This window comes from Campylobacter majalis (genome assembly GCF_905120465.1).
Lineage (GTDB): Bacteria > Campylobacterota > Campylobacteria > Campylobacterales > Campylobacteraceae > Campylobacter_A > Campylobacter_A majalis.
Genome location: NZ_CAJHOF010000001.1, coordinates 1 through 115,343 on the forward strand (window position 1 = coordinate 1; position 115,343 = coordinate 115,343).

General features: G+C 33.5%; 114 protein-coding genes and 2 pseudogenes (1 of these 116 running past the window's edge). 50 read left to right on the forward strand and 66 right to left on the reverse strand.

The features are described from left to right. Positions 1-103: 103 nt before the first annotated feature. On the reverse strand, positions 104-1,432 hold the full coding sequence (hcp, locus tag LQU93_RS00005) for a hydroxylamine reductase (protein WP_229931831.1): 1,329 nt from the start codon (positions 1,430-1,432) through the stop codon (positions 104-106). A gap of 133 nt (positions 1,433-1,565) precedes the next feature. Between hcp and LQU93_RS00010 the strand changes: the two genes are divergently transcribed. Beyond that, positions 1,566-1,988, forward strand: coding sequence for a hypothetical protein (locus LQU93_RS00010; RefSeq protein WP_229931832.1), 423 nt, complete (start codon positions 1,566-1,568; stop codon positions 1,986-1,988). A 595-nt stretch (positions 1,989-2,583) separates the two neighbouring features. On the opposite strand, the gene queC is transcribed toward LQU93_RS00010, so the two are convergent. Further along, a complete protein-coding gene (gene queC, locus LQU93_RS00015; RefSeq protein WP_229931833.1) occupies positions 2,584-3,249 on the reverse strand; it encodes a 7-cyano-7-deazaguanine synthase QueC in 666 nt (221 codons plus the stop codon). Positions 3,250-3,356: 107 nt separating this feature from the next. On the opposite strand from queC, the gene ybeY reads away from it, so the two are divergent. Then, complete coding sequence (gene ybeY / locus LQU93_RS00020; RefSeq protein WP_229931834.1) at positions 3,357-3,806, forward strand: rRNA maturation RNase YbeY; 450 nt, start codon at positions 3,357-3,359, stop codon at positions 3,804-3,806. A 275-nt stretch (positions 3,807-4,081) separates the two neighbouring features. On the opposite strand, the gene LQU93_RS00025 is transcribed toward ybeY, so the two are convergent. The 3 genes from LQU93_RS00025 to LQU93_RS00035 form a co-directional block, all read right to left on the reverse strand. Further along, positions 4,082-4,615, reverse strand: coding sequence for a tetratricopeptide repeat protein (locus LQU93_RS00025; protein WP_229931835.1), 534 nt, complete (start codon positions 4,613-4,615; stop codon positions 4,082-4,084). Between the two features lie 209 nt (positions 4,616-4,824). After that, entirely contained in the window at positions 4,825-5,622 is a 798-nt protein-coding gene (locus LQU93_RS00030) for a CheR family methyltransferase (protein ID WP_229931836.1), read from the reverse strand. Positions 5,623-5,641: 19 nt separating this feature from the next. Continuing rightward, positions 5,642-6,205, reverse strand: a complete 564-nt coding sequence (locus tag LQU93_RS00035; protein ID WP_229931837.1) for a CheB methylesterase domain-containing protein — start codon at positions 6,203-6,205, stop codon at positions 5,642-5,644. 155 nt (positions 6,206-6,360) lie between these two features. Here LQU93_RS00035 and LQU93_RS00040 point away from each other — a divergent pair, with 155 nt between their 5' ends. Next, positions 6,361-7,824, forward strand: coding sequence for a sulfatase-like hydrolase/transferase (locus tag LQU93_RS00040; RefSeq protein ID WP_229931838.1), 1,464 nt, complete (start codon positions 6,361-6,363; stop codon positions 7,822-7,824). On the opposite strand, the gene LQU93_RS00045 is transcribed toward LQU93_RS00040, so the two are convergent. The 4 genes from LQU93_RS00045 to LQU93_RS00060 are packed head-to-tail and all read right to left on the reverse strand — an operon-like array spanning position 7,811 to position 10,537. Continuing rightward, positions 7,811-9,649 (reverse strand): primosomal protein N', encoded by a 1,839-nt coding sequence (locus tag LQU93_RS00045; RefSeq protein WP_229931839.1) that lies wholly within the window; start codon positions 9,647-9,649, stop codon positions 7,811-7,813. The two genes, LQU93_RS00040 and LQU93_RS00045, sit on opposite strands and share 14 nt — an antisense overlap. Further along, complete coding sequence (locus tag LQU93_RS00050) at positions 9,649-10,062, reverse strand: type II secretion system protein (RefSeq protein ID WP_229931840.1); 414 nt, start codon at positions 10,060-10,062, stop codon at positions 9,649-9,651. The genes LQU93_RS00045 and LQU93_RS00050 overlap by 1 nt, the downstream gene beginning before the upstream one ends. Positions 10,063-10,064: 2 nt before the next feature. Beyond that, the gene (locus LQU93_RS00055) at positions 10,065-10,304 is read right to left on the reverse strand and encodes a hypothetical protein (RefSeq protein WP_229931841.1); all 240 of its coding nucleotides are present in this window, start codon (positions 10,302-10,304) and stop codon (positions 10,065-10,067) included. Further along, complete coding sequence (locus tag LQU93_RS00060) at positions 10,304-10,537, reverse strand: hypothetical protein (protein ID WP_229931842.1); 234 nt, start codon at positions 10,535-10,537, stop codon at positions 10,304-10,306. The genes LQU93_RS00055 and LQU93_RS00060 overlap by 1 nt, the downstream gene beginning before the upstream one ends. Positions 10,538-10,648: 111 nt before the next feature. Between LQU93_RS00060 and LQU93_RS00065 the strand changes: the two genes are divergently transcribed. The 4 genes and pseudogenes from LQU93_RS00065 to LQU93_RS00080 all read left to right on the forward strand — a co-directional run. Further along, the gene (locus LQU93_RS00065; protein WP_229931843.1) at positions 10,649-11,179 is read left to right on the forward strand and encodes a hypothetical protein; all 531 of its coding nucleotides are present in this window, start codon (positions 10,649-10,651) and stop codon (positions 11,177-11,179) included. Continuing rightward, complete coding sequence (gene uvrB / locus LQU93_RS00070) at positions 11,179-13,152, forward strand: excinuclease ABC subunit UvrB (RefSeq protein WP_229931844.1); 1,974 nt, start codon at positions 11,179-11,181, stop codon at positions 13,150-13,152. Before LQU93_RS00065 ends, uvrB begins: the two co-directional genes overlap by 1 nt. A gap of 49 nt (positions 13,153-13,201) precedes the next feature. Next, entirely contained in the window at positions 13,202-15,853 is a 2,652-nt protein-coding gene (locus LQU93_RS00075) for an N-6 DNA methylase (protein WP_336245550.1), read from the forward strand. 29 nt (positions 15,854-15,882) lie between these two features. Further along, positions 15,883-16,410: pseudogene (locus LQU93_RS00080) on the forward strand (restriction endonuclease subunit S); the annotation flags it as partial. 40 nt (positions 16,411-16,450) lie between these two features. On the opposite strand, the gene LQU93_RS00085 reads toward LQU93_RS00080, so the two are convergent. Next, complete coding sequence (locus LQU93_RS00085; protein WP_229931846.1) at positions 16,451-17,254, reverse strand: DUF5131 family protein; 804 nt, start codon at positions 17,252-17,254, stop codon at positions 16,451-16,453. 153 nt (positions 17,255-17,407) lie between these two features. On the opposite strand from LQU93_RS00085, the gene LQU93_RS00090 reads away from it, so the two are divergent. Beyond that, positions 17,408-18,547 (forward strand): BaiN/RdsA family NAD(P)/FAD-dependent oxidoreductase, encoded by a 1,140-nt coding sequence (locus tag LQU93_RS00090; protein ID WP_229931847.1) that lies wholly within the window; start codon positions 17,408-17,410, stop codon positions 18,545-18,547. 452 nt (positions 18,548-18,999) lie between these two features. On the opposite strand, the gene LQU93_RS09925 is transcribed toward LQU93_RS00090, so the two are convergent. From LQU93_RS09925 to nspC, 5 genes are read right to left on the reverse strand one after another with little or no spacing between them, the layout of a single operon-like run. Then, the gene (locus tag LQU93_RS09925) at positions 19,000-19,134 is read right to left on the reverse strand and encodes a hypothetical protein (protein WP_268250036.1); all 135 of its coding nucleotides are present in this window, start codon (positions 19,132-19,134) and stop codon (positions 19,000-19,002) included. A gap of 23 nt (positions 19,135-19,157) precedes the next feature. After that, complete coding sequence (locus tag LQU93_RS00095; RefSeq protein WP_229931848.1) at positions 19,158-19,436, reverse strand: hypothetical protein; 279 nt, start codon at positions 19,434-19,436, stop codon at positions 19,158-19,160. Positions 19,437-19,456: 20 nt separating this feature from the next. Continuing rightward, on the reverse strand, positions 19,457-20,698 hold the full coding sequence (locus LQU93_RS00100) for an ArsS family sensor histidine kinase (RefSeq protein ID WP_229931849.1): 1,242 nt from the start codon (positions 20,696-20,698) through the stop codon (positions 19,457-19,459). After that, positions 20,698-21,372 carry a response regulator transcription factor gene (locus tag LQU93_RS00105; protein ID WP_229931850.1) on the reverse strand — a complete coding sequence of 225 codons (675 nt, stop codon included), beginning with the start codon at positions 21,370-21,372 and terminating at the stop codon, positions 20,698-20,700. Before LQU93_RS00105 ends, LQU93_RS00100 begins: the two co-directional genes overlap by 1 nt. A 9-nt stretch (positions 21,373-21,381) precedes the next feature. Beyond that, on the reverse strand, positions 21,382-22,515 hold the full coding sequence (gene nspC / locus LQU93_RS00110) for a carboxynorspermidine decarboxylase (RefSeq protein ID WP_229931851.1): 1,134 nt from the start codon (positions 22,513-22,515) through the stop codon (positions 21,382-21,384). 82 nt (positions 22,516-22,597) lie between these two features. Between nspC and LQU93_RS00115 the strand changes: the two genes are divergently transcribed. The 4 genes from LQU93_RS00115 to LQU93_RS00130 are packed head-to-tail and all read left to right on the forward strand — an operon-like array spanning position 22,598 to position 26,054. Further along, positions 22,598-22,819: a MoaD/ThiS family protein gene (locus tag LQU93_RS00115; RefSeq protein ID WP_229931852.1), complete on the forward strand. Its 222-nt coding sequence runs from the start codon at positions 22,598-22,600 to the stop codon at positions 22,817-22,819. 1 nt (position 22,820) lies between these two features. Further along, complete coding sequence (locus LQU93_RS00120) at positions 22,821-23,261, forward strand: molybdopterin synthase catalytic subunit (RefSeq protein ID WP_229931853.1); 441 nt, start codon at positions 22,821-22,823, stop codon at positions 23,259-23,261. Next, the gene (locus LQU93_RS00125) at positions 23,261-24,457 is read left to right on the forward strand and encodes a molybdopterin molybdotransferase MoeA (RefSeq protein WP_229932035.1); all 1,197 of its coding nucleotides are present in this window, start codon (positions 23,261-23,263) and stop codon (positions 24,455-24,457) included. The genes LQU93_RS00120 and LQU93_RS00125 overlap by 1 nt, the downstream gene beginning before the upstream one ends. Positions 24,458-24,467: 10 nt before the next feature. After that, positions 24,468-26,054, forward strand: a complete 1,587-nt coding sequence (locus tag LQU93_RS00130; protein ID WP_229931854.1) for a DNA polymerase III subunit gamma/tau — start codon at positions 24,468-24,470, stop codon at positions 26,052-26,054. A 336-nt stretch (positions 26,055-26,390) separates the two neighbouring features. Here the strand turns inward: LQU93_RS00130 and LQU93_RS00135 are convergent, their stop codons facing one another. The 4 genes from LQU93_RS00135 to ribD form a co-directional block, all read right to left on the reverse strand. Further along, positions 26,391-26,759 (reverse strand): hypothetical protein, encoded by a 369-nt coding sequence (locus tag LQU93_RS00135; protein WP_229931855.1) that lies wholly within the window; start codon positions 26,757-26,759, stop codon positions 26,391-26,393. A 99-nt stretch (positions 26,760-26,858) separates the two neighbouring features. Continuing rightward, entirely contained in the window at positions 26,859-27,662 is an 804-nt protein-coding gene (locus LQU93_RS00140; protein ID WP_229931856.1) for a phosphatidylserine decarboxylase, read from the reverse strand. A gap of 2 nt (positions 27,663-27,664) precedes the next feature. Then, complete coding sequence (locus LQU93_RS00145; RefSeq protein WP_229931857.1) at positions 27,665-28,783, reverse strand: metallophosphoesterase; 1,119 nt, start codon at positions 28,781-28,783, stop codon at positions 27,665-27,667. Further along, positions 28,777-29,847 (reverse strand): bifunctional diaminohydroxyphosphoribosylaminopyrimidine deaminase/5-amino-6-(5-phosphoribosylamino)uracil reductase RibD, encoded by a 1,071-nt coding sequence (gene ribD / locus LQU93_RS00150; RefSeq protein WP_229931858.1) that lies wholly within the window; start codon positions 29,845-29,847, stop codon positions 28,777-28,779. Before ribD ends, LQU93_RS00145 begins: the two co-directional genes overlap by 7 nt. A 98-nt stretch (positions 29,848-29,945) precedes the next feature. On the opposite strand from ribD, the gene efp reads away from it, so the two are divergent. The 3 genes from efp (at position 29,946) to LQU93_RS00165 (ending at position 32,425) form a co-directional block, all read left to right on the forward strand. Next, positions 29,946-30,512, forward strand: a complete 567-nt coding sequence (gene efp / locus LQU93_RS00155; protein ID WP_229931859.1) for an elongation factor P — start codon at positions 29,946-29,948, stop codon at positions 30,510-30,512. A 2-nt stretch (positions 30,513-30,514) separates the two neighbouring features. Beyond that, a complete protein-coding gene (locus LQU93_RS00160) occupies positions 30,515-30,862 on the forward strand; it encodes an MmcQ/YjbR family DNA-binding protein (RefSeq protein ID WP_229931860.1) in 348 nt (115 codons plus the stop codon). 585 nt (positions 30,863-31,447) lie between these two features. Further along, positions 31,448-32,425, forward strand: coding sequence for an omptin family outer membrane protease (locus tag LQU93_RS00165; protein WP_229931861.1), 978 nt, complete (start codon positions 31,448-31,450; stop codon positions 32,423-32,425). A gap of 2 nt (positions 32,426-32,427) precedes the next feature. Here LQU93_RS00165 and LQU93_RS00170 read toward each other — a convergent pair whose 3' ends face one another. From LQU93_RS00170 to LQU93_RS00235, 14 genes are all read right to left on the reverse strand, one after another. After that, positions 32,428-33,279, reverse strand: a complete 852-nt coding sequence (locus LQU93_RS00170) for a universal stress protein (RefSeq protein WP_229931862.1) — start codon at positions 33,277-33,279, stop codon at positions 32,428-32,430. 107 nt (positions 33,280-33,386) lie between these two features. Beyond that, positions 33,387-35,561: a polyribonucleotide nucleotidyltransferase gene (locus tag LQU93_RS00175; protein WP_229931863.1), complete on the reverse strand. Its 2,175-nt coding sequence runs from the start codon at positions 35,559-35,561 to the stop codon at positions 33,387-33,389. Beyond that, positions 35,551-36,249 carry a sodium:proton antiporter gene (locus LQU93_RS00180; RefSeq protein WP_229931864.1) on the reverse strand — a complete coding sequence of 233 codons (699 nt, stop codon included), beginning with the start codon at positions 36,247-36,249 and terminating at the stop codon, positions 35,551-35,553. Before LQU93_RS00180 ends, LQU93_RS00175 begins: the two co-directional genes overlap by 11 nt. Next, positions 36,246-38,423 carry an LPS-assembly protein LptD gene (locus LQU93_RS00185; RefSeq protein WP_229931865.1) on the reverse strand — a complete coding sequence of 726 codons (2,178 nt, stop codon included), beginning with the start codon at positions 38,421-38,423 and terminating at the stop codon, positions 36,246-36,248. Before LQU93_RS00185 ends, LQU93_RS00180 begins: the two co-directional genes overlap by 4 nt. After that, positions 38,413-38,865: an RDD family protein gene (locus tag LQU93_RS00190; protein WP_229931866.1), complete on the reverse strand. Its 453-nt coding sequence runs from the start codon at positions 38,863-38,865 to the stop codon at positions 38,413-38,415. Before LQU93_RS00190 ends, LQU93_RS00185 begins: the two co-directional genes overlap by 11 nt. After that, entirely contained in the window at positions 38,862-40,109 is a 1,248-nt protein-coding gene (gene purD, locus LQU93_RS00195; RefSeq protein WP_229931867.1) for a phosphoribosylamine--glycine ligase, read from the reverse strand. The genes LQU93_RS00190 and purD overlap by 4 nt, the downstream gene beginning before the upstream one ends. A gap of 232 nt (positions 40,110-40,341) precedes the next feature. Further along, complete coding sequence (locus LQU93_RS00200; RefSeq protein WP_229931868.1) at positions 40,342-40,974, reverse strand: uroporphyrinogen-III synthase; 633 nt, start codon at positions 40,972-40,974, stop codon at positions 40,342-40,344. After that, positions 40,971-41,639 carry a DUF799 domain-containing protein gene (locus LQU93_RS00205; protein ID WP_229931869.1) on the reverse strand — a complete coding sequence of 223 codons (669 nt, stop codon included), beginning with the start codon at positions 41,637-41,639 and terminating at the stop codon, positions 40,971-40,973. Before LQU93_RS00205 ends, LQU93_RS00200 begins: the two co-directional genes overlap by 4 nt. After that, positions 41,636-42,001 carry a DUF4810 domain-containing protein gene (locus LQU93_RS00210; RefSeq protein WP_229931870.1) on the reverse strand — a complete coding sequence of 122 codons (366 nt, stop codon included), beginning with the start codon at positions 41,999-42,001 and terminating at the stop codon, positions 41,636-41,638. The genes LQU93_RS00205 and LQU93_RS00210 overlap by 4 nt, the downstream gene beginning before the upstream one ends. Continuing rightward, positions 42,001-42,675 carry a CsgG/HfaB family protein gene (locus LQU93_RS00215; protein WP_229931871.1) on the reverse strand — a complete coding sequence of 225 codons (675 nt, stop codon included), beginning with the start codon at positions 42,673-42,675 and terminating at the stop codon, positions 42,001-42,003. Before LQU93_RS00215 ends, LQU93_RS00210 begins: the two co-directional genes overlap by 1 nt. 329 nt (positions 42,676-43,004) lie before the next feature. Then, positions 43,005-43,502 (reverse strand): low molecular weight protein-tyrosine-phosphatase, encoded by a 498-nt coding sequence (locus tag LQU93_RS00220; RefSeq protein WP_229931872.1) that lies wholly within the window; start codon positions 43,500-43,502, stop codon positions 43,005-43,007. Beyond that, on the reverse strand, positions 43,499-45,133 hold the full coding sequence (locus LQU93_RS00225) for a cation:proton antiporter (protein ID WP_229932036.1): 1,635 nt from the start codon (positions 45,131-45,133) through the stop codon (positions 43,499-43,501). The genes LQU93_RS00220 and LQU93_RS00225 overlap by 4 nt, the downstream gene beginning before the upstream one ends. Next, positions 45,133-45,504, reverse strand: coding sequence for a heat shock protein transcriptional repressor HspR (locus tag LQU93_RS00230; protein ID WP_229931873.1), 372 nt, complete (start codon positions 45,502-45,504; stop codon positions 45,133-45,135). The genes LQU93_RS00225 and LQU93_RS00230 overlap by 1 nt, the downstream gene beginning before the upstream one ends. 1 nt (position 45,505) lies before the next feature. Beyond that, a complete protein-coding gene (locus LQU93_RS00235; RefSeq protein ID WP_229931874.1) occupies positions 45,506-46,360 on the reverse strand; it encodes a DnaJ C-terminal domain-containing protein in 855 nt (284 codons plus the stop codon). 168 nt (positions 46,361-46,528) lie between these two features. Between LQU93_RS00235 and LQU93_RS00240 the strand changes: the two genes are divergently transcribed. The 17 genes and pseudogenes from LQU93_RS00240 to LQU93_RS10055 form a co-directional block, all read left to right on the forward strand. Beyond that, positions 46,529-47,947, forward strand: a complete 1,419-nt coding sequence (locus tag LQU93_RS00240; protein ID WP_229931875.1) for a Do family serine endopeptidase — start codon at positions 46,529-46,531, stop codon at positions 47,945-47,947. Positions 47,948-48,190: 243 nt separating this feature from the next. Further along, positions 48,191-49,411, forward strand: coding sequence for an argininosuccinate synthase (locus LQU93_RS00245; protein WP_229931876.1), 1,221 nt, complete (start codon positions 48,191-48,193; stop codon positions 49,409-49,411). A 16-nt stretch (positions 49,412-49,427) separates the two neighbouring features. Then, positions 49,428-49,877, forward strand: coding sequence for a 50S ribosomal protein L9 (gene rplI / locus LQU93_RS00250; protein ID WP_229931877.1), 450 nt, complete (start codon positions 49,428-49,430; stop codon positions 49,875-49,877). Further along, entirely contained in the window at positions 49,877-50,419 is a 543-nt protein-coding gene (hslV, locus tag LQU93_RS00255) for an ATP-dependent protease subunit HslV (RefSeq protein ID WP_229931878.1), read from the forward strand. The genes rplI and hslV overlap by 1 nt, the downstream gene beginning before the upstream one ends. Then, complete coding sequence (gene hslU / locus LQU93_RS00260; protein ID WP_229931879.1) at positions 50,419-51,741, forward strand: HslU--HslV peptidase ATPase subunit; 1,323 nt, start codon at positions 50,419-50,421, stop codon at positions 51,739-51,741. Before hslV ends, hslU begins: the two co-directional genes overlap by 1 nt. Before the next feature lie 8 nt (positions 51,742-51,749). After that, the gene (era, locus tag LQU93_RS00265; protein WP_229931880.1) at positions 51,750-52,625 is read left to right on the forward strand and encodes a GTPase Era; all 876 of its coding nucleotides are present in this window, start codon (positions 51,750-51,752) and stop codon (positions 52,623-52,625) included. After that, positions 52,609-54,123, forward strand: coding sequence for a PilN domain-containing protein (locus tag LQU93_RS00270; protein WP_229931881.1), 1,515 nt, complete (start codon positions 52,609-52,611; stop codon positions 54,121-54,123). Before era ends, LQU93_RS00270 begins: the two co-directional genes overlap by 17 nt. After that, positions 54,120-54,767: a type 4a pilus biogenesis protein PilO gene (gene pilO, locus LQU93_RS00275; RefSeq protein ID WP_229931882.1), complete on the forward strand. Its 648-nt coding sequence runs from the start codon at positions 54,120-54,122 to the stop codon at positions 54,765-54,767. The genes LQU93_RS00270 and pilO overlap by 4 nt, the downstream gene beginning before the upstream one ends. Then, the gene (locus tag LQU93_RS00280) at positions 54,749-55,153 is read left to right on the forward strand and encodes a hypothetical protein (protein ID WP_229931883.1); all 405 of its coding nucleotides are present in this window, start codon (positions 54,749-54,751) and stop codon (positions 55,151-55,153) included. Before pilO ends, LQU93_RS00280 begins: the two co-directional genes overlap by 19 nt. Further along, complete coding sequence (gene mshL / locus LQU93_RS00285; RefSeq protein ID WP_229931884.1) at positions 55,137-56,624, forward strand: pilus (MSHA type) biogenesis protein MshL; 1,488 nt, start codon at positions 55,137-55,139, stop codon at positions 56,622-56,624. The genes LQU93_RS00280 and mshL overlap by 17 nt, the downstream gene beginning before the upstream one ends. After that, a complete protein-coding gene (locus LQU93_RS00290) occupies positions 56,617-57,423 on the forward strand; it encodes an ATP-binding protein (RefSeq protein ID WP_229931885.1) in 807 nt (268 codons plus the stop codon). Before mshL ends, LQU93_RS00290 begins: the two co-directional genes overlap by 8 nt. Then, positions 57,416-58,126 carry a CDC27 family protein gene (locus tag LQU93_RS00295; RefSeq protein WP_229931886.1) on the forward strand — a complete coding sequence of 237 codons (711 nt, stop codon included), beginning with the start codon at positions 57,416-57,418 and terminating at the stop codon, positions 58,124-58,126. Before LQU93_RS00290 ends, LQU93_RS00295 begins: the two co-directional genes overlap by 8 nt. Continuing rightward, a complete protein-coding gene (locus LQU93_RS00300) occupies positions 58,123-58,668 on the forward strand; it encodes a hypothetical protein (RefSeq protein ID WP_229931887.1) in 546 nt (181 codons plus the stop codon). The genes LQU93_RS00295 and LQU93_RS00300 overlap by 4 nt, the downstream gene beginning before the upstream one ends. After that, positions 58,668-60,344, forward strand: a complete 1,677-nt coding sequence (locus LQU93_RS00305) for a GspE/PulE family protein (protein ID WP_229931888.1) — start codon at positions 58,668-58,670, stop codon at positions 60,342-60,344. The genes LQU93_RS00300 and LQU93_RS00305 overlap by 1 nt, the downstream gene beginning before the upstream one ends. Beyond that, positions 60,341-61,585, forward strand: a complete 1,245-nt coding sequence (locus tag LQU93_RS00310; RefSeq protein ID WP_229931889.1) for a type II secretion system F family protein — start codon at positions 60,341-60,343, stop codon at positions 61,583-61,585. Before LQU93_RS00305 ends, LQU93_RS00310 begins: the two co-directional genes overlap by 4 nt. A gap of 118 nt (positions 61,586-61,703) precedes the next feature. Next, on the forward strand, positions 61,704-62,213 hold the full coding sequence (locus tag LQU93_RS00315) for a PAS domain-containing protein (RefSeq protein ID WP_229931890.1): 510 nt from the start codon (positions 61,704-61,706) through the stop codon (positions 62,211-62,213). Between the two features lie 576 nt (positions 62,214-62,789). Then, positions 62,790-63,488: pseudogene (locus LQU93_RS10055) on the forward strand (methyl-accepting chemotaxis protein); the annotation flags it as partial. A gap of 26 nt (positions 63,489-63,514) precedes the next feature. On the opposite strand, the gene LQU93_RS00325 reads toward LQU93_RS10055, so the two are convergent. From LQU93_RS00325 to LQU93_RS00335, 3 genes are read right to left on the reverse strand one after another with little or no spacing between them, the layout of a single operon-like run. Beyond that, positions 63,515-64,138: a hypothetical protein gene (locus tag LQU93_RS00325; RefSeq protein WP_229931892.1), complete on the reverse strand. Its 624-nt coding sequence runs from the start codon at positions 64,136-64,138 to the stop codon at positions 63,515-63,517. Positions 64,139-64,153: 15 nt separating this feature from the next. Further along, complete coding sequence (locus LQU93_RS00330) at positions 64,154-64,597, reverse strand: GatB/YqeY domain-containing protein (RefSeq protein WP_229931893.1); 444 nt, start codon at positions 64,595-64,597, stop codon at positions 64,154-64,156. Beyond that, the gene (locus LQU93_RS00335; RefSeq protein ID WP_229931894.1) at positions 64,594-65,514 is read right to left on the reverse strand and encodes a Ppx/GppA phosphatase family protein; all 921 of its coding nucleotides are present in this window, start codon (positions 65,512-65,514) and stop codon (positions 64,594-64,596) included. The genes LQU93_RS00330 and LQU93_RS00335 overlap by 4 nt, the downstream gene beginning before the upstream one ends. A gap of 73 nt (positions 65,515-65,587) precedes the next feature. On the opposite strand from LQU93_RS00335, the gene LQU93_RS00340 reads away from it, so the two are divergent. Further along, complete coding sequence (locus LQU93_RS00340) at positions 65,588-67,126, forward strand: inorganic phosphate transporter (RefSeq protein WP_229931895.1); 1,539 nt, start codon at positions 65,588-65,590, stop codon at positions 67,124-67,126. A gap of 535 nt (positions 67,127-67,661) precedes the next feature. Here the strand turns inward: LQU93_RS00340 and mnmH are convergent. The 18 genes from mnmH to LQU93_RS00430 form a co-directional block, all read right to left on the reverse strand. Continuing rightward, complete coding sequence (gene mnmH, locus LQU93_RS00345; protein ID WP_229931896.1) at positions 67,662-68,681, reverse strand: tRNA 2-selenouridine(34) synthase MnmH; 1,020 nt, start codon at positions 68,679-68,681, stop codon at positions 67,662-67,664. Next, positions 68,668-69,174 (reverse strand): HIT family protein, encoded by a 507-nt coding sequence (locus tag LQU93_RS00350; RefSeq protein WP_229931897.1) that lies wholly within the window; start codon positions 69,172-69,174, stop codon positions 68,668-68,670. The genes mnmH and LQU93_RS00350 overlap by 14 nt, the downstream gene beginning before the upstream one ends. 108 nt (positions 69,175-69,282) lie before the next feature. Then, entirely contained in the window at positions 69,283-70,068 is a 786-nt protein-coding gene (gene trpC, locus LQU93_RS00355) for an indole-3-glycerol phosphate synthase TrpC (RefSeq protein WP_229931898.1), read from the reverse strand. Then, a complete protein-coding gene (locus LQU93_RS00360) occupies positions 70,055-71,212 on the reverse strand; it encodes a tetratricopeptide repeat protein (RefSeq protein WP_229931899.1) in 1,158 nt (385 codons plus the stop codon). Before LQU93_RS00360 ends, trpC begins: the two co-directional genes overlap by 14 nt. Before the next feature lie 53 nt (positions 71,213-71,265). Beyond that, positions 71,266-71,634 carry a YkgJ family cysteine cluster protein gene (locus LQU93_RS00365; protein WP_229931900.1) on the reverse strand — a complete coding sequence of 123 codons (369 nt, stop codon included), beginning with the start codon at positions 71,632-71,634 and terminating at the stop codon, positions 71,266-71,268. After that, on the reverse strand, positions 71,628-72,323 hold the full coding sequence (locus tag LQU93_RS00370; protein WP_229931901.1) for a tRNA1(Val) (adenine(37)-N6)-methyltransferase: 696 nt from the start codon (positions 72,321-72,323) through the stop codon (positions 71,628-71,630). Before LQU93_RS00370 ends, LQU93_RS00365 begins: the two co-directional genes overlap by 7 nt. A gap of 1 nt (position 72,324) precedes the next feature. Beyond that, the gene (locus LQU93_RS00375) at positions 72,325-74,205 is read right to left on the reverse strand and encodes a coiled-coil domain-containing protein (protein WP_229931902.1); all 1,881 of its coding nucleotides are present in this window, start codon (positions 74,203-74,205) and stop codon (positions 72,325-72,327) included. 33 nt (positions 74,206-74,238) lie between these two features. Continuing rightward, on the reverse strand, positions 74,239-75,192 hold the full coding sequence (locus tag LQU93_RS00380) for an NAD(P)-binding domain-containing protein (protein ID WP_229931903.1): 954 nt from the start codon (positions 75,190-75,192) through the stop codon (positions 74,239-74,241). 83 nt (positions 75,193-75,275) lie between these two features. Next, on the reverse strand, positions 75,276-75,986 hold the full coding sequence (cmoA, locus tag LQU93_RS00385; RefSeq protein ID WP_229931904.1) for a carboxy-S-adenosyl-L-methionine synthase CmoA: 711 nt from the start codon (positions 75,984-75,986) through the stop codon (positions 75,276-75,278). After that, a complete protein-coding gene (locus tag LQU93_RS00390; protein WP_229931905.1) occupies positions 75,983-76,834 on the reverse strand; it encodes a bifunctional riboflavin kinase/FAD synthetase in 852 nt (283 codons plus the stop codon). The genes cmoA and LQU93_RS00390 overlap by 4 nt, the downstream gene beginning before the upstream one ends. Continuing rightward, positions 76,800-77,507: a 23S rRNA (cytidine-2'-O)-methyltransferase TlyA gene (gene tlyA / locus LQU93_RS00395; RefSeq protein WP_229931906.1), complete on the reverse strand. Its 708-nt coding sequence runs from the start codon at positions 77,505-77,507 to the stop codon at positions 76,800-76,802. The genes LQU93_RS00390 and tlyA overlap by 35 nt, the downstream gene beginning before the upstream one ends. Continuing rightward, complete coding sequence (ligA, locus tag LQU93_RS00400; protein ID WP_229931907.1) at positions 77,504-79,492, reverse strand: NAD-dependent DNA ligase LigA; 1,989 nt, start codon at positions 79,490-79,492, stop codon at positions 77,504-77,506. The genes tlyA and ligA overlap by 4 nt, the downstream gene beginning before the upstream one ends. Continuing rightward, positions 79,486-80,625: a dihydropteroate synthase gene (gene folP, locus LQU93_RS00405; RefSeq protein WP_229931908.1), complete on the reverse strand. Its 1,140-nt coding sequence runs from the start codon at positions 80,623-80,625 to the stop codon at positions 79,486-79,488. The genes ligA and folP overlap by 7 nt, the downstream gene beginning before the upstream one ends. Positions 80,626-80,657: 32 nt before the next feature. Next, a complete protein-coding gene (locus tag LQU93_RS00410; RefSeq protein ID WP_229931909.1) occupies positions 80,658-81,272 on the reverse strand; it encodes a DNA polymerase III subunit delta' in 615 nt (204 codons plus the stop codon). Then, a complete protein-coding gene (locus tag LQU93_RS00415) occupies positions 81,273-81,815 on the reverse strand; it encodes a HobA family DNA replication regulator (RefSeq protein WP_229931910.1) in 543 nt (180 codons plus the stop codon). It abuts the gene before it with no gap. Continuing rightward, the gene (locus tag LQU93_RS00420) at positions 81,815-83,014 is read right to left on the reverse strand and encodes an aspartate kinase (RefSeq protein WP_229931911.1); all 1,200 of its coding nucleotides are present in this window, start codon (positions 83,012-83,014) and stop codon (positions 81,815-81,817) included. Before LQU93_RS00420 ends, LQU93_RS00415 begins: the two co-directional genes overlap by 1 nt. Beyond that, entirely contained in the window at positions 83,014-83,478 is a 465-nt protein-coding gene (locus LQU93_RS00425; protein ID WP_229931912.1) for an RNA pyrophosphohydrolase, read from the reverse strand. The genes LQU93_RS00420 and LQU93_RS00425 overlap by 1 nt, the downstream gene beginning before the upstream one ends. Before the next feature lie 165 nt (positions 83,479-83,643). Further along, positions 83,644-84,546 carry a LysR family transcriptional regulator gene (locus LQU93_RS00430; RefSeq protein ID WP_229931913.1) on the reverse strand — a complete coding sequence of 301 codons (903 nt, stop codon included), beginning with the start codon at positions 84,544-84,546 and terminating at the stop codon, positions 83,644-83,646. A 107-nt stretch (positions 84,547-84,653) separates the two neighbouring features. Here LQU93_RS00430 and LQU93_RS00435 point away from each other — a divergent pair, with 107 nt between their 5' ends. The 6 genes from LQU93_RS00435 to LQU93_RS00460 all read left to right on the forward strand — a co-directional run bounded on the left by LQU93_RS00435 (position 84,654) and on the right by LQU93_RS00460 (position 89,552). Continuing rightward, positions 84,654-85,322 carry a nitroreductase gene (locus tag LQU93_RS00435; protein ID WP_229931914.1) on the forward strand — a complete coding sequence of 223 codons (669 nt, stop codon included), beginning with the start codon at positions 84,654-84,656 and terminating at the stop codon, positions 85,320-85,322. A 105-nt stretch (positions 85,323-85,427) separates the two neighbouring features. Beyond that, positions 85,428-86,477, forward strand: coding sequence for a radical SAM family heme chaperone HemW (gene hemW, locus LQU93_RS00440; RefSeq protein WP_229931915.1), 1,050 nt, complete (start codon positions 85,428-85,430; stop codon positions 86,475-86,477). 46 nt (positions 86,478-86,523) lie between these two features. Further along, positions 86,524-86,925, forward strand: a complete 402-nt coding sequence (gene tatB / locus LQU93_RS00445; protein WP_229931916.1) for a Sec-independent protein translocase protein TatB — start codon at positions 86,524-86,526, stop codon at positions 86,923-86,925. Then, entirely contained in the window at positions 86,925-87,725 is an 801-nt protein-coding gene (tatC, locus tag LQU93_RS00450) for a twin-arginine translocase subunit TatC (protein ID WP_229931917.1), read from the forward strand. Before tatB ends, tatC begins: the two co-directional genes overlap by 1 nt. Continuing rightward, the gene (queA, locus tag LQU93_RS00455) at positions 87,718-88,737 is read left to right on the forward strand and encodes a tRNA preQ1(34) S-adenosylmethionine ribosyltransferase-isomerase QueA (RefSeq protein ID WP_229931918.1); all 1,020 of its coding nucleotides are present in this window, start codon (positions 87,718-87,720) and stop codon (positions 88,735-88,737) included. The genes tatC and queA overlap by 8 nt, the downstream gene beginning before the upstream one ends. Next, positions 88,737-89,552 (forward strand): hypothetical protein, encoded by an 816-nt coding sequence (locus LQU93_RS00460; RefSeq protein WP_229931919.1) that lies wholly within the window; start codon positions 88,737-88,739, stop codon positions 89,550-89,552. The genes queA and LQU93_RS00460 overlap by 1 nt, the downstream gene beginning before the upstream one ends. Here LQU93_RS00460 and LQU93_RS00465 read toward each other — a convergent pair. The 7 genes from LQU93_RS00465 to LQU93_RS00495 are packed head-to-tail and all read right to left on the reverse strand — an operon-like array spanning position 89,549 to position 95,980. Next, positions 89,549-89,983 carry an SEL1-like repeat protein gene (locus LQU93_RS00465; protein WP_229931920.1) on the reverse strand — a complete coding sequence of 145 codons (435 nt, stop codon included), beginning with the start codon at positions 89,981-89,983 and terminating at the stop codon, positions 89,549-89,551. The two genes, LQU93_RS00460 and LQU93_RS00465, sit on opposite strands and share 4 nt — an antisense overlap. Beyond that, complete coding sequence (locus tag LQU93_RS00470; protein ID WP_229931921.1) at positions 89,983-91,428, reverse strand: Mur ligase family protein; 1,446 nt, start codon at positions 91,426-91,428, stop codon at positions 89,983-89,985. The genes LQU93_RS00465 and LQU93_RS00470 overlap by 1 nt, the downstream gene beginning before the upstream one ends. Then, on the reverse strand, positions 91,425-92,198 hold the full coding sequence (locus LQU93_RS00475; RefSeq protein ID WP_229931922.1) for an alpha/beta fold hydrolase: 774 nt from the start codon (positions 92,196-92,198) through the stop codon (positions 91,425-91,427). Before LQU93_RS00475 ends, LQU93_RS00470 begins: the two co-directional genes overlap by 4 nt. Continuing rightward, positions 92,188-92,418 (reverse strand): type II toxin-antitoxin system prevent-host-death family antitoxin, encoded by a 231-nt coding sequence (locus LQU93_RS00480; protein ID WP_229931923.1) that lies wholly within the window; start codon positions 92,416-92,418, stop codon positions 92,188-92,190. The genes LQU93_RS00475 and LQU93_RS00480 overlap by 11 nt, the downstream gene beginning before the upstream one ends. A gap of 58 nt (positions 92,419-92,476) precedes the next feature. Further along, on the reverse strand, positions 92,477-93,514 hold the full coding sequence (locus LQU93_RS00485) for a D-alanine--D-alanine ligase (protein WP_229931924.1): 1,038 nt from the start codon (positions 93,512-93,514) through the stop codon (positions 92,477-92,479). Positions 93,515-93,524: 10 nt separating this feature from the next. Beyond that, entirely contained in the window at positions 93,525-94,079 is a 555-nt protein-coding gene (ruvA, locus tag LQU93_RS00490; RefSeq protein ID WP_229931925.1) for a Holliday junction branch migration protein RuvA, read from the reverse strand. Beyond that, positions 94,076-95,980, reverse strand: a complete 1,905-nt coding sequence (locus LQU93_RS00495; protein ID WP_229931926.1) for a flagellar assembly protein A — start codon at positions 95,978-95,980, stop codon at positions 94,076-94,078. Before LQU93_RS00495 ends, ruvA begins: the two co-directional genes overlap by 4 nt. A 117-nt stretch (positions 95,981-96,097) precedes the next feature. Between LQU93_RS00495 and murJ the strand changes: the two genes are divergently transcribed. From murJ to LQU93_RS00530, 7 genes are all read left to right on the forward strand, one after another. After that, positions 96,098-97,498, forward strand: coding sequence for a murein biosynthesis integral membrane protein MurJ (gene murJ / locus LQU93_RS00500; protein ID WP_229931927.1), 1,401 nt, complete (start codon positions 96,098-96,100; stop codon positions 97,496-97,498). After that, positions 97,485-98,864 (forward strand): cysteine--tRNA ligase, encoded by a 1,380-nt coding sequence (gene cysS, locus LQU93_RS00505; protein ID WP_229931928.1) that lies wholly within the window; start codon positions 97,485-97,487, stop codon positions 98,862-98,864. The genes murJ and cysS overlap by 14 nt, the downstream gene beginning before the upstream one ends. 89 nt (positions 98,865-98,953) lie before the next feature. Continuing rightward, positions 98,954-100,669, forward strand: a complete 1,716-nt coding sequence (locus LQU93_RS00510; protein ID WP_229932037.1) for an ABC transporter ATP-binding protein — start codon at positions 98,954-98,956, stop codon at positions 100,667-100,669. Positions 100,670-100,716: 47 nt separating this feature from the next. Beyond that, entirely contained in the window at positions 100,717-101,787 is a 1,071-nt protein-coding gene (locus tag LQU93_RS00515; protein WP_229931929.1) for a quinone-dependent dihydroorotate dehydrogenase, read from the forward strand. Positions 101,788-101,807: 20 nt separating this feature from the next. After that, a complete protein-coding gene (locus LQU93_RS00520) occupies positions 101,808-103,055 on the forward strand; it encodes a M16 family metallopeptidase (protein ID WP_229931930.1) in 1,248 nt (415 codons plus the stop codon). Further along, the gene (dapA, locus tag LQU93_RS00525) at positions 103,052-103,942 is read left to right on the forward strand and encodes a 4-hydroxy-tetrahydrodipicolinate synthase (protein ID WP_229931931.1); all 891 of its coding nucleotides are present in this window, start codon (positions 103,052-103,054) and stop codon (positions 103,940-103,942) included. The genes LQU93_RS00520 and dapA overlap by 4 nt, the downstream gene beginning before the upstream one ends. Beyond that, a complete protein-coding gene (locus tag LQU93_RS00530) occupies positions 103,942-104,730 on the forward strand; it encodes an enoyl-ACP reductase (protein ID WP_418884049.1) in 789 nt (262 codons plus the stop codon). Before dapA ends, LQU93_RS00530 begins: the two co-directional genes overlap by 1 nt. 1,219 nt (positions 104,731-105,949) lie before the next feature. Here LQU93_RS00530 and LQU93_RS00535 read toward each other — a convergent pair. Genes LQU93_RS00535 through LQU93_RS00545 form a run of 3 tightly spaced genes read right to left on the reverse strand, consistent with a single transcriptional unit; the run spans position 105,950 to position 109,625 of the window. Beyond that, positions 105,950-106,540: a hydrogenase-4 component G gene (locus LQU93_RS00535; protein ID WP_229931932.1), complete on the reverse strand. Its 591-nt coding sequence runs from the start codon at positions 106,538-106,540 to the stop codon at positions 105,950-105,952. Between the two features lie 59 nt (positions 106,541-106,599). Then, positions 106,600-108,036, reverse strand: a complete 1,437-nt coding sequence (locus tag LQU93_RS00540; protein ID WP_229931933.1) for a potassium/proton antiporter — start codon at positions 108,034-108,036, stop codon at positions 106,600-106,602. Continuing rightward, positions 108,036-109,625: an ABC-F family ATP-binding cassette domain-containing protein gene (locus LQU93_RS00545; protein ID WP_229931934.1), complete on the reverse strand. Its 1,590-nt coding sequence runs from the start codon at positions 109,623-109,625 to the stop codon at positions 108,036-108,038. Before LQU93_RS00545 ends, LQU93_RS00540 begins: the two co-directional genes overlap by 1 nt. A gap of 108 nt (positions 109,626-109,733) precedes the next feature. Between LQU93_RS00545 and LQU93_RS00550 the strand changes: the two genes are divergently transcribed. From LQU93_RS00550 to LQU93_RS00565, 4 genes are read left to right on the forward strand one after another with little or no spacing between them, the layout of a single operon-like run. Continuing rightward, the gene (locus LQU93_RS00550; RefSeq protein WP_229931935.1) at positions 109,734-110,405 is read left to right on the forward strand and encodes a response regulator transcription factor; all 672 of its coding nucleotides are present in this window, start codon (positions 109,734-109,736) and stop codon (positions 110,403-110,405) included. Then, complete coding sequence (locus tag LQU93_RS00555) at positions 110,402-111,643, forward strand: ArsS family sensor histidine kinase (RefSeq protein WP_229931936.1); 1,242 nt, start codon at positions 110,402-110,404, stop codon at positions 111,641-111,643. Before LQU93_RS00550 ends, LQU93_RS00555 begins: the two co-directional genes overlap by 4 nt. A gap of 8 nt (positions 111,644-111,651) precedes the next feature. After that, a complete protein-coding gene (recR, locus tag LQU93_RS00560; protein ID WP_229931937.1) occupies positions 111,652-112,224 on the forward strand; it encodes a recombination mediator RecR in 573 nt (190 codons plus the stop codon). 8 nt (positions 112,225-112,232) lie between these two features. Beyond that, positions 112,233-112,625, forward strand: a complete 393-nt coding sequence (locus LQU93_RS00565; protein WP_229931938.1) for a hypothetical protein — start codon at positions 112,233-112,235, stop codon at positions 112,623-112,625. Positions 112,626-112,711: 86 nt separating this feature from the next. On the opposite strand, the gene LQU93_RS00570 is transcribed toward LQU93_RS00565, so the two are convergent. Continuing rightward, a complete protein-coding gene (locus tag LQU93_RS00570) occupies positions 112,712-113,692 on the reverse strand; it encodes an argininosuccinate synthase domain-containing protein (protein WP_229931939.1) in 981 nt (326 codons plus the stop codon). Between the two features lie 36 nt (positions 113,693-113,728). Next, positions 113,729-115,343, reverse strand: the 3' portion of a protein-coding gene (dnaG, locus tag LQU93_RS00575) for a DNA primase (RefSeq protein ID WP_229931940.1). It continues 23 nt past the right edge of the window; only the last 1,615 of its 1,638 coding nucleotides appear in the window; its start codon lies beyond the right edge, outside the window — the gene reads right to left on this strand; its stop codon occupies positions 113,729-113,731.

The following is a 115,343-nucleotide window of genomic DNA, read 5'->3' on the forward strand; positions in this document are numbered from 1 at the left end:
AATTTATAAAAAATTTTAGTAAAAATTTAATTTTTTAAGAAGTAAAAAGTAGAAATAAATTTAAATTTTAATTAAAAGACGGAAAAATCCGTCTTTTGTGAGATTATTTACTTAGAAAATATTCAATATCGGCTTTTGCATCGCCACTTATTAAACGAACATTAAACTTATCAACTAAGAAATTTACTATCTCTTCATTGAAAAACTCAGGCAATTTTGGACCTACATTTATATTTTTCATACCCAAACTAAACAGTGCAAGTAGTATAATAACAGCCTTTTGCTCCATCCACATTAGCACAATTGACACAGGCAAGTCATTTATAGCTATGCCTGTAGCTTGACTTAGTGCGATTGCGATTTTTACAGCACCATTACTATCGTTGCACTGTCCTAAGTCGATATAGCGTGGTAGTTCTGTGCCAGGGACTGTGCCAAAATCAATATCATTAAAGCGGAATTTACCACAGCTTGATGTTAATATCACACAATCTTTTGGTAAATTTTCAGCCAATTCACGGTAATACTCGCGCCCTTTACCAGGTGCATCACAACCAGCTATGACAAAAAATCTTCTAATTTTACCTGTATTTATGGCGTCTAAAATTTGTGGTGCTAAGCCTAAAATAGTCTTATAATGTCCGCCAGTTACAAGCGAAGCATCGCTTTGCATACTAACATCACCACATTTTAACGCACACTCAATTAGCGGAGTAAAATCATCATTTTCTATGTGATTAATGCCAGCCGTTCCGGCTATCTGATAGCCAAACAAACGATCGCTATACTCGCAGTTGGAGCGGATAGGCACGATACAGTTTGTAGTCATTAAAATTGCACCTCTAAACTCATTAAACAACTTAGTTTGATCAAACCATGCTTTGCCAACATTGCCTTTTAAGTGGCTGTATTTGCGTAGTTCTGGATATCCGTGAGCTGGTAGCATCTCTGAGTGAGTGTATATGTTTATGCCCTTGCCCTCAGTCGCCTCTAATAGCATTTTTAGTGCTTTTAGGTTGTGTCCGCTTACCAAAATCGCCTTGCCTTCTACTTTGTTTTGACTTACTGTAACTGGTGTTGGAACGCCATAAGTGCTAGTGTGAGCTTCGCTTAGTATATCCATCATCTTAACACCCGCACTACCAACTTCTAGTAGTTGTTTAATGTGTTGGTCAAAATTAAAATTTGAGTTTGTAAGCGTAAAATATAGCGTATCAGCTAAAACTTTATCTACTTCACTTGTATCTGCTCCAAGTTCGTGTGCATGATGACGATATGCACTAAGTCCCTTTAATCCAAAAACCATAGTATCTTGCAAACGTGCTAAAGTATCGTCCTTGCCACAGGTTCCTTTACTTTGCCCTTTTGAGCCGCAACCGCCTGGAGCACTCATCTCACATTGATGACAAAACATCTTTAAATTTTCACTCATTTTTTATCCTTTTTTTGGGTTTAACGGCGAAATGATAGTAGAATTTTCAAAATTAGTAATTGATGATAATCAAGATAAATGGAATAATTTTTGCTTTTTTACGTTAAAATTTTAAAAATCAAAGGTTTTAAAAATGAGCATTAATGACATATCCAGATTAGATCCCATGGTAAAAACAGGCTATGAGCTATACAAAGCATCAAATGAAAATGAAGGAAGTTTTATAGATTTTTTACTAAAATATGATAGTAACAAGGCAAATAAAGGTGATTTTGGCTCTATTTTAGGAAATAGTGAAAGTGCAAAAGCCATAAATTCACTTCTTTCAAACTCATCAGTAAGTGGCACAAGCATAGCAAACTCACTAAAAGAGCTAAAAGATGAAAAATCAAACGATTTACTTTCATCACTTTTAAGCAACAATGGTACAAATTCGCTTAGCTCGTTAGCCGACTTAACCCTTGCAAAAGCAATAAACTCAGATAAACTTACAGCCAATCAAAAGCAAATTTTAGCAGATAAATACAAAGAATTTATAAAAAATCAAGATATCTAATCGCTCTTTTTGTAAGTCTTATAGATTAATTTTGCACATGCAAGACTTTATCTTTTATGATAAAAGTGCCTTGGGTAACTAAAACTGCAATACAAATTCTACCAAACCTATTGATTTTATGTGAATTTTTAAAAAAACTGTGGTTTTGATTACAAAACAGCTGCATGTTTAAGCTATCATCTTGTAACGAGCGAAGCGAAAAACTCATCTTTAATGTTAAAACAAAATATATTGCTTGTGTAATAGTTTAAAATAAGTAAATAATAAAAAGTATTTGCAAAAGTAAAACGTTTGCTTGAACAAGAGCAATGCTTATGAGATGTTGTTATACAAATAAACAAAGCTAAGTTTTACACAAATAGCTAAAATGTTTTAAATATAAAATTAGACAACTTTTTAAAAATCATAAAATCTACAATAAAATTTTATGAAATTATTAAATGGTTTTTGCCTTGATGGTGCTTATAGCCTTGCAAAAGCAAAGTTAAATTTGCATAAATAAAAACTTTTTTGCCTATGCAAATTAAATGCACTTTTATAGGGCAAATTTACAGCAAAATTAAACTTAAGCCATTATATTACAAGCAACATCGACTTAAAATTTATATTTTATCGGATCTGTTGAATTTGCCTTTTTAAAACCATTTAATCTAAGCCTGCAACTATCGCAAACGCCACATGCCATCTCTTCGCTCTCATAACAACTCCAAGTAAGCTCAAGCGGAGAGTTGTTCTCAAGCGAAACACGCACAATATCGGCTTTGCTCAAGCTTACAAGTGGCATTTTAATCTCGATTTTCGTGCTATCTTTTGTGCCTAAATTTATGGCATTTTGTATAGTTTTTATAAACTCCGCCCTGCAATCAGGATAACCACTACTATCTTCTTCAACAACTCCGATATATATTGCTTTGGCATCATTTTTCTCAGCTACTGCCGCAGCGATTGATAAAAATATCCCATTTCTATATGGCACATAAGTATTTGGCACACCATCGCTAAGCCCAGTTTTTGGCACTTGCATACTCTTATCAGTCAATGAATTGCCGCCTATTTTAGCAATAAAACTAACATCCAAACTAAGTCTTTTTGTGATATTTAATCTATCACATATATCGTTAAAAGCTTGTTTTTCACGCTTCATCGTGCGTTGATTATAATCAAAATGAAGTGCGATAATCTCATAACCCTGCTTTAACGCCAAAGTAGCACAAAGTGTGCTATCCATACCGCCACTCATCACAACAACCGCCTTTTTCATATCACTATCCTTATTTAATTTTAGTTAAAAATTACTTTAAAAAATCGCTTTTATTTTCTTAAAATTTTAGCTAAAATACCAAAATTTTAAATAAAGAGTATGAAAAAATGATAATTTGTGATGAAAAATATCCAGAAATTCTAGATCAAATCGCTATGAGTTTAACGCCGGGAGATATTGAGCTAAGCTTTGTAGATCAAAATCAAATGCAAGAGATAAACAAAAAACAAAGAGGTATAGATAAAAGCACTGATGTGCTTAGCTTTCCATTTTTAAGCGTTCCACACACTCCGCTTGGTTGCATAGTTATAAACACTGACTTAGCCAAACAAAAAGCAAACGAACTAAATCACAGCACTGATGATGAGATCGCTCTACTTTTTACGCACGGCTTACTTCACGTTTTAGGGTACGATCACGAAACAGACAGTGGTCAAATGAGAGATTTAGAAGAGCAAACTATAGCAAGATTTAATCTGCCAAAAAGTTTAATCGTTAGGACATATGAGCCAGATGAATTATCGGCAAAATTTCATAAACTAATTAAAAGCCAGTAAATTTCTGCCTTAAAAAATTGGTCTAAATTTATAAAAGCTATAGACAAGCAATTTAAATCTATGAGCTAAAACGATATTTTTAGTTGATATGATTTTACAATTTACTTCTTACAATATGAAAGCGTAGCAAAGTTCTTGTATTTTCGTATTTTAATAAATATATGGCTAAAACCACACAAAACAGCATAGAATGCAAACTGCACATAGCAAACACAATCTAGCAAAGTAAGCCCATACTTACAAATTAAATTTACTTTAAAACTTAAAGATTAAAGCTATTGAACTTTTATATTAGCCAATATATTGCATGCTTCTTTAACTCCACCATTACAAGCTTTATCAAAGTAATCATAGGCTAAATTTTCATCTTTTGCAATCGCTGCACCTTGATAATACAACATGCCAAGACTTAAACTAGCCTGAGCATAACCTAAATAATCTGATTGTTGCCACAATTTTATTGCTTTTTGTATATTATCATGACTTACATCATCGCTTCCTCTAGCAGTGATAAGCAAAAGACCCAAGCGATACATTGAAAGACGTTTTGTATTGATTTTGTCTGCATTAATCGAGACTTTATATAACTCTCTTGCTTTTTTGTAGTCTTGCTCGACGCATATGCCTTTTTCATTCATCCAAGCATAATTAAAAATAGCTTCAAAATGCTCTTGTTTCACCAGTTCATCATATAATTTAACAGCCTTTTTGCAATCTCCACTATTGTAAGCATCAACAGCGTCTTTGTATATTTTATCATCTGCACATAAGCTTAGCAAAAAAATGCAAATAAAACATAATTTTTTCATATTCTCATCCCCTAAGTTTTAAGAGAATTTTACAAATTTTTTGTAAAAATAATATTAATATTGCTTATAAAATTAAACAAATAAAAATTATCCGTGCAATAAAAGAATTTTACAAGCGTTAAATTTGCATTTGTATTAAAGAATATAAAAAGTTAAATTGTAATAACAAGCAGGATAAAGCAGCGTAAAACACTGCTTTAAATAAAACATTAAGCCTTTTCGTAAAAAGTTACACCACCACTAAACTGCTTAGCATATATGTCTGTATGTGGCACCAAATCAGCATGACCAGCATATAATCTACCATATTCATGTAGTATTTTATGCAATCTCTCAACACATTTTAATCTAAAATTGTCATCAAAATATATCATCATATTACGAGAGAGTATGATATCAAATTTACCAAGACTAAACAACGCATCATCAAATACATTTAATACCTTAAAATCGCATCTACAAAGCATTCTTCGTTTGATTTCGTATTTGTCATCAATTTTAGTAAAAAATCGCTCTTTTTGATAGCTACTTAATCTATGCAAACTTCTCTCATTATAAATACCGGAATTTGCTTGTACAATGGCTTCTGAGTTAATATCTATACCAACTATACTCATGTATCTTGGATCAATCCCAACTTCATATGCCAACATAGCCAACGAATACACCTCATCTCCACTAGAGCATGGAGCACACAATATACGCACTTCTGATAAATTCCCAGCATGTCCTATTACATCTTTTAGTTGCGGCAACTCTCTATAAAAATACGTTTCATTAACTGTGATTAAATTTAATATATCCTGTCTAGTTATGGAATTATAACGCACCATCGATGCTATCTCTTTAAAGGTTTTTATGCGTTTATTTTTTGCAAAGGCACTAAGTCTTTGAAGTGTTATTTCACGTTTGCTTTGCAAATCAACACCGCACAAAATTTTAATATTTTGCAAAAATTCTTCAAAACCATCCATGTCAGTTGGTATAGCTACATCATCTATATTCACGTTTACTCCTTTAATTTTACTAATTAGCACTCAAAAATCCATCAAGCTCTTTTTTAATACTTGAAAGATTTAGCGATTTTACAGCTGGATTTAACTCTTTAGCACGTTTTGGCATACCATATACTATGGCAGTTTCTTCGTTTTCAGCTATGCACTTTGCACCGGCTTTATATAGTTTATATAGCCCACTTGCCCCATCATCTCCTATGCCAGTTAGCAATATAGCCATCACATCTAAGCTTTTACACAAAGCAACACCTGAGCAAAAAAGCATATCAACATTTGGGGAAAACGTAGTAATCTCATCAGCATTTGGTTTTGCTGATATGGGTAGCGTATCACACATTGTGGTATTGTTTTCGCAGATATAAATTTTTTCTTTTAGCATAGCACGTTCGCTTAGCATACAAACATCCTGATTACACTCCTTTGCTACTTGTGCGGCAAAAGAAGGGATAAATCTCTTATTCATGTGTTGTGCTATGACGATTGTTGCTCCATTTAAATTAATATCTTTTAATAACTTTTTAATATGTCCAGGCCCTCCAGTTGAAGCACCAATTAGGACTAATTTTTGAGCCATTTATAACCTTTTTAAATTTCATAGCGTAAGCAAATGCGATAGTATATCCATCTTTCAGTAAATATTTGTTAAACTAAAACAAAAAGGGGAAAATTTGAAAAAACTACTAATTACCATTACACTTTTATTAGTCTGTGCGTATCTTAGTTTAGGCAGTGGTAGATTGGGCTATGGGGGGGGGGTGGAAGCTATATCTTAACGTAGCTTATCTAGCTTTTGCGACATTTATTTTTATAAATTTTCGTTATCTTTTTTGGATAGTATTTTTTCCTTTTATATTACTTTTATCTATTTATGCACCAGTTGGTATGATTTATGGCGGTGTTGATGAGTCGTTTTTGCTCGCACTTTTTGGCACGTATGGCGGCGAGGCAAGAGAGTTTTTTGGCAGTATTGATATAAGATATCTGCTAAGCACTATTTTTAGCGTGTTTTTTATAATTTACTTGCGAGTTAGCAAAACAAGCTCTAGTATCAAATTTCCAGTTGCGATTTTTATCATTTTTGCAATAGCAACAGCTACCGGAAAGCTATGGGGGATAGCATCAACAAGCTCAGTAATAACGATGCTAAAAGATTTTAAAAGTTCATATGAATATTTTAAAAAAACAAACATTCATATCGTAAAACCAAAATGGATCATTAAAAGTATCGATCCAAAATACCACAACTACGTAGTTGTAATCGGCGAAAGCGCAAGGCGTGATTATCATGGTGTATATGGCTACAATATCAACAACACTCCATTTTTAAGCAGTGTAGATGGCGTGATTATAGATGGTTTTAACGCAGTCGGACTAAACACAATACCAACTCTTCGTGCTACGCTAAATCACGAAAGAGATTTTGACTTAAATATTGTGGATTTGGCAAATTTAGCTGGATTTAAGACATTTTGGGTCTCAAATCAAGGTTTTCTTGGCACACACGAAACAGATGTTTCAATCGTTGCAAAAAGGGCTAATTTTAGCTATTTTAGCACCCACGATAAAATAAACGCATCACACAAAGGCGAAGAAAATCACGATAAAATTTTAATACCACAAATTGCTAAAATTTTAAATCAACAAATAAACGAAAAAAGAGTAATCTTTGTGCATCTTTATGGCTCACATCCTGATGCGTGCAGACGAATTAGCAACAACGACTATGTAAAATATAGCGACAAAGCAACATTTAATATAAATTGCTACGTAGAAAGCATCCGCGAAACTGACGAAAATTTAAGACAAATTTATAATCTTTTAAAGCAAAATTTTGATACTTCTTTGCAGAGTTTTTCGATGATATATTTTAGCGATCATGGTCTTACACATGATACTTCATCAAACCAAATAAAATTAGGCATGCATTCAAGTCCAGCAAAACAGCACCTGCAAATCCCACTTATTAAAATTTCAAGCGACGACAAGACAAGGCAATATATCAAAAATGAAAGCTATCAAAATAATTTCGCACAAAGTTTTGCAAAATGGCTAGGGGTTAAAGTGCTAAATTTTAGCACTACTAGTGATATTTTTGAGCCTATTATTCAAGATGATATAACAAATTCAAAAAGGCTTATAAAAAATAAAAATGACGATTTAGCAATCGATATAAGTAAATTTAAGAAAAATTAATAGGATCAATATCGCAATCAACAAATTCATTTTGAGAGATTTTAGCTATCTGAATAAGTGGTCGATGTGAGCTAGAGCGGATTAAAATTTCATAGCGAAATTTATTAGCCATTAGCTCTATCGCACACTTTCCGTATCCAATAATCTCAAAATCAAGCTTAAATTTTGATATTTTATCAACCAAATCCATAACCATTTTGCTAGCAATTGCATCATTTTTATGTGTTATGAGTATTCGCAACATCCTACAATAAGGCGGATACAGCCCAGCTCTAAACACAAGCTCATTTTTTATAAACTCATCATAATTATCCAAATAGTCATTAAAAAAATCATCGTGATAAGTCTGTATTATAGCCCTGCCCTGCCCCTTGCGACCAGCACGACCAGATACCTGTTTTACCAATGCTAATGTTTTCTCTCTTGCTCTAAAATCTGCATAATTTAACATCTCATCTATACCCATTATCACAGCCAAATCGACATTATGATAATCATGCCCTTTGCTTAACATCTGAGTGCCAACAAGTATATCTATCTTGCCGTCATTAAATTCCTCTAAGGCTTTTTTCAGTTTATTTTGAGTGGTTATTTCATCACGATCAAATTTTGAAATTCTTGCATTTGCAAATGTTTGTTGTAGTTGCTCTATTAATTCAGAGGTGCCTATTTTTTGAGCCTGTATGACTTGACTGCCACACTTTTCACACCTATTTATTACAGGGGTTTTATATTCACAATACTGACACTTTAGCACATTTTGTTTCTTATAATAGCTCATTCCAACGCTGCAAAATGGGCATTTAATCGTCTCTCCGCACTCTTTGCACTGCAAAAATCTATAATTAGCACGAGTTGGCAAACACACAATAATTTGCTTATTTTTACTAAGGCTTTTTGAAATTTCATCTTTTATTATCTTGCTTAAACCGGTTTGAGATTTATCAAATATATATGTTTTTTGAGTATTAAAAAATGTCTGCTTTAATCTAAAACTTGGTAGTTTTTCATATGTAGTTAAGCTTGGTGTTGCTGAGCCTAATACAACTTTGATATCGCATTTTTGCCCGATAATAAGAGACAAATCACGTGCGTTATAATGCGGTCTAGAGTGGTTTTTGTAACTATCATCATGCTCTTCATCTACAACAATTAATCCAAGATGCCAAAGCGGCAAGAATAGTGCCGATCTTGCCCCAGCAATCAAGCGGATATTTGAGCTTTTTATTCCATTTAAAATTTCATTTTTACGTTTTGGTGTGACCTTTGAATGCCAAACAGCAACCGCATCACCAAAATAATACTCAAGACGAGTTTGCATCTGTGGAGTGAGTGAAATTTCAGGCATTAAAAATAAAGCTTGTTTGCCACTATTTAACACATCGGCTATCATCTTTATGTATATTTCACTTTTGCCACTTCCAGTATCACCAAATAACAACGCCATATTATGCGAGTTTAAAAACTCATAAGCTTTTTGTTGCAATTGGCTTAAATTTGGCACGTTTATAAAGCTATCTTTGCCTAGTGCAGCACAATCGTTATCAAACTCAAAAAGTCCAAGTGTGCCACCAATATCACCCAAATAATAATATCTTATAAAATTAAAAATTTCTTGTTGGATGTTGGTTAATCCAAAAGGAAGTATTTGCACAATTTCAAGCGTTTTAAAGCTCGGTTTTTCGCACTCATCTAATACACATGCAAGTGTGTTTTTACCACGCAAACTTACATAAACAAGCCGAAATTTTAATAGTTTTTCATCACTATGGTATGTCAATGGGGCTAAGTTAAGCCCAACAAAGCCAACTGTATAATATCTCATTATTTAAGTTGATTGCATAGGTAAGAATCATCACAGACAAACAAGCCACTTTCTGGATAATATGTATAAGTAGTGCTTTGACCATCTAGACTAAATTTGTATTTATTATCTTGCAATTTTACCCAACCACGCTTACTGTTGCCCTCTCGTATGCCACCAATCGTTAAAACACCACTAAACAACAGTCCATCATCACCATCGAGTGTATTTGGATATGCTGGTTTGCCAGTTAGAACTTTTTCGTTATATTTTAGCGTTATTGCAGAATTTATAGCCGCAATTTGTGTTCTTGCATTCACTAATTCAGCATCACTTCTACCAAAATTTAACTTACTAGCAGCAATACTAGCTAAAACACCAACAATCACGATAACAAAAACAAGCTCAATCATCGTAAAACCGTGCCTTTTCATCATCACTCCCTGATTTTTAGTGCCTTTTTAATATCGTTTGTAAGTGCCTTCATCTGTAGCTCATCAGCATAAGTATCATAGCATCTTTGCACATATGCGTTTAAAAGCTCCTTTACATCGACAAATTTTCTATTGCCTTCAAATCTACCAAAGTCACGCTCTAAAATTCTAGCAAAGCCTTCATCATCAACATTAATAGCAAAATCGCGTGAAGCAATTGTGAGCGTGATCTTTTTTTCCATTATTTATTAAGCACAGCCTCGATTTTCTTAAGCACATCATCAGCTTCATTTGTCTTTTTGTTAAGCTCTTCTTCAAGTCGCATTATCTGATTACTTTTTGCCTCATTTTGTGCCTTTAAAGTTACAATTTGATTGTGTAATTCTTCATTGTCTTTGCACACTTCATCATATTTTGTAAGCAGATCATTTACCTTGCTTGTTAGCGTAGTTAGCACTTTATCATCATCAAACATTTCTAGCCTTTTTTATAAAATTAAAAAGCTGATTTTATCACAATCTGACTAAAAATTTTATAAGTTTAATTAATTCTTTGCTAGAATATGTAAAATTTTACAAGGAATTTTATGAGTTTAGACTACACACTTGACGAAAATGACTACCTAAGGTACCATATGTATCAGCTAAAAACAGACAACAATATCAAAAAAACCATGAAATTATCATGGCTATCGCTAGTGCTAGTATATAGCGGTATGATGTGGTTTTTTTACGCAAAATTTGGGCTTTCGGTGGGCTTTTACGTGATTTTAGTGCCTATTTTGCTAATAGTGGTTTTTTATCCTAAATTTTATGAAAGCTCATGCAAAAGGCGGATACTAAAATTTACAAGAAAAAATTACTATCCAAATAACCACATTCGCCTAGAGTTAGATACTATAAGCAATACCATAACAGCCAAAATGCAAGATGAGTTTAAGCTAGAGACTAAAAACATAACCAAGCTCGTTAAAATACCGCAAAATTTATTTATCATATTTAAAAATCCAGACAAAAAAGACACTCTTGGCATTATCTTAAAAAATGATGAAATTTCAGCTAAATTTATGGAGCTTGTGTCTGAAAAAACGGGCTTAAGCATAAAAGAGGAGCTTTGATGTTTAAAATTTCAAGCAAATTTTCACCATCCCCAGACCAGCAAAACGCTATTGACGGCATCGTAAAAAGCATAAAAAACGGCAATAGATATAACACTTTGCTTGGCGTTACAGGCTCAGGCAAAACTTTTACAATGGCAAATGTGATACAAAATCTAAAAATGCCAACGCTAATCATGACACACAACAAATCCCTAGCAGCACAGCTTTATAGCGAGTTTAAGGGCTTTTTCCCGAGCAATCATGTTGAGTATTTTATCAGCTATTATGATTATTATCAACCAGAAGCCTACATCCCACGACAAGATCTTTTTATCGAAAAGGATAGCTCTATAAACGACGAACTAGAGCGTATGCGGCTATCTGCGACGGCTAGTTTGCTTAGCTTTGATGATGTCATCATCATCGCCTCGGTCTCGGCAAACTACGGACTTGGCGATCCAAGCGAGTATCAGGGCATGGTGCAGTATCTAAATGTTGGCGATGAGATAAGTCAAAAAGCACTCTTAAACCGCCTTGTAGATATGGGATATACAAGAAATGACGCCTATTTTGACCGCGGAAATTTCCGTGTAAATGGCGATGTGATAGACATTTATCCGGCTTACTGGGGCGATGAGGCGTTAAGGGTTGAGTTTTTTGGCGATGAGATTGAGAGCATGTATCATTTTGAAGTGCTTGATAATAAGCGTTTAAAAGATATTTCTAAATTTACACTTTACGCCACAAGTCAGTTTATAGTGCGTGAGGATCGGCTAAAATCAGCGATAAAAGGCATCGAAGCTGAGCTTGAAGAGAGGCTAAAATTTTATGAAAAAGAGGGCAAATTGGTCGAGATGCAACGCCTAAAACAACGCGTCGAATTTGATCTTGAAATGCTTACAAGCACCGGCATTTGCAAGGGCGTGGAGAATTACGCAAGGCACTTAACAGGGCTAAAACCTGGCGAGACGCCATATACGATGTTTGATTATTTCTCACTGCTTAACGGCGGTGAGTTTTTAGTCATAGTTGATGAAAGTCATGTGAGCTTGCCGCAGTTTCGCGGCATGTATGCAGGAGATAGAAGCCGTAAAGAGACGCTTGTGGAGTATGGCTTTCGTCTGCCTTCAGCTCTTGATAACCGCCCTTTAAAATTTGATGAGTTTATCAACAAAAATGCAAATTTTCTCTTTGTATCAGCTACGCCAAACGAGCTTGAGCTTGAGCTTAGCAAAGATCATGTTTATGAGCAAATTTTACGCCCAACTGGACTTCTTGATCCACTCATCGAGATAAAAGATAGCGACAATCAGGTTGAAATTTTACACGATATGATTAAAGATGTAGTGTCTCAAAATGAGCGAGTTTTAATAACCGTGCTAACTAAAAAAATGGCGGAGGAGCTAACACGCTACTACACTGAGCTTGGTATCAGGGTAAAATATATGCACTCAGACATCGATGCTATCGAGCGAAATGAGCTTATACGCGGACTTCGTGGTGGCAGCTTCGATGTGCTAGTGGGTATAAATTTACTCCGCGAGGGGCTTGATCTGCCAGAAGTCTCGCTCATAGCCATAATGGACGCTGATAAAGAGGGCTTTTTACGCTCACGAACGAGCCTGATTCAGACTATGGGGCGAGCGGCACGAAATGTCAATGGCAAGGTCGTGATGTTTTGCAAAAAGGTAACAAACTCAATGCAAGAAGCTATCGATATCACGAGCGCAAGGCGTAAAATGCAAGATGAATACAATAAAGCAAACAACATCACGCCACGCTCGGCAAGTCGCAATATCGAAGAGAGCTTGCACGAGCAAGATGATGCTGAAATTTACCGCAAGGGCAAAAAGCTAGAAAAAATGCCAGCGAGTGAGCGAGCAAAACTAGTAAAAGAGCTAAGAAAGCAGATGTTTGAGGCAGCAGCGGCACTGGAGTTTGAAAAAGCTGCGGCATTAAGGGATGAGATAGCAAAGCTTAGGGATTTGTGAAATTTCAGGCAAAATTTAATACAATCAAATAAAATTTTAAAGGTTAAAAATGGCAAAATGGACACTCGAAGATGATGTAAATGATTTTGTAAAACAAAATTTCACTCGCTTAGGACTTAAAAAATTAAAAGATTACAATGTTGAATCAAGCATTTCAGAGTATTTAAAACAGAGTTTAAAAGGCTCAGCCAAAACGGCAAATAAAACAAATTTTGGCAAACCTGACTTCAGCATTGAAAAATATGAAATTCCTGTTATTATAGAAAATAAACTACACGCCAAAAAACTAGTCCAATCCACCAAAGACGGCATAAAATTTGACGATGCTTCGATTTCAAATTTTGCCGTAAATGGGGCGTTGTATTATGCTAGAAATATGATTGCTTCTGGCAAATACGATGAAGTTATCGCCATAGGGATTGCAGGCGATAATGATGAAAGCGTGGAATTGCAAGTATATTTTGTATATGGTAGTGGCGATAGTGCATTTAAATTTATGTCAAAATACAAAACGCTAAATTTTTTAGAAAACAAATCCACATTTAGCGAATTTTTAAATGACGCAAAACTTACAGATGACGACAAACACCAAATTTTAATCTCATCTCAAATTCAACTCCAAATTTACGCCAAAAAATTAAACAAACTTATGCATAACCTAAATATCACTGCCCCGCAGCGTGTTCTTTATGTCTCTGGTATGCTTTTAGCTATGCAAGATATTAAAAATGATAATGAAATTATCGGTTATGGGCTTACAAGCGATGATTTAAAAGGCGTAGCATTAGAAGCCGAGCGAGACGGCGTAAAAATTGTAAATCGCATAAAAGAATTTTTAAAAAATCGTCAAATTCCACAAGATAAATTAAATCTCATGATTGCAAGTTTTTCAGAGATTTCAAAAGACCCACAAAGAGACAAACCGACCAAAAACGACAAAGAAATTGCTAAATTTTTAGATAAAGAATCTTCTATAAACAAGCAAATTTTTACATTTATTTATGAATTTATCTACAAACAAATTGACGGCTTTGGCGGACATATTGACATTATGGGCGAAATGTATAGCGAGTTTTTAAAATACGCTTTAGGAGACGGCAAAGAGCTTGGTATCGTACTAACTCCACCTTATGTAACTAAAATGATGGCTCAAATTTTACAAATTGACAAAGACTGCAAAGTTATGGATTTAGCCACAGGCTCGGCTGGATTTTTGATTTCTGCAATGGAGTTAATGTGTGAGAGTGCCAACAACGCCTACACCAAAAATTCAACCCAAGCAAATTTAGAAATACAAAATATCAAAAAACAAAAACTTCTAGGCGTTGAGCTAAATGCCGAAATGTATACCCTTGCGGCTACAAATATGATTTTGCGTGGAGATGGCTCGGCAAATATTCAAAAAGCAAATGCATTTGACACACCAGAGAGCCTTTATACTAAATTTAACGCAAATAGAATTTTGTTAAATCCGCCTTTTACATTTGATGAAAACGGAATGCCATTTATTAAATTTGGACTTTCAAAAATGCAAAAACACGGACTTGGAGCTATCATTATCCAAGATAGTGCAGGTAGCGGTAAAGCGATAAAATCAAACAAAGAAATTTTAAAACACCACACGCTAAAAGCCAGTATCAAAATGCCAACTGATTTATTTCAGCCTATGGCAGGAGTTCAAACTAGCATTTATATTTTTGAAGCAGGTGTGCCGCATGATTATGAAAAAGTTGTCAAATTTATTGATTTTAGAAACGACGGCTACAAACGCACAAGCAGGGCTTTGCAAGAAATCGATGAACCTTTAAACAGATATGCCGACATTATACAAATTTACAAAAACGGCAAAAACGCAAAAGTTAAGGCAAAGTGGAATTTGGATGAAATTTTTGTAGAAGATTTTATTACGCCTAGTGGCAATGACTGGAATTTTGACCAACACAAAAAAATAGACACAATGCCAAATTTGGCTGATTTTAAAAAGACCGTGAGCGATTATTTAAGCTGGGAAGTAAGCCAAATTTTAAAAAAGGATAGTCCCAGTCGCAGTAGGATAAGCTTAAAAATCGAGAAATTAGAGCGTGAGTTTAAGGCTAGTGGTGGAGAGTTTAGGGAATTTCGGCTTGATGAAATTTTTGAGCTAAAATCCAGCAAAAAGATTTTTCACGCTCAAAATTTAAAAATTTATGATGAAATAATAGCAGGTAGCTATCCATATGTTGTTAGAAGCACCATAGACAATGGAATTCGTGGCTATATTATCGAAGATGAGCAGTATTTAAATGAAGGCAATACTTTAAGTTTTGCACAAGATACTTTTAGTGTTTTTTATCAAAAGTTACCATATTTTACTGGCAACAAAGTGAAAATTTTAAAGTCAAAATTTGACGACTTTAACTCAAAAATTGCACTTTATATAGTTGCAAATTTTAATAAGGTTTTAAGAGAATTTACTTGGGGTATCGGTTCAAATGTTGATAGTATATCAAGAATAAAAATTCTTTTGCCGACGATAGGAGGCAAAATAAGCTTTGCATTTATGCAAAGCTTCGTCGAGGAACTCGAAAGCGAACGCGTCGAGGAACTCGAAGCGTATCTTGCGGTAACTGGTTTAAAAGATTACAAGCTTACTAAAGCCGAACAAAATGCACTCGATATTTTCGCAAATTCGCAAAACAAGAGAGAGAGAGAGAGAGAGTAAATTCCACCACGCCGCTTAAATTTAGCGAATTTAGAATTGGTGATTTATTCGAAGTGAAATCAAATCCACAGTTAAATAAAGATAGCTTTAAATTTAGCGAAAATGGCAAATTTCCGTATTTTACAAGGACTTGTTTAAACAATGGAATTGCTGGTTATGTTGAATATTTAGATGAAGAACATAAAATTAAAGGAAATTCTATCGCCGTGGGTATGCTCGGTATGCAATTTTTCTATATGGAAAAAGACTTTTACGCAGGTCAATTTACAAAAACAATTTTTTCTAAATTTGGAAATTTAAATTCAAAAATAGCCCAATATTTCATAACTTTATTGAATAAAAATCAAAAAATTTATCAAGGTATTTTAGTTAGAGATTTTGAAAAAGAATTTAATAAAACTAGTATTATTTTACCAACTATAAACGGCGAATTAAATTTTAATTTTATGCAAAATTTTATAAAAGCAGTGCAAAAACTAGTCATTAAAGATGTCGTTTTGTGGGCGGACGCAAAGATACAAACCACAAAAAACATCATTGCAAGAAAAAGAGCTTGATCTTTTACTTCAAATACAAATTTACCAACACAAACAATATCTAAAACTCATCTATTGGTAGCCCAAAAGCATCGGTGAGTTTAAAGTTTATACTTTTACCTTCAAAGCTAAGCCCTGATTTTTGTGCTTGGCTTCTTTGAAGTCCATTTTCTAGCGTATATACTCGACCATCTTTCATAAATTTTCTTCCAGTGCCATAAAATACAAACGTCACATTGTATCTTTCGCACTCATTGCGCAAACCCTTAACCCACTCATAGCAGCACACACGTGCACCTTCGTAATTCTCGCCATCGCACAGCACTAGGCTTATTTGATTTGATTTTAGGTATTTTTCAATACTAATAGCCCCAATAAGCGGAGCACACACAATGCCTTTGTGCTTAAATGGCAATTCAAGCAAAGTAGGTATGCGTTCATCAGCTCTTTGCTGATTTTCACAGCTTACACTTAACATTACGTTTTCATAGCCATCATCCCAATCTTTAGGCAAGCATTTTGATACTCTATCAATTCTTTTAGTCAGCAGTGAAAATTTAACATCCGAGCGTTGCTTTATAATGCTCCACGCCTCATCTCTGTATTCATCTGCTTGCTTTAAAAAGAAATCACTACTTAAGCACACATGTATCATTTCGCCACTTTTTATTTTGTATCTGCCATCTTTGTGACGTGATAATGGATAGTTAAAACCAGTTTTAGTGCGATAAATCTCTGAACCACTTTTGCCATACTTAGCATCTAAATAATACATATAGCAATTAGCACATCCTTCGCTAATTTTAATGCATCCATGCCATGGATTCCAGATATTAAGCGTTTTATCTTGTTTTGTTGAGCTCACATTTTGACTTTGATGTGTAATTTTGGTTATTTTAATCACAATGCATTTACTAAAATAATATATTTTGTATTTATCTTGCAAATATCATTTGATTTTCGTTATTATAGCATATAAGGATTAAATTAAAACGCAAAAAGAGAGCTTTTATAATACATGAAAATATATGAAAATTTAATTATCGGTGGCGGTGCTAGTGGGCTGTATTTGGCTAGTTTGCTTAATGCAAAAACTACATTAATACTAGAAAAAAATGCAAAATGCGGACTTAAAATACTAGCTAGTGGAGGCGGCAGATGTAACGTAACAAATCAAAATATAAGCCCTAAAAACTATCTAGCAAATGAAAATTTTATCTACAATGTCTTATTAAAATTTAATTACAAAAAAACGCTTGAAATTTTTAAAAATTTAAACTTTAGCTTAGAGAAAAAAACACAATTTTACTGCAAATCAGGCTCAAAAGATGTATTAAATACACTTTTAAATGCTATCAAATGTGAAATTTTAACAAATCACGAAGTAACGCACGTAAGCAAAAATTTAAAAAACAACACTTTTGAAATAACAAGCACAAAAGAGAAATTTTACTGCAAAAATCTAATCATAGCTACTGGAGGAATTAGCTATAAAAAACTCGGAGCGACTGGCTTAGGATATGAAATAGCTAAAAATTTTAACCTTGAAATAATCACACCCTGCCCTGCACTTGTGGGATTTAGTGTGCAAAAGGATGAGTTTTGGTTTAAAAATCTTAGTGGGGTTAGTCTAGATAGCATAATAAGCGTAAATGATAGATTTTTTAAAGACAAGGTGCTTTTTACACATAAAGGCATAAGCGGTCCAGCCGTGCTAAATGCGTCGCTTTTTTGGAAAAAAGGCAAAATTTCAATCAATTTTGCCCCAAAAATCAATATAAAAAATCTAAAAAATAGCAAAAAGCAAGTAAGCACATTAATGCAATTGCCTAAAAATTTCACAAAAGAATTCTTACACTCGCAAAATCTAAGCGATAAGCCTTATGATAATTTTAGCACCGATGAAAAAGCAAAATTTAATAAAATTTTTAATTATGAGTTTGCTCCGGCTGGAAATTTTGGATTTGAAAAAGCTGAGATAACAAAAGGCGGAATTAGCACTGATGAATTAAGTGAAAATTTCGAAAGCAAAAAGGTATCTAATTTATACTTTATAGGCGAAGTTTTAGATGTAAATGGTATGCTTGGTGGATATAATTTACACTTTGCTTTTGCTAGTGCAAATATAGCAAGTCAAAAAATAAACCTTAATTTATAATTTCATAAAACACAAAAGCAACAAAGGCAAAAATACTATAAATTTATGCATTTATAAACTTTATTTATAGGCAAACAATCGCTATTTTGCTTATATTTTATAAAAAATTAACAAGACTTAGCTTAAGCTAACTTAGCGTATTTTTAGCTTTGCCACTTTGTAAGGTATCTTATTAATTTAGCAAATTTTACTTCACTTTGTTTGTAGCTTTTTAAGAACTATTTTATTTATAACTACAAGCAAGATAGAGATTTTCTTTGCCATAAAAACTCTGTATTTATGTTAAACAAAGCGAAGTTTTACGCTAAGCATCCTGCAAGAAAGCTTATTTTGATTTAATAATTAAAATATGTTTTAAAGGATAATTAAAAGACCAGTTTAATTTTAACTAGCACGCTTAATATCGTATTAGCAAATACTGGGTAGCTTAGCAACTACCCACAAGTATATCACTAAAATTTTTCAAATATGTCAATAGGCTCATCTGTCTTAAGACAATCCAAAATCACTCCATAATTCTCTTTGATATCATCTTGAAGCAATGTCAGAATAGTTTTTGCATCTTTTGCATCTTTTGGATATGACACAATTAAATCAATTGGTTTTTCATTTAAAATTCCTGAATACCAGAAAGTAACTTTGAAGCACCAGTTTTATTAGTGCCAAAAAGCAAGGCAACAATATGCTCACCCTCTTCTACAATCGCATCTGTATGGCGAAGTATGCGTTCAAAAGCCTCTTCATAGCCTTCGTTTTTCTCTGGCAATCTAAAATAGATCAAAGAGAGCGAATTAGTCACATTTGAGTGACTATAATAACGTTTTAAAACCGAAATTTCAAGCTCCACAAGGGATAGCAAATCACTAGCACTAAATCTTTTTGCTGACATTTGTTTCCTTTTAAATGGTTTTAGGTTTTTATTATAGCTTTTAAATTCTCAAAATAAAATATATTATATCCGTTTTGGTGCGTATAGCCCATTTTTAACCTATGCGAGTTTAAAATATTGCTTACAATATAAAGCCCTAAGCCAAAGCTTTTTTGTGAATTTTCTCCTTTTATAAATGGCTGTATATAAAAATTTAACTCATTTTTAAGTGGCAAACCTTTACTTATAAAATTAATTTTATCAGTTAAAATTTCAATTTTAACTCTTTTGTCTGGTGAATATTTTATAGCATTATCAATCATATTTTTAACAGCTATACTAAAAAGCTTAAAATCAATATCTAATTTTAAATTTTCAGTTTTATCTATCATTACCTGTTCTTTATCTATCATCGCTATATCTATCGCCTCGTCAATAACATCAGCCATAAAGCATGTAGTTTTGTTTGTTAGTTTTATTTTTGATGTTGTTTGCTCAACTGCGACTAATTCATTTATTAAACTTTCTAATTTATTAAAAATAGACACAAAACGATCTTTGTGTTTGCTATCATCCATCATCTCTACGACCAATCTTCCCTTTGTAATCGGTGTCTTTAGCTCATGCATGATATTTCGTAAAAACAACTGTCTAGAATTATTTAGTATTTTTATCTCGTTTGTGGCATTATAAAATGCCTCGGCAACCTCTGAAATTTCATCCTTGCCACTACTTACATTTTGTATATTTTCAAGATCGCCATTGGCAAATTTTACAATTTGTCGTTTAAGTTTTCTAAGTGGCTTAAGCTTGTAAATTACAAAAATATAGGCTATTAGTATCACGACAACTATCACAGCAAAAACAGCCTTTATCATCTCATATCGATATGGCTGATACTCTTTATCACGTAAAATTTTAATATTATCTAAATGCTGTATTTTTAAATAATGTCGTTTTTCATAAAGCAAAATTGCTATGCTGCCTATGTCATCTTTGATCTCTTCTATTATGTGTGCATTTTGCAAAATGCTGTATTTATCACTCTCGTCTGATATCTCACTCATTTCTACGTTTTTCATTGCATCATTGTATTTATCAAAATCCATAAGCCCACTCATATAAAACAAATTAGCTTGAGCTACGTTTGAGTATTTGCTATTTAACTCTCTTGTGTAATTTTGCTTATCAAACTCCATAAGCCATAAAAAAACTACAAAAATACTAGCAAGTGCAATTAAAAATATAATAGTTATTGTAATAAATATGGACGAACGCTTCATTAAAACACCAATTTATAGCCTATGCCACGTATCGCATGGATATAACGCGGTGCCTTTGGATTTTCGCCTATTTTAGCACGGATTCTTCCTATTATTACATCGATGCTTTTATTTGTTGTGTCTTCATTGATACTTTCGCAGTTATATATCAGCTCCTCACGACTAACAGCACCGCCTTGTTTATTAATTAAATATTTTAATATATCATATTCAGCAACTGTTAAGCTTAATGCCTTGCCTTTAAATAAAATTTCATGCTCAAAATCTTTAACCTCAAAATCACTATTTTGTGGCGTCTCTCGCTCTATTTTTATGCTTTCACGTCTTAGATGACTTCTTATCCTGGCTAATAGTTCTTGTGGATTGTAAGGCTTTGGCATGTAATCATCCGCACCATTTTCTAGTGCATTTACCTTATCTGTTATATCATGACGAGCTGATGAGATAATGATTGGGATATTGTTATTTTTGCGTATCTCTTTACAAAGCTGCAATCCATCAAGTCCTGGCAATGTTAAATCAAGTATTACAAGATCAAATTTATTAGTATTTAATGTAGACAATCCCAAATACGGATCATCTATAATAGTAACGTTATAGTTGTTTTTTTGCAGATATTCACTTAAAATTTCAGCCAACTCCAAATCATCTTCTATCATTAAAATTTCAGCCATATTAATCCTTTAATTTCGTCTTTCAAACTCATCAAAACCAAACTCACGTATCTTTACAACATCTAAATTTTCCTTAACATAATACAAATCTGGCAATTTTACACCATTAAAAGTTGTATTTTTTACTATTGTGTAGTGAATTTGATCTTCAAAAATAATCCTATCGCCTATTTTTATCTCATCATCAAAGCGATATTCTGGATTATTAGTCTGTATACCAACAATATCTCCAGCCAAACAAGTAGCACCGCCAAATCTATACTCATACTTGCCATTTTTGCTTTCATTACGCACAGCTGGACGATATGGCATAAGCACCGTATCTGGCATATGAGCCTCGGCCGATACATCAAGTATAGCTATTTTTTTACCATTATCAACTATATCTAACACACTACCGACTAAATAACCAGTCTGCCAACCAACTGCCTCACCTGGCTCAAGTATCACTTCTACGTTATATTTTGCCTTAAAATCCTTAATAATCTGTATTAGCAAATCTACATTGTAGCCCTCACGAGTAATATGATGGCCACCACCAAAATTTACCCACTTAAGTCCATTTAAATACTCGCCAAATCTACTCTCAAACCCTTGCAAAACCAACTGCAAACTCTCAGCACTCTCTTCGCAAAGTGCATGAAAATGAAGCCCTGATATACCATCAAGCTCATCTGGCTTAAAATTTGCCTTTGTAATACCTAGCCTACTAAACTCTGCACATGGATTATACGCATCACTTGGCGATGCTGACACTTCTGGATTTAATCTAAGCCCACATTCAGCACCGCTTTTTAATGCTTTTTTACGATATTTTTGCCACTGATTATGCGAGTTAAATATCACGTGATTAGACAAAGATAAAACCTCATCTATCTCATCATCTTTATATGCTGGTGAATATGTGCATATCTCTCCACGAACATGCTTTTTAGCATATTTTGCCTCGTATAAACCGCTACAAGTCGCACCATCTAAATACTCACTAACCAAATCCATAGCACCACTAAAGGCAAATCCCTTTAACGCAACATATATCTTTGCTCCACTTTCATCTTTTACACGCTTTAAAATTTGTAAATTTTTTCTCAGTTTTGCCTCTTCACAAACATAAGCTGGTGTTTTTATCTCATTTTGCTTCATCATTTTCCTTTAAAATTTCAACGATTATATAAAATTTTTACTTACTCTTTGATACAATTGCGTAAAATTTTAAAGGAAACTAATGGTAATTATAAAATTTCTAGGTCCAATTGGCAAGGATGATTTAAAAATAGATGTTAAAAATTTAAACGAATTAAAAGAGATATTAAACGAGGATAAAGAGCTAAAAATATGGCTAAAAGATTGCGGTGTAGCGGTAAATGATGAGATTGTTACCGATGCAAATATGCAACTAAAAGATGGCGATGTGGTTGCGATATTAGCACCAGTTTGCGGAGGTTAAAATGGAAATTTATCAAAACGAACTAGACATAAACGAGATACAAAAACGCTGGTATAATGATAGTAAAAATTTAAACTGTGGTGCCTTAATAACATTTGTTGGCATAGTGCGTGATGATGATGGCATACAAGCACTTAGCTTTGATATATATGAGCCACTACTTAAAAAGTGGTTACAAAAGTGGCAAAATATAGCAGAAAAAGACAAAGCAAAGGTGTTTTTTGCTCATTCAAAAGGCGATGTAAAAGTAGGCGAAAGCTCGTATATAGCAGCTGTGCTAACTCCTCAGCGAAAGGTTGGACTAAGACTTATTAATGAATTTGTTGAAGATTTTAAAGCAAACGCTCCGATATGGAAGTATGATGTGAAAAATGGCGAGAGAATTTATGCAAAAAATCGCAGTCAAAAACTCTCAAACGCTGGAATATTAGCAAAGGACTAATAGTGAAATTAACAAGCTACGAAGATAGTCTAAAGATACTAAAAGCAACCATAAAGCATTGGGACAGAGTAGAAAAAGTCACGCTAACAAATGCTTTAGATCGTCACATCGCTTACGATATAATCGCGAAAGACAACCATCCGGCAAAACCAACATCAGCCATGGATGGATATGCATTTAAGTGGAATGAAAATTTAAATGAACTAAAGCTATTAGATATACTTCCAGCAGGAAGCGACAAAACTATAAGTATCAAAGATAATGAGTGCGTAAAGACTTTTACCGGTTCATTAATGAGCGATGGTGCAGATACTTTAATACCAGTTGAAAATGTGGAAATTTCAAACTCGATTGTAAAAATAATCAAACCAGTTGCAAAAAATTTCGCCGTTAGGCAGGTGGGTGAGAGCTACAAAAAAGGCGAAATTTTAATCAAAAAAGGCACAAAGTTAAATTATGCCGAAATAGCCTTACTAGCGGAGCTTGGGATATTTCATGTAAGTGTCTTTATAAAGCCAAAAGTAGCAATTTTAGCAACTGGTAGCGAGATAGTGGATCTTGGAGAGCCTTTACAAAACGATGCTCAAATAAGAAGCTCAAACCATATAGCTCTAGCAATGATGATGAAAAAACTAGGTGCACAGCCGATAGTGTGTGAGATAGTAAAAGATGATGCAAATACTGTAAAAACCGCTATACTAAACGCACTAAAATCAGCTGATGTGCTTTTGACAACAGGTGGCGTGAGTATGGGGGATTTTGATTTTGTCAAAGTTGCCTTAAAAGATGATTTTGAAATAGTGCTAAATGGTGCTGATATAAAGCCGGGACGCCACATAAAAATAGCGCGTTTAGGTGAAAAATACATCTTTGCATTGCCTGGTTTTCCATACTCGGCCATGGTTATGACGACGCTATATGTAAGAGTATTGCTAAACACTTGGCTACATCAAGACGAACCATATATAAAGGCAATACTAGATGAAAAATACGAAAAACGCTCACCTTATCTTGAATTTACAGCAATAAATTTAGAATATAAAGATGGCAAAATTTACGCAAATCTAAACGGCAAAAAACTAGGAAGCTCAGCAATAATAAACAACCTAACAAACAACGCCGCACTTTTAGTTGTACCAAAACATACTAAAAGCATCCAAAAAGGCGAAATCGTAGATATTTTAATGATAATATAAAGGATAAAATTTGAAAGCACTTGCACTAAAATACAGACCTAAAAATTTTGACGAATTAATCGGACAAGAAGCCGTAAGTCAAAGTCTAAGTCACGCTTTGCAAAGCAATAGAATAGGACATGCTTATCTATTTTCTGGACTTAGAGGTAGTGGGAAAACATCAAGTGCTAGAATTTTCTCAAAGGTATTAGTTTGCGATAATCCACAAAATGCAAAGCCATGCGAAACATGCAATAATTGCAAAATGGCAAACGAATCTAGGCATCTAGATATCATCGAGATGGACGCAGCAAGTCACAGAGGCATAGACGATATAAAAGAGCTAATTGAGCAAACAAAATACGCTCCATCAATGGCAAAATATAAAATTTTCATTATCGATGAAGTTCACATGCTATCAACTCCGGCATTTAATGCACTATTAAAAACACTTGAAGAACCACCAAGTTATGTTAAATTTATCCTTGCTACGACAGATCCGCTTAAATTGCCAGCAACAGTTCTATCTAGAACTCAGCACTTTAGATTTAAACAAATCCCAAGACACCTAATAACAAAGCAATTAGAGCACATTTTAAACACAGAAGGCATCACATATGAAAAAGAAGCCTTGCAAATACTTGCTAGAAGTGGTCAAGGCTCACTTCGCGATACTCTCACACTACTAGATCAAGCAATAATATACTCATCAAACAATGTAACACAAAACGCAGTTGCATCAATGCTAGGACTGCTTGATCCAGCCAGGATTGACGATATATTTAAAGCCGTTTTACAAAGCGATAAAGAACAAATCTCAAGCATAGTGTCACAACTAGAAGAGTATGAAGCAACTATGATAATTGATGAGCTAACATCTCATCTAAAAACTAAATTTCTAGCTCACGATCCGTCATTTTCACTGCTAGTTACAGAGCGATTTTTTAGAATTTTTGCTCAAGCAAAATCTATGCTAAACACCACTAGCGACAATAGCTTTGTCATAACAATAATGCTATTTATGATGATGGAAGCACAAAATTTAAAAACAATAGACGAGGCAATAAACGAAGTACAAAATCAAAACACAACCAAAGACCAAGCAAAGCAACAGGCTAAACAAACAAACAACAAACAAAAAAATGCTTATGAAATTTTGCTAGATAAGATATTTGATAGAGATTACAATTTGGGCGAAATTTTTCAAAACAATACAGAATTTGTAGAATTTGATGGAGTAAATTTGAGCATTATATCAAATGCACAAGGGCGAGACAGAGATGAGCTTGTTTCAAAATTTGGACTAATAATGAGCATATTAAAGCAACTTTTTGGCGAAAATGCAAAAATTATAAACGTAAAAAAAAAGCAATCACAAGATAAAATTTTACAAATAAATGAAGAAGATGAGTTTCAAAAAGAGTTGCAAAAACTGCAAGAAGTTGAAATAACTCAACCAAAAAGCGAACCAAAAAAAATACAAAGCATATCAGAAGCACTATCTAGCATAAATAAAAACAAAAGCCCACAAGAGCTACAAGAGCTAAAAAACAACGCTATCTTGCAAGATGCAAAAGACTATTTTGGAACACCAAAAATCGTAAAAATAAATCAATAATTTTTTATAATTTATTTGCCCTAATACTTGGGAAGAGCGACTTGATACCAGAATACAAATTAAGACATGGCGAAAAAATAAACAATATAAAGAAATTTTACAACGAGAATTTAGTTTATGGATTAGTAAAAATTTATACGATGAACTTGTGCTTGAACTACGTGCTAGATATTATGCAAAATTTTATAATATCAAAAAACAGTATTATAGTTTTATTTTATAAAAGATAAAAAGGTTGTAAGTCACTATGCCAAAGCTTATCGTAGAATTATCTTAAAAAGATTGCAAAACAAAACAATAAAACCTTGGCTTTATATCTACAAAATAAAAGCGATATTAAGCCAGATATTTAAGTATCAAAAATCCGGCAAAAATCCCAATAAAAAAGCTCAAAATAGTATATGCTATAAGTTGTCTTTTATGTGCTCCAAGTGCTTTTTCTAGCTTTTTTTCATGATGTTTTGCAACACCTTCAAATGTCATATTTAGTATTTTTTCATTAGTTTGAGTAAGTTGCTTGGTAAATTCTTTAATTTGCTCATCATTTATATATTGCATAGTTTTTACGGTGGTTTGAGCTAGTTTTTCATAATCTTCAGAATTCTCCCATATGCCAACTATATCATTATTTTCAATAGCAGATCTTAAGTCAAGAGTTTCAAGATCTGTGTTTTTTTTGTCCTGTTTTGTTATCTCTGTGCTCATCTTGCCCCCTCTTAATCCGCTTAATCATATCATTTAGATTGTAAAATTAATTTAAATTTTGTATAGTTTTATCAAAATTTTATCAATTTTGATACTTTTTTACACTATTTCGCCTATTTTTGTGCCAAATCTTACAGTCTGTTCATCGTCTAAATTGTATTTAATCTTATCTTTTTGGCTAATAATTAATATCGTCGAACCAAGTTCAAAATTTCCAAGCCTATCGCCCTTTTTGACCATCAAATTCTCATAATCATAAACGTCAATTTTGTCCGCATTTGCATTTGTTTTTATGCGTTCATCAAAACAAAATTTAATCTTGCCAACATTTAACGCACCAACAAAAACAAGCCATAAAATAAAGCCATCTATCTCGCACTCAAGCACTACTCTCTCATTTTTGGCATATAAATTTTCAACCTTTTTTAAGGCTGATTTTGCGACACTATAAAGCCTACCTGGTATATAAATGGCACGTTTTATTCTCATATCAAATGGAGCGTGATAGTGATGATAATCACGCGGACTAAGATATAAATTTACAAAATCATACTGAGCCATCCTATCAAAACTCGATCTTTGCTCACCAAGCAATTCAGCCAGATGATACCCCATCCCCTTAATACTAAAGGCTGAGTTGGCAACACTTACACCATAACTAAGGCATCTACCATCGCATGGGCTAATAAAAGCACTATCACTCTTATCAAACTCACGCGGTGCTATAAATTCTCTAGTAAAAAGTGCATTTAGGCTCTCATACTGATTTGGCGACCAAAACTCACTCATATCAATATTAAACGCCTTAACATAGCTATTGTTTATAAATTTTTGCAATGGCTTATAAAACTTAAATTTACCAACTAATCCAAAAATTTTAGAAAATTCTCTATCAAATACCAAATTTATTCTCCCACTAAATCTAAAATCGCAATCTCGCTTGGTGCCAAAATTCTCACAGGTGGCCCCCAAAATCCTGCACCAGAACTAACATAAACTTGCATTTTATCATTATGCTTATTAAGCCCATATAAATATGGCTGATCAAGCAAGACTAAAAAGTGAAATGGAAATATCTGTCCGCCGTGCGTGTGACCACATATTACTAAATCAACATCTTTGTGCATGTAACGTATAAATTTTGGTTGATGTGTCAATAAAATAGTAGGCTCATTTTCATTTATACCGCTTAAAGCTACATCTAAATCAGGCTTTAAGTAGTTAAACTTAAGCCCAACCACATCATATACACCGGCTAAATTTAGCCCACCTATATTTACGTTTTTGTTGCCTAAAATTTTCACTCCTACATCATTCACTTTTGACAAAATCCCATCAATGCCATGATAATACTCGTGATTTCCAGGCACATAATACGTCCCATACGTGCTTTTTAAATCCTTCAAAGGTTCTAAAAAATCACCCATCTCATCACCACTCATATCAGCCAAATCACCAACAATAGCCACAATGTCTGGCTTTGTGCTATTTATCTGATACACAAGTTGTGCCAAAAACTCTTTTTGCAAAAAATCACCTATATGTATATCGCTAACCACAGCAATTCTAAGCGGAGATTTTAAGCCGCTTATACGTATTTGGTTGTGTTTTATGCGTGGTGGTTTAATCGCACTAAATACACCTTGAAGCAAAAATCCAACAAATACAACCAAAAAAGCTGTATCAAATACAAATTTTAAAAATTTTCGCCTATTTGAATTAAATTTTGTCCTTTTAAAAACAATACGAAGCACATCATAAGCTACACTTACACCAAACAAAAACCAAGAAAACCCAAGCAAAAATGCACCAGCCAAGTATAGATGAATATGCAAACTAAAATTAATCAAAACTGAAAAAATATAAGTAGCTTCAAGAATACCAACAAAAACAATAAAAACCCTTATATATTTTAAATATGGCTGCAAAAAGCTTATTTTTCTTAAAAATCTTTTATAACTATAAAAATTCAATAAAACTGAAGCTATAAATGCTACAGATATGACAAAAACCCACCTTAACATACTTCATACCAGCCATATCTATCATCGCCAAGCCTACCCTCATAAAGCGGTTTTAATCTCACATCAAGCTTAATATTGTCAGCATTTTTAAACTCGCTACTTTGATATATCAAAACCCATTTTACATTTAAAATTTCTCCTAAAGCGATCTTTTTTAACATTTGCTCTCCGCCTTCTATCATCACCAAAGGCTTATTTATAACTTCAAGATTATCCAGAATTTCAACGTTTCTATTTTTAACACTAAACAAAGCTATATCGGTATCAAAATCGCGTTTAGTTGAGTATATCGCGACATCTGGAGCTTTGGCATTTGCTAGTCTTGCATCAAGCACAGGTCTATCAACTCGCACCGTATTTCCACCAATTACAAGCAAGTCAATCACTCCACGAAGCTTATGCATATGAGTTCGACTTAGTTCGTTTGAGATTATGCCACCAGTTATGACGCCATTAGCACTCATAGCCAACTTATAAAAGATAAAATTTCCATTAAGCCAAGTTTTAAACGGCAACATTAGCTTCTTTGTATGCTCTTTTAAAACGCCTATTTTTACATCAATACCAGCTTCTTTTAATATCTTTGCTCCGCCACTTGCTATTTTATTCTCATCACAAACACTTATAATTACTCTTTTAAAGCCAAGCTGCTTTATCAATATCGCACAAGCTGGAGTTTTGCCGTGATGTGAGCAAGGCTCAAGCGTTACATAAGCACTAGCATCATTTAATAAATTACCATGATTGCTTAAAATAAACTCATAACAAAATTTTGCGTCTAAATCAGCTTCGTTAAGCTCTGTTAAAGTTTTAAAACTTTGAGTAAAACAAACATTATATTCATTTAAGAATTTATTTAAAATTTCATCATTTAAGTTAAACAATGCAAACAAAATTGCCATTGGCTCAGCATGTAAATATCCAGCTTTTTTATGTGCCTTTATGCTTAAAATTTTGCCAAATTTATCGCATATCACACATCCTACAGCTGGATTTGGATAGGTTAAAATTTGGTATTTCCAAGCCTCATTTAAGGCTAAATCCATATAAAACTCATCGCTCAATTTATATCCTTTAAAATTTAAATTATAGCAATTTAGTGTAAATGAAGTAAAATTTTAGTAAAATCCATGCCTATTTTAATAAAATATTAGGAGTGCAAATGGCATCATATTCAATGGGTGATCTTAAAAAGGGCTTAAAAATAGAAATTGATGGCGTACCATATAAAATCGTGGAGTATCAACATGTAAAACCGGGCAAAGGAGCAGCCTTTGTAAGAGCAAAAATCAAATCTTTTGTTGATGGAAAAGTGCTTGAAAAAACATTTCACGCAGGTGATAAGTGCGAACAGCCAAATCTAGAAGAAAAGCAAATGCAATATCTATATGACGATGGTGAATACTGCCAATTTATGGACACTGTTAGCTATGAGCAAGTTGGCATTAGCGATGATGATGTTGGCGAGGCTAAAAAATGGATGGTTGATGGTATGATGGTTGATATACTGTTTCACAACGGAAATGCAATCGGCGTAGAAGTGCCGCAGGTGGTTGAGCTAAAAATAGTGCAAACTCCACCAAATTTCAAAGGCGATAGTCAAGGCGGCAAAAAACCAGCAACTCTAGAAAGTGGTGCCGTAGTGCAAATACCATTTCACGTGTTAGAGGGTGAAGTCATCAGAGTAGATACTGTGCGTGGCGAATATATCGAGCGTGTAAGCAAATAATAATGTTAGGCGAAGTTGAAATTTTAGAAATTTTTAAACAAAATTTTAATACTTCGCCAAACTATCCATTTAAAAAATATCCAAATTTTGCCACGTTTTGCAACCACAAAGGCAAGTGGTTTGCACTGATGATGAAAATTAGTGCAAAAAAGTTAAACATAAATAGCGATAATGAAATTTTGCTCTTAAATCTCAAAACAGATGTAGCACAAATTTTAATAGATCACAAACAAATATATCCAGCATACCACATGAATAAAACACACTGGATAAGCGTAAAAATCGATGATAAAATAGATAAAGATTTCTTAATAGACCTAATAGATACTAGTTTGCAGCTAAGCCTATAAGTATTACATATCTTTAAATTTAGCACTACTATAAAAATATTAAACTTAACTAAAATTAGTTAGTGTTTTAATTTTGCCCCCAATCATGGCTTTGACCAACACTTGATATTTTACTCATTATGACCTATTCCTTAATTAACTTTATGTGATATAAGTGATAATTTAACTAAAAGCTTTTTACATAAAAACAACTGTTTTTATCCTAATCACATTAAACCACAGTTTTATTTTACTACCCATAAAAACTCTTATTAGTTTTATGATATTTACAAAATTCAAAACAAGAAAATCCTGATATCTGTCAATGTCTTTTTAAGATTTTTTAATCCAAACAATAATAATAACAAGCTAAAGACAAGGCTACAATGACAGCTTAAGTCGCTATCTGAACTTCGCTTCGCTCGTTACTTTTTAAGTCATTGCTATTATAGTAAGTAAAGTTTTTAGTTGTGCTTTTGATTTGCTTAAAGCATTTATAAATTTAAAGCAAAAAATACATCTTGTTTTTATTAATTTAATATTTTAAGTTAATAACAACAAAAATTTAAATATAATATTAATATACTTAAAATAAAAAGGAGAAATATGAAAAAAATATCACTATTGAGTTTAGCATTTGTTGGCTTGTTTGCAAACCCACAAATAAATCAAAGCGTTACCGTAAAACCCATCCCTAATGTAAAGACAACACTATCTTTTGGACTACTTACAGGCGAAGCAAAAGAGATAGTTTATGGCGATACAATGAACGACAAGATCAGTCAATTAAATTGGAAAATAAAACATGCCTTAATATTAAAAGGGGATATTTCATGGGATGTTACATCGTGGCTTACCCTAAATTTAAACGGTTTTACAACTATAAAAGATGGCAAAGGTAAAATGAGTGATTATGATTGGCTTGATGATAATGATAGGTCAATCCTTACAGATCAATCTCACCATAATAATACACCATTAAATTATGCAAACGAATTTGACATCAATGCAAAAGCATGGTTTTTTGAAGATTTTGGGTTAAAAACAGCTGCTCTTTTTGGTTTTAAACAAAGTAGATTTAGTTGGACTAGTAAAGGTGGAAATTTCATATACACACACCTTAATGAAAACAAACAAGGACAACCTGCTGGTCAAGGACAAAAAGAGACTTTAATAGGGAAATTTCCAGATGATCTTGCTGTAATTGGTTATAGACAAAAATTTAGTGCACCTTATATAGGGCTTGCATTTGAATATAATTATAAAAATTTTGAGCTAAATACTGATGTAAAATTTAGCAATTGGGTTATCTCAAGAGATCAAGATCAGCACTATTTAAGGCAAACTACATTTCAGGAAAAAGGCAAAAATAGTAAATTTTATGGTGTAAGCCTAAACGCTGGATATTATATAAATAAAAACTTAAAATTATTTACAGAGTATAACTACAGCGACTATAGACTTGCCATAGCAGACTTAAGCTCATTTGATAGAACTACAAATGAAACAGAACACGTCTCAAGAGGTGCTGGTCTTTCAAACAAGCACCATACAATAAATATCGGCGTAAGCTATAAATTTTAGTCTTACAAAAATACTGGGATGTCTGTGTGTTCTAAAAAGAATCGCGATGTCCCACCCAAAAACATCTCTCTTAATCCATTCTCTCCCTGACGTCCTGCCACAACTAGATCAAAATTGCCATTTTTTGCCTCTTTTAGTAACGCCTCGCCCGGTATGCTTGATGTGTTTATAATCTCATAAGTTGCATTTATACCATGTAGCTCAAAATATTCTTTTAGCATATTTAAGCTATGTTCTGCATTTTCACCTAAAGCAGCTCTAGCTGTGATACAATGAACTTTTTTTGCTTGTTTTAATATAGGAAGCGAACTAGTTAATGCACGTGAATTTGATGGCGTTGCTGCCCAACTAACAAGGATATTTTGCGGATTAAACTCAGTTAAATTTCTAGGAATAACTATACAATCTTTGCCGCTTTTCATAACCGCAGCTTCAAATGAACCAGTAATTTTACCTGTCATTGAAACAGATGCAACAATAAGATCGCAAAATTTCGCTTCATCTTCAAATACAATGCTTCTTTTACCCTCTTTAACTTTAAATGATGCACTAGCTTTACCATCTATAGGCTTATCACTTATACTTATATCAAATTCCTTACATATTTTTTCAAACTCAGCATAATTTTTTGCATTTGCCTCTTCTAGGTCGTCTTTGGCATTTTTTAAAAACTCTTCATACAATACACCGCCACGTAGTGTCATTTTCATATTATAAACAGAGCTTGGATCAAGTTGTGCTGAGAGAATTTGCATATGAGTATTAAACCATTTTGCAACTTTTAAAGCACCATAAATACGTGGCACAACATCTTCTCCAGCAGCTATAGGAAATAAAATTTTTTTATATTGCATCTGTTTTTCCTTAATTTTTGTATTTTATTTTACAAGTTAAGCCAAATCTGGCAAACTATCTCCAACCTACACCAAATATCATGTCTATCCTACACAACGAATGCAAATTAAACCAAAGATAGTGAAATTTTAGAGCCTTTTTGCTCACTTACCACTACCCTTACTCTATCTCCAACACTTAGCGGATTTACTAATTTCGACTTATGAAGCAAACCATCTACTCCATCTTTTAGCTCCACAAACACACCAAAATCAACTACGCTTTTTACCACACCATCAAACTCATCACCGATATTAAAAACCACTTTTGGCTTGTCTTTAATGTGGCGTTCACGCCCACCATTTTTGCCACCTTTTTCTTTTGATGTAATTTGAATAATATAATCCTTTGCCGCATCAACATCTTTTTTAGTGCTTCCAGCTATTTTAACCTCGCCTTTTTCTCTATCAAGATCTATTGCCACGCCAAATTTTTCAATTATCTCTTTTATGGTTTTACCAGCTTGTCCGATTATATCAACTATCTTACTTGGATCTATGCTAAATAGTTCAAGTTTAGGCAAGATATCGTCATTTACGACAATGGTATCATTTGCTTCTTGCATGAGTGCTAGTATATGATCTCTGCCTTGTTTGGCTTGATTTAATGCCTCTTTTAAAACATCTAAACTAATTCCACCAAGCTTAATGTCCATCTGAAGTGCAGTGATACCTTCTGTCGTTCCAGCTACTTTAAAATCCATATCTCCATCATGATCTTCAAGCCCCATTATATCAGTTAAAACAGCGTGTTTTTCACCCTCAAAAACAAGACCCATAGCAATACCAGCTACAAGTTTTTGCGTATCAACACCAGCCGCTCTAAGTGCCAACGAACCACCACAAACAGATGCCATCGAGCTAGAACCATTGCTTTCTAAAATTTCAGATACAACACGAAGCGTATAAGGTGAGTTTAAATCTATGCTTGGCGCTAATGCACGTTTAGCAAGATTGCCATGTCCTAGCTCACGACGACCTGGTGCTTTTAACGGACTTGCCTCGCCTACACTAAAGCCTGGAAAGTTATAATTAAACATAAATTTATCAGTAACTGCTGCATTTTCTGTAAGCACATCATACATCTGTGCATCGCCATCTGTACCAAGTGTCGTAACCACTAAGGCCTGTGTTTGTCCGCGAGTAAATAAGCATGAGCCATGTGCATTAGGCAGTATGTTTGTTTCAATTGATATTGGTCTTACTTCATCCAGTCTTCTGCCATCAGCCCTTACTTTTTCATTTATTATCTGCTCTCTTACGATTTTTTTCTTGTATTTGCCTAAAACATTTGTAATAAGCTTCTCATCCCAACCCTCTTTAATAGCCTCTTCATCGCTTAAAATTTGCTTAGCTATTTTTGTTAGCTCACTTGCTCTTTCGCTTTTTGCCATCTGATTTATTGCATTTTTGACATCATTTTTATAAATTTTATCTATATATATCGCAACATTTTCGTTTTCTATCTCTGGTTTTAACTCAATTATAGCATCAGCTTTTTTATGCTCTTTAAACGCCTCTTCGTATGCGTTTGTTTGACGAAGTATCGCTTTGCCAGCAAGATCAATAGCTTGTAAAATTTTATCCTCATCAAACTCATTCATATTTTGCGTACTAACAAAAGCACCGCCTAAGCTAGGATCTACAAGAGGCACAAAGGCATCATTAGTCTGGGCTATACTTCTCATCTCTATCATCAAAAGCTCATCTTTTACACCAGCCACATATAAATCCAATGCCGAATTTTTAAGCTCAGAATTACTTGGATTTATAACAAAATCATCATTAATATACCCTATCCTAACCCCACAAACTGGGCGATTTACTGGTATATCACTAAGATAGAGTGCAACACTTGCAGCATTTAATCCAACAACTTGCAAATCAACCTCAGGATCAGCTGAAAGCACCATAACAACTATCTGAGTAGGATATGCGTAGCCTTTTGGAAACAGCGGTCTTAAAGATCTATCAATAATACGAGAAGTAAGTGTCTCAAACTCACCAGGTTTTGTCTCACGCTTGACATATCCGCCAGGTATGCGACCAGCTGCGTATGCCTTTTCTAGATACTGCACAGTAAGTGGTAAAAAATCCTCTTCAACCTGCACATCTTCACGTGCAACCGTAGCCAAAACAACTGTATTTTTCACTCTCATCAATACAGCTCCTGCTGCTTGTTTTGCAACCTTATTTAAATCAAAAATTTCAACCTGATTATTAACTTCTATGCTATATTGCATCCGTATTATCTCCTTTTTGTAGTTTTTTATATCTTTGGCTATTTTTTAAAATAGCAATTATCTCATCATCGCCCAAAGCCATTTTGTTATCATAATAACTATTAACATCAATAAAATGCGAAATTCTATCTACTGCATAAATATCATCAGTTAAATCACTTAAATGCATAGCGACATCCATGGCTATTATTGGCGTAGCATATGATATAGTCTTGGCTCCGGCTTTAATTAGTGTTTTTATACATATCATGGCTGTCATGCCCGTTTGTGTGCCTTCATCTATAATTAAGATATTGCGACCTTGCAAATTACTCAAAAGATCGCCATTTCGAAATTTATATATTTTTTTTAATATAGTCTCTTCATATTGCCTTTTTGCTTGACTATACACAAAGTCATAACTTATATCAAATGCCTTAACAAGCTCATCATTTACTATTATCTCTTCATTTTCGCTAACTATTGCTATATTGCATTTGGGATTGTTTGGAGCATGTATTGGCTGTGTAAATAAAAGCTCATAATCAAGCTCAATCATCTTAGCAACTTCATCAACAAGCAATACTGAATCAATTGAAGAACAAATAATTAGGGTATTTAGCTCTTTTAAATGTTCTGCTGGTAAAATTTTAGCTAAATTTTGTGCAGCATCTATCTCGTCTTTAAATATCGTTACATTCTCTATCATTCAACACTACTTGGATCTTTTTGCATAGAAAAATCATAACTAACCCCACCCATAGGATAGAAATTAACCATAAACATAACCCCTTGAGTTCTTTTAATGGCTGAACCGGTTTTTGTGGTAACTGGCTCATAATCACTTTGGTAAATCAAGCTATAATTCCAGCATTTTCTGTTGTGCGCCAGGCCTAAACGCCACATCTTAGTATAGTCTCTTTCTAAATCATACTGCCATGCACCAAGAAATTTATAAAAATATGGTAATTTGACAGCGGCATTTGTCGTCAAATAACTGTCATGCTTTGCATCTGTTCGACGTCTAAATGTGTGATTTATCCCAATACTAAACATATCTGCACTATAGTTTATTCCAGATTGCATACGAACTATCTTATTTTGCAAGTGTGAATATTCCACTTTATTAAATAAAGTTAAATTTACAAATGGATAAAACGCAATTGAGTTTTTTAAATTTCCAAGTTCTGAATCCTTTGTATAGTAGCTCTGAGATACGCTATGGCGCAAAAATTTACGCCCATTTGATGTGTAAAAATACTGAGTTACATATCCTGCAATTTCTTGTTTTTTATGTTCGGCAGCCAGAAAATTTTCATATCCTTTGCCATCTAAATCATATATAAACTCATCCGATAAATCACCATTATTAATACCAGGCAAAATATACTCAGCTCCAAAATTTAACGTATGAAAAAAACTATCATAAGCCTTTGCAAGATCGGTATGAATAGCAAACCTATGATAATTATTCACAAAATTATCACGTTTGTCTTTATCTGATTTTATGGCAGAAATTCTCTTGTTGTCATATCTTATATGTGAAGCATATAAATTTTCATAAAAAGAAAATGTCAAATACTCATCTAGTAGTGGCAAATGAAGAGATACTGGTAAATTTAACTCATACTGAGTTGCTTTTACTCCAATTTTTCTATCATACCTATGAGATTGCACATCTAGGCTGTATATTAGATTTGGCAAAACAAAACTATTGCTAAATTTATGATACTGAAATGCTGGAAGCTCTTGAAGAGTGTCTTTATTTTTATTAGTGCTTCCTATTTTTTGAGTATCAATGTAGTATCTAGCGTATGTGGCAAAATAATGATCATCTTCAGATAAAAAATAATTAAGCTTAGATGTAACTAAAGAATCAGCATCATCACCTCGCCCTTTTAAATTTAAATACTCCACATCGTTTAATATAGTTGTATTTAAATACAAACCCTCTTGTAACTCAGGGCTTATATACTCCTTAAAAAGATTACTTCTATCGTAAAACAACTCAACACCATAGTGTGTTTTATATTTTAACGCCTGTAAATTTGAGTTCTTTACACTTTGTCTTTGACGATAAACATCTTTATCTCTAAATCCACCGAAACTAAAATATCCATATGAATACGGCGAATCAGTAAATCTAAGCGTGTTGTTTAAACCCATACCACGACGTGTGCGAATTTGAAAATCTGTTTGAAAATCCCACGAATTATACGGAGCAAAATATATTGGTTGTTTATAATAAACACCCTCACTTTTAGAATATCCAGCATCTAATGGCAATAATCCTGTGCGACGTGTAGTATCCGTTGGAAATCCAAAATAAGGCAGATAAAACACAGGCGTATTACCCACAAGCGGTAAATTTACCCTAAAAAGTGGATTGTAAAGATGCAAAAATTTACTCTGCTTGTTTAATTTTGCAGTCGTTGCTGTAATACTCCAGTCTGGATCTTTGACATTGCAACTAGACACAACAGCGCCTTTTGTGCGATAATAATTCTCATCAGAACTACTCTCGTCACTTTGCATCCAAACCTCTAAATCCTTATCCATCATAAAAAGCGTTTCAAAGTCCAAAGTATCATTTTTTAAATTAATCTTTACATAACTTGAACGCGAAATCTCATTTGCGCCACGCATCATATTTACATTGCCAAACAACTCAATTATCTCACTTGTTTGGTTATAAATAGCCTTGTCTGCCGTTATTAAATACGTCTGAGAATAAACAACAACATTTTTAGTAGCAGTTAAAACATCACCATTTTTACTAACATCATCAGCCAAAAGTTCAAAATTTTGATTTTGCATTTGATCTTGAGAAATCGCAAAAACAGCTACACTCAAAGAGATGGATAATAAAATTTTACGCCACATCTATAACTACCGTTTTTGCAAATCTATCATGCCAAGTCTGAAGCACCGGACTACCAAAAGCCCATAAATATCCTAGATAAAACGCCATCTCGCTGACATTTCTAATCAAAGCTCTCATAATACTACTACTTAAATTTGGCTTATCCATATAATCAACATCTATACACACTATCTTCATTAAAATTTTGCCTACTGTTGCTCCATTATACCATACGAAAAATGCGTGATATATCGTTCGTATCAAAACATACTGCCATGATAACGTCATCACTATCGCTACAACCTCTTCTTGAGAATTTGCAATCGAAAATCTTTCATAATATATCGCCATAAAAAGTAATGCCAAAACAATCTCATCAACAACAAAAGCAAAAGCTCTTTTTGAAAATGACGCTACTTTTATGCCTTCACGTTCTAAATCGTAAGCTATATCTTTGCTCATTTTAACACCTGCCAAGCTATGTCTTTTCTATACTGCATACCCTCAAACTCAACATTTTGACACAGCTCATATGCATTTTGCTTTGCAGTGGCTATATCATCACCTAAACCAACACACACCAAAACTCGACCAGAATCTGCATAAATTTCACCGTTTTGCTCACAAACACCAGCATATATTAGCTGAGAATTTTGGGGTATATTTTTTACATTTATTTTTTGTTTTGGTGATTTTTTATATGGATAATCCTTGCTAGCTATCACAACCCCAACAGCGTATTTGTCTTTAAGCTTAACATCTTGTAATTTACCACATGAAGCATTTAGCAAAATTTCGCTCAAATCGCCATCAATTAATGGCATAATGACCTCACATTCAGGATCGCCAAAACGCACGTTAAACTCAAGCACGTATGGCTCATTATTTACAACCATCACTCCGACAAAAAGCACACCACAAAATGGTGCATTTTCATCCTGCATACCTTTTAATGTAGGCTTTACTATATCATTTTCTATACACCTTATAAGCTCTTTGCTCGCCAAAGGACTTGGGGCATATGCACCCATTCCGCCTGTATTTGGTCCCAGATCGCCATCTAGTAGTCTCTTGTGATCTTGTGCAACAGGCAAACTTACAAAATTCTTGCCGTCACAAATCGCAAAAAAACTAAGCTCAAAACCATCCAAAAACTCTTCAATAACTACACGTTTTCCAGCATCACCAAAGCTACTACCATCTAACATTTCACTTACAGCATCTTTTGCTTGTGCGTAATCTTTAGCGATTACAACGCCTTTTCCAGCACATAATCCATCAGCCTTAACAACAATAGGAGTTTTTAAGCTATCAATAAACTTAAAAGCCTCTTGTTTGCTGTCTGTATTTAAAAATTTTGCCGTTTTTATATTGTTTTTTGCTAAAAATTCTTTCATATAGGTCTTACTAGCTTCTAGTCTGGCTGCACTTTTACTAGGACCAAATATATTAAGCCCATTAGATTTAAATACATCTACTATACCATTACTCAAAGGAGCTTCTGGACCAACTATAGTTAATGTTATTTCTTGTTTTATAGCAAATTTCGCCAGTTCATCATAATCATATATGCTTACATTTTCACCTATTTTTGATGTAGCACCGTTACCAGGTGCAAAGTATAATTTTTCTACTTTTTTTTCTTCTTTAAGCTTTAGTGCGATCGCATACTCTCTACCGCCACTACCTATAATTAAGATTTTCATATTTGCTCCGTGTATTATAAGACCCAAGTGAGCGTTGCATAAAGAGTGGCCCAAATTAAAGCCAATCTTGCGATTAGGCATGGACTTAAGGTTGCAACTTCTTGCATATTTCTACACTCAAACGAAGCCACATCACAGAGCCCACACACATCATCGCCAATACAAAAGTGTTGGACCCTAATAAAATGCGTTCTCGCTTCACTCAGGCGATATCATTATATTAATTTTTTGCTTAAAGTAGGGTTTTAGCCAATAAAATACAATCATTTATTGTTTGTTTTTTAGATATTTTTAGATTATTAGTAAATTTTAATGCACTTGCTGTTGTATTTCCAATGGCTATACACCAATAGCTATCATCCCAGCCAAATCTTTGCAAGAAATTTTGCACACCAGATGGAGCAAGAAATATTAAAATGCTATTTTTTGGTGGTTTATATAAGTTTTTTAAATTTTTATAAATATTTTCATACGCAACTATTGTGGTAATATCTATGGCGTTGGCAGTTAAAATTTCATCTATCTTTGAAGCCGTCTGTTTAGCCCTAACAAATACTGTTTTTTTGCCATACAAGTGTTTTATAATCTCATTTGCAAACTCATCTCCATGATGATTTTTTGCAGTATAAACATTGCAAAATCCATACTCATTTGCAAATTTTGATGTCTGTTCTCCTATTGAATAAACATTGATATTTGTAGGCAAAATTTCATTAAATTTTAAGGCATTAATGCTATTTTTTGAAGTGATAATTAAGGCGTCAAAATCATTTAAATCAAGTGAGAAATTAAAGTAACAAATCTCATTTAATACTAAATTTTCAACGCCTTCATATTTATTTTCATGATTTATTAAATAAATCATTTTGTAATTTGTCTATCCTGACGGTATGCTGGAGATCTTGGACCGCGCAATATACAAGTATTACAATCAAGCATGAGCAAATTTGCACCAGCTACTTGAGACAGATCATAACTAGCATCTGAAACAGTATTTGCTATTTGACTTATGACGGCTGAGACTAACGCACCAATTAGCCCTCCGCTATTATTTGATCCAGAATCCTGTACCGCTTCGCCACTGCCCTCCCAAATGACATTTGATGTCGATAAATCAACAAGTTTTGCTTGAACTCTCACTATCGTTACACTATTTATAAGCTTATACGTTGTGCCATATTCGCTTACATTTATGTATAATGCACTATCAGCATTAAAAATCTCTTTAAGCTTTGCTGTGCTTACATTTGCAATCTCACTAGGTTCGCTTATGCCGTTATGTTTAAATAAATCATTAACAAGCGTTATAGGAAACACATAATATCCAGCTTCACTCAGCGGTGCAACAATACTTGAAGCAACAGCAGCAGAGGCTAAATTTTCCGTAGTTTCATTTGTAGGCATTAAGACCAAAACTGATTTTGGATTGGCACTTAACATACCACTATAATCATACATTTTTTGATTTGTTGCACAAGCCGAGAAAAATAATGCTACAAAAGCTAAAAAAACTATATTAATTCTTTTCATTTCTTAGCCTTTTTATTTTTATCGCTTAGTAAAAACGCTATAAATTCGCGTGATTCTGGATACTCGCGCACTTCTTTTTCAAAATATGCATTTGCCTGAGTTAAATTACCAGCGTTTGAATACAAAAGTCCAAGATGAGCGTATAGTCCAGGTGGGACTTTTGCGCCTTTTTCATACGCTTTTTGGATCGTTTGCTCAAGCTGTGCCATTTGCTCACTAGCATCATAATCTTGACTTAGATACTTATAAGTAGCTTTAGTATATGCACCATCCCAATAATAAATAGATCTAGACTGAGACGTGCCACATCCAGTTATTAGTATCAAAAAAAATACTAAAGAGAAAAAGCTATATTTTTTCATCACTTAGCTTTCCATGCACCGCTTTCTAAGCCTTTTATAAGATTATCAACAGCCTCTCTAATAGACAAGCTCAAAACCTTACCATTTAGCGTAGAATCATATCCAGCCGTGCTACCAAATCCAATTACTTCACGCTCACTTAGTGCGTATTCGCCGGCACCTTGTGCAGAATAAACAACCTCTGAAGTAGTAGTATCAACAACATTTAAATTAACTTTTGAATAAGCAGTTTGTGTTTTACCCTTGCCAAGTATGCCAAAAAGCTGCTTATCACCAGTTGTTTTTCTACCAAACTCAGTAACATCACCCGTGATAACATATCTGGCACCTTTGATATTTTGAGCCGTTTTTGCATACTTGCTCTCTTGATCTAGTGCCTTCATATTTGTTCTTTCAAGCACAGAAAATCTACCACTTTCACTTAGTGAAGTAACAAGTATTGTTGAAGCTTGATTGCCAAGTCTGTCTTCGCCATCACTAAAAATTCCATTTTGATACGCAGACTGATTGTTAAATCTACCAACAGAAACTAATGCCTTTTCTCCATGATACACAGTTGCTGCACTAGCGACTTTTGGTGTTTGTAATGTTCTTGAGCTTTCAGTCGCACAACCAGTAAATAACACAGCAGCGAAAGCAACGCCTACCATAAGCGTTTTATTGTTAATTTTCATTATCATCTCCTAAGAATAAATTTTGCCTTCGATGTTATCCAAAAAACGATTAAACAAGTATTAAAACAAAATCTAAAAGTTTTCAAGCAACAAAGAATTTAACAACAAAAATATACTCCTACAAAAGCAGTAAGCAAAATTCTTAATAGCAACTAATGTCAAGCTATCATCTTGTAGCTGGCAAACCAAAGTTATTCACAGCAATAATCTTGCAATGAGTAAAGCGAAGTTAAAAAAGCAACGTCTTTAAATTTAAAATTTATTTTGCCTACATAAATATTAATGCGTGACAAATAACACAGACAATATGAGAGTTGGCAAAGTAAAATTTAGCAAATTTTACATTTAATATACTCCATAAGTCCAGCACATCCACGAACTATATCAGTATAGCATTTTTCAAAATCCCTTGTATAATATGGATCTTTAACTATCAAATCGCTATGTAAAACACTCTCATTGTTTAAATTCTCATGTGCAAACTCAAGCAAAAATTTTATATTTTCATTAAATTTCATGCCAAGTATACGCCTTAAAGAACTTATATTTTCATCATCCATGCATACTATAATGTCGTATTTATCATAATCATCTGCTTTAATTTGTGTGGCTTTGTGTGGCAAAATAGGCACGTTATTTTGCTTTAAAACACGCACTGTTTCATAATAAACTGGTTCGCCAATCTCATCTGTGTGTGTAGCACGTGAGCTTACAAAAACTCTATCGCTTAAGTCATCTTTTTGTATCATCTCATGCAAAATCATATGAGCCATTGGAGAACGACATATATTTCCATGACAAACAAAAAGCACATTAAAATTACTCATATTACACTTTTTCCTAAATTTTTATCAATCTTGCACTGCAATGCTTCATGTACAAGCAATCTACCAAGTGCTTTTTCTTGACTAACAAGGTGAAAATTATTGCCCAAGTCAGCAAACAGCTCTTTTTTCTCATCTTCACTTACACGAATTATAGTCTGTATATTTGCATCGTAGTTTGTAATATTTCTTGTTATTAGCTCTAGTTTTTGCTCGTTTGTCACAGTTACTATCACAGCAGCAGCAGTTTTAACACATGCGTTATCAAATGTTGTTTTTGAAAATGCACTTCCTAAAAACACATTTTCGCCACGCTCACGCCCTAACTCAACCAAACTTATGTCACTTTCTATAACGATATAAACAAGACCTCGTTCTTTTATTCTATAAACAACCTCTTGTCCTAAACTTGCATAGCCAAAAACAACGATATGATCTCTTAAAGATTGTGGTTTTATTGTGCCATCTGCTTGATTTGCAACATCTTTTTCTATTAAATCAGCAAAGAAATTTAGATTTTTTAGTATAAATGGCGTTGCAAACATTGATATCACGCTTACTGCTATTAGCACCTGAGCCACTTGTGGCTCTAGCATACCACGAGAAGACATCATTCCAAAAACAGCCAAAGCAAACTCACCAACTTGTGATAGCGTTACAGCCGTCTTAAACGATACTCTTGTGCTTTGATAGGTTCTTAGTATGCCAAATATCACTATGGCTTTAATTAGCATTATGCTTAACACAAGCATTAGTATTATAAATATGTTTGACACTATGACATCAATGTTTATTTGCATACCAATACTTATAAAAAATAATCCCAAAAGAATATCTCTAAATGGAATTAAATCTGCTTCAATTTGATGTTTGTATTCTGTTTCAGCCATCATCATTCCAGCTAAAAATGCACCAAGAGAAAAAGAGAAGCCAAATCCATGTGCTAAAGTGCCAGAACCAACAACTAAGAAAAACACAGTTGCTATAAAAATTTCATTTGATTTAGTCTGAATAACTTTATAAAATAGCCAATTTATTATGTATTTGCCTATTAAATACAGCAAAACAATAAGCACACTAGCCATAAAAAGCGTTCTAATAACAAGCTCTGCGACCGAGCTTTGATTTGAACTAAACACATCCACCATAATCAATATAGGTATCACGGCAATATCTTGAAACAATAAAATTCCAAGTGATTTTCTACCATAAGGTTGAGATATTTGTCTAGTATCATTTAAAATTTTAAGCACTATTGCAGTTGAAGATAAAGCAAGAGCCAAGCCTATTATTAGTGAATTATAATCATCTTGATTAAGTATATAATATGCCAAAACAGCCAAAAACAATCCACCAATAAACACTTGAAGTCCGCCATTTACAAACACCTCTTTTTTCATACTCATAAGATGACGCAAACTAAACTCAAGACCAATAGTAAACATTAAAAAGACTATGCCAAACTCAGCAATATGCTCTAAATTTTCGTTTGATTTTAACTCAAAAGCTTCAGATACTATAATTCCTGTGACGATGTAACCTATAATAGTAGGAATTTCAAATCGTTTAAAAAATATATTTAAAATAATGCTTAAAAAAACAGTGAGCAAAAATGCCAGTAAAAAATAATCCATCATTTTTTCTCTTCGTAAAAAATTACGTCAAATTTACTAGGACGCTTTACGAGAGCTTTTTTAGTCGGAATAGTTCCTTTTTGATTTAACTCGGCTCTTAATTCATTTATAGTTGCTTCAAATTCGTCCATTTGGCTTTTTAGCTTAAGTATCACATCTACACCAGCTAAATTTACGCCCAAATCACGTGTTAGGCGAAGTATCATCTTTACCCTATCAACATCGCGCTGAGAATACAATCTCATGCGACCATCGGTTCTTGATGGCTCCAATAAACCCTCTCGTTCATACTGACGCAATGTTTGAGGATGTATGCTTAATACCTTTGCTACAACGCTAATTAAATATAGTGGCTCATCATAATCATGCATATTAGTTCTCCGGCAAATTTTGCTTTAATGATTTTATAAAATTTTCATCAAGTTCGTTTAAATCAGGCAATTTAACCCTGACTTTTAAATACAAATCTCCATATATTCCACTCTTTCTATTTTGCACACCATAACCTTTTAGACGAATTTTAGCACCAGTTTTTGTATTTTCATTTATCTTTATTGTGACATCTTTTTTGTATGTGCTTAGCTCAAATTTACCACCAAAAAGCATTGTTTTAAGTGGTATTTGCACCTCTTTTTCTAAATCATCGCCATCTCTTGTGTATTCATCACTATCATTTATATTTACGCTTAATATCAAATCGCTACCACCCCTGCCCTTGCCTTTAATTCTCAATTTTTCAGCATTATTTATACCGGCTGGGATTTTTATCTTTATACTCTCGCCTTCAAAGCTTATCCTATGCTCTCCACCAAGTATGGCCACATCAAATGGTATATTTATCTTTGCCGTGCTATCACTTTGTCCAAACCCCGTATCAAAACCAAATCCAGAACTAAAACTACCCCTGCCAAAACCATTACCAAAGCTTCCATTGCCAAATATATTTTTAAGTATTTCGTCTAAATTTACACCGCCTTGAGAACGTGCAAAATCGCTAAAATTTTGCCCACCAAACATACTATCGCCATATCTGTCATACTGAGCACGTTTATTCTCATCAGATAAAATTTCATATGCAGCATTTATCTCTTTAAATTTTTCTTCAGCACCAGCCTCTTTGTTTATGTCTGGATGATATTTTCTTGCTAATCTACGATATGCTTTTTTTATCTCGTCAGCTGAAGCTGATTTGCTAACGCCCAATGTTTCATATAAACTTTCACTCACTTTAATTTACCTTTTAATTAAATTATTGCTAATTGTATCATAAAACTTTAGCCTAAGTCAATCAAGTTTATTTTTTTATTTTTTTAAATTTTGTTAAATTTTTGTTATAATCGCAGTCTTATAATTACAAAAACATAAAATTTTATAACTATTTAAAGGATAGACAAAATGAAAAAATTAACTCTCATATCGTTAATATCGGCTTCAGTGCTTTTTGCAAACAACATCATAATAGAAGAAGCTCCAAGTCAAACTACAAGAGTATCGCCTTTTGAAAACAAAGATGATACAATACTGTCATACCATAGCTCGATTGCAAAAGCAAAACAATCAGTTGTAAATATATCCACTACAAAAAAGATAAACCATCCACAAAATGAATTGGGACAGATGTTTAACGATCCATTTTTTAGAGAATTTTTTGGATTTAATTTTGGCATACCAAAAGAGAGACAAAAATCGACATCACTAGGCTCTGGTGTAATAATCTCAAAAGAGGGCTACATAGTAACAAATTATCACGTTATAGAAGATAGCGAACAAATCGTAGTTACTTTAACAAATAGCGATAAAGAATACAAAGCAAAACTAATAGGAAGCGATCCAAAAACAGACTTAGCAGTCATAAAAATAGATGAAAAAAACTTACAAGCTATTAAATTTGCAGACTCATCAAAGGTGCTTGAAGGAGACGTTGTATTTGCAATAGGAAATCCTTTTGGAGTTGGTAGCACTATTACACGCGGTATAATCTCTGCACTTAATAAAAACAACATAGGACTAAATCAATATGAAAATTTTATCCAAACTGATGCATCAATAAACCCTGGAAACTCAGGTGGAGCATTGGTTGATACAAGAGGTGCACTAATAGGCATAAACTCAGCTATACTATCACGTGGCGGAGATAGCTCTGGTATAGGATTTGCCATACCATCAAGCATGGTAAAAGACATTACAAAAAAACTAATTAGTGATGGAAAAATTGATCGCGGATATATAGGCGTCATGATATCAAATCTTACTGAAGCACAAAAAGAACTATATCAAAACAAAGAAGGTGCATTAATCAGCAGTGTTGAAAAAGACTTTCCTGCTGATAAAGCAGGACTTAAAAGAGGTGATTTAGTAATCGATATAAACGGCAAAGTAGTAAAAAGTGCAAATGATTTAAAAAATATAATTGGCTCACTACAACCAAACGACGATATTACTTTAAAATACGAAAGAAACTCAAAAATTTACGAAGCCAACCTTAAGCTATCTCGCGGCACAGATACTACACTAAACACAAAAGATACCATGCTAATAGATGGATTAAGCATATCAAATATAACTAGTGATATAAGATTGCATTATAAACTCTCAAACGAAATAGTAGGGGTGATGGTAACCGAAGTAAAACCAAACTCAAAAGCTGATGAATTTGGCTTTATTAGAGGCGACATAATCATGCAGGTGGGCGATGAAATAGTAAAAGACATACAGAGTTTTACTAAAGCAATAAACGATAAAAAGGGAAGCAAAACACTAGTTTGGGTAAATAGACGCGGGATTATGCAAGGACTTGTGGTTAAACAAAACTAATTTTAACACTCTCCCCTTCCTAAAATTAAAATAGGAGGGGGGATGTAGTGTTAAATCCAAACAATAAAGCAAAATTTAATCCAAAAATCCACAAATATTTAGTAATTTTTTAAAATTTAAGCTGCTTAAATCATGATATATCAGTTAAAATTTTAAAATTTTGCAACAAAAACTATACTTTTTTAATGCAAACTTAAATGATATTTTTATAAAATCTAAGAACTTAAAACATAGGAGAAGCGAATGAAAAAAGATGTAAAAAAGGTAGTTTTGGCATATTCTGGCGGACTTGATACAAGCATTATATTAAAATGGCTTCAAGATGAGTATAAATGCGAAGTAGTAACATTTACTGCAGATATTGGTCAAGGAGACGAGCTAGAAGCTGCTAAAGCAAAGGCGCTAAGCCTTGGCATAAAGCCTGAAAACATCTTTGTAGAAGACTTAAAAGAAGAATTTGTGCGCAATTATGTATTTCCAATGTTTAGAGCAAATGCAATCTATGAAGGAGAGTATTTGCTTGGCACATCTATTGCACGTCCGCTTATTGCAAAACGTCAAGCACAAATCGCAAAACAAACAGGAGCTGACGGCGTAAGCCACGGTGCAACAGGCAAAGGCAACGATCAAGTAAGATTTGAGCTAGGATACTACTCACAAAATCCTGATTTAGTAGTTATCGCTCCGTGGCGTGAGTGGGACTTAAATAGTCGCGAAAAGCTTTTAGCTTATGCTAAAGCAAACGGAATAGACATCAGCACAAAACCTGGCAAAAGTCCGTATTCAATGGATGCAAATTTACTACATATAAGCTACGAAGGACTTGTGCTAGAAGATCCAGCAAATGCACCAGAAAATGATATGTGGAGATGGGTAGTAAGCCCAAAAGAAGCACCAAATGAGAGTGAGATTATAAAAATAACTTATGAAAAAGGCGATCCAGTTGAAATAAACGGCAAAAGACTAACACCAGCTGAAATTTTAACAGAACTTAATAGACTTGGTGCAAAACACGGCATTGGTAGGCTTGACATAGTTGAAAATCGCTTTGTAGGTATGAAAAGTAGAGGTTGTTATGAGACGCCGGGCGGAACAATAATGTTAAAAGCACACAGAGCAATAGAGAGTATAACACTAGACAAAGGTGCAGCCCACCTAAAAGATGAGCTAATGCCACGCTATGCTGAGCTGATTTATAATGGATTTTGGTTTAGTCCAGAGCGCGAGATGCTACAAGCTGCAATCGATAAAACTCAAGAGCATGTAAATGGCGTAGTAGAGCTTGAGCTATACAAGGGCAATGTCATAATCCTAGGTAGAAAAAGTGAAAATGATAGCTTGTTTGACGAGGCATTTAGCACGTTTGAAGAAGATTCAGTATATGACCAAACAGATGCAAAAGGCTTTATTAAACTAAATGCATTAAGGTTTATCATCGCTGGAAAAAATGGTAGAAAATTTTAAAATTTAAGGAAAAAAGATGAAAGTATTATTAACAAAAGATGTAAAAGGGCTTGGAAAAGCTGGTGAGATAAAAGAGGTAAAAGACGGATATGCAAATAACTTTTTAATCGGCAAAGGTTTAGCACAGGCTGCAACTCCAGCCGTTTTAAGACAGTACGAAGCAGAACAAAGAAGAAAAGCTGAAGAGTTAAAGTATGAAATTTCAAATCTTGAAAAACTAAAAAATGAGCTTGAAAAAGTAAAAGTAATCATTAAAAAACAACTTGGTGCAAATGGTGCGTTGTTTGGCTCTGTATCAAAAGACGAAATTTCAACCGAACTTGAAAAAACACACCATCTAATAGTCGATAAAAAATCAATAGAAATAGATCACAACCACCTAAAAGCCGTTGGAGTGTATGAACTAAATGTCAAACTAGGTCATGCTATAGTAGCTAAATTAAAAGTTGAAGTGGTAGGCGAGTAATGTTTCATGCAACAACCATACTTGCCTACAAAGGCAAAGATAAATCGGTAATAGGTGGAGATGGGCAAGTTAGCTTTGGCAACACTGTACTAAAAGGCAATGCCGTAAAAATACGCAAGATTAAAGACGGCAAAGTTTTGGCTGGATTTGCTGGTAGCACAGCAGATGCCTTCAATCTCTTTGATATGTTTGAATCAAAGCTTGAAGTAGCAAAAGGGGACTTGCTAAAAGCCGTTGTGGAATTTAGTAAAGAGTGGAGAAAAGATAAATATTTACGCAAACTTGAAGCCATGATGCTTGTGCTAAATAGGGACAAAATTTTCTTATTAAGCGGAACTGGTGATGTCATAGAGCCAGAAGATGGCAAAATAGCGGCTATAGGAAGTGGTGGAAACTACGCACTATCAGCTGCTCGTGCATTAGATAGACTGGCCAATATCGATGCTGAAACTCTTGTAAAAGAGAGCTTAAATATAGCTGGTGAAATTTGCATATACACAAACACCAACATAAAAACTTACGTAATCGAGGATGAAAAATAATGAACATGACACCAAGGCAGATAGTTGAGTTTTTAGATGATTATGTAATCGGACAAAAAGATGCTAAAAAAATCATCGCTATCGCACTAAGAAATCGCTACCGAAGAATGAAATTAGAAAAAGAGCTACAAGATGACATAATGCCAAAAAATATATTAATGATAGGCTCAACAGGTGTTGGCAAAACCGAAATCGCAAGACGACTATCAAAGATGATGGGTTTGCCATTTGTTAAAGTTGAGGCAAGTAAATATACAGAAGTTGGCTTTGTCGGACGAGATGTTGAGAGCATGGTTAGAGATTTAGTTATGGCTTCGTATAATCTAGTAAAGCAAGAACAAAGCGATAAAAATAAAGACAAGATAAACGAATACATCGAAGATAAAATAATTAAAAAATTATTGCCACCACTGCCAAAGGGTGCAAGCGATGAAAAACAAGCCGATTATGAAAAAAGCTATGAAAAAATGCTATCAAAGCTAAGAAATGGCGACTTAGATGATCTAAATATAGAGATAGAGGTGCAGCAGCCAACTCTATCTGAAAATGCAAATATACCGCCTGATATGGCTCAAATGCAAGAGAGTTTTATAAAGATTATTGGCATGACAAATAAATCTGTTAAAAAAGAGATGAAAATCAAAGATGCCAAAAAAGCCCTAGAAAACGAAGCAAACGAGAGCATATTAAATATAGAAGACATAAAAACAGAAGCTTTAAGACGTGCAGAAAACGAAGGCATAATATTTATCGATGAGATAGATAAAGTCGCCGTTAGTTCTGGTAATTCAGGTCGTCAAGATCCTAGCAAAGAGGGTGTCCAGCGTGATTTGTTGCCGATAGTTGAAGGCTCACTTATCTCAACAAAATTTGGAAACATAAAAACAGATCATATTTTATTTATAGCAGCTGGTGCATTTCACATATCAAAACCAAGCGATATCATACCAGAGCTTCAAGGACGTTTTCCGCTAAGAGTTGAGCTAAGCAGTCTTGATGAAGAGACATTGTATAAAATTTTAACTCAGCCTAAAAACTCACTTTTACGTCAATACAAAGCACTTTTAAAAACAGAAAATGTCGAGCTTGTGTTTGATGATGAAGCTATACATGAGATAGCCAAAATCGCACAAAATGCAAATGAGAGCATGGAAGATATCGGTGCTAGACGTCTGCATACGGTTATTGAAAGAGTGTTAGAAGAGATTAGTTTTGAAGCAAGCGATAGAAGTGGCGAGACAATAACTATTACAAAACAAGTAGTTCAAGAGCGTCTAAGCGAAGTCGTAAAAGATCAAGACTTAGCAAGATATATATTGTAAGGAATTTTATGAAATCGGGCTTTGTAAGTATCATCGGACGAACAAACGCAGGTAAAAGCTCTATGCTAAATGCCTTATTAAATGAAAAAATAACAATCGTATCGCACAAGCAAAACGCCACACGTCGCAAGATAAACGGCATAGTCATGCATGAAAATAACCAAATAATATTTATCGATACGCCAGGTCTTCACAAAAGCGACAAAACGCTAAACAAGCTAATGATTGAAGATGCGATTAAGGCTATGGGTGATTGCGATGCGATACTGTTTTTAGCCTGTATTCATGATGATGTTACAGATTATGAGAATTTTTTAGCACTCAATCCAACAAAGCCCCATATTTTGGTGCTAACAAAGGTAGATGAAGTAAAAAATGAAGACGTGTTAGCTAAAATTTCAAACTACGAAAAATATGCTACTAATTTCAAAGCACTAATACCATTTAGCACCAAACACAAAACATATCAAAAGCCCTTACTAGACGAGATATCAAAACTCCTACCCAATCATCCATATTTCTTTGATCCAGAGTTCATAACAAACACAAATGAAAAAGAAATTTTTAGAGAATTTATACTTGAGTCAATTTATGAAAATTTAAGCGATGAGATACCATATTCAAGCGATGTAGTAATAAATAAAGTCATTGAAAACTCTCAGCTAACGCAAATTTATGCCACAATCATCACAGAAAAAACAACTCACAGAGCAATGATAATTGGCAAAAACGGTAATACGATAAAAAGAATTGGGATAAATGCCAGAAAATTGATTGCAAATTTAACACAAAAAAAGATATTTTTAAAGCTTGAAGTGCAGATAAAAAAGGGCTGGAGCAAAGACGAAAACTATATAAAGAAACTAAATGAAACAAACACTTAACAAAAACAAAAATTATACCATCACAATCGATGTTTATAACGATTTTATCGCAAAATATGATACCAGTGAAGTGGATATTTTTTTGCTTAATAAAGCAAATTTAAAAAAGGAAAATTTCTATATCTCATACTTAAAACATAAAGATGTCCAATCAGCAACAATCGAAATTCCAAGCAGTATATCAAGCGAGGATTTAGAAAACCAAATCACTATAAAAACATATGAAGAGCTAAATTTAGACACTATAAATGAATATAAAATAACATATATGCAAATGCCATTTTCTAGTCATGATAGCAATTATTTTAACGTATATGCCATCGATTTTAATGCCCTAAAATCAAAATTTCAAACAACTATAACCAATATACACTTTTTAGATTTTATTGCCTATACCCCACTTTTATATCAGTGTGCTTACAGCAAAAATTTACTACCAAACGCAACATCAGATGTTTTTATAAACATAAGCAAAGATGATGCATTTATAAGCATTTATAAGCAAGGAGAGCATTTCATATCTCGTCCATTAAGATACGATTTAGAATATATCAAGGATAAATATTTTGAGTTATCTGGCGAGAGATTAGACAATGATAGTTTTTATCAAATGCTTAATAAAATCGATATAGACAATGAGAGTTTGCAATCAAAACAAATAAAATCTGTCTTTAAAGAGTGTTTTTCATACATATACGATGTGTTAAATTCTCTATCTAGAATTTACTCACTAAATATCACAACAGCATATATAGATATAGACACATACAATATACAAGGCTTAGTTGATTTATGTGCCAAAGAACTAGAAATAAATGCATCTTTACTAAATATATCAACACATTTAAACGCTAAAAATTTTAAGTTAGCACAAATTCACAATTTGATGCAACTTAAAAGCATAGAATACAAGCAAAATCAAGACGATAGCTTTAACTTTACCATATTTAAAAGACCAGATCCATTTTTGCAACGCCAAAGTGGGAAATTCATAATAACAATCGCAGGATGTGCCTTATTGTCTTTATTATATCCTGCATATAATTATACATATGGATATTATTTAGAAAATCAAAAAGAAATTTTAAACCAAGAATATAAAGAAAAATATGCCATAGAGCAAAATATACGCACCAAAATAGCAACTATAGAAAATGCACAAAACGAAGTTAAAAAAAGCATAAAAGAGCAAAGTGATAAGCTTGAATTTCGCAAAAAACTACTAAATGAAATAGAATACAAAAAAAGCGGCTATATAATGAAGTCAAAAGCACTATATGATATTTCAAACATGTTTAATAAAAATGGTGTATCAATGAAATCCATAAAGCAAGACAACAATCAAATAACCATCAATGCGATAAGCCAAGACGAAAAGCGAATAACTGATTTAATAAAGCAAATAAGTGCAAATGATAAAATTAACGTAAGCACGAAAAAAATATATTTTAATAGCGATTTAAGATATGAAAGCAATATAACAATGGAGCTAAAATGAATAAAATTTTAGACAATATTGATAAATATTTTGAACAAAAAAGCCAAAGTGAATCTACTATTTTAACTTATGGCGTAGGCTTGATAATAGTGGCTTTTGTCTATTTTTTGTTATTTGATATATCGGCTGAATATTTTGAAGAACACAACAATCATTACACTGACATAGAGGCCAGACTAGTAAACACAAATCACTACTTAAAAATGGTAAGCTCGGCTGATGGATTAGACACAAATTATGCCATCAATGCACAAACAAACATACTAAACGGATTAAGATTAAAACTTGATGGCATAAATAAACAAAATGAATATTTTGACACAAAACTTAAAGAATTGTCGTTTTTGTTGTTTAATGAGCAAAATTGGGCGAAATTTCTAGATGATTTAGTTGTATTAGCACAAAGAAATGACATAACTATACAAAGCATAAGCAATGAATTTAAAGAGCCAACTATACAAAAAGTTGAGCAATTTTTAAATATTAACATAAAAGCAAATGGGGATTTTAAGGATCTAGTAAGCTACATAGACGCGATAGAAAAATCAAAATTAGTAGTTGATTTAAACAGATTAGATATCAACTCATCATCAAATAAATTAAACTCAGATATAGGAATTGCTGTATGGGGAATAAAATATTAATAAAAATTAAAATTTTACTACTTTTTGTCGTTTATTTATGTGCTGATACCAATTCCACTGATGCTATTTTTGATAAAATTTCGGCATCTAGAAACGGACTTAGTCCAATGCAACTTCAAAACATAAAAAATCCATTTTTAAACACATCCAATCAACAAGAAACAATACAAATTATAAAAAACGAAAATACTCAATCTCACAAACTACAAGCAATAATATCAAACAAAGTCAAAATAAATAATGTTTGGTATGGGTTAAATGATGAGATAGATATCGGTAAAATTGTTAAAATTTCATTCTCAAATGTTATAATACATAATGAAAAAACTGGTAAAGTTCAAATTTTAAATATGGCAAGGAACATCGCAAATGTCGAAACTAAATAGAGTAATTTTTATTATATCTTTTGCATTAATTACAATTACAAATGCAAATAGTTGCCTTAGTAAAAAATTTAGCATGAAAATAACAAGTGATGTCAATTTAATCGAAGCAATAGAGCAACTATCTGATATGTGTAATTTTAGTATTGTAATTACAGATAATCACGCAAAATCGATGCTGCATGACAACTCAAGCATCAACATAAAGCAGATGGATTTAAATCAAATTTTTGACATAATTTTAAGCGAGAAAAATCTACACTATGATTTTAATGGCAATGTTCTTAAAATTTCATCTTTAAAAAGCAAAACATTTAAAATAGACTATATAACATCTATACGCGAAGGACGTGCCACGACAAAAGCATCAGTTGATTCATCGCCTGTTGAAGTAGGAGAAAATCAAACAAATACACAAAATCAAACAAACAGTTTAAATCAAGATAATATCATCCAAACAATAGAAAAATTTGATTTTTGGGAAAAGCTTGATGCTGAGCTAAAAGCGATATTAAACAACACAAGCGATGCGATTGAGGCTCCGGATCCAATCATAAATCAAAATGCCGGACTAATCACAGTAACTGGCACACCATCACAATTAAAGCGTGTCAAATCATACATAACTCATGTCCAACAACGCCTAAAACGTCAAGTAGTAATAGATGTATCAATTATCTCTGTTGAACTTGCAAACGAATACAAAAAAGGCATTGATTGGAGCAAATTTCAACTAGGCTTTAACACATACTTAAACAGCGATCAAACAAGCCCATCTAACCTAATAACATCACGAACAAATAGTGGTGGTTGGCAAAATTCTCTAACAATTTCAGCAAATTTAAATCTCAGTATAGATGGGGTTATAAATTTCTTAGAAACAAATGGCAAAACTAAAGTCGTATCAAGCCCAAAAATCACAACCCTAAATAACCAACAAGCACTAATCTCAGTCGGAGATAATATAAACTACCGTGTAATGGAGCAAACAGATAGTGGCTCTGCACTCTCTGATAGACGCACAACCACATACAAACAATACTCAGTTTTTATAGGAATTTTACTAAATCTACTTCCTGAAATTTCTGATGATAATAAAATCATGCTTCGTGTTAATCCATCGCTTAGTAACTTCAAATACAGAGACGATGACTCGACCACGCAAAATTTAGCAATTAGAGAGATTGCACCAGACACCTTGCAAAAGAAGCTCTCAACAGTGGTATATGTAAATAGTGGCGATACGATAATTTTGGGTGGTTTAATCGGACAAACAAAAGCCAAAGACAATACTCGTGTGCCATTACTAGCAGATATTCCGCTAATTGGAGCGGCTTTTAAAAGCACAAAAGATGTAGTTCGCACGACAGAGCTTGTGTTTGTTATAACGCCTAGAGTTGTTGATCTGCAAGATATAAGACCAACAAAACAAAGCTTAAAAGATCTTGGTTTTTCAAAGTCCATATATGAATAATGTATATACTAAGCTTAAAAATAACTTTATTGAAGATGATAATCTAGAGTGGTTTATCAACCTTGATAAGTCAATACAGTGCTATAATAAAATAGTAAATGTATTGCAAAAACCGATAAAACTCGCACTATTTTATGGCAAACCAGGAAGCGGAAAGACATTTTTGCTAAATAAAATTTTAAAAGATTTAGATAATGAAAATATCATATATTTCTCGCATCCGTTTTTTAACGAAAGTGATTTTTTAAATGAAGTTTGTGAAAAACTTAAAATTTCAATAAGTTCTAAAAATTTTGAAGCATTTTTAAAAGAGTATGATTTAAGCTTAAAAGGCGTCGATGAAATACTAAAAAATCAAAAAATCATTATACTAGATGAAGCCCAACTCTATCCGCCCAAACTAATAGAAAAAATAAGATTAATGGCTGATAGTAGGTATTTTAAAGTGCTATTTACAGTGCATAAAACAAGTGATGAAGACGTCTTAGCAAAGGATTATTTTTCAACTCGCATATGGGAGAGCATAGAGTTAAAAAGTGCTGATTTAGCAGAGATAAGAGTATATATACAAAAAAAATTAGACGATAAAATAAACTTGATAAATTTTAGTCAAAATGACTATGCCTTGATACACAATCTATGCAAGGGCAATCTAAGAACACTAAATAAATTAATGTATAAATTTTTACAAATATGCGAAAGTTACGAAGCACACAAGCCATCAATGCTAAGCACAAGCAAAAACAATAAAAAACTAATTTACATGGCAGCAATAGATACGGAGTTAATAAATGCTTAGTCTAAGTGAATTAAACGAACTTGAAGCAAGATACGAAAGGCTTATAAACAGACCAAACAAGGCAAAAAAATCACTAATAATAGCCTTAATAATATTGATTTTAGCACTTACTTGTTTTATATACCACAATACAAAACAAACACCAGTCACAAAATCATACGCACAAGAAATACAAGAAAAAACACAAATCGCAATTAACAAACTACAACAAGAACAGCCTTTAAGCGATGACGCATCCGAACAATCGCAACAACCTAGCATAAAAACGCATCAAGAACAAGGCTGGTTAAAACTAAACAAGATACAAATTTCACACACCGATAGCACTATATCTGATATAAGCCAAACAACAAAGCCAAATGAAAAACAAATCAAAAAAATAGACATACAAGTAACTCAAACAAATTTAAACGAAATAGACGCACTAAAAGAAAATTTCAACAAAACACACAATATTAATTACGCACTAGCTCTAGCAGAAAAATTTCTAAATCAAAAAGATTATAGTCAAGCCATTGAGTGGGCATTAAACGCAAATGAGCTAGACAACGACAACGAGCAAAGCTGGATAATTTTTGCCACTGCAAAATACAAACAAGGCAACAAAGATGATGCCTTAAGGGCTCTAAATTCTCACAATCGTGGCAAAAATAGCCCAAAAATAACAAATTTAATAAATCAAATAAAAAGCAATTTATTATGAAAATTTTATTAACAATTTTAATGCTTATCTCGTCTATGAAGGCTTTGAGTTTTGCTGAAATTTCAAACTGGTATAGCGAGGGTAAATATAAACAAATTTGTCAAGAACAAGTAGAAAAATTTTATATAAAAACACGCATTGATGCCGTACTAAATTTATACGGTATGGCTTGTTTAAACACACATATGATAAACCGCCTAAGCACACCGATATTTGGTCTTACAAAATCCAAACAAGCACGTGAAAATGCGGCATATTTTGCTGATATACTTTATAAGAAAAAGTTGCTTTATTACGCAGTAATTGATGGTGTTGATATAAGCTATATTAGACTACCAAAGAGCGATTATATACTATCGTATATATTTGACAGATTTACAAAGGGTGATTATGAAAAAGATGATGAAATTTTCATTTTTAAAGAACCAAACTCAGACACATATTATGAACTTGGCAAGAGTGAGCTTGAGTATGAAATCCCTAGAATTTTCATAAGAACTTATAAAGATGACGAATTAATAAATGAAATAGAGTATTGGTAATGCAAAATAAATTAAACATTCTTATACAAAACCAAATAATAAACACAGACGAAGCAAACACAATAAAAAACGAAAATGATTTAGCCCAAGCACTATACACCCTATATAGGCGTGAGAAAATAGACATAGAGTTTGTGTCTAAAAATCTTGATTATGATGCTGAGAAATTTTTACAAGAAATTTCAAAAAAATATGAACTTGAATATTTTGATTTAGACGATACAGAGATAGACTACCGTTTAAGTGAGCGTATAAGCACGGCTCAACTAAAAAAACTAAACGCACTTCCAGTCAAACAAGATGAGTTAAGCATAAGCGTGGCACTAAAAAACCCATTTGATGTATTAAATCAAGAAAGAGTGCAAAATTTATTTAAAAGAAAAATTTTAAAAGTAGCCGTAGCCCAACCAGCAAAAATAGACAAATACCTAAATAAACTGGAGTTAAACGAAAGCATCAAAGATTTAGTTAATGACATACGCAAAGAGCTTTCAACCTCAGCCAGTGCTTCCACTGGTGATAGCTCTGGGATATTAAAATTAATAGAAGTTATACTAAAAACCGCAATTTCTAGCAGAGCTAGCGACATCCATATAGAGCCAACAGAGACAAGTTGTGTAGTAAGAAGCCGCATAGATGGTATGCTAAGTGAGACTTTTATATTTGACAAAGATATCTATCCACCAATGGTAAGTAGAATGAAGCTATTATCAAACATGGATATAGCTGAGCGACGAAAGCCACAAGATGGGCGTTTTTCAGCAGTAATACTAGATAAAGAGTATGATTTTCGTATCTCAACATTACCTATACTAAACGGTGAGAGTATAGTGCTTCGTGTGCTTGATAAATCAAAAGTTGTAATAAGCCTAGAAAATTTAGGCATGCATCCTGAAAATTTTAATAAATTTAAAAAATGCATGAAAGCACCTTATGGTATCATCTTAGTAACTGGTCCAACCGGCAGCGGCAAGACAACAACACTATATGGGGCATTAAATGATATAAAAAATATACAAACAAAAATCATCACAGTTGAAGATCCAGTCGAATATCAACTAAGCCTAATTCAGCAAGTGCATGTAAATGAAAAAGCTGGATTAAATTTCGCCTCAGCACTTCGCTCAATCCTTCGTCAAGATCCAGATATCATAATGATAGGCGAGATACGAGATCAAGAAACTCTTCGCATAGCCATACAGGCTGCACTTACTGGACACTTGGTATTTTCTACACTTCACACAAATGACGCTATATCCGCTCTACCACGCATAATTGATATGGGCATAGAGCCGTATTTGGTAAGTGGTGCATTAACCGCTATTGAAGCACAAAGGCTAGTTCGCAAACTATGCCCACACTGTAAAAGCAAAACAACACCGCACAAAAATATACTAGATGATTTGTTGCACATTCTACCTAACGAGTATCAATTTTATCAAGCTGTAGGCTGTGAGCATTGTGCAAATACCGGCTATATTGGGCGTGAGATGATAAGCGAAATTTTACCAGTAAGCGACGCTATACAAAATTTAGTCGCACAAAGTGCAAACAAAGAAGAGATAAAAAAAGTAGCTATTAAAGAGGGGTTTATAGATATGTTTAGCGATGGCATACTTCGTGCTGCTCGTGGCATTACAACGATAGAAGAAATTTACAGAGTGGCTAAAATATGAAATTTTTTGAAGTTGAATACGTCAAAGATGGACTAAAACAAAAAATTACGCTAAAAGCAAATAACAAAAACGATGCAAAATCAATCGCTACTGCAAAAAACTACGGCACGATTATAAAAATAGGCGAAACAAAATCCATACCAATTACTGATCAAATCAATGATTTTGGGGATAAAATAGCAAGTTTTTTTATAAAACCAACCATCAAAACACCGCTTTTAGTAACAACAATAAGGCAATTAAGCGTTATGGCAAATGCTGGAATATCACTACATGATGCCATAAAAGAGATAGCAAAATCATCAGATGATAAACGCATACAAGTTGTATTTGACACTATCAATGAAGACTTAAACCAAGGACAAAGTCTAACTGAATCAATATCAAAATTTCAAAACGACTTTGGCGATGTAAGTATAGCTATGATGAGACTTGGCGAAAACACTGGCAATATGGCAGAATCGCTATCAAAATTAGCTGAAATCTTACAAGATGTATGGGATAATCAGCAAAAATTTAAAAAAGCCATAAGGTATCCTATAACTGTAATAGTTGCGATAATAATTGCATTTGTAATAATGATGACATCAGTGGTGCCAAAATTTCGCGATGTATTTGATCAACTTGGTGCAAACTTGCCATTGCCAACTAAAATTTTATTAAACATAGAAAATATCTTAAGTCAATACGGCTTATATGTGCTAATCATAATACTTGGTGCCATTTTTTTCACAAATAAAACATATAAAAAATCATATGAAATAAAAGCCAAAATCGACAAAGCATTACTAAAAGTATATCTTATAGGAAATATCATATTTTATTCAACTATGAATAGATTTAATCTAATTTTTACAGAGCTAACACGTGCTGGAATACCTATAGTAGAGGCATTAGACACAGCTGTAATGACTGTAACAAATGAAGAGCTAAAAATTAAATTAAAAGGAGTTAAGATACTAGTAGGCAGGGGTGTTAGTCTAACCGATAGCTTAAAAGATACAAAGCTTTATGAAAGTATGCTACTTCAGATGATAAATGCCGGAGAGCAAAGTGGTAGTCTAGATGCCATGCTAGAAAAAGTCACAGACTATTATAAAATGAAATTTAATGACATAATTGACAATATTTCAACATATATAGAGCCTATTTTATTAGCTGTTTTGGCGATTATGGTTACATTTTTAGCTCTTGGTATATTTATGCCAATGTGGGATATGGCAAGTGCTGTGAGAAATTAGTGTGAAAAAACGAAGCACTTAATTAGCTTTTTGTAAATTTTATTATATTGATTATTTAAATTTAATATTTCTTTCATTAAAATGTTTTGGGGATATAAATAAAAATCAGGAGTTAGTAATGTCTAAATCTATAGCAAATACAGAAAGACAAGTAGATGAAAATGCCTTTTTGGTATCTAAAACAGATACAACTGGCAAAATAACATACTGCAATGCTCCATTTACTGAGATAGTAGGAGCAAAAGGCAATGAACTAATCGGCAAACCACACAATATTGTTCGTCACCCAGATATGCCAAAAATAATATTTAAATTACTTTGGGAACGTATAAAAAATAAACAAGAAATTTTCGCATATGTCAAAAACAGAAGCTTTGATGGTTCATTTTACTGGGTTTTTGCAAATGTTACAGCATCAGTTAATGAAAATGGGCAAATAGTAGGGTATTATTCAGTCCGCAGAAAACCAAACCCAAAAGCCATGCAAACCATAAAACCACTATATGAAAAGTTATTAGCAGCCGAAAAAAGCGGCGGTATGGATGCATCAGAAAGAATTTTAAACGAAACATTAAAAGAGCAAAAGTTAAGCTATGATGAATTTGTAAATAGCTTACAAAGAGCATAAAGGAGATGAATTATGTTTGGTAAAAAAAATAAAACAAATCATGATGAAATTTTAGATGTAATAACGGCTGCAAAAAACGGCATACTAGAGCCACGTATAATAAATTTAAATCCAAATGATACATTAGGACAAATTGCACTTGGTATAAACGACTTATTAGATCAAATCGAAGCCTTGCAACGCGAAATGGCGACATCAGTAAGTATGGCTGAAAAAGGTGCGACACATAGAAATATATATTCTGAAGGTTTTAGAGGACTATTTAAAACAAATGCTATAAATATGAGCGATGGCGTAAATGGTATAAAAGCCGGACAAAAAGGCAAGACAAGAGGTGTGCTATCTGAGCAATTTGGCGAACTAGGCAACGGAACAAGCGGCATGAATGATGTGCAAAATGATCTAAACATAAGCATAGACAACTTAACACAAATGGCAAAAATTGCCAATGAAACATCAAAAATCGCCGATGAAACACTAAATAACATGAATGAACTTAGCTCAAATATGAGCTCACTAGAAGGACTTATAAATAACTCAGCACACGCCATACACACACTCACAACTAGGACTGATGAAATTTCATCAGTTGTTGGACTAATAAAAGACATAGCCGAACAAACAAATCTCTTAGCACTAAACGCAGCTATAGAAGCCGCACGTGCTGGAGAGCATGGACGTGGTTTTGCCGTGGTTGCAGACGAAGTGCGAAAACTAGCTGAAAATACTCAACGAGCAACAAGCGAGATAAGCATAAGCATACAGACGCTGCAACAAGAGACAAAAGAGATAAGCCAAAACTCAGACGAAATTAATCGCATAGCACAAGCGGCAAATGTTAGCGTTGATGTATTTAGGCAAACCTTAATACAGTTTAACGATAATGCCAAAGCTACAGCCGAGACATCAAAATACGTCGAAAATAAAACCCTAAGCATTATCACTAAAATTTCGCAAATTTTAACTAAAACAAATATCTATTCAGATGTCATAAATGAACGCGTTGAGCCTGAAAATATACAACAAATCATAAGCGAGATAAATTCTTGGCATGATGAAAAACAAATGACTAAATTTAAACACATGCCAAGCTATAAAACATTAAGACCGCTTGTTGATGAATTTACAGCTATTTTAAAAGAGATATCAAATAGTGCAAAAGATGGCTACAATAAAGAAAATATGAATACAATAGTAAGCGAATTTGCTAGACTTGAAGCAGTAAGCTCTAAAATTTTCGAATCATATAATAATATGGTAGAAGACACAAAATAAAACAAAGAGAGTGATTTCACTCTCTTTTATCTATCTAAGATTTTATTATATTCTGATATCATTTTAGCAATCTTAGAATTTTTAGCACCATTTATAAATACGTCATTATCATAAGCCAACTCAAAAATACCACTCATATCACTTACTCCAATCATATCAGTAGGCAATATCCCAGCTAGTATTAACATCTGAAAACATGCATCTTTATCATTTTTTCTAGCATTGCAATCGGTGTATTTTTTAGCATATTTTCTTATTATATTTACTATCGCATCGCCTTGTTGCATGTCTTTTACCTCGTTTGCCACGACAAGTGAATACTCATAATACTCTTTAAAAATTTCAGATTTTGCATGTCTTAATGCGTATTTTAAATATTCTAAGCCTTTTTTGGCATCTTTTTTTACACCAAATCCAAGCACATACGAATGCCCCAAACTCTCACAAGCATCACTTAAACCAGCATGACAATATTTCTCATGTAGCTTTACATCACTCTCAAAGTCATGTGTATTAAAAGCAGTGTCATCTTCGTTAAAATACTTGGCAAAAACTTTTTTATACTCATCACCAACTAATGGTTTGATGCTATTTATATCAAAACCAAAACAAACTCCAACAATCATCAAAAACATTAAAATTTTCTTCATCTGCATCCTTTAAATTTATGCTAATATCGCCTTAGCAATCTCGCTTATGCGTCTTGCATCAGCGCTTGCACCTATTTGCTCTTTTGCCGCCTTCATAAAGTTACCCAAGTCCTTTATACTACTTGCTCCAAGTTGCATTTTTATATCTTGTAATTTTAATTTTAACTCATCATCATTTAATTGTTTTGGCAAATATACAGCAATTAGCTCGGCCTCCATGCTCTCTTTTTGTGCCAAATCCTCTCTGCCACCTTGCAAATATATATCCTTTGCGTCATTTCGCTTTTTTATCTCTTTTTGAAGTATGCCAAGCACAATTTCATCACTTAACTCAACTCTTTGATCTATTTCAACTTGTTTTAAGACAGAATGAAGCGTCCTTAAACTATCACGCCTAAACTCATCTTTTTGCTTCATCGCTATTTTAATATCTTGCAATATCTGCTCTTTTATGCTCATTTTTTCTCCTTATGATTTAAAATTTTATTAAACTCATTCTTAAAATATGCCACCGCTATACCTTCCCTTAAACCATCATCTATTGCGATTAATTTAGCTTTATTATCATGCAACAAGCCATATAATAGCGTTATTCCAGCAATTATTAAGCTTTGTCTATTTTCTCCAACTAATACTTTTGCCTTATCTTGTGGCATGTCTATTAGCATCTGCCTTTGATTATAAAACTCATCTACATTTAACTCTGTGCCATTTATTAAATTTGCATCATATTTAGCGTAATTTAAACCAAGTTTTAAAGCTGCCATAGTCGTGGCAACCCCAGCAGTAAGCACAATAATATCACCATGCAAACTATCAAGAAATTGCTTAGCGTCTTTAACTACAAATTTAACATTATCATCAAGCAACTTAGGCGTCTTAAAAGCTTCATAAAAACTAATGATACCAAAATTAAAGCTTTGAAATTTTTGCGAACTGCTTATCTCACTACTTGCACCACCCAAATCAATAAACACAGGATTATTACAAACTATATTTAAGCGATTTAATGCATTATTTACGCCCATATTTATAAACAATGCCTCGCTTTCTCCACTTATTAGACGAAATTTAATACCAAATCTATCCAAAATCTCAGCAAAAATTTCATCTGTATTTTTCGCAATCCTAAATGCAGCCGTAGCTACAGCAATGTGTCTGAAATTTTCAAAATCAAACTCGCGTTTAATTATATTTAAAGCACTATATATACGCTCACAAGCCTCGCTGCTTATAACACCACTTTGACTTAGTCCTCTTGCCGAACCAACTATCGCCTCGTAGCTTTTTTGCACACTAAATATGCCATTTTGATTGATTACATACGCCACTCTTAGTGTATTTGAACCAAGATCAATTGCTATTATTTTATCCATTAAGCCTACTTTGTTTTTGTAAAATTTTATCAAATTTTAGATATAATTACTATTATTTTAAAAAGGAATTTTCTTGAATCGCGACAATATTTTTGCTGGTTTGGCTTTTATAATCACTCTTGTTTATTTTTTAAACTGGGGGATTTCTGCCATACCTAGTAACTACTATCCAATATTTTTTATAGTTTCAGTATTTGGGATATTTATGGCATTTAACATCGGTGGAAACGATGTCGCAAATAGTTTTGGCACAAGCGTTGGAGCAAAAACTCTCACAATAAAACAAGCATTAATAATAGCTGCCGTATTTGAATTAAGTGGAGCTGTTTTTGCAGGAGGAGAGGTTACAAATACTATAAAAAACGGCATTATTAGCTTTAAAGGGCATGATGTAGATCCTATGAAATTTGTAGCCATTATGCTATCAGCACTTCTTAGCTCTGGGCTATGGCTGTTTTTTGCATCAAAAAAAGGACTACCAGTATCTACCACACACTCAATTGTAGGCGGTATAGTGGGAGCTGGTATCATAATGGGCTATACAAGCTATGGGGCAAACGAAGCCATAAAGATGATAAGCTGGAATGAAATAGGCAAAATAGCCATAAGCTGGGTGATCTCGCCACTAATGGGTGGGGTGCTATCGTTTTTGATATTTGGTTACATTAAACGCAATATCATAACGCCAACAAGACAGTTAAAAATCTCACTAAAAACTTTAAAGAGCGAGAGAAAACGCTATAAGCGTGATTTTATATTATCACTAACAGCCCTTCCTGAAAAGGAGCAGATAGAAACTCTATCTAGAATAGCCATGATAGATGAAGATAACATACAAAACCCAGAATATAGCGAATACCGCACTAAAATTAAACAAATGAAAGATAATGAAAAGCAAATCGATAGCTTTGCTGCGATGAAAAAACATATCCCACTTGTGGCTGGATTTGCCGCAATGATAATATCATCCATGATGCTATTTAAGGGCTTAAAGCATCTAAATTTAAACTTTGGCATACTTGGCACAGTTTGGATCATGTTTGTGATAGGGCTTATGGCGTATTTGGCTAGTTTTGCCATCATAAACGTTATGAGTAAGAATGATAGTGAAAAAAGCATAAACCGTATATTTTCGTGGTTTCAAATTTTTACCGCTAGTTCGTTTGCATTTTCGCATGGTGCAAACGATATAGCAAATGCAATAGGTCCGTTTGTCGCTGTGCTAGACGTAATAAAAACGGGTGTCATAAATGACTCAGCTGCAATACCAAACGTCGCAATGATTACATTTGGCATATCGCTTGTTGTTGGGCTTTGGTTTTTAGGCAAAGAGGTAATTACAACAATTGGCACTAAACTAGCAGAAATTATCCCTACAACTGGCTTTAGTGCAGAACTAGCAGCGAGTATTGTGATACTTCTAGCCACAAAACTTGGCATACCAGTTAGCTCAACACACATACTAATAGGTGCGGTTTTAGGCATAGGCGTGATAAATAAAAATGCAAATTGGAAAATGGTAAAACCGATACTTCTAGCATGGGTTATCACACTACCAACGGCGGCAATTCTTGCTAGTGTATTTTATATTATAATTGCTAGATTTATATAAAATTACAAAATACAATTTAAGTTTTGGATTTATAAAACATCAAAAACAAGTGTGTTTGTCACTTTAAATTTTGCGTTTAATAAATTTAAAACAATTTTATACTTTTTATGTTGATAAGAACCAACAAAATCGCTAAATTTAAAGCTGGTTTATTAATGCAACCTACAAGAAATAGCCATAAAACAAAATTAAAAATAAATTTAGGCACAAAATCCAAACTATTACAAAAGCAAAGTGTAAATTACTAAAATTAATATTAGCAAGAAAAATTACAATAAAAAATAAGATTTAGTTTTATAAAGCAAAATTTTAGCCAACACGATAGCAACACAATGTTTATTAAACTGATTAAATTTAAAATCAACCTTAATCTAAAATATAAATTTAGACGATAAAAGTAAGGATATATTTATTTTATCTATATTTAAAAAAGAAAAAGGAGTAGGCATAACACTAAAAATTAAGAATAAATTTCATATAAAGCTTTGTTAGGATTAGCAACAGCTTTGTAAAAATAGTTAAAATTAAATTTTACTTAGGCTATGCAATTAAGGTTTTGTGAAATTTCAAGTAGTTTTGATTTTGCATATTCAATATCATCAGAGCAGATACTACAATCAATCCTGGCTGGTTTTTTATAGACTTTATCGTAATATTGTGTTAGTAAAATTTCCGCCACTTTTGCATTATCACCACTACTATAAGCCGAAATCGCATCATCTTTAGCATCCTTTGAAATAAATGCCCTTATCTTTGTCATGCACTCATCAAAAAACGCCCTATCAACACCACAATAATCATCAAGTATGCAATCAATCCTATTTTTAATATCGGCAAAAATTTCGACATTTATGCTATCTTCTCGCATGGCTTTATAAATACTCTCAGGCAAAGTTATCTCGCCTATGCGCCTACTTTCGCCCTCTATAAAACACACCTTAACCCCACGAAGCTCTCTAAGGCGTTCAAAAAGAGCATCTTCAAACGCTTTTTGACTAGGCTGCTTTCCAGACACAGAGCCAAAAACAGAGCCTAGATGATTTGCCATTTTTTCTAAATTTATACTAGGGCTTAGTTCGTTTATTAGTTTTGTTTTGCGAGTACCTGTATTGCCAAATAAAGTAATAAAACGCATATTTATAGGTCTATTAAGCTCACTTAAGACATGATTTCTATAAGCCTTATATCCCCCAACAAGCCTTACAACTCTATAGCCTATCATACCCAGCACATGAGCGATAGATGCCGATCTCATACCGCCTTTAGCACAATACACACCAACCTTTGCACCAACTCTAAATTTAGACGAAATTTCAAGCAAATGCTTGTCTAAATTTAGACATATATACCTTGCACCAAGCACTTTTGCCGATGCCCTATTTGTTTTATATATCGTGCCTACTTCTTTATGCTGTGCGTCATCTAAGGCAAAATAATTTTTAGAGCCAACTATACAAGAATACTCATACTCGCATGGGCTTCTAGCGTCTATTAATAATTCAAAGCTATCTCGCTCATCAAGCCACTGATCTATATCAAGATCAATTACGCTCAAATTTATACTCCGTTATAGTTTTAAACGCCTCTTTTAGCTTGGTAAATAACGGATGAAAAGGCACGCCATTTACTCTAACATCGGCTATGGTTGTGATAAAATTTGTATCTCGCTCCCAACGTGGCACTAGATGATAATGCACATGCTCAGCTATCCCAGCACCAGCTGCCTTGCCTAAATTCATGCCGATATTTACACCACCTGCATTAAGCTCATCTTTTAAAATTTTAACTCCATTTTTTACATAATAACTCATCTCGAACCATATCTCATCATCTAATTTTTCAATATTATCCGTATGAAAATAAGGTATAACCATAAAATGCCCTGGTGAATATGGAAAACGATTCATCACGCCAAAACAATGCTTTGCACGAAATATAACACCTGTTTTATCGTCTTGAGTAGCGTCTTTTCCTATCTCGCAAAAAACACAATCTACTAATTTTGAATTAAAATACTCAGCACGCCAAGGGGCACATAAATGCTGCATTTACCATCCTTTTTTATGCTTTTATCGCCATTAATAGGCGATTTGTATTTTAAAATTTTAACATTTTTATATTTTATTAAAATTTCATAGATTAATTAATTTAAAATTTTAACCATTTTTTAGTTTGCTTAAAGCACCAGCTACGTCATCTTGCCGCATAAAATGCTCACCCACCAAAAATGCATCTACGCCATAACCCCTGAGATTTACAAGCTGTTCATGCGTATAAATTCCACTCTCGGCAACTTTAACACACTCATTTGGCAACATAGGTATTAATTTTTCGCAAAGCTTCATATCCATATCAAATGTGCTTAAATTTCTATGATTTATGCCGATAATTTTGGCATTTGCATATACTGCTTTTTGTATATCGTCTTCGTCGTGTGCTTCTACAAGCACCCTAAGTCCAATCGATATGGCTTTGTCATATAATCTTTTTAGCTCCATTTTACTCAGTGCTTTTGCGATAAGCAAGATAAAATCAGCACCATTTGCCAACGCTTGAGTGATTTGATAATCATCTATTATAAAATCCTTTCTAAGCAATGGAGCTTTAACACTAGCTCTAATTTCACGCAAATAACTTAAATCGCCCAAGAAAAAATGTGGTTCAGTTAGCACCGACATAGCATTTGCACCGCCTTTTTCATACTCCTTTGCTATCAAAACAGGCATAAAATTTTCACGTATCAAACCCTTGCTTGGACTTGCCTTTTTTACTTCGGCAATTATACGAAAAGGCTCATCATCGGTGCTTTTTAACGCACCTATTACATCTTTTGGTTTATATGCGTTTTTTTCACATATTTTTTCTAACTCAGCATGAGTTAGCCTAGCTTTTTCTTGCTCTAAATCCACTTTTGTTTTGTCTATTATTTTATCTAGTATCACTTTTTGCCCTACATTTTTTTATTGCTTCGTCGTGCTGCTTAATCTCATCAGTGTCATCTATATCATCAAAACTCATAACCTTTTGCATGATTTCACTAGCCTTATTGCAATCACCAAGCTTATAATATCCCCACGCCAGGCTATCTAGATAATATGGCGAATCAGGCTCAAGCACTAATGCTTTTTGGACTAATGATATGCCTTTTTTATAATCAATATCATGAATTATTAGCAAGTATCCATAATAGTTATAGCTCATACCAAGCCCTACTTTTTCTACGCTATTTTCAAAATTCTGCATGACATTTTTTAGCACTTTTTCGCTCATATTTTTTTCATGTTGCTCATATTCATATATTGCCATCATAGTTTGATAAACATCACCTAAACCAGCTTCATATGATTGTTTTGCTTGATTATATGCCATATCATACAATCCCATGTTTGCATACGCATCCATCATGATGCTGGAGTTTAGATCAAGCCTTGTTTCGTATTGGCTTAGTAAATTTTTATCTTTAGTCTGAGCTACACTAATAATTATATAATCTAGATACTGCGGATTTTGACTTATCTCATAAAGTTCAGCATACACACTAGCTGCATTTACAAAATCATTTTTAGCAAAATATTTCTCGCCAAGCATTGTGCAAAGAGTATAACTGCATCCATTTTTTTCTCTATAATTTTGTAAATTTTTAATAATCTCATCATCATTTGGCGTAACACTTACTAAGCGTATAAGATTTTCTTCATTGTTTTGTAGTTCATATGCTTTGGCAAAATTTGCATAAGCCTTGTTATTATCGCCTTCAAACATATTTATGTTGCCCAAAATGGTAAAATTTCTAGCATCTTGCTCTTTTTTAATTAAAGCATTTGTTTTCTCTTTTGCCCTACTTATTTTGTTTTGTTTTAAAAGCTGCATAATCTCAAATCTCACAAATTCACCATCATTTTGTAAGACTTTAGAACCAATTTTTAAAAGCTCATTTAAACGTTTATCGTTTGTATCAAAAGCCAATCTAAGAGCTTCTTTTAAAAACTCAACGTCTTTTGTCTGCTTGTATAATTTCTCATACTCACTCACAGCTTGAGCAAAATTTTCACTATCAACTAAATGTAGCACATTTAATATCTGCATATTAATATCTTTTGCGTATGTGGTCACTATAAATACAAAAACAAATAAAAATTTTAAAATTTTACACCAATGCATTCTGCTTGCAACTCCTCTAAATTTTGCTTAAAATAATCCCAAAACGGAAACGTCCTACATTGCGATGGTCTATACTCATACACGCCACAATTTTTGTTTTGCTCATCAAAAAATATACAAGCATATCCGCCATTATACTCTTTTTCTTTTATGCTATATTTATTTTGCGTTTTAAAAAGGTATTTTTTAATAAATTCATCTGTTTTTAAGCCCAAAAACTCACTTAGCTTCTTTATCTCACTCGCACTTATCCATATATATCCACTCTCGCCCACACAGCATTTTCCGCCACACTCATCGCATTTTGAACCATCAAAAGAATATGAAAAATCTTGCTTTTTTAGCATAACTCACTCTGCAAATCAGCCATGGTATATATTTTAGTCGCTTCTTGGCTATTTAGTCTATTTTCTTTCATAAAAAGCACGGGCAAAATTTCACATTTTGAACGTGAGTTTTTTTTGGCTCTTACTAGAACCAATCTGGCATTTTTATCTTTGCTAGCATGGACAAATCTAATATGCGTTGGATTGAGTTTATATCTATTAAGGGATATGAAAATTTCGCTTAATTGCATACTGTCATAGCAAAACATTAGCTCTGCATTTGGATTTAAATGAGTATTACTAACACGTATAAAATCATCAAGCGTTAAATACTTATCATATCTAGAAATAGCAATATGTTTATTATCACTCTTTGTTACACCATCATGATAAAATGGTGGATTTGATATTATTAAATCATATCTTATATCACTTTTATACATTTTAAAATCAGTCAAAATCACTTTTGCATTTAAATCATTTTCACTCAAATTTTTATTACAAAGTGCGACATTTTCATCTTGTATATCAATCATGCTTAATGAAATTTCAGGGTTATCACGCTTAATTAGCATTCCAAGAACCCCACTACCACTACCAACATCAAGAACATTTTTGTATTTTTTATTCCAAAATGAGCTTATAAAACCATACAAAGCCATTGTGTCACTATTGTAATGATAGCCATTTTGTAACTGAAAAATTTTCATACTATCTATATGCCTTTATGATAAAACCACGTGCATTTGCCCTTTTAATCACGTTTTGATTAAAGCTAATTCTAGCAAAATCGCCGTACTCGTCACGTATAAGTTGTGCCGCCATACTAGCTCTTTGAGTTCCGACACCATAATCAACATAGTTGTTTAATCTATCCAATTCGCTTTTGCTTATTTTTGAGCTTATCTCATAAGGCAACGCATATCCCCTACCATCAACAATAGCAGTTATTTCATATAAATAATTTGCATTATAGCGTGCCAAAAACTGCTCTACACGATTTTTACATGTAGTTGTTATTGTGTCTTTATCTATGTTAATACACTCTATTTGAGAAACAAAAACCACTTTTTTAGGAACTTCTGGGCGTGTTTGTGTCTCTAGAATTTGCTTTAAGTTTATATTTTCATCTTCTAGTTTATCTTGTCTATCAAGCCCAAGCTCAAGCTCTTTTTCTAGCTCATTTATCTTTTTGCCTAATTCACTTTTTGCCATAAACTCGGTTGTTTTTTTCTTTATTTCAGTTTTTAATACACTTAATTCATCCTGTAGCGTTTTAACGGCATCATCTTTATTTGTTAAATTTCGCAAACGTGAAATTTCTGCAGTCAAAATTTCATAATTTTTTGCATCAGTTTTTAGAATTTCAAGTTGCTTGTTTAAATCAGTATTTAGTTTTGCAACATTAGCTTGTGCATCACTTAACTCAGACGCTTTTATGTCAAGTTCTGCTTTAATAGCAGTTATATTGCTATCTTTTATACTAATAGCTTCATTTAAAGAGTTTATGTTATTTTTACTATTGTTTAAGTCTATATTTAAAGCAGCTATTTTAGAATTCAACTCACCTATCTGCTTTGTTTTATTTATGTCTAAATTTACCTTATGCTTTAAATCATCATTTAAAGCTGCGATTGTCTCTTTATTTTTCAATATTTGTGCTTCATTTGTGATTTTTAATTTTGTTAGATTTTCTATCTCAGATTTTGCATTTTTTAGTTCAGTATCGCTTTTATCCTTATTGCTTTTTATTGTTAAATTTTCCATATTTATTTGATTTATTTTTGCATTTAGGGCTGCTATTTCGGTCATATTGTCATATACTGCATTTGCTTTTTTTGATAATTCTTGCTCCAAAACAGAGATCTGCATCTTATATCCATCTTCTACTCTTTTTAATTCCATTTTGTGCAAATGAGTTAAGTTTTCTTTTTCTTGCTGATAATTATTTAATTGTGCTCTTAGTGTATTTAGCTCTTTTTTGGTTAGATTTGAATCATGTAAATTTGTATTAAGTAGCGAAATTTCAGTATTTAGTCTATTATTTATCTGCATTATATCATTTAGCTTTATTTCATTTTGTAAAACTGTAGCCGTTATATTCTTATCATATTCATTTTTAAGCATTAAAAGCTCATTTTCTAGCTTTATTATCTTTTGTTCATAGTTTTTTACGTTTTGTAAATTCTCTTTTTGCGTATCACTTAGTGCCTTTTGTAATTCTTGTATATTTTGCATGTATCTTAACTCTTGCTCTTTTAGGCTATCATCGTTTAAATTGGCTTGTATTTTTGGTTCGTTTGTCTCATCAAGCTTTATACTTAAATCTAAATTTTTATCATTTAAACTCAAATTATCAGCCCAAAGTGCTTCATTTGTGATCTTTAACTCAGAAATTATTTTTTTTAACTCATCTATATTTTCACTTAAATTTTCATCTATTTTTATAATTTGCTTCGGTATATATTTTTGTTTTTCGCTGTCTGGCAAATCATCAAATTTAAGTGCATAAACTTGATAAACTCTCTCTTTTGGCTTACTTAAATCACTGCTTAAATACGCATATAAGCCCAACAAAAAAATGAGTAGCACTAAGGCTACTCGCTTATAAATCAAATCCAAACATTAACCTCGTTTTTTAATAATGTCTTTTACTATCTCATAAGCATGGTTTATTCCAACAACAATCGAACCACCAGTTTTTATCAAATCCCCACTCACATAAAGACCGCTTACATTGCTTTCGCATACATCATTGACTACAGCATTACTCTTCTCATCCACTTCTACGCCACATTTTTGTAAAAAATCAACAGGGCTTGATCCACCTATGGCATAAACAACTCTATCATAAATGCGTGTTTTTCCATCTTTATAGTTTATTTTTACCTTACCACCTTCATCTTCTACGCTTTGTATATCGTGATTTAATCTAACCTTAACAGTTGCCTCGGCCTCACATTTTGCCAAATTTTCAAGATTTATATCATTTACTCTAGCAAATGTATCTCTACGATATGCTAAAGTCACCTCATTTTTACCAGCTAAATCTATAGCGTATTCAACAGCTGAGTTTCCACCACCTACGATTAGGACTTTTTCTGTGGCTTTTACGTTATTTAAGTTGTAATTTACAACAGCATTTAGTGGTAGTGGGATTTTATAGTCTGGCTTATTTGGTTTGCCCATTTTGCCTATACTAACTACTGCATTTTTTGTTTTATAATTGCCTTTTGGTGTAATTACTTCAAGTTCGTTTGCATCTTTTTTAACACACTCAACATCACAGCCATAAACAATCTCAACCTTATGCTCATCAAGCAATTTATCAAAATACTCAAGTGTGCTCTCTCTTGTTCCGTCAAAAAATTCAACTTTACCGCGAGTTGTGCTGTCTTGACCCTTATACTCCTTATCTACCCTTTTTCCTTCTTTGTAAAATTTTCTAATCGTTTGATTGTTTTGATCTGCCTTTTCTAAAAGAATTACTTTTTGTAATCCATTTAGCTTCGCCTCTATAGCACAAGCTATACCGCTAGGACCTGCACCAATTACAACTAAATCATAAAGACTTGACATTTTTTTCCTTTGTATTTAAAAATTTATGGCTCTGAATTTATCAAAATTTTGTTTAATTTAAAAGAAATTTTAAAAATTATTATTTAAGAGTATTTAAACGCCACAAAGCTCATAAAATTTCCCCACTTAAACACGCTTTCAACCCTGCTAAAACCAGCATCAAGTATCAATGTCTTATTTTCATCTTCGGTATATGGTATCAACACATTTTCAAGCGCTTCACGCTTTTGTGCGATCTCATAGCGCGAATAACCCTGCTTTTGTTTGTAGTCTTCATATATTTGTATCATTTGTTTTGCAAAAATTTTATCATCGTAAATAATTTTTTCACTAAATACAAAAACGCCATCATCATTTAAACTATTAAAAATTTTACTAACGAACTCAGCCCTTTTAATAGGACGGATAAATTGCAAAGTATAATTTAGTATCACTGCATCATAACCAAAAAACTCATGCGTTAAAATGTCATCTTGTATCAACCTAATATCAGCCCCATATGCTTTTGATTTAGCACTTGCATTTGATATCATGGCGTCTGAATTATCAACTCCAACTAGTTTTAAGTCATTTCTAAGCCTAAAAAGAGACAACAATGTACTTGCAGTAGAGCAACCAAGATCAATTACTCTAGCATTTTCTTTTAGTCTTTTTGCCAAAATTTCACATATCAAAGATAGCGAAACATCATAATACGGCACCGAACGTGCAATCATATCATCAAATACGCTTGCCACCGATGCATCAAATTCAAACTGCTTTTTTATGGGTTTTTTAAAAATTTCATCTTTCATATATTTAGCTCACAAAATCCAGTATATTCAGCTGCTTTTTTAATATCATCATAAATTTGTATTTTTAACTTTTCAAGAGTATCAAAGTGCATATTTTGTCTAATTTTTTCAATAAAACATACAGATACTATGCGTGGCGTTTGTGTTATATTCTCATTTATGATATGAGTTTCTATACTAAATTTATTATCTGTGCTTATTCGGTTACCAACAAATGTAACAGAGGCATATGTTTTATAGCCAATTTTTGTGCGACTTGCATAAACGCCTGGTGCCGGAGTTAAATAGCCTAAAAATTCTAAATTTAGCGTCGGCACAAGCTCATTTTTGCCTATACCTTGCCCTTTTACCACAATGCCTTCAGTTGAATACTCACGACCAAGCAAACGATTTGCCATAGTGATATTGCCTTGTTTAATATACTCTCGTATGCTACTGCTATGCACCCCAACGCCCTCATAGCAATACTCAGGCACGATCACCACCTCGCCGCAAAAAAGACTTTTTAAATCGTATTTATCCCATGCTCTACCACGCCCAAACCTAAAATCATATCCAACAACAATCTTGTTTAAATTTTTAAAATCATGCATTAAAAGCTCGACAAAATCCGGACCACTAAGAGCTTTTATCTCTTCAAATTCATAGATAAAACAGGGGTAGTTTGAGTATTCAGCCCTTTTTAATCTAGGCGTAATATTTGCCATATTTTTATCAACAACAACTAAACCGCCGTATATGCCAAGCTGCTTTAAAAGCTGCTTATGTCCCCTATGCACTCCGTCAAAATGCCCTATTGCGATTGCGTTAATATTATGCTTTGTTAAAAGCGTAGAAAAACTCGGCATTTCCTTCCTTTCCCTTTATCTGGCTTTGTGCTTGTTGTTTTAAAATCCAACCAAGTTTTGCACACTCTAGTAAAAAAGGCTTCGTCGCATCAGATATAGCCTTTGTGTCGCTAACTACGCCTTTTTTATTACGTTTAACCTCTCGTCCAACCTCAAATTGTGGCTTAAATAGTATGATTATAGTGGCATTTTTACTAGCTAAATTGTCTAAAATTTTAAGCAATCCAACAACCGATATAAAGCTTACATCACATGTAATTAAATCAAATTTCTTATCGCAAGTAAAATTTCTAATATCTTGATTTTCATAGATTTGCACCCTATTATCATTTCGCAAACTATCATCTAGTTGATTACTGCCAACATCCACACCAATCACGCTATTTACGCCATTTTTTAATAAAATTTGCATAAATCCACCAGTACTTGAGCCAACATCTAACGCATCTAAACCAGCTACATCTATCTTAGTTTCAAATAAAAACGAACGAAGCTTTAAAGCCGCTCTGCCTACAAAAATCTCATCTAACAAGGCCACATCGCCACTATCATACTCGTCACTAAGCTTAGCTACTAGTCTCTCATCTATAAGAACCTTTTGGTTTTTAATTAGCTCACTTGCTTTATTTCGGCTGATATTTAAAGCATTTGCAACATATAAATCAGCTCTCAAAATAAGCTCTCCTGCTCTTTTTTATCTATTAAAATTTCAGCTAGTTTGTTATACTCGCTCTCATCTATCACTCTCACGCCAAGCTCATTTGCTTTTTCAAGCTTACTTCCAGCCTCATTACCAGCTAATACAAAATCTGTCTTTTTAGACACAGATGAGCTAATCTTTGCCCCCATACTCTCAAGCTCAGCCTTAAACTCATCTCTACTTTTACTAAGCGTTCCGGTTATAACTACAGTTTTGCCACTAAAGACACTCTGTTTTATCTCGGTTTTTTTAGCCACTGGCTTTACAATATCAATCAAATCTAAAATTTCAACCCTATTTACCTGCAAAAAATCAATTAAACTATTTGCCATTTCAGTGCCAAATCCATCTAAACTAGCTACATCATCATAGCTTACATCTATCCAGTTTTGCCCAAAACTACTAGCTATTTTCTTAGCTGCAACCTCGCCTATATGCTCACAACCAAGCCCATTTATAAATCTCCAAAGCTCACAGCCTTTGCTATTGTTAATAGCGTTTAAAAGATTGGCAACCTTTTTATCCTTAAATCCATCCAAGCCCAAAAGCGAAGCCTCATCTAAAAAGTATATATCATATACACGCTTAATAAGTCCATTTTCATACAAGCTCGTCACTATCGCTTCGCCAAGTCCGTCTATATTTAAGCACTTTTTAGAACAGTAATAAATTATCGAGTTTAAAACCCTTGCTTTGCAGTTTAAATTCTGACACTTAATATACACGCCCTCATCCAACAAATGAGAACCACACTCAGGGCAATGCGTCGGACGAGATATTTTAGTTTGTGTGCCATCACGCCTAGCTTCATAAACGCTTGTGATTTTAGGTATAACATCTCCTGAACGTATCACTCCTACATAATCGCCTTTTTGCACACCCAAACGTGAAATTTCATCAAAATTATGAAGTGTTACCGATTTTACCCTAGCACCATCTATCACAACCTCATCTAAAACCCCAACAGGCGTCACCACACCACTTCGCCCAACCTGCAAAGCCACATCGATAAGCCTAGTAGTTTGCTCTTGTGCTGGAAATTTATACGCTACCATAAATTTTGGAAACTTAACCGTATATCCAAGCTCATCACATCCACTAAGCTCATCAACTCGCACAACCATGCCATCCATTGAGATAGGCTTATCATCGCGTTGCTTTAAAAGCTCACTATAAGCTGATAAAATTTCACTCTCGTTTAGACAAATTTTAAAAAACTCATCATAATAAAAACCAAGCGATTTTACAAACTGAATTATTTGGCTGTGTTTTTCAAAACCAAGCTCATGTTCGCCAACCCCCCACGGCACAAAAAGCAATCTTCTAGACGCCGTAACGCTACTATCAAGCTGTCTTAAACTACCAGCGGCTGCGTTTCTAGGATTTGCCAAAGTTGGCTCACCACGACTTATTTTATCTGCGTTTATAGCCTCAAAATCAGCCTTTGTTATCACAACTTCACCTCGAATTTCTATGCGATTTGCGTATGAAATTTTAAGCGGTATGGATTTTATAACTCGTGCATTTTGAGTGACATCCTCGCCAGTTACACCATCTCCGCGTGTAATAGCACGAACTAAAACGCCATTTTCATAGAGCAAATTTAAACTAGCCCCATCAAATTTTGGTTCGACTACAAAGCTAAATCTTGACTTATCTCCTCGTGCAATCCACGCTTTAAGCTCATAGCTATCAAAAATATCTTCCATGCTCCACATCTGTTTAATATGTGTTGCTTTGCTAAATTTTTCACTTACTGCACCGCCTATTTTATGACTTGGTGAAAATAGCGAAATTTCGCTTGGATTTTTACTCTCATACTCCAAAAGTGCATGATAAAGCTCATCGTATTCAGCATCACTAGCTATTGGAGCATCGTCGGTGTAATAGGCCTTTGCCCACTCATTTAACGTCTCTACCGCCTTTTCATAGGCTTGTTTGTTTGAAATTTTTACCATAAATTTGCCTTTTGATATGCACTGTGTAACGCAAACATCTGCTTATGCTCGCTAACATCATGAGTGCGTATGATACTAGCACCGTTTTCAAAAGCCTTTAAGTGTAGATAAAGCGAACCAGAAAGACGCTCATGCACTTCACTTTTAAAATAGTGATTTATCAGCGATTTTCTACTCGCACCAACCAGCAAATCGCATTGAAATTTTAAAAAATGTTTTAAGTGTTTTATTAATAATAAATTTTGTTCAGCCGTCTTACCAAATCCAATGCCTACATCAATCACGATATGTTTAGCACCCAAATCTCTTGCTTTTAGCACTTTATGTTCAAAAAAATCAGAAATCTCAGCCAGCAAATCATCATAGTGTGGATTTATCTGCATTGTGGCTGGATCGTTTTGCATATGCATCATGCAAAGCTCACAATCATATTTTTTTGCAAGTAGTGCTAAATTTTCATTTGCACTGATGTCGTTAATCATTTTAAAGCCGTGATTTAGTGCAAATTCTAAACAATACTCATCAAAGCTATCAAGGCTAAATTTAACCTTTTTATCTAATCCATGAGCGTTGATTTGTAAAATCACATCTTTTATGCGTCTAAACTCCTCGTCTCGCCCAACATAAACACTTCCAGGGCGTGAGCTAACTCCACCTATATCGATATAATCAGCACCATCATCTATCATCTTATTTATACACAAAAGTGCATTATCAATATCTATCCTACTACTAGCGTTAAAGCTATCATTGTTGATATTTAAAACACCCATTATTTTTGGATTTTCTGGTTTATTAAATGAAATTTCTAAAAATTTTGCTAAATTTTTAAGTCCAAAATCTTGCAATTTCTCTTTTTTGCTAAGTTTTTTTAGCTGTGCGTCTGTGCCTATTAAAAGAGCGTTTGAGCTAGTATCAAGCCCAAAAATCGTATCTTTGTGTGTTACAAGCTCCGCTCCAACGCTAATAGCGTCTTGTTTTAAGATATTTGCAGCAGGGGATTTTATATCCTTAATATAAACAAAGCTTAGGCTTGATTTTTCACGCATCAAATTTATCCCTGCCACGCTTACACCAACGCTTTTGCAAATCACATCAAAATCTGATTTTTCATTTATATTGTAAAATTTCAACCAATCCCCTTTTTAAAACGCAAGTTTAAAATTTAAACTCTACTTTTTTTAAGTATTGTTAGAAAAATAGGCACTAATAAATTAACCGCTTTTGTGTTTAAATCTGCTAAAACAACCTGATTGTAAAAGTAGCTAAGCTCGTCTTGATTAAATTTAATACCAGCTTCAAGTGCCTCTGAAATTATAGCAATTACAAGCTCTTTTAACTCATTTTTGCCAAGTTCACCTCTATCTTTTGCTTCGATGCTTTGCAAATACTCATAAACATCTTTTAAATCCAGTTGTTTTATGTTTAATCCAGAGCTTAGGCGCTGTTTTTTTTGTGCTTTATTCTCGGTAATCAAACGCGAACGTATAGTAGGCAAAAGCATATTTATACTAGGCACAACCAGCATAAAATATATATTTTTAGGTGGCTCTTCTATGATTTTTAAAAGTCTATTTTGAGCTTCATTTCTATAGCTCTTAGCCATTGCAACGAGTAGCTTTGGCTCGGCTTCAGCGATATAAGCCTCGCAAATCATGGCATTTGCATTTTCTAGCAAAAACTCATCTGAGATGAAAAATTTTACCATGTGTTTATGCTTATCTTCTAGATCGGATTTGACCGCTTCAAAATCGCTTGATATGAGAATTTTACTTATCATTTACAGGCTTATTTGTGCCATTAATGCAGCATCTATACTTTTGTTAAACAGTTTAAATAGCGAAATCAACTTTGTATCTAAACTCTCATCTTTTGAACTTAAAAAAAAGCTATTTTGAACCTGTTCATCAAACAACCACAAATAGCTATCATCATTTAATTTTGCTATTTGTGAACGCTTATCGTTGCTTTTGCCAATATAAAAATACATATACCCATTACCAAAAGCCAAAGAAAGCATATCATCAAGCAGCATCATCTCATCTTTTGAGTTTATACTATCAAGTGCCGGATAAAACGAACGCAAACTTACAAATGGCAATATAGGGCGAGTATTTTGAGAGTTATTAATATTTGATAATATATACGTCTCAAACCACGCTCTTTCATCATCTGTAATAATTACAAATGTCCCACCATTTAGTAAATGCCTTAGACGTGGTGCAAGCAAAAGTGTCCATTCTACTCTTTTTGCCTCCATCCAGCTCATACTCAAACCCTCGGTGCGTATGGCATCGAGCGTCCATTTCATAAATTCTTGCATTATTTATCTAGCTCGTATGCATCGTGAAGCACTCTAACAGCCAACTCAGCATATTTTTGATCCACAACTACTGATAATTTTATCTCGCTTGTTGAGATCATTTGGATATTTATGCCTTCACGTGCTAGTGTATCAAACGCAGTGCAAGCAACTCCACTATGGCTCTTCATGCCAACGCCAATGATTGAAATTTTAACTATAGCATCATCATATTCTATATTTTTTGCAGCAGAAAGTTTTGACATAGTGTCTTTAGCTATTTCTAGTTCATTTTGTGGCACAGTAAAGCCTAAATTTGTCGTGCCATCAACGCCTACGTTTTGAATTATCATATCTACATTTATATTTTTGTCAGCAAGAGCATTAAAAATTTCAGCAGCAATACCTGGCTTGTCTATCACTCCTCTTAAAGTAACTCTTGCTTGATTTTTATCTAGTGCTATTCCACTTACTAAAACTTTTTCCATATTTTCTTCTCCTACTATTTGTGTTCCTTCGTTGTGATTAAAACTGCTTCTTGTTGTTAGCTTGACGTTTAGTTTTTTTGCAAGTTCTACTGAGCGAGTTTGTAATACCTTAGCTCCTGCACTTGCAAGTTCAAGCATCTCTTCATAGCTTATTTTTTCTAGCTTTTTTGCACGTTTTTCTATGCGTGGATCTGTAGTATATACACCATCAACATCTGTAAAAATTTCACACAAATCAGCGTTTAAAGCTCCAGCTAAAGCAACTGCACTAAGGTCGCTTCCACCGCGTCCAAGCGTAGTGATATCGCCATCAGCCGTCACCCCCTGAAATCCAGCCACAACTACTATTTTGCCATCTTTTAATTCTCTTTTAAGTCTTGTCGTGTCTATGTGAGTAATTCTTGCTTTTGTATGAACGTTATCAGTATACATCCCAGCCATAGCACCAGTTAATGATACAGCAGGATAACCCATGTCGTTTAAAGCAATCGCCAAAAGCGAACTAGTCACTTGCTCTCCTGAACTAAGCAACATATCCATAGCAGGACCATACGGCTCTTTTGAAAAATGCTCCCCATACTCAACCAATTGATTTGTTACACCACTCATTGCAGATACCACCACAACCACATCTGCACCACTTTGCTTAGTCTCAATTACTCTTTTTGCAGTTGCTTTTATTCTCTCAAGCGTCCCTACACTCGTTCCACCAAATTTTTGAACGACTAGCATTAAAAATATCCTTTCTCTTTAAAATACGCCAAAACCTTGCTATAAATCGGTCTTTTAAAATGATTTAAATCATTAAAAATTCTCTTATACTCTACGAATTTATACTTGCTAAATTCAGGCTCTTTTGTGTTTAAATTTATCTTTGCTCCAGCGTTTAAACGCACCAAAAAATACTTTTGTGTTTGTCCAGCATATGGATACATCTTTTTGCCAGCATTTGGCGGAAAATCGTAGCTAAGCCACTCTGGATACTCAGCCAACACACTTACTTCATCTGTGCCAATCTCCTCTTTTAACTCTCTTAAAAGTGCTTGTTTTGGCGTCTCGCCATCATCTATACCACCCTGCGGAAATTGCCACACATCAGGCAAATCAGTGCGATTTGCAACGAAAATTTCACACTTAAAAGGATAAGTATGAGAAAGCACGACTGCTGCTACATTTGGTCTATATTTTTTTTGCATTTTCTAACCTAAATTTTTGCGAGATTTTAGCTAAAACTACATTATATAGCGTTTAAAATAGGTCTAAATTTTCAGTCAAATTAAATTTGCAACTTTTATTTAAAGATATTAATTTTTGCAATATTATCCAAAAAATCATATTTTTTAATAAATTCTCCCACCCTTTCACTCACTATTTTTAAGCAATTTTATAAATTCCTTTATAAGTTTTGATGATTTTTTATACACAACTGAGAAGCTAAGCTTGAAATTTTCATCATCTATCACATCAAAAAAGCTGATAAAATCCTTTTGCTCATCACTTACACACTCACTAAATCCAAACGCAACGCAAATACCAGAACTAGCCATTGACATAGCTAAATTTATATCTGTTGTGACACAAGCAACATTTGGCTTAAATCCAGCCCTCGCAAATATCTGCTCAAAGCCGGTTTTAAGCCTTATATTATCAGAACCTATGGCAAATTTATCATCCTTAAACTCGCTTAAATCGCACTTTGGATATTTATCATTTGAGTTTGCAGTGATTTTTGAAACCGCTATATGAGTTGAAGGAACGGCGAGTAACGGAGCGTGTTTGGTCACTAGCTCATACTCTAGCTCACTATCTTTTACGCTTTCAAAATGCACCGCATACGCAGCGTCTATAACGCCATCTTTAAGCATTTGCAAAAGCTCAATGTCGGTTTGTGCGTGTATGATTTTAATGTCTGCATTTGCAAATCTTGCGTAAAATGATGGCAGTTTTTTTTCGATAAATTTAAAGCTAAGCGTTGTAACGCCTATGCTTATCTTGCCATTTTTAAGCGATAATAGGTTTCTTATCTCGCTGTTTAGTTCGCTATTTAGCCTTAGTAAATTTTTAGCCTTTAAGATGTATATCTCACCTGCGTAAGTAAGACTAAGCCCGTTTTTTCTATCAAAAAGCAAAGCCCCTAGTTCGCTCTCTAAAAGCGATACGCTCTTTGATAATGAAGGCTGTGAAACGCCAAGCTTTTCCGCCGCCTTTGTAAAGCTTTTTAGCTCTGCAATAGTTACTGCTATTTGCATATGTCTTAGGCTCATTTTTGCTCCTTTTTATAACTTTTAGTTATGTGATTATATACTATATAACATTTGACTTATACTAAAAAATATTTTATCATTGTAAAAATTTAATCAAAGGAGCAAAAATGCTAGATTTTCAAACGACAGTAAGATCTCGTCAGTCTATAAGGGAATTTTTAGATAAGCCACTTAGCAAGGATGAGATAAATGAAATTTTACTTGATGCGCAGTGGGCACCATCTGCTACAAACACACAGCCTTGGATAACGCATGTCGTCTCAGGACAAAAGACAAAAGAGTTAAAAGAAATTTTAAAAGATAAATGGGCAAAAGGCGAGATAAAAAGCGATTTTCCTTACGATCAGTCACTATTTCCACCCGCTCTTGAAACTCGCATGAGAGCCCTATATAAGTTAATTTATGACGGCTTTGGCGTGGCTAGAGAGGATAAGGAAGGTAGAGCTAGAATGGTGCCGTTAAATTTAGAGTTTTACGGAGCACCACACGCTGCGTTTTTGTTTATGCCCAGCATCGCCGATAATGTCAATGTCGCAGCTGATATGGGTATGTATGCTCAAAATTTTATGCTTTCATGCACGGCTCGTGGATATGGCAGCATACCGCAACTTATCTTTGCGATGTTTGCCGATACCATCAGAAAAGAGCTTGGAGTAAGCGATGAGTTAAAACTACTATTTGGCATATCTTTTGGCTATCCAAACTGGGACGCAAATGTAAATAAAAACCGCACCCAACGAGTACCGCTAAGCGAAAGTGTAACCTTTCACGAGTAAGTAAATTTTGGCTTTTTAGTTTAAAGAGCCAAATTTATCCTAAATTTAAAAAATAATCTTTATATCTTACAAATATTTTAAAACTAAATTTGCTAAAATCAAAACATGCTTTTATATATACATATTCCATTTTGCGATACAAAATGCCCTTATTGTGCCTTTGGTTCAGTGACAGGACAGCATAAATTACACGATGATTACTTTAATGCTTTAGCCTGTGATTTAAACTCGCAAATTTTAAAATTTAAAAATTTAAAAATTAAAAGCGTGTTTATAGGTGGCGGAACACCAAGTGCTGTTAATGCCAAACATTACGATGAAATTTTTAAAATTTTTAAACCGTTTTTAAATAAAAATGCTGAAATAACATGCGAAGCAAACCCAAACTCAGCCGATTTAAAATGGCTAAGCAAGATGAGAAATTTGGGTGTAAATCGCATAAGTTTTGGCACACAAAGCTTTTTTAAAGACAAACTAAAGCTACTTGGCAGAACTCATTTAGCAAGTGATACTTTTATGGCTGTTAAAAACGCCAAAAAAGCTGGTTTTAAAAACATAAATGTAGATTTGATATACTCAACCAAGCTAGATACAAAAAAGCGACTTCGTGAAGAAATAGCACAAATTTCAAAGCTAAAAATCAATCATTGCAGTGCTTATGCTCTAACCTTAGAGCAAGATACGCCGTTTGAAAAAAAATATGAATACAAAAAAGATAGTGCAATACTTGCAAAATTTTTAATAAACGAGTTAAAAAATGCTGGTTTTAAGCAGTATGAAATTTCAAACTTTGGCAAACCATGCAAACACAATATGGGCTATTGGAAAGGCGATGAGTATATCGGTGCTGGAGCGTATTCGGTAGGATTTTACAACTCACAAAGACTATATTCTATTAAGAATTTAAAAGAGTATATAAAAAATCCTTGCAAAAAAGAGATAGAAGCTTTAAGTAAAGATGATTTACGATTAGAGCATATATTTTTAGGGCTTAGAAGCACTATTGGCGTTACAAAGACTACTTTAAATAACGACGAAAAAGCAAAAGCTGAAATTTTAGTAAAATCAAAAAAACTTGATTATAAAAATGGTAAATTTTACACCAGAAATTTCTTGCTTGCTGATGAGTTGGCTCTGTTTATAACACAAAATTAATCTATTTTTTTGTAAAATAACCGTTTATTTTAAGTTAGGATTTAAAATGTTTGGAATGAGTTTGCCAGAGATAATAACCATAGCGGTTATTGCCGTCATAGTACTTGGTCCAGAAAAGCTACCAGAAACCATGATAAATATCGCAAAGATGTTTAAGGCTGTTAAAAAAAGCGTAAATGACGCAAAGGCTAGTTTTGACCAAGAGATGAAAATAGCTGAATTAAAAGAGGACGCTAGAAAATACAAAGAAAACCTTACAAAAACAACTGAAAATGTTCGCAAAAAGCTCACTTTTGAAGAGCTTGATGAGCTAAAAAAAGGCGTAAATGATGTAAAAAGTAGCGTAAGTGACAGTATGGACAGCATAAAAAAAGGCATAGATAGCGTTAAAAATCCAACAAAAGCGATTAAAGACGCTGTGCTAGATAACGATAAAAAAGAGGCGTGATGTTTGAAGAGTTAAAACCCCATATAGTTGAGCTTAGAAAGCGTTTAAGCATTAGCTTTTTAACTGTTATTGTTGCATTTATAGCTTGTTTTACGTTTTGGAATCCTATTTTATCGTGGATGATCGAGCCACTTAAAGCGGTGCTTCCAGAAGGTAGTAATGTCATTTTTACACGCATTGAAGAGCCGCTATTTACAGCGATGAAAGTAGCATTTTTTGCTGGACTTATAGTATCGCTTCCGATTATCTTTTGGCAGTTTTGGCTATTTGTAGCGCCAGGACTATATGATAATGAGAAAAAATACGTTTGGCCTTTTGTTATTTCAGCCACCATGATGTTTTTATGCGGTGCTAGTTTTTGTTACTTTTTTGTCATACCTCTTGGCTTTCAGTTTTTAATAGCATTTGGCGGACAGCTATTTACCGCACTTCCTAGTATAGGTGAATATGTAGGGTTTTTTACAAAGCTTTTAGTGGCATTTGGTATAGCATTTGAGCTTCCTGTGGTAACATTTTTCTTTGCCAAAATTGGACTTATTACAGATGAAACGCTTAAAAACTACTTCCGCCATGCGATAGTTGCTATATTTGTATTTGCGGCAATTGTAACTCCGCCAGATGTGATCTCACAGCTTCTTATGGCGTTTCCATTAGTTGGACTTTACGGCATATCAATACTAATTGCTAAGCGTGTCAATCCAGCAGATGCCGATGATGAGACTAATGATACAAAAACACAAGATAATGAAGCTAACAAAGAACAAAACAAAGATTATGACGTAAAGCAAAAAGATGAGTGATATAAACGCATTATCAAGCTATGACTATCATCTGCCAACAAATCTCATAGCAACAAAGCCTATCATGCCTAAAGGCGAAGCCAAGCTTTTGGTGTATTATAAAAATAGTGGCGAAATAAACCACTTAAAATTTCATAATTTGCCTGAAATTTTACCAGATTGTGCGGTGATTTTTAATGATACGAAGGTTATAAAAGCAAGACTTTTGGGCACAAAACAAAGTGGTGGCAAAAGTGAAATTATGCTAAATCAACCACTTGGTGATGGCAAATTTAGTGCGTATATTAAAGGCAAAGTAAAAGAAAAAAGCATAATCATACTAGATAATGGCATAAAGGCTGAAATTTTAGCACTAAATAATGATGCAACAAGGATTGTGAGATTTATAAAAAATGATAAAATTTTAAACACCGATGAGTGTTTAAAAATGACGCAAGATATAGGGCATATACCACTACCACCTTACATAAAAAGAGACGATAATATAAATGATGAAGAGTGGTATCAAAGCATATTTGCTAAGCATTTAGGAGCCGTTGCTGCACCAACGGCTAGTTTGCATTTTGATGATGAAATACTTAAAAAAATACAAGCCACACACAAAACCGCTCACATTACACTGCATGTTGGAGCTGGGACATTTAAGGGCGTAGATGTCGATGATATAAGAGAGCATAAGATACACTCTGAGTTTTACAATATACCTGATGAAACTATTGAGATTTTAAACTCAGATGTTGAAATTTTAGGCGTTGGAACAACTGTCACTAGAACGGTTGAGCATTATGCTAGAAATAAAATGAAAAGTGGTAAGTGTGATTTGTTTTTAAACCCAAACAACAAACCGATAAAACAAAAATATCTACTTACAAATTTTCACCTACCGAAATCAACTCTAATTATGTTAGTTGCAGCATATGTCGGACTAGACGAAACGATGAGAATATATAAAACAGCAATACAAAATAAGTATCGCTTTTATTCATATGGCGATGCAATGGTAATCTTGTGATGAAATTTAGCCTAGTAAATAGACTAAACTATCTGCTTGAAGCCATATATTATGATGCGTTTGCGACTAAAAATATCGTACTTTTTGAATATGACCCAACATATCCTAGAGTTTTTATGAACGATGTAGGTGGCATAATAAGCTCATTGGAAAATGCTATTAAAGCACACCTTTATGCAACAAACAATAATAAAATTTTAGTTAAATTTAAACTGACAAATTACAATGCCGAGCATGTGTTTTTTAGGATATTTTTTGACGCACAAAATGATATACAAAGCCTTGATGACAGATACATAACTGAGTTGCAAAAAATAGTCAAAAAAAATAACTATCAAATAATAATGGTCGATGATGCAAAAATACATATCAATGTTGCAATGCAACTAAACAAAACAGCAAAAGAACATAAAATACAACTAAAAAACAACTATATCAAAAAATCACACGCTGTAATAGCATATGATGATCGTGATGGTTTTGAGATATTATATAAACAACTTAAACATATTGGCATAGAAGTTAAACAAAAGCATGACTACGCAAATTTAAAAGCACATTTAAGTGATGCCATTTATTGTCCTGATATAATTTTCATACAAAATAGCTACCTTGAAAATCAACAAGAATTTGCCGAAATATTAAATCTGCAAAAATTTAGAAAATTTCAAATAATAGTAATTTACGACAAAGACGAAAAAACTCAAAACAATATAAAAATTCACACAATTGCATTACGCCAACCATATACATATGATATACTTATAGCGGTTTTAAATCTAGCATATCAAAACAAACTTTTGAACAAATTTTAATTATCAATATCTATCTTAGATGTGTTTTCATCAATATTTTGCGTAAATTCCAACGCTAACTCATCATACATATTGCTTGCATACTCATAAAGCTCATCACTAATCTCATCAATGCTATTTTTAAGCGAAACGATATCGCCACAAGCATTTAAATAGCCTAATTTGCACGATTTTAACAAAAACTCAAGCCCTTTTTTGTTTTTGTTTTTTTCATTTACCGTATTGTCTTCAGATGTGCTTACCTCGCCATTTATATACATTATGCCAAGTTCTTCACAACTAAGCTCGTCATTTTGTTCACAACCCTTATAAAATATATCATAAGCCACATTATACTCACCAGCTCTTATAGCATCTAGCCCCTTATCAAACTCATCTATATCAAATGCACAAAGCAATGTAAATACAAAAAATATTATATATTTTTTCATTACATAAAACTCGGTGCATCATTTGAAAATAGTATCAAATCGCCTACTTTTGTATGCTCTATTAGCATTTGTTGCATATTGTTTTTATCCTTTAATATTAAAATTTGTGGTTTATTTAGATACTTAAGCAAAGACTGTGCATTTAACGAGCTTGTAATTATAACCACATCAAATACTTCATTTATAATCTTTGATAAATTTTCATTTAAACTCTCATTTGCCTCTACTATACCAGGCGTCACAAGCACTTTGCGTCCAGCATAGGTGCTTACTAGCTCATAGCTCGCACTCATTCCAGCAAAATTTCCATTAAAGCTATCATCAATTATAACCTTGCCACCAGCATCCATTCGCACAAGTCTATGCTCTACATTTTGCATTTTAGATAAATTTATAGCTATCTTGTCATCATTTATCTTAAGATAGTGTGCTACTTTTATAGCCACGGCTAAATTTTGTGCATTAAATTTACCAAGTATTGGACTTTGATAGTTTTTCCCATCAAGATTAAATCTCAATCCGCTCAAATCAGAAACAACATCACTTAAACAAGCATCATAAATAACACGCTCTTTGCTTTGAACTACTTCAGTTGTGCTGTGTAAAAAAGCCACCTTTAACCTATTTGAATTTAATGCTTCAAGTTTTGTGTTTTTGATATTTTGCATACTTTTAAAATACTCCAAATGCTGCTCACCTATCTCACCAACAACAACAATTTGAGGATTTAAAAAGGTTGAAATTTCATCTATATCACCCCTTAATCTAGCTCCTGCTTCAGCCACATATATCTGCGTATCTGGCGTAATATTTTCATTTATATCTTTAATAAGTCCAACAAGTGTATTTACACTTCGCGGAGTTTTATAGGCAATAAAATCATCTTTTATTAGCTCATAAATAAAATTTTTAATACTAGTTTTTCCGTAACTTGCAGTTATTAAAATAATAACTAAATTCTTACAACTTTCAAGCTTTCTTTTTGCCCTATTTTTATAGCTTAATGCCAAAAATTTCTCATATAAATGCGATAAAATCAAACTTATAAAAATTGGCAAAATTATATTGCCTGCATAAGAGTTAAATTTAAAATAATAAATCGCATAATAGCTAATCAATGCAAAAAATAAAATCAGAAAAAACCGCTTAATCCGTGCCGTAAAAACTAGCTTTTTATCGAGTTTTTTGTGCCAAAGATAGAGTGAAGGCAAGTAGGCAAAATAAAAATATATATAAAAAAACTCGCGTGTTGTATAGTATAAAACTACTGGCAAAATTACAAACATAACATGCCAAGATGGACGCGTAAAATGAAAAATCACACGATTTAGCCTATATGAAAACCACTGAAAACAGGTTATAATGTAAAAACTCAACGCAAACGCAAAAAACAGTGCAGAAAATGCCAAAAAGTGCGGATAAACTAACGATACTAGCTCTTTCATACGCTTTCAATTCCTTCGCAAATGTCTTGTTTTTGCTTTAAATTTGTCGTTATCTCAAGCTCTTTTTGCACTTGTTTGCTTATAAAATCAGAATGCAATAAGAAAAAGAAGTGATCACCGGCTAATGGATGAAAACTTGAGTTACTAATAAAAGAGTGCATATACTCGCCGCTTTTTAAAGGCGTTGCTTTATCGTTTTCTCCCCAAAATATCATGGTTTTTGACTTTAGCGATTTAAATTTTGAACTAAAATCCTCATCAACAACATTTTTAAGCGTTTCATACATCGTTCTACTCATGCCGCTAACGTCTTTTGTTGCAAAAAATCTATAAAATTTCCCAAAGCCAAAAAACTTTAAAATTTTAAATAAAAAGATTTTCAAACGAACTATAAAAGATTTTTTAACAACTATACCAGCTGAGCTTAGCAAAACTAAATTCCTAGGAGCAATCAAAGTAGCCACTTTGCCCCCAAAACTATGCCCTACTATAATCTCAGGCTCACATCCAAGCTCTTTTAAAAATCTCTTAACAATCTTTGCATAATCAGATGTATGAAGCGGAGTAAAAATATCACTTAAACCAAAGCCTGGCATATCTACATATATGTGCTTGTATCCAACAAAGCCCTTTTCAAAAGCTTTTTTCATAATCTGCTTATTAGCCCCCCAACCATGCAAAAAAAGTATCGATTTTTCGCACTTTGCATTTACAAACTCGTAGCTTATATTGTATGATTTTAAGCCATATTTTACACTTTTAATTGCCATTTAAATCGCCTTTTTTAGCGACATAAATGCTTTGCAAAATCTCAACCGCTTGTGCTAGTCTCTCATACTCTGCCATATTTAATAAAACAGCTTCAAATTTATTATTTTTAACTATTACAGCTCGTTTATTATCGCCTGTGCTAACTTTATTTAAGATACTACTAAAATTTCTAGCAACCTCAGTTGCTGTGAAAATTTCATCTTTGCTAAATGCTACCATATTCACTCTTTACATAAAATTTTACGCATAATTTAACATATTTTATATTATAAAAGCGTTAAACTTTACCGCCTTTTGAATGTGTTATGGATGTTAAAAATTCATATTTAACGCTTAATTTTTTCTGTTTTGGTAAAGAATTTGCAAGAGCATCTAAAACGCTTCTAAAATCATCAAACAGATAATTTGCCATGCTTCCTGGGTTTGGATTAACCTCGTTTAAATACACCTCGCCATCAATCACGAAAAAATCACAACGTATCAATGCACCATCAAATCCACAATCATAAATTTTTGCAAAAGCATCTTTTAGTTTAAGCTCTAGCTCTGTTGAAATTTCAGCCCTAGCAACCCTTTTATCATTTGAAAAACTTAGATATTTTTGATCAAAATCAAGCATTTGATCTTTCTTAGGCTCTTCAACTATAGAATAAATATACTCACCATCAGCCCTACAACCAGCCAAATTATACTCTTTAACGCCACTTATAAAAGGCTCTATTAATACCTCATTATCAAACTCAAAAGCCACATCTAGAGCATATTGCAACTCATCTTCGCTATTTACCACGCTTACACCTATTGAGCTACCAAGTCTTAGGGGTTTTAGGATAAATGGATATGGTATATTAATCTTATCATCTCGTTTTATGGTTTGATACTTAAGTGTTTTAACACCGGCTTTTAGTGCCAAGTATTTTGTAAGCTCTTTACTAAAACTAAGCACGCCGGCCTCAAGTCTAGGACCTATAAATTTAACCCCATAAAACTCAAGCAATCCAGCAATTCTGCCATCTTCTCCGTCCATACCATGAATCATATTAATATACACATCAACGTCTTGCTTTTTAATACCAAATATCGAATGTGTATAAAAACCACCTTTTGACAAAAAGAGCTTTTTTGCACTTTTATACTCACGTTTAGCAAAGTAATTTGCTCTCATATTTTTTGGCTCAATTAGATAAAAATTTCTTTCATCATCGCAAAAAATATATTTCATTTCATTTTTTATAACATTTTTTAGCACAATAGCACTTACTATGCTTATCTCATGCTCATAACTTTTTGCTCCAAATATCACTGCGTATTTCATTATTTTAATCCTAGCTTAATTTTTTAAGTGCTTCTTTTATAAGATCGGCTGTATTATTTGAGTTGCACTCACTTAAAATTTTATATATTTTTTCTCGTTTAAATCCAAGACTTTCAAGTGCCATCATGGCTTCATTTTGATGCTCATTAACACTTACATCAGTTATCAGTTTTGCATCGCTTAACTCAGCTATTATTCGTCGTGCCGTTTTTACACCTATTCCAGGGACTTTTTGCAGGGTTGTTGCATCACCGTTTATAACAGCTGAACTAAATGATTGTGAGCTTAAAGATGAGCATACCGCCATAGCCGTAGCAGCACCTATTCCACTTAGTTTTATCAACATTTCAAACATTTTTTGCTCCGCAACATCGATAAAACCATACAATAAATTTGCATCTTCTCTTATGATTTGCGTTATATTTAGCTCAATATTTTGCCCTTTTTCTAATCTAGCTGCACAAAATAGCGACACAAATACGCCGTAACTAACGCCACTAGCAGTTTTTAGTATCACAAACGCTGGTTCTTTTTTGCTTATTATGCCTTCAATTGCTTTAATCAACTATCTTCCTTTAATTTTGGCAATAAATTTAAATCATTTGATTTTCGTATCTCATATTTTATCTCGCCATCATCATTTATTTTAGCCAATTTCATAACTCTTGCCATTTCATTTTGCTTAGTTAAATAAGACACCTCTGTTGGCGGATCCACTAGTATAAATTTTACCTCATTTAATTCAAGCCAATTGCTTCTATTTACCACTTTGGCTGACAAAATTCCATTTTGCATGATATCTAGCTCAGTTTTTAAATCATTTAGCTCAAATTTTATAGAGTTGTACTCTCTAAGCAGTGCATTATACTCACCAACTAACTGCTGATACTCTTTTAGCTTTTTCATAAAAGTTACTGGAGGTATGACGTTTGATTTTGATAACTCTTCAATTTTGGCTTTTATGGCATAGACTGAATCTTTGTTACTGTCTATAACGTGCTTATGTTTTTCTAAAATTTTTGGCATTTTTTGCATTTTGTCTTCTATTTCATTCATGCGTTTTACATGCCCTTCTACATCATAGCCCTTATCCTGCATCATACTAGCATCAATTATAAATTTATTATTCATTCCACGCAAAAATTTCACATCTATTAACTCTAATGCCTTGATTGTGCAATTTGAACCAAGAGTCTCAATAGTGATCTTATCAGCCGTGATAGAACCGCCAACTACGCTTTTTATAACGACATTTTTTGCAACTACTGTTCCACCCTCTAATCTATCTATGCGAACCTCATCAGCCTCCACATAGCCTATATGAACTGCTATTTCAGCATCTTTTGCTTTTATGTTTGCCTTAGCATGAGTTTGCCCACCTATTTTGACACGTTCGGCTACAACTTTGGCATTTGCTGCTACACTTCCTTTAACACTTACTTCCTTTGCTTCAACAACAACACCAGAACCAATGGCATCTTTAAATATATCATCTTCTTTAATTACAATACTGACATTTGAGTTCATTTCTGTTTTAATTGAGCCTGTTTGACGAAAACTAACCTCTGTAACCTCAAGCTCATCTTTTATATCAAAAACGCCTTTTTCTTCGCTAACAAATCCAGCCTTTTTAGCTATAAATTTTATAGTTTTATCATCTTCTAAACGCTGTATATTTTCGCTTATATTTATCTCTTTTAATGCTTCTTCCTTAGGATCTTGTGTCTTTAAAAACTCACCTCTTACATTTCTGCCGTTGCCACCTGCTTTTGGTTTAATATACTCTATTATTATCTCATCTACAACAACCCCAAGCACATAGCCACGTGCGGCATGATCGATTTTGTCATTTTTGTCTATATTGTTTATTTTGTTTTTATATCTATATATTAATTCAGAATCAACAGCAGGACGAGGATCTACCCCTATGGTGACATTAAAAGTATAATCAGTATCTATCATCTCTTTTATACGAAGCACAGAAGAGACACGAGTTAAAGTCTGCCTTAAATCATAATCTCTTATGCCTATCAAAATTCCAACCCTAATAAGCTGTTTTGCAATATACTCATAAAGCAAATTATCATAACCAGTCTCATAAGTAGCATCACGAGAGGCAGATATAGTAGCGACAACTTTTGTCAATGAGTTGTTTGCACCGATATTTATGCGTGGTAAAACTGGTTTTGGAACACGTCTAGTATCATAATACTCAACATGATAGGTTTGCTCTATGTTAAGTGTCGGATCTAGATAAAATTCTCTATCATCAAATATCTTAAGTTTATCTTTGCTTAGCTCGATTGGATTTGGGTTTTTTTCATTTGTATAGGATGTAGTAAAATCAATAAGTCTAAAGTCTATAAATTCTGCACTAACGCCACTACTTTTACTTAGCTCTTTTATGTCTTGGTGTGGGGTTTTAGTATCAGCATGTATTGGAGTAAAATATACTATCTCGCTCATCTTTTTCCTATATCTTTTTTAAAGTCATTATTATTTCACAATTTTCATTAAATTTCGGTTATAACTATTTTTAAAGATATTTTTTGATAGCATTTTGATTTCATTTAAGGTAAATATATGTTTATTAAAGGCTTTTTTTCAAACGCTTCAGGTATTGTTTTTTCGAGAATTTTAGGACTTGTTAGAGATATTTTAACCGCCTTGATTTTGGGTGCTGGGATATTTAGTGATCTATTTTTCATAGCGTTTAAACTACCTAATTTATTCAGGAGAATTTTTGCAGAGGGTGCATTTACTCAGGCTTTTTTGCCAAATTTTACAAAATCCAGCAAAAAAGCACTATTTAGTGCTGAAATTTTCATAAAATTTCTGATATTCATAAGTTTTTTAACACTTTTAGTTAATCTTTTCACGCCACAATTTATCAAGCTAATAGCAACTGGGCTTAGCCAAAACGATATACAAAACGCCATACCGCTTGTTCAAATAAATTTTTACTATCTAGCACTAATTTATGTAGTGACATTTTTAGGCTCACTTTTGCAATACCGCGGACATTTTGCAACCACAGCCTTCTCAACTGCACTCTTAAACATCTCCATGATTTTATCGCTTTTGTTAGCCAAAGGCAAAGAGCAAAGCGAAGTTGCGATGTATTTAAGCTGTGGGGTAGTTTTGGGTGGTATTTTGCAGGTCTTTACACACTTAATTGCGTTAAAATTTAAAGGGTTAAACAAACTATTTTTTGGTGGTATTAAAGGCTATATTAAAGGCAAAAAGACAAAAATAAAGGGCTTTTTTGTAAATTTTTATCACGGACTTCTTGGCTCATCAGCTATGCAAATAGGTGCCTTTATGGATACATGGTTGGCGTCATTTTTGGTATCTGGAAGCATAAGTTATATGTTTTATGCAAATCGTATCTTTCAACTTCCATTAGCAGTATTTGCAATTGCACTTGCTCAAGCACTATTTCCAAAAATCACAAAATTAATTAAAAATAACGACGAGAAAAACGCACTAATCCAAACAAAAAAAAGCTTTAATCTACTACTAATAACGCTTCTTGCTTCAAGCGTAGGCGGAATAATACTGGCTGAGCCAATAGTATGGTTGTTGTTTGAACGCGGAGAATTTAGCAAAGCCGATACTATAGCTACAGCACTGGTTTTATCAGGGTATTTAATAGGGCTTGTGCCATTTGGCATGGCTAAGCTGTTTTCGCTATGGGTTTATGCAAATTTAAAGCAAAAATTAGCGTCAAAAATCGCCATTATCTCACTTGGCTTTAACTTAATTATGGCTGTAATTTTAATGCAATATTACGGTGCGTTTGGTCTAGCGTTAGCATCATCAATGGGAGGATTTTTACAGCTTGGTTTATACATCAAAGAATTTGGCTATAAGCGATTTTTGAGTATAATTGAGTTAAAATTTTTACTTCTTACGCTTGTAATTATAGTGTTTGAAATCATCGTGCTTTTAAATTTAAAGGAAATATTAGATGTTTATTTATGATAGCGTTAAAAAACAAAAACTTAAACTTAATCCAGAAGGCGACGTAGTTCGCATATATCTTTGCGGTCCAACCGTATATGATGATGCACACCTTGGACATGCAAAATCAGCAATTAGCTTTGACATGCTTAGACGCACACTAATCGCACTAGGATATAAGGTAAAATTTGTAAGAAACTACACCGATATAGATGATAAAATTTTAAAAAAGATGAGCGAAACTGGCAAAAGTATGCAAGATATAACATCTTATTACATAACTAGCTATGAAAATGATATGAAAGCACTTAATGTCTTAGAGCCTGACATAAAACCAAAAGCAACAGAGTATGTTACGCATATGATTGAGTATATAAACAATCTTATTAAAAATGACTATGCATATATCCTTGATGATGGGGTATATTTTGATACTTCAAAAGATGAAAAATATCTAAGCATCAGCAACAAAACAGATGATGAGCAAACTCAAGCAAGAGTAGAAAATAATCAAAACAAACGCGACAAAAAGGACTTTGTGCTATGGAAATTTGATGAAAATTTCTACGAAGCAAATTTTGGCAAAGGAAGACCAGGATGGCATTCAGAGTGCGTTGTGATGATAAAGAATTTACTTGATAATAACACACAATACCTAACAGACATACACGCTGGTGGATCTGATTTGCTCTTTCCACATCATGAAAATGAAGCCACACAATGCAGATGTAGCGAAAAACATGAACTAAGCAAATACTGGATGCACAACGGCTTTATACAGATAAATAACGAAAAAATGAGCAAAAGTTTAAATAACAGCTTTTTTGTAAAAGATACGTTAAAATCACATCATGCCGAAGTGCTTAGATTTTATTTGCTTAGCGTTCATTATAGGGCAAATTTCAACTACTCATATGATGACTTACAAGCTTCAAAAAAACGTTTGGATAAAATTTATAGACTAAAAAAGAGAGTTTATGGAGTAAAAAAAGGACTTGTTAATCAAAGCTTTAAAGATGAAATTTTAAACGCTTTAAGAGATGATTTAAACACATCAAAAGCCCTAGCCTGTGTAGATGAGTTAGTCGTTAAAGCAAACGATGAGCTTGATAAAAATCCAAAAGACAAAAATATAAAAGGCGAGATTGTAGCAAATTTAGAGTTTTTAAATGAAATTTTAGGCATCGCAATGCTTGATAGTTTTGAGTATTTTCAATTTGGCATAAGTGATGATGAAAAAGCTCGCATTCAAGCCATCATCAACAAACGCAATGAAGCCAAAAAACAAAAAGATTTTGCACTATCAGATGCGTTGCGTGATGAGTTAAGCCAAAAAGGCATAAGTTTAATGGATACTCCAAACGGCACGATGTGGGAGAAGCTATGAGTGAGATAAAAGATGTTGAAATTTTAAACAAAAATGACAATTTTGCAAATAGCAACTCAAACAAAGCAAACACAAAAGAGCCAAATAAAATGGAGTTAAAAGATGTTCTAAAGCGTTTTAAACCCTATTTTAAAGACTACATACCGCAGTTTATCTTAGCTTTTATAGGTATGCTTTTAGCTAGTCTTGGTACGGCGGCATCGGCGTGGTTGGTTGAGCCAGTGCTTAATAAAATTTTTGTCGATAAAAACACAACCCTTCTTTACATCCTGCCATACGCTATCATTTTGGTATATTTTTTAAAAAACCTAGGCACATTTACTCAAGCATACTACACAGCCTACATCGGTCAAGACACGATTAGAAGGTTTCGCGATAGCATGCTTAAAAATTTACTCTCTCTTGATATGAGCTTTTTTAACACCTACCGAACTGGCGAGTTGATGAGCAGAACCATAAACGACATCGAACGCATTCGCTCAATCGTCTCAAACCTAATACCTGAGTTTATTAGAGAGCTTATTACCGCACTTGCCCTACTTGGCGTGGTGATATACCAAAGCCCAAAACTAGCATTTTTCGCACTTGTGGTACTTCCAGCAGCAATCTATCCAATAACTAGATTTGCAAAAAAGATGAAAAAAATCTCACGAAAATCGCAAGAAAAAATCTCAGACATAAGTGCAGCTTTAAATGAAAATTTTACAAATATCGAGATAATCAAAGCCAACAATGCTCAAAACTACGAGCATAAAAGATTTAGCGATGAAAATTTAAACTTTTTAAAAATAAATTTAAAAGCAACAAAGATAGAGCAACTTGTAAGTCCGATGATGGAGATGATAGGCTCAATCGGCGTAGCAGTAGTCATCATAATAGGCGGCAAAGAGGTGATTGATGATCAGCTAAGCATTGGATCATTTTTTAGCTTTTTAACAGCACTTTTTATGCTCTACACTCCTATAAAACGCATAGTTGGGATCTACAATAAAACCCAAGATGCCATAGCGGCTAGTGAGAGAACCTTTGAACTGCTTGATAAAAAAAGCACGATTAAAAACGGCACAATCGACGCTCCAAGCCAGATTGAAAAGATAGAGTTTAAAAACGCTTGTTTAAAATACGGCGACAAACAAGCACTAGATGGTATAAGCTTTTGTGCGAACAAATCAGAGATGATAGCCCTAGTTGGCTCAAGTGGTGGCGGAAAGACATCGATTATAAACTTGCTTATGAGATTTTATGATCCAAGTAGCGGCGAGATAGCCATAAATGATGTAAATTTAAAAGAGTATAAACTAGATCAAATCAGAGATAAAATAGGCTTTGTAAGCCAAAGAGTTTATATCTTTAACGACACTATTGCAAATAACGTATCATACGGACGCGAAATGGATGAGCAAAAGGTTATAAACGCTCTAAAAATGGCAAATGCTTATAATTTTGTAGAGCAATTAGATGATAAAATTTACACAAAACTTGATGAGTTTGGCACAAATTTATCCGGCGGACAACGCCAACGCATAGCAATCGCTAGAGCCTTGTATAACGAGCCTGAAATTTTGATATTTGACGAGGCAACATCAGCCCTTGATAACGAGAGCGAAAAAGAGATAACAAACGCCATAAACTCACTTGCTCATAAAAAGATCATCTTTGTCATAGCTCATCGTCTAAGCACCATACAAAATGCCGATAAAATCGTAGTTATCGATGCTGGCAAGGTCGCTGGAGTTGGCGATGATGATACGCTTAGTAGTAGCTGTGAATTATACGCAAAGCTAAAAGGAAAAGCCTTAGTTTAAGCACATTTTTGATAAAATCAGCAAATTTTAACACGAAAGGATAAAATATGGGTTTTAGTTATAATGATTTAAAAAAAATACTTTTTATGTTTTCTCCTGAAACGGCTCATAAAATAGCCGAATATTTTATAAATGGTGCAGAATTTGTGCCAGGATTATACGATAAAATCTCAAAAGAGTGCGTTATAAACGACCCTATTTTAGAGCAAACCATATTTGATAAGCCATACATCAATCCAGTTGGCATAGGTGGGGGATTTGATAAAAATGCTACGATGATTGAGGGGCTTAAAGCCCTTGGATTTGGTTTTTTAGAATATGGAACATTTACTCCAATGCCACAAAAAGGCAATGAAAAACCTAGACTTTTTCGTTTAATAGAAGAAGAAAGTATTCAAAACGCCATGGGTTTTAATAACGATGGTGCTGATAAGATTGAAGGACGACTTATAAAAGCATATCCAAATACCATACCACTATGGGCAAACATCGGAAAAAATAAAATCACAATCAACGAAACAGCAATACACGATTATATCAAGCTTGTAAATCAATTTAATAAATTTTGCGATGCATTTGTAATCAACATTTCATCGCCAAATACCCCAAATTTACGAGCACTACAAGAGGTTGGTTTTGTGTCAGAGCTATTTGATGCGCTAAGTAAATTAAGCAAAAAGCCGCTTATTTTAAAAATCGCACCTGATCTAAACTACGATGATGCAATAAAAATTTCAACCACAGCGGTAAATAATGGTGCAAGCGGCATAATTATATCAAACACAAGTGTTGATTATTCACTATCAAAATCACCAAATCTTAAAAATTTCGGCGGCTTAAGTGGCAAGGTCATAGCTGAAAAGTCACGCCAGATATTTAAAGTGGTAGCTGATGAGCTATATGGCAAAACAACACTTATCGCATGTGGCGGCATAGATAGTCCAGAAGAGGTATATAAACGCATAAAAATGGGTGCAAGTTTGGTTCAAATTTATACAGGTTTTATATTTCAAGGACCAACCATTTGTCGTGATATAAACCTTGGACTAAAAGCACTTTTAAGACTAGATGGGTTTAGTCATATAAGTCAAGCCATTGGTATTGATGTCAAAAAATAAACAAAATTCAAGGAATAAATTTGGTAAAATTTAATAAAACAAAACTAAAAAATGGACTACAGATATATCATATACCGCTAAATAAAGGTTCAAAAGTCATAAGCGTTGATATATTTTACAAAGTAGGCTCACGCAACGAAGTTATGGGCAAAAGTGGCATAGCTCATATGTTAGAGCATTTAAATTTTAAATCGACTAAAAATTTAAAAGCTGGTGAATTTGACCGTATAGTTAAGGAATTTGGCGGAGTTGATAACGCATCAACTGGGTTTGATTATACTCACTATTTCATAAAATGCTCAAATGAAAATTTAAAAAAATCAATCCAACTTTTTGCCGAACTTATGCAAAATTTAAGTCTAAAAGACAAAGAGTTCCAGCCTGAACGCGATGTAGTCGCTGAAGAGCGAAGATGGCGAACCGATAATAATCCGCTTGGTTATCTTTTTTATAGACTTTACAATCACGCCTTTATCTATCATCCATATCACTGGACGCCAATAGGCTTTAGCAATGATATAAAAAACTGGAGCATTGATGATATAAAAGAGTTTCACAAAACATACTATCAACCTAAAAATGCAATACTGCTAATCACTGGAGATGTAAGTAAAAAAAAGGCTTTTGAGTATGCAAAAGAGGCATTTAAAGATGTAAAAAATACGTGCGAAATTCCAACCGTGCATTGCGTAGAACCAGCTCAAGATGGTGCAAAAAGAGCGATTTTACACAAAGATAGTCCAACTCAAATGTTAGCTATAGCCTACAAAGTGCCTTCATTTTCACATCCAGATCAAGCAGTTTTAAACGCATTGGGCGAGTATCTAAGCACTGGCAAAAGCTCGGTATTACAAAAAACACTAGTCGAAGAAAAACAATTAGCAAATCAAGTATTTGCTTATGCGATGAGCTGTGTTGATGAGAATTTATTTGTCATAATGGCGGTTTGTAACCCAGATGTAGATGCAACCGAAGTTGAGAAAAATATACTTGAAATTTTATCTGATTTAAAAACAAAACCAATAAACGATGACGAGATACAGCGTGTGAAAAATCTCATAAAAAGCGATTTTGTATATTCGTTTGATAGTGCTTCAAAAGTTGCAAATTTATATGGTAGCTATCTGGCACGTGGCGATATAGCACCACTTTTTGAGCTAGAAAATAGGATAGAAAATTTAAGCAAAAACGAGTTACAAGATGTAGCAAATAGATATTTTGTCGAGAAAAACTCAACCACAATAATACTAAAAAAGGAGAACTCATGACACAATTAATCGGTGCAATGACAGCCCTTGTTACGCCATTTAAAAACGGCAAACTAGATGAAGAAACATATGAAAAATTAATAAAACGTCAAATTAAAAACGGCATAGATGTAGTTGTACCAGTTGGCACAACTGGCGAAAGTGCAACACTTACACATGATGAACACAGAAGATGCATACAAATAGCCGTTAGCACATGCAAAGGAACAAATACAAAGGTTATGGCAGGTGCTGGATCAAACGCTACTCATGAAGCTATCGGACTTGCACAATTTGCACAAGAACATGGGGCTGATGGGATCTTATCAGTCGCCCCGTATTACAACAAACCTATGCAAGAAGGGCTTTATCAGCACTACAAAGCTATAGCAAATAGTGTTGAAATTCCGGTTTTAACATATAACGTTCCAAGCAGAACAAGTAGCGACATCCTACCAGAGACAGTATTTAGACTGTTTCGAGACTGTGCCAACATATACGGTGTCAAAGAGGCAACTGGAAGCATAGATAGATGTGTTGATTTGCTAGCTCATGAGCCTGATTTAGTGGTTATTAGCGGTGATGATGCGATAAACTACCCAATACTATCAAATGGTGGCAAAGGCGTGATTTCGGTAACGTCAAATTTACTACCAGATCAGATCTCAAAGCTCACCCATCTAGCACTAGATCAAAAATACATAGAAGCAAAAGAGATAAACGACAAACTGTATAATATAAATAAAATTTTATTTTGCGAAAGCAATCCAATACCAATAAAAGCAGCACTTTACATAGCTGGGCTGTTGCCTGTGCTTGAGTATAGATTGCCTTTAACAAACCCAAGTAACGAAAATTTAAAAAAGATAGAAAACGTAATGAAATTTTATGATATCAAAGGATTTTAATGGATTTAATTAAAAACGAATTTACTAAAAAAACGCTAGTAATAAGTGGCGGAACAAGGGGCATAGGCAGAGCAATAGTCCTTGAGTTTGCCAAACTTGGTTGCAATGTAGCATTTACCTACAACTCAAACGAAGAGTTAGCAAAACAGCAAGCTGCCGAGCTTGAAAAAGAGTATGGCATAAAAGCACGAGCATATGCACTAAACATACTTGAGCCAGAAACTTACAAGGGCGTATTTGAAGCAATTGACGCTGATTTTGATAGGGTTGATTTTTTCATCTCAAATGCCATCATCTCAGGTCGTGCGGTCGCTGGCGGATACACTAAGTTTATGAAGCTAAAACCACGTGGCATAAACAACATATTCACGGCTACAGTAAATGCATTTGTAGTAGGCTCTCAAGAAGCTGCTAAACGAATGGAAAAAGTGGGTGGCGGTGCGATAATATCGCTTAGTTCAACAGGCAATCTAGTCTATATCGAAAACTACTCAGGTCACGGCACAGCAAAAGCAGCAGTTGAAGCAATGGCAAGATACGCAGCCACCGAGCTTGGTGAGAAAAACATCCGCGTAAATGTCGTAAGTGGCGGACCGATCGAAACGGACGCTTTAAGAGCATTTACAAACTACGAAGAGGTGCGTGATTACACGGCCAAATTAAGCCCATTAAACCGCATGGGACAGCCTGAGGATTTAAGTGGTGCTTGTGTATTTTTATGCTCATCAAAGGCGTCGTGGATAACAGGACATAGTTTTATTATCGATGGTGGAACAACATTTAAGTGATTTACTCACTTAAAACTACTCTCCCCTACTGACTTATGCTTTGTTGAAGTTTAACATTAGCACTTATTTTAACACCTTGCTTAGTTGTTTAAATTTCGCTTAGTCTAAGTCTGGCACTTTAAGATTATAATTTTATAAATTCTTTAAATTTAGCCTAAATTTCACCGATTTTTTATGAATTTTTAATTGCTTTTATATTTTTGATTACAAAGCTTTAAAAATATCACTTAATCAAACAAAACGTCCAGATAGCCATGACAACAAATGCTGTAACATCTGAAGTAGATAGCATGGCCAAAGAGATAGTTGCAAAAGTTAGAACTAAACGATTTTGATTGATGTTACATGTCTAAGCATTAAAATGGGCTTAGACATTTACTTTTATATAATTCATCATACTACAATATAGACTTTCTTATAAATTTAAGTGTTTTTTGTAAGCCTTAATATTATACTTAATTTACACTACAGTAACACAAGAAAATAAAAACATCGCATTTAGCTTACTTGTATTTTCTGTTGCTACCATTTTAACTTAAAAAGATTTAATAAACATTGCTTTGTATGTAAAAGATACTTTATTGTTAATATTATCGTTGTAGCTTAAAATACCCTATTGATTTGTGAAAGTTTTGCTTGGCTTATTGCTTTATCTTGCAACTATACTTGTTTTACAAAGAATATAAAATCTAAAATTTTAGTAAATTTATAAATAAAATTATTTATATAAACAATGTTAAGCAATCATCTCACAACAAACGAAGAGAGGTTCTTCATGATGATAATCTTATAAAGGAAGAAGCGAAGTTAAAAACAAACATCAAATAAAAGTAAAATTTATAGTTTGCTTACATAAAGATAAAAAATTTAATACCAATTAAAGATATTTTAAACTATATTGAAAGATGTCATTTGCACTAGTTATTTTGTTTTATTCATAACTATAAAAATATGATGCAAAGGTTTATTATAACAAGATAAATTTCTAGACTTATAGACAAAAGAGTGCATATTAAATTTTAAATATTTAATATTGAATTTTTGATGCATTTTACACTCTTGTGATAGTTTTGTTTAAGCACCTAAAATAAATTACACTCCAACTATTTGTAAATTTCATTGCTTAAAGCAAATAAATTTTATCACACTTTTGGCAAACTAAAATTTTTACATATTGGTTTTAATTATACATAAGGGCAGTCTTTGCCCTTATAAGTCGTTAAGCTTCTATATTGACGACACTAGCACCAAGACTGGCTAGTTTTTCATCTATCGCTTTTAATGATTTTTCTATGGTTTCGTGTGCAATATCAGGTAGTTTGCCGCCCCACATTTTTTCAGCTTCATTAAAACCACGAAGTATGCCCTCTCTACCAGCTTTTAATTTCTCGACATCATCACCAGCACCAGCTAGAACAAATCCAGCTATTCTTTCGCTAGTTTTTGCTACACCAAAAAATCCATCTTCGCCAACCAATGCACTAGCTTCATCTTGGCTTAAGCTTGATATTGGTTTGCCAGTATATCCAATAGCATCATAATCTATTGAGTTTAAAATATCTGCTAAATTTTCTGGCACAAAACCGCTCGCCATGCCAAAAAAACCACTTTGAGCGTTTATGCTAGAACTAGACTGCGATATTATTTGTTGTGAATACTGCATAAAATAAGCATTTGAAACCTGCTTTGCCGTCATGTTTGCATTGATTTCAAGTCCTTTTGCTTCCTTGCTCTCGTTTTGATTTTTCTCGCCAACGTGCTGCTTGACATTTGCATACGCACTAGCGACTTGTGATGTTGAGATTTGCATTTTTACTCCTTTAAAATCTCCAAAAGTATCTTTATATATCGGCAAAATTTCAAATAACTTTAGAACTTTTGACTAATCGTTTTTCTATATAACTCATCATCATCGCAAAGCACTATTAGTAGATCTTTTTCTTTAAACTCAAACGCTCCAGTTGGCTTTGAAATCTCTCCTAGTCGATTTACTAAAACTATTAAAAATTTCTCATCCAGTTCAAGTTCGGCCAAGCTTTTGCCGATAACTTGTGAGCCTTGCGAAATAGTAAGCTTTTTAAACTGCGATGAAAATATCGGACTTGCGTGCTGTATGTCTGTTTTTGCTTCATCGCTTTGGACGCCTAAAATTTTCGCCACCTTAGCCAGTGACATACCCTGAACCAAAACTGAAAACAACACCATAAAAAATACTATATTAAACATCATTTGAGAATTTTCTATTCCAGCTACAAATGGATATGTCGCAAGTATTATTGGCACAACGCCCCTAAGTCCAACCCACGATATAAAAAGCTTTTCTTTAAAGTTATATTTTGATAAAGCAAGACACACAAAAACACTAATTGGACGAGCAATAAACATAAGTATAAGTGCTACCACAAAGCCCTGAAATGCGACATTTGGAAGCTCTGATGGATTTACAAGCAAACCAAGCGTGACAAATATCACAACCTGCATCATCCATGCTATTCCGTCATGAAATCCGATCAAATTTTTCTTATGCACAAAATCCTTTGTGTTTGCAAATATACCAGCCACATAAACGGATATGAAGCCATTACCACCGCATTTGACAGTGATAGCATAAAGCATAAGAACAAAACCTATACTAAATACCGGATAAAGCCCCCAGTATCCAAGTCTAAGCTTGTTTAAAAACACTGGTAGCATCAGTCCAAATGTGATACCAAAAATCGTCCCTATGCCAAATTGAAAAATTAAATCATAAAGCCATGCAGCAAATGAAAAGCTATTTTTTGTTGATATTAATTCAATTACGCTAATTGTTAAAAATATCGCCATTGGATCGTTTGAGCCAGACTCAAGCTCTAAAAGAGAATTTATACGCTCTTTTAGCTTTATACCGCTTGAGCGAAGTATCGCAAAAACCGCTGCGGCATCAGTCGAAGCAATAACCGCTCCAACTAAAAGTGTGCCTATAAGCGGATAGCCATATATAAAATTTAATGCTGCAGCAACCACAAAAGCAGTGATAAAAACACCAAGTGTAGCTAAGATAAATCCATCAATTAATACTGGTTTTATGGATTTTAAAACCGTATCAAGACCGCCACTAAATAGTATAAATATCAGTGCAACAGTGCCGATATTTTGCGTGATTTGTTTGTTATCAAATGCTATGCCAAGCACTCCATCGCTACCAGCCAACATCCCAACTGACAAAAATATCAAAAGTGCTGGAATGCCGTATTTGTCGGAAATTTTACCAAACAAAACGCTTAGTAAAAGCAATCCGCCAAATAATATTAAAAAATTTTCCATTAGTTTTCTAGACCCAAACTAGCACGATACTCTTCATAGCTACCACGATAATCAACAATCTCACCATTGCCTTTTAGGTGTAAAATTCTATTTGCAAACGCATCTATTAGCTCTCTGTCGTGGCTAACACAAATAACTGAGCCAGCAAAGTTATAAAACGCTTCGCCAAGTGCAATGATAGCCTCTAAATCCAAGTGGTTGTTTGGCTCGTCCATTACCATTAAATTTGGCTTGTGAAGCATGAGTTGCGATAGCCTAACACGGTGCTTCTCTCCACCGCTTAACGCTCCAACTGACTTTTCTTGATCTGCACCGCTAAAAAGCATCCTGCCAAGGCACTTTCGTATCTCGTCAATATCCTTATTTTTCGCATCTTGCAGATACTCATACAGCTTTAAATCGCCCTCTATTTTATTTACCGTATCTTGCGCAAAATAACCTAGCTCAATGGTCGCTCCGACATGCACGTTGCCGTTATCTGGGGCTAATTCACCTGTAATTATTTTACAAAGTGTTGTCTTGCCAACGCCGTTGTGTCCGATGATGGCTACCTTATCGCCTTTTTCTAGCTTGAAGTTAAAATTTTCAAATATCAGCTTATCGTCAAATTTTTTACTGATATTTTTTAGCTCGATTAGCTCATTGCCTATCTCGCGGTTTGTGCGAAATAAAATGCTAGGATCACGTCTTGATGATACAGCGATCTCTGCGATGTCTAGCTTTTCAAGCTGTTTTGCACGGCTTGTAGCTTGACGTGCCTTACTTGCATTTGCACTAAAACGAGCTATAAATTTCTCAAGCTCCTCTTTTTCTTTTAGCTTTTTATCACGCTCCATTTCGTTTTGTTTTGCGATCAAATTTGCCGCCATGTACCAATCATCATAATTGCCTGAAAACTCACGAATTTTCTTAAAATCAACATCTAAAATGTGTGTGCAAACGCGGTTTAGAAAGTGGCGGTCGTGGCTTATGACTACTAGCGTGCCTTCGTGGCGATTTAGCTCGTTTTCTAACCACGCGATGGCGTCGATGTCTAGGTTGTTTGTTGGCTCATCAAGAAACAGCACATCTGGCTTTGGAAACAAAACTTGTGCCAAAAGCACCTTTACCTTGTCCGAGTTTTCAACCTCGCTCATTAATGCGTCAAAGTTATTTAGTCCAAGTGAGCTTAAAATTTTCTCAATTCGTGTCTCATACTCATAAGTCGGATCTTCTTCAGCACTTATTATTTCAAGCTCACTTAGCCTGTCGTTTATCTCATCTGTAAATTCTTCGCTCATATATAGCCTTTCTTTCTCTTTGACAGCATCATATAAGCGTTTATTTCCATACAAAACAGCATCTTTTAGCGTGAAATTTTCAAATGCAAACTGATCTTGCCCCAAAACTCCTACTTTTAGTCCATTTTCAATTACGATCTCGCCACTACTGCTTTCTATCTCGCCGCTTAAAATTTTTAAAAACGTTGATTTACCAGCACCATTTGCACCTATTAGTCCGTAGCGATTGTTTCTTTTTAGCACTAAATTTACATCTTCAAAAAGCAAACTACTAGCAAATCTTTGCGTTAAATTTTTAACCTCAACCATCTTTGTCCTTATTTTATTTTAGATAATCCTTTATTTTGCCAAAAATTTGTTTAATTTTTAATTTTTTTGTGTATAATTAGTTAAAACACAAAAAACAAGGAGAGTATTATGATTAATGTTTTAATGATAGAAGACGATACTGAGTTTGCTCAGATTTTATCTGAGTATTTGGAGAGTTTTAACATAAAAGTCACTAGCTTTGACGATCCTTATCTTGGGCTAAGTGCTGGCGTTAAAAATTTTGATTTAGTTATATTAGATCTCACATTACCAGGCATTGATGGACTTGAAGTATGTAAAGAAATTCGTCAAAAATATGATGTTCCTATCATAATAAGTTCGGCTCGTTCAGACATAAGTGACAAGGTTGTTGGTTTAAGCCTTGGAGCTGATGACTACCTGCCAAAACCCTATGATCCAAAAGAGATGTATGCACGCATAATGAGCCTTATTCGCAGATACAAAAAGAGTCATGAAGTCGTAGAAGAAGTATCTGATAGCTTGTTTAAAATAGACGAAAAACGCCATGAAGTTTATTTTAATAATGAAACTTTAACTTTAACTCCAGCTGAGTATGAAATTTTAACTTATCTTATAAAGCAGCATAGTTTTTCAGTTTCTCGTGAGCAGCTTGTTTATAACTGCAAAAGCTTAAAAGATAAAGATTCAAAAAGTCTAGATGTAATAATTGGTCGCTTAAGAACCAAGATAGGCGATAGCTCAAAATCACCTAGACATATCTTTTCGGTGCGCGGCATAGGATATAAACTTCTAGGATGAGAAGATACTCTATCACTACAAAGATAACCATTATATTTGCTATTGCATTTTCGCTAGTTCTTGCCCTGATTATAACTTTTTACAAAATAGAGCAAGAACGAGCATTAGATAAAGTGCGAGATAGACAAATAAACGCGATAAATTATCTGCTTGCACTCTATGAAAGAGCAAACCCACCACAAGATCTAAGTCATTATTTTAGAAATTTTGGACTAGAATATGTCTCAAATAATAATTTAATATCAAGTATAGTAAGTGATGGAGAGATATTGTTTGCTAGACAAACTCCGCTTGGCGTAGTGCAGTCAATTGTATATAAAAATGAACTTTATTTGCAGATTAAAAATACTAGTTTTCAAATAATGCTTCAAAGCAATGAGAGTAAAAATGTAAATGACCCGTTTTTTGTTGGGTTTTTTGCCTTTACTGTTCTTTTGATTTGGCTTTATGTTTCTGTTTTGCGTAGTCTAATGCCTCTTAAAAAATTAAGCATGGGCATACGAAAATTTGCAAGTGGCAACATTGACATACAGTTAGCAAACATTAAACAAAATGATGAAATAGGTGTTGTTGCTGGCGAATTTAATAACGCCGTTAAAAAAATACGTGAGCTAATACGCTCTCGTCAGTTATTTTTGCGTGCAATAATGCACGAGCTTAAAACCCCAATTGGCAAAGGCCGCATTGTATCTGAAATGGTTGCAAATGATACTCAAAAAACAAGACTTATAAGCGTGTTTGAAAGACTTGACTTACTCATAAATGAATTTGGCAAGATAGAACAACTGCTATCAAAAAGCTATTCATTAGAATATCAAGAGTGCCACTTTTCATTGATATTAGAACAAGTCATAGATATGTTGATGCTTGAAAATTTTAATGATAGAGTTAGATGTGAGATTATTGATGACAAAATTTTAAGGGTTGATTTTCAACTCTTTAGCTTGGCTATTAAAAATTTAATCGACAATGCTTTAAAATACGCCGATGATAAAAAGGTTATTTTGGTATGTAAAGATGATAAAATCAGCATAAAAAATAAAGGCGAAGCACTTCAACATGATATATCACACTACAAACAAGCTTTTATACGAGGCGATGATGGTGTCAAAAAATCCAGTGGAATGGGGCTTGGACTATATATCATAGAGCAAATTTGCGATATGCATAAATTTGGTTTTGCATATGAGTATATCGATGGCTATCATTGTTTTGATATTATAACAAACAAAAATTAACAATCTATATGAAAAAAAGTTTAGAAAAATTTAATGAATTAGTAGAAGCATTTGCGAGTTTGCCTGGCGTTGGAAAGAAATCTGCCACCAGATATGCATATCACGTAAGTTTAACTGATAGTTTTGGTGGACTTAAACTTGCACAATGCATAGAAGATGCAGTAAGGTTTATTAAGCGTTGTGATAAATGCGGCAATATAAGCGAAGATGAAATATGTGATATTTGTGCTGATGATACGCGTGATTGTGATTTGTTAGCCATTGTGGAAAGCCCAAAAGACATACTTGTGCTTGAAAGCAGTAAAATTTTTAACGGTAGATATTTTGTATTGGATGAACTAAATGACGATTTGCTTGATAAATTATCATTGTTTATAGATGAAAACGACGTAAAAGAGGTAATATTTGCCTTTACTCCAGGACTAAACTCTGATGCACTTATGATGTTTGTTGAGGATAAATTAAACAAACAAAACATTAGATTTAGCAAGATAGCTCAAGGTGTGCCAACTGGCGTAAGTCTAGAAAATATTGATATGCTCTCACTTTTAAAGGCACTTGAAGCACGAACCAAGACCTAAGGAATTTTATGAAATATACACTGATTTTAGTTGCGATTTTATTTAGCGGTTGCTTTTATGAGCCTAAAACACCAACAAAGATTAATCAAATCACAAAACCACCGATAAAAACCGCCATTAAAGGCATTATAACAGAGCTTAGCTATAATTTAGATGGTTATTGTTATCATATTGTATCAACCGACACATCAAATGCAAAGTTGGAAAATATAAAATTTTGTAGTCCTAAGTTTTATTATCATAAAGGCGATTTAGTGTATGCAACATTTTTAAACAACAAGATACAAAGTATGCTTCTTATAAAAGAGGCAAAAAATAGCCAACAAATAGTAAAAAATGGCAAAAAAAATATAAAATCAAACATAATTACACCAAAAGAAGAAAAAATTAGTTTTGATTAGCCGTTGATTTACCATTTTGATATATAATTTCAACAAGCAATCAAAACAAGAACTCCTTTTTATTTGGCGAGTGTGTGCTCGCCAACTTATCTTATTAAAAATTCCTGAGCCACTATCTTATCAAATGGTTTTACCTCAAAATCTTTTTCGTTTATGCTTACGTTTATCGTGGTATTTTTATCTGCTTTTGTATAAGCAAGTGCCAAAGATGCAGCAAACTCTAAATCCTCTTCGTTTGCATTTTTATCTATAAAGCTTACCGCACCAACTATATCGCCAAACTCTATTTTGTAAAATTTATCATTTTGATTATTTAAAAGTGCGATGTTGTCTGCTTCATCTCTGCCTATTATCATTTTTGCACCATTTTTTAGTCGCAAATGGCGTCCAAGCTTAAGCCATGTCACATCTATATCTTGCATATCTGAGTCATATTTTAAATAATCTTTTATCTTTACAGCAAAACTCTCAATTGTAAGAAGACAACCCCCGCCTGGCGTAGCATAATCATCCCAGCCAAATTCTTTTGCCATATTAAGCTGAGGTTTTCTGTCACGTCCGCTTATATTTAGCAGCCGCTGTCTATCTATCCAGCCTTCACGCTCCGGTTTTGTTGGCTCTAATAGCTTTGCACACATCGGTCTTACTATAAGATCTTCTTCATCTTTTGCTAGTTTTCTTACTTGATTTAGTGCTTCTTTTCGTTGGCTCATAGGACGCTGCCCTAACACCTCGCCAGTGATAATAAAATCCGCACTTTCTTCTTTAAGCATATCAAGTGCAACCCTAAACATATATCCGTGACAATCAACACATGGATTAAATTGCTTTCCATAGCCATATTTTGGATTAAATAAAACCTCGCGTAAATATTTATTTTTAACATCCACTACTTTTAGTGTTGCACCAGCTATCTTTGCCCTGCGAGTTAATATCTCAAATTTTTCAGGCTCCATACCAAATCCAGTATCCATATATAATGCGACAACTTCAATACCTTGATCGCTTATTATTTTCATTGATAGCATACTATCAAGACCACCACTAAATAGTGCCAATGCTTTCATTTTGCTCCTTTTTTTATGTTAAATTATTTTTGATATTTAAGTTTTGCTTTTAAGCTTAAGTATTATTTGATTAATTTTTGTCATTTTATCAAATATATCTGCATCCTGAGAGGCTTTAAGCTCGTTTTTTTTATTTTCGTAGTATTTTAGTTTTATCAACCTTACTGCATTTTTTGCATCATCTTCACTGCTTATCTCTTTTATGTTCTCATAAAATTCTAACTCAATCATATCGCTATTATTTTTTAAATCCATGTAAATATCACAATGAAATTTAAAAAACTTCGCATCATCTATTTCGCTTAAAATTTCAGTATATTTTTTACTCTTAAACGTTTTTAAGATAGATATTTCCAAGATATCCTTGCTATTTTTTATCTCTTTTTTGAAATTTTCATATATTTTATTATTTGTTTTGTTGATTGCGGTTGTATTTTCTATCTTGCCACCTAAGCTTTTTACATTATATCCTATTAATCTTGAGACTAAAGGTATATAAGAGCTACTAATTACAGTGCTTAAATTATTTGTAAAATTTAAAATTTCATCAAGACATTTTTGCTTTTGCAAAGGACGAGTAAGATCATATTTTTTTGCAATTTGACGTATGTAAAACTCGCCTATTTCTACGCCATTTTTAAATAACTCATCTAAATACTCTATGCGTCCTTGCATAACCATATCGGCTGGATCTGCACCACCTTGTATAATAACCACACTAGCATCAATGTTATTTAATGCTAGCAAATGACTTGATTTTGTTGCAGCATTTATACCAGCATCATCCCCATCAAAACACAATACCACGCTTATATCATCGCGTTTTAGTAGTGGCAAATGTTTTTGTGTTAGTGCTGTTCCTAAAACTGCAACAGCATTATCAAAACCAGCTTTATGTAGCATAATAACATCCAAATAGCCTTCAACTATGATAATTTGTCGTTTTTTGGCTATTGATTTTTTGGCTAAGTGATAGCCATAAAGTAGCTTTGATTTATCAAAAATTTCACTTTGCGGACTATTTACATATTTTGCCTCATGCCCTGTAATCGTGCGACCACCAAACCCAACCAAACGCGATGTATGAGAGTATATTGGAAAAGTAATTCTATGAATAAAACTCGCATATATGCCTTTTTCATTTTGTTTTACCACGCCAACTTCTAGTGCTTCTTTTGGCTCTATTTTATCATTTTGCAATGCCCTAATAGTAGCTTGACTATCTGGTGCATAGCCTATCTCAAAATTTTGTATTAATTGTGGTGTAAATCCACGCGAAAATAAATAACTCATCGCTTCTTGATTTTGCGGTAATCTTGAGCGATAAAATGCATTTAAATTTTCTAAAATTTGCTTATTTTCCTTAAAATTTTGATGATTTTGTGTATATGAGAGTGTAAAATTTTGCAAACTTGCTAATTTTTCAATTGCTTCTGGATAAGTTATTTTTTCAAATTCCATTATAAATTTTATAGCATTTCCACCAGCCTTACATGAAAAACAATGATATATCTGCTTTGATGGGCTAATACTCATACTTGGAGTCTTATCATCATGAAAAGGGCATAAACACTTGTAGTTTGAGCCTGATTTTTTTATCTGAACATAATTACTTATAACATCAACTATATCTGTTTGTTCTAACAATCTA

What these genes read in the sequence shown, in the direction of transcription:
- LQU93_RS00045 (WP_229931839.1), bottom strand. Translation starts at nt 9,649, where the DNA reads ATGAGATATTATACAGTTGGCTTTGTTGGGCTTAACTTAGCCCCATTG.
- era (WP_229931880.1), top strand. Translation starts at nt 51,750, where the DNA reads ATGAAATCGGGCTTTGTAAGTATCATCGGACGAACAAACGCAGGTAAA.
- LQU93_RS00305 (WP_229931888.1), top strand. Translation starts at nt 58,668, where the DNA reads ATGCAAAATAAATTAAACATTCTTATACAAAACCAAATAATAAACACA.
- LQU93_RS00300 (WP_229931887.1), top strand. Translation starts at nt 58,123, where the DNA reads ATGAAAATTTTATTAACAATTTTAATGCTTATCTCGTCTATGAAGGCT.
- mshL (WP_229931884.1), top strand. Translation starts at nt 55,137, where the DNA reads ATGTCGAAACTAAATAGAGTAATTTTTATTATATCTTTTGCATTAATT.
- LQU93_RS00225 (WP_229932036.1), bottom strand. Translation starts at nt 45,133, where the DNA reads ATGGATTATTTTTTACTGGCATTTTTGCTCACTGTTTTTTTAAGCATT.
- rplI (WP_229931877.1), top strand. Translation starts at nt 49,428, where the DNA reads ATGAAAGTATTATTAACAAAAGATGTAAAAGGGCTTGGAAAAGCTGGT.
- LQU93_RS00270 (WP_229931881.1), top strand. Translation starts at nt 52,609, where the DNA reads ATGAAACAAACACTTAACAAAAACAAAAATTATACCATCACAATCGAT.
- LQU93_RS00535 (WP_229931932.1), bottom strand. Translation starts at nt 106,540, where the DNA reads ATGCAAATCTCAACATCACAAGTCGCTAGTGCGTATGCAAATGTCAAG.
- LQU93_RS00175 (WP_229931863.1), bottom strand. Translation starts at nt 35,561, where the DNA reads ATGCAATATAGCATAGAAGTTAATAATCAGGTTGAAATTTTTGATTTA.
- LQU93_RS00380 (WP_229931903.1), bottom strand. Translation starts at nt 75,192, where the DNA reads ATGTCAAGTCTTTATGATTTAGTTGTAATTGGTGCAGGTCCTAGCGGT.
- LQU93_RS00280 (WP_229931883.1), top strand. Translation starts at nt 54,749, where the DNA reads ATGGGGAATAAAATATTAATAAAAATTAAAATTTTACTACTTTTTGTC.
- queC (WP_229931833.1), bottom strand. Translation starts at nt 3,249, where the DNA reads ATGAAAAAGGCGGTTGTTGTGATGAGTGGCGGTATGGATAGCACACTT.
- LQU93_RS00545 (WP_229931934.1), bottom strand. Translation starts at nt 109,625, where the DNA reads ATGGTTGAGGTTAAAAATTTAACGCAAAGATTTGCTAGTAGTTTGCTT.
- LQU93_RS00540 (WP_229931933.1), bottom strand. Translation starts at nt 108,036, where the DNA reads ATGGAAAATTTTTTAATATTATTTGGCGGATTGCTTTTACTAAGCGTT.
- LQU93_RS00240 (WP_229931875.1), top strand. Translation starts at nt 46,529, where the DNA reads ATGAAAAAATTAACTCTCATATCGTTAATATCGGCTTCAGTGCTTTTT.
- hcp (WP_229931831.1), bottom strand. Translation starts at nt 1,432, where the DNA reads ATGAGTGAAAATTTAAAGATGTTTTGTCATCAATGTGAGATGAGTGCT.
- LQU93_RS00100 (WP_229931849.1), bottom strand. Translation starts at nt 20,698, where the DNA reads ATGAAGCGTTCGTCCATATTTATTACAATAACTATTATATTTTTAATT.
- recR (WP_229931937.1), top strand. Translation starts at nt 111,652, where the DNA reads ATGAAAAAAAGTTTAGAAAAATTTAATGAATTAGTAGAAGCATTTGCG.
- efp (WP_229931859.1), top strand. Translation starts at nt 29,946, where the DNA reads ATGGCATCATATTCAATGGGTGATCTTAAAAAGGGCTTAAAAATAGAA.
- LQU93_RS00365 (WP_229931900.1), bottom strand. Translation starts at nt 71,634, where the DNA reads ATGCTAAAAAAGCAAGATTTTTCATATTCTTTTGATGGTTCAAAATGC.
- LQU93_RS00485 (WP_229931924.1), bottom strand. Translation starts at nt 93,514, where the DNA reads ATGAAATACGCAGTGATATTTGGAGCAAAAAGTTATGAGCATGAGATA.
- LQU93_RS00460 (WP_229931919.1), top strand. Translation starts at nt 88,737, where the DNA reads ATGAAATTTAGCCTAGTAAATAGACTAAACTATCTGCTTGAAGCCATA.
- LQU93_RS00025 (WP_229931835.1), bottom strand. Translation starts at nt 4,615, where the DNA reads ATGAAAAAATTATGTTTTATTTGCATTTTTTTGCTAAGCTTATGTGCA.
- LQU93_RS00420 (WP_229931911.1), bottom strand. Translation starts at nt 83,014, where the DNA reads ATGCTAGTCGTTCAAAAATTTGGTGGAACGAGTGTAGGGACGCTTGAG.
- LQU93_RS00480 (WP_229931923.1), bottom strand. Translation starts at nt 92,418, where the DNA reads ATGGTAGCATTTAGCAAAGATGAAATTTTCACAGCAACTGAGGTTGCT.
- LQU93_RS00135 (WP_229931855.1), bottom strand. Translation starts at nt 26,759, where the DNA reads ATGAGCACAGAGATAACAAAACAGGACAAAAAAAACACAGATCTTGAA.
- LQU93_RS00470 (WP_229931921.1), bottom strand. Translation starts at nt 91,428, where the DNA reads ATGAAAGAGCTAGTATCGTTAGTTTATCCGCACTTTTTGGCATTTTCT.
- murJ (WP_229931927.1), top strand. Translation starts at nt 96,098, where the DNA reads ATGTTTATTAAAGGCTTTTTTTCAAACGCTTCAGGTATTGTTTTTTCG.
- LQU93_RS00165 (WP_229931861.1), top strand. Translation starts at nt 31,448, where the DNA reads ATGAAAAAAATATCACTATTGAGTTTAGCATTTGTTGGCTTGTTTGCA.
- LQU93_RS00335 (WP_229931894.1), bottom strand. Translation starts at nt 65,514, where the DNA reads ATGGATAAAATAATAGCAATTGATCTTGGTTCAAATACACTAAGAGTG.
- cysS (WP_229931928.1), top strand. Translation starts at nt 97,485, where the DNA reads ATGTTTATTTATGATAGCGTTAAAAAACAAAAACTTAAACTTAATCCA.
- LQU93_RS00145 (WP_229931857.1), bottom strand. Translation starts at nt 28,783, where the DNA reads ATGTTAAGGTGGGTTTTTGTCATATCTGTAGCATTTATAGCTTCAGTT.
- LQU93_RS00435 (WP_229931914.1), top strand. Translation starts at nt 84,654, where the DNA reads ATGCTAGATTTTCAAACGACAGTAAGATCTCGTCAGTCTATAAGGGAA.
- LQU93_RS00170 (WP_229931862.1), bottom strand. Translation starts at nt 33,279, where the DNA reads ATGCAATATAAAAAAATTTTATTTCCTATAGCTGCTGGAGAAGATGTT.
- ligA (WP_229931907.1), bottom strand. Translation starts at nt 79,492, where the DNA reads ATGGTAAAAATTTCAAACAAACAAGCCTATGAAAAGGCGGTAGAGACG.
- LQU93_RS00115 (WP_229931852.1), top strand. Translation starts at nt 22,598, where the DNA reads ATGGTAATTATAAAATTTCTAGGTCCAATTGGCAAGGATGATTTAAAA.
- ybeY (WP_229931834.1), top strand. Translation starts at nt 3,357, where the DNA reads ATGATAATTTGTGATGAAAAATATCCAGAAATTCTAGATCAAATCGCT.
- hslU (WP_229931879.1), top strand. Translation starts at nt 50,419, where the DNA reads ATGAACATGACACCAAGGCAGATAGTTGAGTTTTTAGATGATTATGTA.
- LQU93_RS00180 (WP_229931864.1), bottom strand. Translation starts at nt 36,249, where the DNA reads ATGATAGAGAATGTAACGATATTTAAAGACGAGATAGATGCTGCACAA.
- LQU93_RS00425 (WP_229931912.1), bottom strand. Translation starts at nt 83,478, where the DNA reads ATGCAAAAAAAATATAGACCAAATGTAGCAGCAGTCGTGCTTTCTCAT.
- LQU93_RS00515 (WP_229931929.1), top strand. Translation starts at nt 100,717, where the DNA reads ATGGGTTTTAGTTATAATGATTTAAAAAAAATACTTTTTATGTTTTCT.
- LQU93_RS00190 (WP_229931866.1), bottom strand. Translation starts at nt 38,865, where the DNA reads ATGAGCAAAGATATAGCTTACGATTTAGAACGTGAAGGCATAAAAGTA.
- LQU93_RS00075 (WP_336245550.1), top strand. Translation starts at nt 13,202, where the DNA reads ATGGCAAAATGGACACTCGAAGATGATGTAAATGATTTTGTAAAACAA.
- LQU93_RS00415 (WP_229931910.1), bottom strand. Translation starts at nt 81,815, where the DNA reads ATGCAAGAATTTATGAAATGGACGCTCGATGCCATACGCACCGAGGGT.
- LQU93_RS00010 (WP_229931832.1), top strand. Translation starts at nt 1,566, where the DNA reads ATGAGCATTAATGACATATCCAGATTAGATCCCATGGTAAAAACAGGC.
- LQU93_RS00205 (WP_229931869.1), bottom strand. Translation starts at nt 41,639, where the DNA reads ATGAAAAGAATTAATATAGTTTTTTTAGCTTTTGTAGCATTATTTTTC.
- LQU93_RS00555 (WP_229931936.1), top strand. Translation starts at nt 110,402, where the DNA reads ATGAGAAGATACTCTATCACTACAAAGATAACCATTATATTTGCTATT.
- hslV (WP_229931878.1), top strand. Translation starts at nt 49,877, where the DNA reads ATGTTTCATGCAACAACCATACTTGCCTACAAAGGCAAAGATAAATCG.
- LQU93_RS00105 (WP_229931850.1), bottom strand. Translation starts at nt 21,372, where the DNA reads ATGGCTGAAATTTTAATGATAGAAGATGATTTGGAGTTGGCTGAAATT.
- LQU93_RS00050 (WP_229931840.1), bottom strand. Translation starts at nt 10,062, where the DNA reads ATGAAAAGGCACGGTTTTACGATGATTGAGCTTGTTTTTGTTATCGTG.
- LQU93_RS00120 (WP_229931853.1), top strand. Translation starts at nt 22,821, where the DNA reads ATGGAAATTTATCAAAACGAACTAGACATAAACGAGATACAAAAACGC.
- uvrB (WP_229931844.1), top strand. Translation starts at nt 11,179, where the DNA reads ATGTTTAAAATTTCAAGCAAATTTTCACCATCCCCAGACCAGCAAAAC.
- LQU93_RS00230 (WP_229931873.1), bottom strand. Translation starts at nt 45,504, where the DNA reads ATGCATGATTATGATGAGCCACTATATTTAATTAGCGTTGTAGCAAAG.
- LQU93_RS00315 (WP_229931890.1), top strand. Translation starts at nt 61,704, where the DNA reads ATGTCTAAATCTATAGCAAATACAGAAAGACAAGTAGATGAAAATGCC.
- LQU93_RS00060 (WP_229931842.1), bottom strand. Translation starts at nt 10,537, where the DNA reads ATGTTTGATGATGATAAAGTGCTAACTACGCTAACAAGCAAGGTAAAT.
- hemW (WP_229931915.1), top strand. Translation starts at nt 85,428, where the DNA reads ATGCTTTTATATATACATATTCCATTTTGCGATACAAAATGCCCTTAT.
- cmoA (WP_229931904.1), bottom strand. Translation starts at nt 75,986, where the DNA reads ATGAAAGATGAAATTTTTAAAAAACCCATAAAAAAGCAGTTTGAATTT.
- LQU93_RS00065 (WP_229931843.1), top strand. Translation starts at nt 10,649, where the DNA reads ATGAGTTTAGACTACACACTTGACGAAAATGACTACCTAAGGTACCAT.
- LQU93_RS00290 (WP_229931885.1), top strand. Translation starts at nt 56,617, where the DNA reads ATGAATAATGTATATACTAAGCTTAAAAATAACTTTATTGAAGATGAT.
- LQU93_RS00160 (WP_229931860.1), top strand. Translation starts at nt 30,515, where the DNA reads ATGTTAGGCGAAGTTGAAATTTTAGAAATTTTTAAACAAAATTTTAAT.
- LQU93_RS00550 (WP_229931935.1), top strand. Translation starts at nt 109,734, where the DNA reads ATGATTAATGTTTTAATGATAGAAGACGATACTGAGTTTGCTCAGATT.
- LQU93_RS00430 (WP_229931913.1), bottom strand. Translation starts at nt 84,546, where the DNA reads ATGAGCCTAAGACATATGCAAATAGCAGTAACTATTGCAGAGCTAAAA.
- LQU93_RS00465 (WP_229931920.1), bottom strand. Translation starts at nt 89,983, where the DNA reads ATGAAAAAATATATAATATTTTTTGTATTTACATTGCTTTGTGCATTT.
- LQU93_RS00330 (WP_229931893.1), bottom strand. Translation starts at nt 64,597, where the DNA reads ATGAGCATAAAAGAGCAGATATTGCAAGATATTAAAATAGCGATGAAG.
- LQU93_RS00360 (WP_229931899.1), bottom strand. Translation starts at nt 71,212, where the DNA reads ATGCAGATATTAAATGTGCTACATTTAGTTGATAGTGAAAATTTTGCT.
- LQU93_RS00530 (WP_418884049.1), top strand. Translation starts at nt 103,942, where the DNA reads ATGGATTTAATTAAAAACGAATTTACTAAAAAAACGCTAGTAATAAGT.
- LQU93_RS00295 (WP_229931886.1), top strand. Translation starts at nt 57,416, where the DNA reads ATGCTTAGTCTAAGTGAATTAAACGAACTTGAAGCAAGATACGAAAGG.
- nspC (WP_229931851.1), bottom strand. Translation starts at nt 22,515, where the DNA reads ATGAAGCAAAATGAGATAAAAACACCAGCTTATGTTTGTGAAGAGGCA.
- LQU93_RS00035 (WP_229931837.1), bottom strand. Translation starts at nt 6,205, where the DNA reads ATGGCTCAAAAATTAGTCCTAATTGGTGCTTCAACTGGAGGGCCTGGA.
- LQU93_RS00185 (WP_229931865.1), bottom strand. Translation starts at nt 38,423, where the DNA reads ATGTGGCGTAAAATTTTATTATCCATCTCTTTGAGTGTAGCTGTTTTT.
- pilO (WP_229931882.1), top strand. Translation starts at nt 54,120, where the DNA reads ATGAATAAAATTTTAGACAATATTGATAAATATTTTGAACAAAAAAGC.
- LQU93_RS00495 (WP_229931926.1), bottom strand. Translation starts at nt 95,980, where the DNA reads ATGAGCGAGATAGTATATTTTACTCCAATACATGCTGATACTAAAACC.
- LQU93_RS00245 (WP_229931876.1), top strand. Translation starts at nt 48,191, where the DNA reads ATGAAAAAAGATGTAAAAAAGGTAGTTTTGGCATATTCTGGCGGACTT.
- dapA (WP_229931931.1), top strand. Translation starts at nt 103,052, where the DNA reads ATGACACAATTAATCGGTGCAATGACAGCCCTTGTTACGCCATTTAAA.
- LQU93_RS00475 (WP_229931922.1), bottom strand. Translation starts at nt 92,198, where the DNA reads ATGGCAATTAAAAGTGTAAAATATGGCTTAAAATCATACAATATAAGC.
- tatC (WP_229931917.1), top strand. Translation starts at nt 86,925, where the DNA reads ATGTTTGAAGAGTTAAAACCCCATATAGTTGAGCTTAGAAAGCGTTTA.
- LQU93_RS00200 (WP_229931868.1), bottom strand. Translation starts at nt 40,974, where the DNA reads ATGATTTATTTAATAAATCATGAAAATAAATATGAAGGCGTTGAAAAT.
- LQU93_RS00220 (WP_229931872.1), bottom strand. Translation starts at nt 43,502, where the DNA reads ATGAGTAATTTTAATGTGCTTTTTGTTTGTCATGGAAATATATGTCGT.
- LQU93_RS00410 (WP_229931909.1), bottom strand. Translation starts at nt 81,272, where the DNA reads ATGATAAGTAAAATTCTCATATCAAGCGATTTTGAAGCGGTCAAATCC.
- LQU93_RS00370 (WP_229931901.1), bottom strand. Translation starts at nt 72,323, where the DNA reads ATGAAAATTTTTCAGTTACAAAATGGCTATCATTACAATAGTGACACA.
- LQU93_RS00055 (WP_229931841.1), bottom strand. Translation starts at nt 10,304, where the DNA reads ATGGAAAAAAAGATCACGCTCACAATTGCTTCACGCGATTTTGCTATT.
- LQU93_RS00565 (WP_229931938.1), top strand. Translation starts at nt 112,233, where the DNA reads ATGAAATATACACTGATTTTAGTTGCGATTTTATTTAGCGGTTGCTTT.
- purD (WP_229931867.1), bottom strand. Translation starts at nt 40,109, where the DNA reads ATGAAAATCTTAATTATAGGTAGTGGCGGTAGAGAGTATGCGATCGCA.
- LQU93_RS00510 (WP_229932037.1), top strand. Translation starts at nt 98,954, where the DNA reads ATGGAGTTAAAAGATGTTCTAAAGCGTTTTAAACCCTATTTTAAAGAC.
- LQU93_RS00570 (WP_229931939.1), bottom strand. Translation starts at nt 113,692, where the DNA reads ATGAAAGCATTGGCACTATTTAGTGGTGGTCTTGATAGTATGCTATCA.
- LQU93_RS00310 (WP_229931889.1), top strand. Translation starts at nt 60,341, where the DNA reads ATGAAATTTTTTGAAGTTGAATACGTCAAAGATGGACTAAAACAAAAA.
- queA (WP_229931918.1), top strand. Translation starts at nt 87,718, where the DNA reads ATGAGTGATATAAACGCATTATCAAGCTATGACTATCATCTGCCAACA.
- LQU93_RS00210 (WP_229931870.1), bottom strand. Translation starts at nt 42,001, where the DNA reads ATGAAAAAATATAGCTTTTTCTCTTTAGTATTTTTTTTGATACTAATA.
- LQU93_RS00095 (WP_229931848.1), bottom strand. Translation starts at nt 19,436, where the DNA reads ATGTCAGCAAAAAGATTTAGTGCTAGTGATTTGCTATCCCTTGTGGAG.
- LQU93_RS00325 (WP_229931892.1), bottom strand. Translation starts at nt 64,138, where the DNA reads ATGAAGAAAATTTTAATGTTTTTGATGATTGTTGGAGTTTGTTTTGGT.
- tatB (WP_229931916.1), top strand. Translation starts at nt 86,524, where the DNA reads ATGTTTGGAATGAGTTTGCCAGAGATAATAACCATAGCGGTTATTGCC.
- LQU93_RS00090 (WP_229931847.1), top strand. Translation starts at nt 17,408, where the DNA reads ATGAAAATATATGAAAATTTAATTATCGGTGGCGGTGCTAGTGGGCTG.
- LQU93_RS00350 (WP_229931897.1), bottom strand. Translation starts at nt 69,174, where the DNA reads ATGCAGCATTTATGTGCCCCTTGGCGTGCTGAGTATTTTAATTCAAAA.
- LQU93_RS00390 (WP_229931905.1), bottom strand. Translation starts at nt 76,834, where the DNA reads ATGCCGAGTTTTTCTACGCTTTTAACAAAGCATAATATTAACGCAATC.
- LQU93_RS00215 (WP_229931871.1), bottom strand. Translation starts at nt 42,675, where the DNA reads ATGAAAATTAACAATAAAACGCTTATGGTAGGCGTTGCTTTCGCTGCT.